The sequence below is a fragment of the Mitsuaria sp. MSU3D genome, assembly GCF_056867975.1.
The window spans coordinates 4,879,274-4,992,654 of sequence record NZ_CP200314.1 but is presented as its reverse complement, the minus strand read 5'-3'; the positions used below and the strand labels follow the sequence as shown (position 1 = coordinate 4,992,654).

General features: G+C 69.4%; 96 protein-coding genes, 2 pseudogenes and 1 riboswitch (2 of these 99 running past the window's edge). Of the genes and pseudogenes, 56 read left to right on the top strand and 42 right to left on the bottom strand.

What is annotated here, in order from left to right:
* Window positions 1-185 carry the 5' portion of a response regulator gene (locus tag AC1VNM_RS21865; RefSeq protein ID WP_377158957.1) on the bottom strand. The gene continues 448 nt to the left of window position 1, outside the view, so the window shows 185 of its 633 coding nt (coding positions 1-185); the start codon lies at window positions 183-185; its stop codon lies beyond the left edge, outside the window.
* Window positions 186-230: 45 nt separating this feature from the next.
* Between AC1VNM_RS21865 and AC1VNM_RS21860 the strand changes: the two genes are divergently transcribed.
* The 6 genes from AC1VNM_RS21860 to AC1VNM_RS21835 all read left to right on the top strand — a co-directional run bounded on the left by AC1VNM_RS21860 (window position 231) and on the right by AC1VNM_RS21835 (window position 9,075).
* Window positions 231-1,760, top strand: a complete 1,530-nt coding sequence (locus AC1VNM_RS21860) for a CHASE3 domain-containing protein (RefSeq protein ID WP_483108285.1) — start codon at window positions 231-233, stop codon at window positions 1,758-1,760.
* A gap of 189 nt (window positions 1,761-1,949) precedes the next feature.
* A complete protein-coding gene (locus AC1VNM_RS21855; RefSeq protein WP_377158963.1) occupies window positions 1,950-2,396 on the top strand; it encodes a BON domain-containing protein in 447 nt (148 codons plus the stop codon).
* A gap of 250 nt (window positions 2,397-2,646) precedes the next feature.
* Entirely contained in the window at window positions 2,647-4,797 is a 2,151-nt protein-coding gene (locus AC1VNM_RS21850; RefSeq protein ID WP_483108284.1) for an esterase-like activity of phytase family protein, read from the top strand.
* 171 nt (window positions 4,798-4,968) lie between these two features.
* On the top strand, window positions 4,969-5,793 hold the full coding sequence (locus AC1VNM_RS21845) for a hypothetical protein (protein ID WP_483108283.1): 825 nt from the start codon (window positions 4,969-4,971) through the stop codon (window positions 5,791-5,793).
* Between the two features lie 113 nt (window positions 5,794-5,906).
* Window positions 5,907-8,033, top strand: coding sequence for a M13 family metallopeptidase (locus tag AC1VNM_RS21840; protein ID WP_377158972.1), 2,127 nt, complete (start codon window positions 5,907-5,909; stop codon window positions 8,031-8,033).
* A 43-nt stretch (window positions 8,034-8,076) separates the two neighbouring features.
* Window positions 8,077-9,075, top strand: a complete 999-nt coding sequence (locus AC1VNM_RS21835; protein ID WP_483108282.1) for a hypothetical protein — start codon at window positions 8,077-8,079, stop codon at window positions 9,073-9,075.
* Here AC1VNM_RS21835 and AC1VNM_RS21830 read toward each other — a convergent pair.
* Window positions 9,068-9,439: an H-NS histone family protein gene (locus AC1VNM_RS21830; RefSeq protein ID WP_377158978.1), complete on the bottom strand. Its 372-nt coding sequence runs from the start codon at window positions 9,437-9,439 to the stop codon at window positions 9,068-9,070. The genes AC1VNM_RS21835 and AC1VNM_RS21830 overlap by 8 nt on opposite strands.
* Before the next feature lie 319 nt (window positions 9,440-9,758).
* Between AC1VNM_RS21830 and AC1VNM_RS21825 the strand changes: the two genes are divergently transcribed.
* Entirely contained in the window at window positions 9,759-10,451 is a 693-nt protein-coding gene (locus AC1VNM_RS21825; RefSeq protein WP_483108281.1) for a GntR family transcriptional regulator, read from the top strand.
* Window positions 10,452-10,475: 24 nt separating this feature from the next.
* On the opposite strand, the gene AC1VNM_RS21820 is transcribed toward AC1VNM_RS21825, so the two are convergent.
* Window positions 10,476-10,943: an Lrp/AsnC family transcriptional regulator gene (locus tag AC1VNM_RS21820; RefSeq protein ID WP_483108280.1), complete on the bottom strand. Its 468-nt coding sequence runs from the start codon at window positions 10,941-10,943 to the stop codon at window positions 10,476-10,478.
* A 90-nt stretch (window positions 10,944-11,033) separates the two neighbouring features.
* Here AC1VNM_RS21820 and ilvB point away from each other — a divergent pair, with 90 nt between their 5' ends.
* The gene (gene ilvB / locus AC1VNM_RS21815) at window positions 11,034-12,767 is read left to right on the top strand and encodes a biosynthetic-type acetolactate synthase large subunit (RefSeq protein WP_483108279.1); all 1,734 of its coding nucleotides are present in this window, start codon (window positions 11,034-11,036) and stop codon (window positions 12,765-12,767) included.
* 143 nt (window positions 12,768-12,910) lie between these two features.
* Here ilvB and AC1VNM_RS21810 read toward each other — a convergent pair whose 3' ends face one another.
* On the bottom strand, window positions 12,911-13,234 hold the full coding sequence (locus AC1VNM_RS21810) for a hypothetical protein (RefSeq protein ID WP_483108278.1): 324 nt from the start codon (window positions 13,232-13,234) through the stop codon (window positions 12,911-12,913).
* A gap of 226 nt (window positions 13,235-13,460) precedes the next feature.
* Here AC1VNM_RS21810 and AC1VNM_RS21805 point away from each other — a divergent pair, with 226 nt between their 5' ends.
* Window positions 13,461-13,694, top strand: coding sequence for a hypothetical protein (locus AC1VNM_RS21805; RefSeq protein ID WP_483108277.1), 234 nt, complete (start codon window positions 13,461-13,463; stop codon window positions 13,692-13,694).
* Between the two features lie 175 nt (window positions 13,695-13,869).
* Here AC1VNM_RS21805 and AC1VNM_RS21800 read toward each other — a convergent pair whose 3' ends face one another.
* Entirely contained in the window at window positions 13,870-15,033 is a 1,164-nt protein-coding gene (locus AC1VNM_RS21800; RefSeq protein WP_377158993.1) for a mandelate racemase/muconate lactonizing enzyme family protein, read from the bottom strand.
* A 136-nt stretch (window positions 15,034-15,169) separates the two neighbouring features.
* On the opposite strand from AC1VNM_RS21800, the gene AC1VNM_RS21795 reads away from it, so the two are divergent.
* Window positions 15,170-16,123, top strand: coding sequence for a LysR substrate-binding domain-containing protein (locus AC1VNM_RS21795; RefSeq protein WP_483108276.1), 954 nt, complete (start codon window positions 15,170-15,172; stop codon window positions 16,121-16,123).
* Window positions 16,124-16,213: 90 nt separating this feature from the next.
* Entirely contained in the window at window positions 16,214-17,203 is a 990-nt protein-coding gene (locus AC1VNM_RS21790; RefSeq protein ID WP_431100856.1) for a tripartite tricarboxylate transporter substrate-binding protein, read from the top strand.
* Window positions 17,204-17,251: 48 nt separating this feature from the next.
* On the opposite strand, the gene AC1VNM_RS21785 is transcribed toward AC1VNM_RS21790, so the two are convergent.
* A complete protein-coding gene (locus AC1VNM_RS21785; protein ID WP_377159002.1) occupies window positions 17,252-17,911 on the bottom strand; it encodes a GntR family transcriptional regulator in 660 nt (219 codons plus the stop codon).
* Between the two features lie 204 nt (window positions 17,912-18,115).
* Between AC1VNM_RS21785 and pcaC the strand changes: the two genes are divergently transcribed.
* From pcaC to AC1VNM_RS21760, 5 genes are all read left to right on the top strand, one after another.
* Window positions 18,116-18,514 (top strand): 4-carboxymuconolactone decarboxylase, encoded by a 399-nt coding sequence (gene pcaC, locus AC1VNM_RS21780; RefSeq protein WP_483108275.1) that lies wholly within the window; start codon window positions 18,116-18,118, stop codon window positions 18,512-18,514.
* Window positions 18,515-18,526: 12 nt separating this feature from the next.
* On the top strand, window positions 18,527-19,390 hold the full coding sequence (locus AC1VNM_RS21775) for an NAD(P)-dependent oxidoreductase (protein ID WP_483108274.1): 864 nt from the start codon (window positions 18,527-18,529) through the stop codon (window positions 19,388-19,390).
* A gap of 4 nt (window positions 19,391-19,394) precedes the next feature.
* On the top strand, window positions 19,395-20,786 hold the full coding sequence (locus AC1VNM_RS21770; RefSeq protein WP_377159007.1) for an NAD-dependent succinate-semialdehyde dehydrogenase: 1,392 nt from the start codon (window positions 19,395-19,397) through the stop codon (window positions 20,784-20,786).
* Between the two features lie 149 nt (window positions 20,787-20,935).
* Window positions 20,936-21,868 carry a tripartite tricarboxylate transporter substrate-binding protein gene (locus AC1VNM_RS21765; RefSeq protein ID WP_377161676.1) on the top strand — a complete coding sequence of 311 codons (933 nt, stop codon included), beginning with the start codon at window positions 20,936-20,938 and terminating at the stop codon, window positions 21,866-21,868.
* Window positions 21,869-21,980: 112 nt separating this feature from the next.
* On the top strand, window positions 21,981-22,778 hold the full coding sequence (locus tag AC1VNM_RS21760) for a GNAT family N-acetyltransferase (RefSeq protein ID WP_483108273.1): 798 nt from the start codon (window positions 21,981-21,983) through the stop codon (window positions 22,776-22,778).
* On the opposite strand, the gene AC1VNM_RS21755 is transcribed toward AC1VNM_RS21760, so the two are convergent.
* Together AC1VNM_RS21755 and AC1VNM_RS21750 are read right to left on the bottom strand one after the other, a co-directional pair.
* Entirely contained in the window at window positions 22,726-23,430 is a 705-nt protein-coding gene (locus AC1VNM_RS21755; protein WP_483108272.1) for an SDR family oxidoreductase, read from the bottom strand. The two genes, AC1VNM_RS21760 and AC1VNM_RS21755, sit on opposite strands and share 53 nt — an antisense overlap.
* 101 nt (window positions 23,431-23,531) lie before the next feature.
* The gene (locus AC1VNM_RS21750; RefSeq protein ID WP_483108271.1) at window positions 23,532-24,161 is read right to left on the bottom strand and encodes a TetR/AcrR family transcriptional regulator; all 630 of its coding nucleotides are present in this window, start codon (window positions 24,159-24,161) and stop codon (window positions 23,532-23,534) included.
* Window positions 24,162-24,578: 417 nt separating this feature from the next.
* On the opposite strand from AC1VNM_RS21750, the gene AC1VNM_RS21745 reads away from it, so the two are divergent.
* Window positions 24,579-26,006 carry an aldehyde dehydrogenase family protein gene (locus AC1VNM_RS21745; RefSeq protein WP_483108270.1) on the top strand — a complete coding sequence of 476 codons (1,428 nt, stop codon included), beginning with the start codon at window positions 24,579-24,581 and terminating at the stop codon, window positions 26,004-26,006.
* A 45-nt stretch (window positions 26,007-26,051) separates the two neighbouring features.
* On the opposite strand, the gene AC1VNM_RS21740 is transcribed toward AC1VNM_RS21745, so the two are convergent.
* Window positions 26,052-27,416 carry an epoxide hydrolase family protein gene (locus AC1VNM_RS21740; RefSeq protein ID WP_483108269.1) on the bottom strand — a complete coding sequence of 455 codons (1,365 nt, stop codon included), beginning with the start codon at window positions 27,414-27,416 and terminating at the stop codon, window positions 26,052-26,054.
* A 233-nt stretch (window positions 27,417-27,649) separates the two neighbouring features.
* Between AC1VNM_RS21740 and AC1VNM_RS21735 the strand changes: the two genes are divergently transcribed.
* The 5 genes from AC1VNM_RS21735 to AC1VNM_RS21715 all read left to right on the top strand — a co-directional run bounded on the left by AC1VNM_RS21735 (window position 27,650) and on the right by AC1VNM_RS21715 (window position 36,990).
* Window positions 27,650-32,887 (top strand): trifunctional serine/threonine-protein kinase/ATP-binding protein/sensor histidine kinase, encoded by a 5,238-nt coding sequence (locus AC1VNM_RS21735; RefSeq protein ID WP_483108268.1) that lies wholly within the window; start codon window positions 27,650-27,652, stop codon window positions 32,885-32,887.
* 311 nt (window positions 32,888-33,198) lie between these two features.
* Entirely contained in the window at window positions 33,199-33,870 is a 672-nt protein-coding gene (locus AC1VNM_RS21730) for a DUF4148 domain-containing protein (protein ID WP_483108267.1), read from the top strand.
* Window positions 33,871-33,952: 82 nt separating this feature from the next.
* The gene (locus AC1VNM_RS21725) at window positions 33,953-35,797 is read left to right on the top strand and encodes a cytochrome c biogenesis protein DipZ (RefSeq protein WP_483108266.1); all 1,845 of its coding nucleotides are present in this window, start codon (window positions 33,953-33,955) and stop codon (window positions 35,795-35,797) included.
* 93 nt (window positions 35,798-35,890) lie between these two features.
* Window positions 35,891-36,577 carry a response regulator transcription factor gene (locus AC1VNM_RS21720; RefSeq protein ID WP_483108265.1) on the top strand — a complete coding sequence of 229 codons (687 nt, stop codon included), beginning with the start codon at window positions 35,891-35,893 and terminating at the stop codon, window positions 36,575-36,577.
* 8 nt (window positions 36,578-36,585) lie between these two features.
* Window positions 36,586-36,990, top strand: coding sequence for a response regulator transcription factor (locus tag AC1VNM_RS21715; protein WP_483108264.1), 405 nt, complete (start codon window positions 36,586-36,588; stop codon window positions 36,988-36,990).
* Window positions 36,991-37,023: 33 nt separating this feature from the next.
* Here the strand turns inward: AC1VNM_RS21715 and AC1VNM_RS21710 are convergent, their stop codons facing one another.
* From AC1VNM_RS21710 to AC1VNM_RS21690, 5 genes are read right to left on the bottom strand one after another with little or no spacing between them, the layout of a single operon-like run.
* On the bottom strand, window positions 37,024-38,511 hold the full coding sequence (locus tag AC1VNM_RS21710; protein ID WP_483108263.1) for a sodium:solute symporter family protein: 1,488 nt from the start codon (window positions 38,509-38,511) through the stop codon (window positions 37,024-37,026).
* A complete protein-coding gene (locus AC1VNM_RS21705) occupies window positions 38,508-38,723 on the bottom strand; it encodes a DUF3311 domain-containing protein (RefSeq protein WP_377159025.1) in 216 nt (71 codons plus the stop codon). Before AC1VNM_RS21705 ends, AC1VNM_RS21710 begins: the two co-directional genes overlap by 4 nt.
* Window positions 38,724-38,727: 4 nt before the next feature.
* Window positions 38,728-41,493 carry a molybdopterin-dependent oxidoreductase gene (locus AC1VNM_RS21700; RefSeq protein ID WP_483108262.1) on the bottom strand — a complete coding sequence of 922 codons (2,766 nt, stop codon included), beginning with the start codon at window positions 41,491-41,493 and terminating at the stop codon, window positions 38,728-38,730.
* The gene (locus AC1VNM_RS21695; protein ID WP_483108261.1) at window positions 41,477-42,337 is read right to left on the bottom strand and encodes an FAD binding domain-containing protein; all 861 of its coding nucleotides are present in this window, start codon (window positions 42,335-42,337) and stop codon (window positions 41,477-41,479) included. The genes AC1VNM_RS21700 and AC1VNM_RS21695 overlap by 17 nt, the downstream gene beginning before the upstream one ends.
* Before the next feature lie 17 nt (window positions 42,338-42,354).
* Window positions 42,355-43,047, bottom strand: a complete 693-nt coding sequence (locus AC1VNM_RS21690; protein WP_483108260.1) for a TetR/AcrR family transcriptional regulator — start codon at window positions 43,045-43,047, stop codon at window positions 42,355-42,357.
* Window positions 43,048-43,286: 239 nt separating this feature from the next.
* Between AC1VNM_RS21690 and AC1VNM_RS21685 the strand changes: the two genes are divergently transcribed.
* From AC1VNM_RS21685 to AC1VNM_RS21670, 4 genes are all read left to right on the top strand, one after another.
* Complete coding sequence (locus tag AC1VNM_RS21685; RefSeq protein ID WP_483108259.1) at window positions 43,287-44,084, top strand: alpha/beta fold hydrolase; 798 nt, start codon at window positions 43,287-43,289, stop codon at window positions 44,082-44,084.
* Window positions 44,085-44,104: 20 nt separating this feature from the next.
* Entirely contained in the window at window positions 44,105-45,118 is a 1,014-nt protein-coding gene (locus AC1VNM_RS21680) for an alpha/beta fold hydrolase (protein ID WP_377159031.1), read from the top strand.
* Between the two features lie 64 nt (window positions 45,119-45,182).
* The gene (locus AC1VNM_RS21675) at window positions 45,183-45,605 is read left to right on the top strand and encodes an organic hydroperoxide resistance protein (RefSeq protein WP_377159033.1); all 423 of its coding nucleotides are present in this window, start codon (window positions 45,183-45,185) and stop codon (window positions 45,603-45,605) included.
* Window positions 45,606-45,645: 40 nt separating this feature from the next.
* A complete protein-coding gene (locus AC1VNM_RS21670) occupies window positions 45,646-46,152 on the top strand; it encodes a cytochrome P460 family protein (RefSeq protein ID WP_377159034.1) in 507 nt (168 codons plus the stop codon).
* 59 nt (window positions 46,153-46,211) lie between these two features.
* On the opposite strand, the gene AC1VNM_RS21665 is transcribed toward AC1VNM_RS21670, so the two are convergent.
* From AC1VNM_RS21665 to dnaA, 4 genes are all read right to left on the bottom strand, one after another.
* On the bottom strand, window positions 46,212-48,734 hold the full coding sequence (locus AC1VNM_RS21665; protein WP_483108258.1) for a PKD domain-containing protein: 2,523 nt from the start codon (window positions 48,732-48,734) through the stop codon (window positions 46,212-46,214).
* 306 nt (window positions 48,735-49,040) lie between these two features.
* Entirely contained in the window at window positions 49,041-51,569 is a 2,529-nt protein-coding gene (gyrB, locus tag AC1VNM_RS21660; protein WP_377159036.1) for a DNA topoisomerase (ATP-hydrolyzing) subunit B, read from the bottom strand.
* 120 nt (window positions 51,570-51,689) lie between these two features.
* The gene (dnaN, locus tag AC1VNM_RS21655; RefSeq protein WP_377159037.1) at window positions 51,690-52,814 is read right to left on the bottom strand and encodes a DNA polymerase III subunit beta; all 1,125 of its coding nucleotides are present in this window, start codon (window positions 52,812-52,814) and stop codon (window positions 51,690-51,692) included.
* 70 nt (window positions 52,815-52,884) lie between these two features.
* Complete coding sequence (gene dnaA, locus AC1VNM_RS21650; protein ID WP_483108257.1) at window positions 52,885-54,411, bottom strand: chromosomal replication initiator protein DnaA; 1,527 nt, start codon at window positions 54,409-54,411, stop codon at window positions 52,885-52,887.
* A gap of 302 nt (window positions 54,412-54,713) precedes the next feature.
* Between dnaA and rpmH the strand changes: the two genes are divergently transcribed.
* The 5 genes from rpmH (at window position 54,714) to mnmE (ending at window position 59,064) form a co-directional block, all read left to right on the top strand.
* Window positions 54,714-54,848 carry a 50S ribosomal protein L34 gene (rpmH, locus tag AC1VNM_RS21645; protein WP_067065970.1) on the top strand — a complete coding sequence of 45 codons (135 nt, stop codon included), beginning with the start codon at window positions 54,714-54,716 and terminating at the stop codon, window positions 54,846-54,848.
* A gap of 233 nt (window positions 54,849-55,081) precedes the next feature.
* A complete protein-coding gene (locus tag AC1VNM_RS21640) occupies window positions 55,082-55,387 on the top strand; it encodes a ribonuclease P protein component (protein ID WP_483108256.1) in 306 nt (101 codons plus the stop codon).
* A 26-nt stretch (window positions 55,388-55,413) separates the two neighbouring features.
* Window positions 55,414-55,740 (top strand): membrane protein insertion efficiency factor YidD, encoded by a 327-nt coding sequence (gene yidD, locus AC1VNM_RS21635; RefSeq protein ID WP_377159043.1) that lies wholly within the window; start codon window positions 55,414-55,416, stop codon window positions 55,738-55,740.
* Window positions 55,733-57,415, top strand: a complete 1,683-nt coding sequence (gene yidC / locus AC1VNM_RS21630) for a membrane protein insertase YidC (protein ID WP_483108255.1) — start codon at window positions 55,733-55,735, stop codon at window positions 57,413-57,415. Before yidD ends, yidC begins: the two co-directional genes overlap by 8 nt.
* Before the next feature lie 272 nt (window positions 57,416-57,687).
* Window positions 57,688-59,064, top strand: coding sequence for a tRNA uridine-5-carboxymethylaminomethyl(34) synthesis GTPase MnmE (mnmE, locus tag AC1VNM_RS21625; RefSeq protein WP_483108254.1), 1,377 nt, complete (start codon window positions 57,688-57,690; stop codon window positions 59,062-59,064).
* 6 nt (window positions 59,065-59,070) lie between these two features.
* Here the strand turns inward: mnmE and AC1VNM_RS21620 are convergent, their stop codons facing one another.
* The 4 genes from AC1VNM_RS21620 to AC1VNM_RS21605 form a co-directional block, all read right to left on the bottom strand.
* Window positions 59,071-59,631 carry an adenine phosphoribosyltransferase gene (locus AC1VNM_RS21620; RefSeq protein WP_377159047.1) on the bottom strand — a complete coding sequence of 187 codons (561 nt, stop codon included), beginning with the start codon at window positions 59,629-59,631 and terminating at the stop codon, window positions 59,071-59,073.
* A gap of 35 nt (window positions 59,632-59,666) precedes the next feature.
* Window positions 59,667-61,181 carry a sensor domain-containing diguanylate cyclase gene (locus AC1VNM_RS21615; protein WP_431100817.1) on the bottom strand — a complete coding sequence of 505 codons (1,515 nt, stop codon included), beginning with the start codon at window positions 61,179-61,181 and terminating at the stop codon, window positions 59,667-59,669.
* Window positions 61,182-61,338: 157 nt separating this feature from the next.
* Window positions 61,339-62,598 carry an acyl-CoA dehydrogenase family protein gene (locus AC1VNM_RS21610; RefSeq protein WP_377159051.1) on the bottom strand — a complete coding sequence of 420 codons (1,260 nt, stop codon included), beginning with the start codon at window positions 62,596-62,598 and terminating at the stop codon, window positions 61,339-61,341.
* Window positions 62,599-62,609: 11 nt separating this feature from the next.
* Window positions 62,610-63,356, bottom strand: coding sequence for a histidine phosphatase family protein (locus AC1VNM_RS21605; RefSeq protein ID WP_483108253.1), 747 nt, complete (start codon window positions 63,354-63,356; stop codon window positions 62,610-62,612).
* Window positions 63,357-63,590: 234 nt separating this feature from the next.
* Between AC1VNM_RS21605 and AC1VNM_RS21600 the strand changes: the two genes are divergently transcribed.
* Window positions 63,591-65,672, top strand: coding sequence for an acyltransferase family protein (locus AC1VNM_RS21600; RefSeq protein ID WP_483108252.1), 2,082 nt, complete (start codon window positions 63,591-63,593; stop codon window positions 65,670-65,672).
* Window positions 65,673-65,788: 116 nt separating this feature from the next.
* On the opposite strand, the gene AC1VNM_RS21595 is transcribed toward AC1VNM_RS21600, so the two are convergent.
* On the bottom strand, window positions 65,789-67,786 hold the full coding sequence (locus tag AC1VNM_RS21595) for a monovalent cation:proton antiporter family protein (RefSeq protein ID WP_483108251.1): 1,998 nt from the start codon (window positions 67,784-67,786) through the stop codon (window positions 65,789-65,791).
* 268 nt (window positions 67,787-68,054) lie between these two features.
* On the opposite strand from AC1VNM_RS21595, the gene AC1VNM_RS21590 reads away from it, so the two are divergent.
* On the top strand, window positions 68,055-69,326 hold the full coding sequence (locus tag AC1VNM_RS21590; protein ID WP_377159060.1) for a Glu/Leu/Phe/Val family dehydrogenase: 1,272 nt from the start codon (window positions 68,055-68,057) through the stop codon (window positions 69,324-69,326).
* A gap of 66 nt (window positions 69,327-69,392) precedes the next feature.
* Here AC1VNM_RS21590 and AC1VNM_RS21585 read toward each other — a convergent pair whose 3' ends face one another.
* Both AC1VNM_RS21585 and AC1VNM_RS21580 read right to left on the bottom strand, forming a co-directional pair.
* Window positions 69,393-69,971, bottom strand: coding sequence for a DJ-1/PfpI family protein (locus AC1VNM_RS21585; protein WP_377159061.1), 579 nt, complete (start codon window positions 69,969-69,971; stop codon window positions 69,393-69,395).
* Between the two features lie 69 nt (window positions 69,972-70,040).
* The gene (locus AC1VNM_RS21580) at window positions 70,041-70,790 is read right to left on the bottom strand and encodes a phosphatase PAP2 family protein (protein WP_483108250.1); all 750 of its coding nucleotides are present in this window, start codon (window positions 70,788-70,790) and stop codon (window positions 70,041-70,043) included.
* 162 nt (window positions 70,791-70,952) lie between these two features.
* Here AC1VNM_RS21580 and AC1VNM_RS21575 point away from each other — a divergent pair, with 162 nt between their 5' ends.
* The 6 genes from AC1VNM_RS21575 to AC1VNM_RS21550 all read left to right on the top strand — a co-directional run bounded on the left by AC1VNM_RS21575 (window position 70,953) and on the right by AC1VNM_RS21550 (window position 76,167).
* Window positions 70,953-71,615: a response regulator transcription factor gene (locus tag AC1VNM_RS21575; RefSeq protein WP_377159064.1), complete on the top strand. Its 663-nt coding sequence runs from the start codon at window positions 70,953-70,955 to the stop codon at window positions 71,613-71,615.
* Entirely contained in the window at window positions 71,612-72,949 is a 1,338-nt protein-coding gene (locus AC1VNM_RS21570) for a sensor histidine kinase (RefSeq protein ID WP_483108249.1), read from the top strand. The genes AC1VNM_RS21575 and AC1VNM_RS21570 overlap by 4 nt, the downstream gene beginning before the upstream one ends.
* A 30-nt stretch (window positions 72,950-72,979) precedes the next feature.
* Window positions 72,980-73,969, top strand: coding sequence for a KpsF/GutQ family sugar-phosphate isomerase (locus tag AC1VNM_RS21565; protein ID WP_377159066.1), 990 nt, complete (start codon window positions 72,980-72,982; stop codon window positions 73,967-73,969).
* A 157-nt stretch (window positions 73,970-74,126) separates the two neighbouring features.
* A complete protein-coding gene (locus AC1VNM_RS21560; protein ID WP_483108248.1) occupies window positions 74,127-74,612 on the top strand; it encodes a KdsC family phosphatase in 486 nt (161 codons plus the stop codon).
* Complete coding sequence (gene lptC / locus AC1VNM_RS21555; RefSeq protein WP_377159067.1) at window positions 74,612-75,394, top strand: LPS export ABC transporter periplasmic protein LptC; 783 nt, start codon at window positions 74,612-74,614, stop codon at window positions 75,392-75,394. Before AC1VNM_RS21560 ends, lptC begins: the two co-directional genes overlap by 1 nt.
* Window positions 75,391-76,167: an SDR family oxidoreductase gene (locus AC1VNM_RS21550; RefSeq protein ID WP_483108247.1), complete on the top strand. Its 777-nt coding sequence runs from the start codon at window positions 75,391-75,393 to the stop codon at window positions 76,165-76,167. The genes lptC and AC1VNM_RS21550 overlap by 4 nt, the downstream gene beginning before the upstream one ends.
* Before the next feature lie 201 nt (window positions 76,168-76,368).
* On the opposite strand, the gene AC1VNM_RS21545 is transcribed toward AC1VNM_RS21550, so the two are convergent.
* Window positions 76,369-76,884, bottom strand: a complete 516-nt coding sequence (locus AC1VNM_RS21545) for an RNA recognition motif domain-containing protein (RefSeq protein WP_483108246.1) — start codon at window positions 76,882-76,884, stop codon at window positions 76,369-76,371.
* A 294-nt stretch (window positions 76,885-77,178) separates the two neighbouring features.
* Here AC1VNM_RS21545 and AC1VNM_RS21540 point away from each other — a divergent pair, with 294 nt between their 5' ends.
* From AC1VNM_RS21540 to AC1VNM_RS21520, 5 genes are all read left to right on the top strand, one after another.
* Window positions 77,179-78,105 carry a helical backbone metal receptor gene (locus AC1VNM_RS21540; protein WP_483109315.1) on the top strand — a complete coding sequence of 309 codons (927 nt, stop codon included), beginning with the start codon at window positions 77,179-77,181 and terminating at the stop codon, window positions 78,103-78,105.
* A gap of 8 nt (window positions 78,106-78,113) precedes the next feature.
* The gene (gene creB / locus AC1VNM_RS21535; RefSeq protein WP_483108245.1) at window positions 78,114-78,848 is read left to right on the top strand and encodes a two-component system response regulator CreB; all 735 of its coding nucleotides are present in this window, start codon (window positions 78,114-78,116) and stop codon (window positions 78,846-78,848) included.
* A gap of 6 nt (window positions 78,849-78,854) precedes the next feature.
* Complete coding sequence (gene creC, locus AC1VNM_RS21530) at window positions 78,855-80,372, top strand: two-component system sensor histidine kinase CreC (protein WP_483108244.1); 1,518 nt, start codon at window positions 78,855-78,857, stop codon at window positions 80,370-80,372.
* Between the two features lie 62 nt (window positions 80,373-80,434).
* A complete protein-coding gene (creD, locus tag AC1VNM_RS21525; protein ID WP_483108243.1) occupies window positions 80,435-81,859 on the top strand; it encodes a cell envelope integrity protein CreD in 1,425 nt (474 codons plus the stop codon).
* Window positions 81,860-81,929: 70 nt separating this feature from the next.
* Window positions 81,930-83,633, top strand: coding sequence for a GMC family oxidoreductase (locus AC1VNM_RS21520; protein ID WP_483108242.1), 1,704 nt, complete (start codon window positions 81,930-81,932; stop codon window positions 83,631-83,633).
* 10 nt (window positions 83,634-83,643) lie between these two features.
* On the opposite strand, the gene AC1VNM_RS21515 is transcribed toward AC1VNM_RS21520, so the two are convergent.
* Both AC1VNM_RS21515 and AC1VNM_RS21510 read right to left on the bottom strand, forming a co-directional pair.
* Window positions 83,644-85,020, bottom strand: a complete 1,377-nt coding sequence (locus AC1VNM_RS21515; protein ID WP_483108241.1) for a leucyl aminopeptidase family protein — start codon at window positions 85,018-85,020, stop codon at window positions 83,644-83,646.
* Window positions 85,021-85,221: 201 nt separating this feature from the next.
* Window positions 85,222-85,632, bottom strand: coding sequence for a thioredoxin family protein (locus AC1VNM_RS21510; RefSeq protein WP_377159077.1), 411 nt, complete (start codon window positions 85,630-85,632; stop codon window positions 85,222-85,224).
* Between the two features lie 222 nt (window positions 85,633-85,854).
* Between AC1VNM_RS21510 and AC1VNM_RS21505 the strand changes: the two genes are divergently transcribed.
* Window positions 85,855-86,019: a hypothetical protein gene (locus AC1VNM_RS21505; protein ID WP_377159078.1), complete on the top strand. Its 165-nt coding sequence runs from the start codon at window positions 85,855-85,857 to the stop codon at window positions 86,017-86,019.
* Between the two features lie 311 nt (window positions 86,020-86,330).
* Here the strand turns inward: AC1VNM_RS21505 and AC1VNM_RS21500 are convergent.
* The 4 genes and pseudogenes from AC1VNM_RS21500 to AC1VNM_RS21485 all read right to left on the bottom strand — a co-directional run.
* Window positions 86,331-87,571 (bottom strand): annotated as a pseudogene (locus tag AC1VNM_RS21500) (DEAD/DEAH box helicase); the annotation flags it as partial.
* A gap of 881 nt (window positions 87,572-88,452) precedes the next feature.
* The gene (locus AC1VNM_RS21495) at window positions 88,453-89,604 is read right to left on the bottom strand and encodes a hypothetical protein (protein WP_483108240.1); all 1,152 of its coding nucleotides are present in this window, start codon (window positions 89,602-89,604) and stop codon (window positions 88,453-88,455) included.
* Window positions 89,605-89,685: 81 nt separating this feature from the next.
* Window positions 89,686-90,189: a hypothetical protein gene (locus AC1VNM_RS21490; RefSeq protein WP_377159082.1), complete on the bottom strand. Its 504-nt coding sequence runs from the start codon at window positions 90,187-90,189 to the stop codon at window positions 89,686-89,688.
* Entirely contained in the window at window positions 90,186-90,869 is a 684-nt protein-coding gene (locus AC1VNM_RS21485; protein ID WP_483108239.1) for an RNA polymerase sigma factor, read from the bottom strand. The genes AC1VNM_RS21490 and AC1VNM_RS21485 overlap by 4 nt, the downstream gene beginning before the upstream one ends.
* Before the next feature lie 602 nt (window positions 90,870-91,471).
* On the opposite strand from AC1VNM_RS21485, the gene AC1VNM_RS21480 reads away from it, so the two are divergent.
* Window positions 91,472-92,233, top strand: a complete 762-nt coding sequence (locus tag AC1VNM_RS21480; RefSeq protein WP_377159085.1) for a TSUP family transporter — start codon at window positions 91,472-91,474, stop codon at window positions 92,231-92,233.
* Window positions 92,234-92,359: 126 nt separating this feature from the next.
* Window positions 92,360-93,178: an HDOD domain-containing protein gene (locus AC1VNM_RS21475; RefSeq protein WP_331612937.1), complete on the top strand. Its 819-nt coding sequence runs from the start codon at window positions 92,360-92,362 to the stop codon at window positions 93,176-93,178.
* 45 nt (window positions 93,179-93,223) lie between these two features.
* On the opposite strand, the gene AC1VNM_RS21470 is transcribed toward AC1VNM_RS21475, so the two are convergent.
* Window positions 93,224-94,534, bottom strand: a complete 1,311-nt coding sequence (locus AC1VNM_RS21470; protein ID WP_483108238.1) for a GGDEF domain-containing protein — start codon at window positions 94,532-94,534, stop codon at window positions 93,224-93,226.
* Between the two features lie 308 nt (window positions 94,535-94,842).
* A riboswitch (FMN riboswitch) is annotated at window positions 94,843-95,015 on the top strand.
* A 104-nt stretch (window positions 95,016-95,119) separates the two neighbouring features.
* Between AC1VNM_RS21470 and AC1VNM_RS21465 the strand changes: the two genes are divergently transcribed.
* A complete protein-coding gene (locus tag AC1VNM_RS21465; RefSeq protein ID WP_483108237.1) occupies window positions 95,120-95,605 on the top strand; it encodes a 6,7-dimethyl-8-ribityllumazine synthase in 486 nt (161 codons plus the stop codon).
* Window positions 95,606-95,637: 32 nt separating this feature from the next.
* Here AC1VNM_RS21465 and AC1VNM_RS21460 read toward each other — a convergent pair whose 3' ends face one another.
* From AC1VNM_RS21460 to AC1VNM_RS21445, 4 genes are all read right to left on the bottom strand, one after another.
* Window positions 95,638-96,579, bottom strand: a complete 942-nt coding sequence (locus AC1VNM_RS21460; RefSeq protein WP_483108236.1) for a pseudouridine synthase — start codon at window positions 96,577-96,579, stop codon at window positions 95,638-95,640.
* 31 nt (window positions 96,580-96,610) lie between these two features.
* A complete protein-coding gene (locus AC1VNM_RS21455) occupies window positions 96,611-97,507 on the bottom strand; it encodes a TIGR02285 family protein (protein ID WP_483108235.1) in 897 nt (298 codons plus the stop codon).
* An 8-nt stretch (window positions 97,508-97,515) separates the two neighbouring features.
* Window positions 97,516-98,817, bottom strand: a complete 1,302-nt coding sequence (locus AC1VNM_RS21450) for a UDP-N-acetylglucosamine 1-carboxyvinyltransferase (protein WP_483108234.1) — start codon at window positions 98,815-98,817, stop codon at window positions 97,516-97,518.
* Window positions 98,818-99,309: 492 nt separating this feature from the next.
* Window positions 99,310-99,891 carry a hypothetical protein gene (locus AC1VNM_RS21445; RefSeq protein ID WP_483108233.1) on the bottom strand — a complete coding sequence of 194 codons (582 nt, stop codon included), beginning with the start codon at window positions 99,889-99,891 and terminating at the stop codon, window positions 99,310-99,312.
* A gap of 417 nt (window positions 99,892-100,308) precedes the next feature.
* Here AC1VNM_RS21445 and AC1VNM_RS21440 point away from each other — a divergent pair, with 417 nt between their 5' ends.
* Both AC1VNM_RS21440 and AC1VNM_RS21435 read left to right on the top strand, forming a co-directional pair.
* Window positions 100,309-100,518: a hypothetical protein gene (locus AC1VNM_RS21440; RefSeq protein ID WP_377159093.1), complete on the top strand. Its 210-nt coding sequence runs from the start codon at window positions 100,309-100,311 to the stop codon at window positions 100,516-100,518.
* 109 nt (window positions 100,519-100,627) lie between these two features.
* Window positions 100,628-101,671: an RDD family protein gene (locus tag AC1VNM_RS21435; RefSeq protein ID WP_483108232.1), complete on the top strand. Its 1,044-nt coding sequence runs from the start codon at window positions 100,628-100,630 to the stop codon at window positions 101,669-101,671.
* Window positions 101,672-101,673: 2 nt separating this feature from the next.
* Here AC1VNM_RS21435 and trhO read toward each other — a convergent pair.
* A pseudogene (gene trhO / locus AC1VNM_RS21430) lies at window positions 101,674-102,459 on the bottom strand (oxygen-dependent tRNA uridine(34) hydroxylase TrhO); the annotation flags it as partial.
* Window positions 102,460-102,711: 252 nt separating this feature from the next.
* On the opposite strand from trhO, the gene asd reads away from it, so the two are divergent.
* The 4 genes from asd (at window position 102,712) to AC1VNM_RS21410 (ending at window position 107,255) form a co-directional block, all read left to right on the top strand.
* Complete coding sequence (gene asd, locus AC1VNM_RS21425) at window positions 102,712-103,560, top strand: archaetidylserine decarboxylase (RefSeq protein WP_483108231.1); 849 nt, start codon at window positions 102,712-102,714, stop codon at window positions 103,558-103,560.
* 90 nt (window positions 103,561-103,650) lie between these two features.
* On the top strand, window positions 103,651-104,964 hold the full coding sequence (locus AC1VNM_RS21420) for a tryptophan--tRNA ligase (RefSeq protein ID WP_483108230.1): 1,314 nt from the start codon (window positions 103,651-103,653) through the stop codon (window positions 104,962-104,964).
* A gap of 148 nt (window positions 104,965-105,112) precedes the next feature.
* The gene (locus AC1VNM_RS21415; RefSeq protein WP_377159097.1) at window positions 105,113-106,819 is read left to right on the top strand and encodes an AMP-binding protein; all 1,707 of its coding nucleotides are present in this window, start codon (window positions 105,113-105,115) and stop codon (window positions 106,817-106,819) included.
* Window positions 106,820-106,853: 34 nt separating this feature from the next.
* Window positions 106,854-107,255, top strand: a complete 402-nt coding sequence (locus tag AC1VNM_RS21410) for a YkvA family protein (protein ID WP_377159098.1) — start codon at window positions 106,854-106,856, stop codon at window positions 107,253-107,255.
* 22 nt (window positions 107,256-107,277) lie between these two features.
* Here the strand turns inward: AC1VNM_RS21410 and AC1VNM_RS21405 are convergent, their stop codons facing one another.
* Entirely contained in the window at window positions 107,278-108,174 is an 897-nt protein-coding gene (locus AC1VNM_RS21405; protein ID WP_377159099.1) for a LysR family transcriptional regulator, read from the bottom strand.
* Window positions 108,175-108,605: 431 nt separating this feature from the next.
* Window positions 108,606-108,929 carry a DUF4148 domain-containing protein gene (locus AC1VNM_RS21400; protein WP_377159100.1) on the bottom strand — a complete coding sequence of 108 codons (324 nt, stop codon included), beginning with the start codon at window positions 108,927-108,929 and terminating at the stop codon, window positions 108,606-108,608.
* Window positions 108,930-109,253: 324 nt separating this feature from the next.
* Here AC1VNM_RS21400 and AC1VNM_RS21395 point away from each other — a divergent pair, with 324 nt between their 5' ends.
* On the top strand, window positions 109,254-109,922 hold the full coding sequence (locus AC1VNM_RS21395; RefSeq protein ID WP_483108229.1) for a LysE family translocator: 669 nt from the start codon (window positions 109,254-109,256) through the stop codon (window positions 109,920-109,922).
* Between the two features lie 78 nt (window positions 109,923-110,000).
* Window positions 110,001-111,347, top strand: coding sequence for an MFS family transporter (locus AC1VNM_RS21390; RefSeq protein ID WP_377159102.1), 1,347 nt, complete (start codon window positions 110,001-110,003; stop codon window positions 111,345-111,347).
* A 3-nt stretch (window positions 111,348-111,350) separates the two neighbouring features.
* Here the strand turns inward: AC1VNM_RS21390 and AC1VNM_RS21385 are convergent, their stop codons facing one another.
* Complete coding sequence (locus AC1VNM_RS21385) at window positions 111,351-112,994, bottom strand: SulP family inorganic anion transporter (protein ID WP_377159103.1); 1,644 nt, start codon at window positions 112,992-112,994, stop codon at window positions 111,351-111,353.
* 100 nt (window positions 112,995-113,094) lie between these two features.
* On the bottom strand, window positions 113,095-113,381 hold the 3' end of the coding sequence (locus tag AC1VNM_RS21380; RefSeq protein WP_483108228.1) for an aldose epimerase family protein. It continues 508 nt past the right edge of the window; the window shows 287 of its 795 coding nt (coding positions 509-795); its start codon lies beyond the right edge, outside the window — the gene reads right to left on this strand; it ends in the stop codon at window positions 113,095-113,097.

Below are 113,381 nucleotides of genomic sequence, written 5' to 3'. Positions count from 1 at the left end.
CCGCTCTGGTCGGGCAGCGAGAGGTCCATCAGCATCACGTCGAGCTCGCCGGCGCGCACGAGGTCCAACGCCTCGCGGCCCGAGCCGGCTTCGCCGGTGACGCGCAGGTCGACCTGTTCGGAGAGGAATTGCCGCAGCCCGGCGCGGACAATCGCGTGGTCGTCGACGATGGCGATTCGGATCATGGTGGCGATGGTCAAGTGAGCGAAATCGCTCAGGGAGTGTAGAGGATGAGCCTGAAGGACACCGTCACGAACCTGGGTCGCAAGACGTGGGCGATGCCGCTCGGCGTGTTCGTGGCCCTGCTGATGATCCTGATCAGCGAGCTGGCCTACTTCGGCGCCGTCTCGCAGATGGACCGTCTGGACACGCTGGGCCGGGCCCGGATGGAACTGCTCCGGCTGATGGCCCGCGTGACCGACGCGGAGTCAGGGCAACGGGGATACCTGATCACCCGCCGCCCGGAATACCTGGACCCTTACCGATTCGCCGCGGAAGACGCGTCGCAGGGCCTGAACTCCCTGCAGCGCATGTACGCGCAGGTCGGCGCCGAGGATGCCGAGCACCGCAGCAAGGAGATCGCTGGCGCGGTCAGCGCCAAGCTCAGCGAGCTGCAGGAAGTGCTCAAGCTCTACGAGAGCGGACGCGAATCGGCCGGCCGCGAGCTGATGATGACCGACATCGGCCGCGACCAGATGGAGCAGATCCGGCGCCGTTCGGCGGAACTGCTGACCGACGAGAACCGCCGCATCGCGCTGGGCACCGGTCAGGTCTACGACACGCTGATGCTCAGCCGCATCGGCGTGGCCGGCATGACGCTGCTGAGCCTGATCGTGTTCGTGCTGTTCGTGCGCAAGAGCCGGGCGCTCGACGTCCAGCGCGCCGAGCAGGCCCAGGAGGTGCGCGCGGAGCGCGACCGGCTGGAGGTCGAGGTGTCCCGCCGCACCGCCGAACTGACGCAGCTCGCCCGGCACCTGCAGACCGCGCGCGAGGACGAGCGCGCCCGTCTCGCCCGCGACCTGCACGATGAGCTGGGCGCCCTGCTGACGGCGGCCAAGCTCGACGTCGCGCGGCTGCGGCCCAAGCTGCAGGCCGGCGCCCCGGACCTGATGCAGCGGCTCACCCACCTGACCGAGACGCTCAACAGCGGCATCGCGCTCAAGCGCCGGATCATCGAGGACCTGCGTCCGTCGACGCTCGATCAGTTGGGCCTGGTGCCGGCGCTGGAGATCCTGTGCCGCGAGATGTCCGAGCGGCTGGGCGTGCCGATCGCGGTGGAACTCGATCCCGCGGTGGATCTGGTCCCGAGCGCGCAGCTGACCGCCTTCCGGCTGGTGCAGGAGGCGCTGACCAACACCGCCAAGTACGCCCATGCGACCGCGGTGACCGTGGCGCTCAAGCGCGAATACGCGCAGGCGATGGTCATCGTCACCGACAACGGCCAGGGCTTCGACCCGGGCCGCCTGGCGCTCGGCTCGCACGGTCTGCTGGGCATGCGCTTCCGCGTCGAGGCCGAGCGCGGCCAGTTGCGGCTGCGCAGTGCGCCGGGGCAGGGCACGGAGGTCTGCGCCTGGCTGCCGCTCAAGCAGGACGAGCCGGACATCCCGCGGATCGATTTCCCGATTCCCGGCCTGACTGCCATGTCCAGCGCCATGCCCGGCGCCATGCCGGGTGCGTCGCCGGGGGCGGCGCCATCGCCGGCCCAGGCGCCGACGCCCGCAGGTGAGGGCGGCCTGCCGCCGGCCGGCGGCGGCCTGTAGGCGCGCTCCTACGGCGCGCCGGGACGCCGGGCGACCGGCGCTTCCGGCGGCAGCCGACCCCGTGCCGATGGGGGGATGTCTAGAGTGAAGTCATGGATCCGCGGCCACCCGCGGACTGTTTGCGGACCTTCCGCCTCATCCGCGATGCGCCGCGATATCAGCGATTCGCACCGCGAAAGGAGCCTCGCCATGAAGCACTCTTACCGCCCGACCGCCCTGTCCCTGCTGCTGCCTGCCGTGGTGGCCGCCGTCGCCCTGACCGCCTGCGGTCGCGAGGATGATGGCCGCACCGCCGGCCAGCGCCTGGACGATGGCATCGCCAAGATGGAACAGAAGTCCGAAGCCGCCAAGCAGGACACCGAGCAGGCCATGGACAAGGCCGGCGCCAAGATGGAACGCGCCGCCGACAAGGCGGGCGCCGCCATCGACGACGCCCAGATCACGACGTCCATCAAGGCCTCGCTGGCCGGCGATCCGAAGCTGAGCGCGCTCGACGTCAAGGTCGAGACCGAAAAGGGCCACGTGACGCTGGACGGCACCGCGCCGGACCTGGCCGCGCGGGACCGCGCGGGCTCGATGGCGTTGGCCGCCAAGGGCGTCCAGTCCGTCAACAACCGCATCAAGGTCAACGGTTGATCAAGGTCAACGGCTGATTCCCTCCTCTGCCGTCCGTTGACCGGAGCCCCGGACCGCGTCTGATGACGCGGCGCCGGGGCTTTCTGCATGGCGGTCGCCCGATCCGGGCCCGGGATTCCCTCGGGAATTCCCGCCTTCTTGTCGTATTCGTGTCGATTCGTGAAGCCGCTTAACGGCGCTGTCATCAGCGCTGCCTAGCGTGCCGCCCTGTCCCGCCACGGCGGGCCTCCGCGATCCACGAAAGAACGACATGACGAAGACGACCGCACGATCCGCCTCCACCCTCGCCGCCCCTCGGGCCACCCGTATCCGTCGCCCGCAACTCCCGCTGATCACCTTGATCGCGGCCGCGGCGCTCAGCGCCTGCGGCAGCGGCGACGATGAACCGGTCGTGCCGACGATCCAGTCGCGCCTCGTGGACGCGCCGGTGGAGGGCGTCAGTTATGCGCTGGCACCGAGCGGCACGAGCGGCAAGACGGCCGCGAATGGCGCCTTCACCTGCAAGACCGGCGACACGGTGAGCTTCACCGTCGGCGGCGTCGCGGTGGGCAGCGCGAAATGCGGCGAGACGATCTCCGTCGGCGACCTCGCCGGCTCCGCGACCTTGACGGACGACAAGCTCGCCAACCGCCTCGTGTTCCTGCAGGCCCTGGACGAGGACGACGATCCCACCAACGGCATCAAGATCCCGGCGGCGGTGCATGACGCCTTCGCGGGCAAGACGCTGGACTTCGCGGCCGCCGCGACCGACTTCGACAAGGCCTTCGCCGCGCTGCTGCCGGCCGGGCAGAACGACGTCTACGGCCAGGCGTATGCTGCCCGCACGATGAATGCCAACCGCCGCGCCGCCGCCGTCGAGCATTACGAGTCCACGCTCGCCACGCTGCTGGGCAAGACCGAGACGAGCACCGTCACGCAGGCCACGGCCGGCGGCGCCGTCGCGATCACCAAGTTCCAGATCAAGGCGGCCGACAACCAGTACGTGCCCTACGAGGGCAGCAACGCCGACGCGAAGAAGGACTTCCCCAAGGGCTTCTACCCGGCGGTCGGATCGGGCCTGGTCTACAAGGGCAAGAACGCCGCGGGCGCGCTCGAGTTCTGGGGCATCACCGATCGCGGCCCCAACGGCGACAGCCCCAACGCGCCGCGCCCCGACAACGGCGCCATCGTCACGACGAAGATGTTCCCCGCGCCGAGCTTCTCGCCGTCGATCGGCGTGATCACGCTGGGCAAGGACGGGGCGGTCATCTCCGCGCTGAATCCGCTGAAGAACGCCGACGGCTCCGCCGTCACCGGCCGCCCGCTGCCCTTCGGCGCGGTCGGCAGCAGCGCCGAGGTGCCGCTGTCCGACACGCTGAAGTACGACGGCACCAAGGGCGCCTTCGACGCCAACGGCCTCGACAGCGAGACCCTGGTCTACGACGACGCCAACAAGGTGTTCTGGACCTCCGACGAATACGGCCCGTTCATCGTCAAGATCGACGCCGCGACCTTCAAGATCATCAAGCGTTATGCGCCCGGCACCACCGCCGGCAGCTTGCCCGACGTGCTGAGGAATCGTCGCGCGAACCGCGGCATGGAAGGCCTGGCGATGGATGTCGCCGGCGGCAAGCTGCACGGCTTCCTGCAGAGCCCGATCGATCCCGTGGACAACGCCGGCAAGAGCATCGAGGTCGTCGACAGCGCCGACCTGGACCAGGACGGCAAGAACACCGACAAGGTGAAGGTCCGCGACTTCGCGCAGTTCGCGCGCTGGATCGAGTTCGACCCGAAGACCGAGACCTCGAAGCTGTATGCCTACCCGCTGAGCTACCCGCTCGCCGCCAAGGGCGAGAAGTGGGATCGCAACCGCACGGGCAGCGCCAAACTGGGCGACCTGGTGTCGCTGGGCAACGGCAAGTTCATCGTGCTGGAGCAGGGCGCCGATGCGAACGGCGCGGTGCGCAACTTCCTGATGCTCGTCGAGGTGCCGGCCACGGCGACCGACATCGCCGCGATCGGCATCGAGCTCGAGAAGAACAGCATCGACGGCGTGACGACCTCGGCCGTGAGCTGGGCCAACGTCGTGAAGCTGAAGAAGACGGTGCTGCTCGACCTGAACGCCGCCGGCTGGAAGGCCGAGAAGGCCGAGGGCCTGGCGATCGTCGACGGCAACACGCTGGCGCTGATCAACGACAACGACTTCGGTCTGAAGACGGTGCTGGCGGATGCCAAGGGCAAGCCGGTCGCCGGCGATCCGACCGAGTGCACGGTCGATGTCAACGGCGTGATCGCCCAGGACGGCACCTGCGCGGCCGGCGCGGTCCTGTCGCGCGTCACGCGCGGCAACGAGGTCGACCGTCTGACGCACCTGTGGCTGTTCAAGTTCCCGAAGGCGCTCAACACCTTCAGCGCGCAGTAAGCGGGTGCGGCGCGGGGCGCAGGGCGCTCCGTGCCGCTGGTTCGCGTCCCCCGGCAGGAGTGACGTCAGGGCGAGCTGAAAAAATCCCTGCTCGCTGCTGCTGCTTTTCCACTGATGCCTGCGCGTGGTCCTCGGTCTGCGCGCTCTCACCCTGGAAACGCGGCCGCAAAAATGAAAGTTCACTCCTCACAGACGACACTGCAACCCCCCGAGCTGGAGCCGGCGTCGGCGTCGGCTTCGGTGCCGGCTTCGGCACCCACGCCGGAAGAGGAAGGTGCGCTACCGGCTGTGCGCGCCGAACATCCGAACGATGCCGTCATCCGCGCTCAGAAGAAGGCGACAGCACAACACTTCGCCGAGAAGGCCTTCAAGGAATCGCAGGCATTCAAGGAGTGGGGCGACGCCAGCACAGACAGAGGTCGCGCCGTGGACGCGTTCATGCGACGGGAAGTCGAGGTGCTGACGCGCAGGAATGACGCCGGTCCGCTCAAGCCTTTCAGGTCGAGTGATTCCTACGGTGCGGGCAAGGCGATCAAGGAATTCTGCAGCGAGCCGCTCAAGCACGAACATCGAGCCCTCCTTGAGCAGATCGAGGGAGACGTCGATCGCGCATTCGTCGACTTCTCGCTGGACAAGCCCTCCGCCAGAGCGTTGATTCTCGCGGCACGCATGTCCCACGTCGTCAAGGGGCTGAGCGATGGGCAGCTCGACAAGTGGATGAAACGGGTGACCACAGATAACTATTGCGCCGTCGTCAGCCGCATGTCCGACATGCGTGGGAATGGCGTCGACTACCGCAGGGTCATGGCAGACCGGCTGTGGCCGACCATGGCCCTGGTGCGCGCGGAGCACGACCGTCGCGCGGCGCTCCCGAAGCGGACGGAGCCGGCGGGTGCCACGGCGCCTGCTGATCCCACGGCCTTGCCTGATCCCGCAGCGCTGGGTCTTCGCGAGGAGCAGGGCCTCGACTATGAGCAGGTGACCCCGAAGGTCTGAGGCGCCGTCCCGGCACCGCGCCAAGACGGGTCAACCCGAGGTGTCGTCCGGCACCCTGCAGTGGGAGGCCGCTGGCGGAGAATGCCGGCAGCACACACTCTCCGCTGTCGAGCATGACCTCTCCCCTCCTCGCCCGCACCGCCGCGGCCGCGCTTGTCGCGGCCGTTTCCTTTGGCGCCGCCGCCGACGCGCTGGCGCAGAACGCGACGCCGGCCGCAGCGGCCAGCGCAGGCGTCACCGCGGCGCCGGAAGGGCCGCTCGACCAGTTGCCCTACACGCCGAGTCTCGACACCGCGGCCATGGACCGCAGCGCCGATCCTTGCGAAGACCTCTACCAGTACGCCTGCGGCGGCTGGATGGCCGCCAATCCGATCCCGCCGGACCAGGCGCGCTGGTCGGTCTACGCCAAGATGGCTAACGAGAACCAGCGCTACCTCTGGAGCATCCTGGACAAGCTCTCGGCGGCCGACCCGCAGCGCACGGCGAATCAGGCCCGAATGGGCGACTACTTCGCCGCCTGCATGGACGAGTCCGCCGCCGACCGCCACGCGCTGACGCCGCTGCGCCCGCTGCTGTCGCGCATCGATGCGCTCAAGGACCGGCGCGAACTGCCTGCGCTGCTGGCCGCGCTGCACCTCGCGACCAACAACGAGCGCGTACTCTTCCACTTCACGTCGGGCCAGGACATGGCCGACTCGACGCGCGTGATCGCGTTCGCCTACGCCGGAGGCCTGAGCCTCCCCGACCGCGAGTACTACTTCAAGGCCGACGACAAGTCGCGCGCGTTGCGCGACCAGTTCATCGCGCACGTGGCACGCAGCTTCGAGCTGCTCGGCGACACGCCCGAGGCCGCACGCACGCAGGCCCGGCAGGTGATGGCCCTGGAGACCGCGTTGGCGCGGGCCTCGCTGAGCCGGGTCGACAAGCGCGACCCCTACAAGGGCTTCCATCCGATGAAGGCCGCCGGCCTGCAGGCATTGACGCCGGGCTTCGACTGGGCCGCGTACCAGCGCGGGCTGGGCCTGGACCCGCAGGCGACCTACAACGTCACCGAGCCCGCGTTCTTCAAGGCGCTGTCGAAGGAACTGCGCCAGCGCGACCTCGCGCAACTCCGCAACTACCTGCGTTGGCAGCTGGTCAGCAGCCAGGCGCCGACGCTGTCGGGCGCTGCTGTCCAGGCGAACTTCGAGTTCTTCGGCCAGACGCTGCAAGGCGTGCCGCAGCTGAAGGCCCGCTGGAAGCGCTGCGTCGAGCTGGTCGATGCGCAGCTCGGCGAGGCGCTGGGCCAGGAATTCGTCGCGCGCAACTTCAGCCCCGACCTGAAGGACAAGACGCTGACGATGACCAAGCAGATCGAGGACGCGATGGCCGCGCGCATCCGGTCGCTGAGCTGGATGAGCGAGACGACGAAGCAGCGCGCGCAGGAGAAGCTCCACGCGATCGTCAACAAGGTCGGTTACCCGGACCGCTGGCGCGACTACGGCGCCCTGACGGTGGCGCGCGACGACTTCGCCGGCAACGTGATGCGCGGCAACGACTTCGAGCTCAAGCGTCAGCTCGCCAAGATCGGCAAGCCGCTGGACCGTGGCGAATGGGGCATGACGCCGCAGACGGTCAACGCGTACTACGACGCGCAGATGAACGACATCAACTTCCCTGCCGGCGTGCTGCAGCCACCGCTGTTCGATCCGAAGCTGGACGATGCGCCGAACTACGGCAACACCGGCGGCACGATCGGCCATGAGCTGATCCACGGCTTCGACGACGAAGGCCGGCAGTTCGACGCCAAGGGCAACCTGCGCGACTGGTGGACGAAGAAGGACGGCCAGGCCTTCGAGCAACGCGCGGCCTGCGTGACGAAGCAGTACGCGCAGTACGTGGTCGTCGACGACATCCGCATCAACAGCAAGCTGACGCTGGGCGAGGACCTGGCCGACCTGGGCGGCCTGGTGCTGGCGCACGCGGCGTGGAAGGCGCAGATCGCCGACATGTCGCCGAAGCCGGCGGACCGCGACGGCCTGACGCCGGAGCAGCGCTTCTTCGTCGGGTTCGCACAATGGGACTGCAGTCACGCCCGACCTGAATATGCGCGGGTGCATGCGTTGACTGACCCGCATTCACCGGGGCGCTACCGGATCAACGGCGTCGCCGTGAACATGCCCGAGTTCGAGCAGGCCTTCCGCTGCAAACCGGGGCAGAAGATGGTGAAGCCGGACGCGGAGCGCTGCCGGGTGTGGTGAGGCGGTTTTTCCGCCGAACCACGTGGGTTTGCATGAGTGACTGATGGATGGTCCCGGCCGCGCAACGCGTGCCGGGCCGATGTCTTTCCACTCCATCCGTCAGGCCATGCCCCTCCACCTTCCTCTCCGCACCTTTCAGTCGCCCACGACTGATCCCATCCACGACGATGCGTCGTCGACATCCGGTCCCGCGGACGTGGGGGCTGCGCCTCACGACGTCGATTCGGTGGTGCCATATCGCGCCGGCGCGAAAGAACTGAACTACATCCAGATCGAGTTTCAGAAGCATCCCCTGGGCGGCCGGCGCCTCAAGAAGAAGGCCGACGCCGACGTGCTCTACACCACGATCGACGCCATCCAGACGAAGGCGCTCAAGCTCGCATCACCGGGCATCGATGCGCATCGAGCACCGCCCAAGCCGTGTGCGGGCGGGTTGCGACCGCTACCGCCGCCACGGCCGCTACCGCCGGTACCGCTGCGAGTCCGGACGGCCGCCGCAGAACCGGCGGCGGCGATCCATGCCCCGTCGAAAGCCTCGGCCGTCCCGGCCAAGGACAGGTTGACGCTGGACCAGGCGCGCAAGGCCATGGAGTCCGTCGTCAAGGAAATGGTCCAGGAGTTCGTGACGTCGAATCCCGCGCGCTTCAAGAAATTGACAGGCGCATCGAAGGCGTCCTTCGGTGCTGGCGTTTCAGCGAAGACGCTGGCAGATCGTTTGAGAGGAGCGCGCTTCGAACAATGCGTCGACGCCTATGTCGTGGCTGCCCGTGCGGCGAAGCGCTTCGAGCCCCGGGAGATCCACGAACTGGCCGGAAAGGTCGCATCGATGGCGACCCTTCAGGCGCTCTCCGAGTTGACGAAAGGGCAGAGAAGGGTCTTCGAGCGTCATGCGCGGAACCTGCCCGCGGCGGAACGCGCCCTGCTGGCGTCGGAGCCCATCATGGATTCCATGGCGTGTGCGAACGCGCGCGACGGGGTCCTCCTGGCAATGAAAGACTTCCTGGCCGACAGTGCCACGCCGCGCGCGGTGGTCCTCAGCTGATCAGCAGGTCCTCGGCCGTCTTCCCGGCGGCCAGCGCGTCCTTGAACCAGTTCGGGCGCTTGCCCACGCCGGTCCAGGTGCGACCGGCGCCGTCGTGGTACTTCGGGGCGCCCGCGCTGCGCGAGGCCTTGGCCTTGCGCGGACCCGCGGCGGCTTTCGCGACCTTGCCTGCCTTGGCCGCTCTGCCCCGGCCCGACGACTTCGTCGCGGCCGTGCCGAACAGCTCTTCGGCCGTGAGTCCGTAATGATCGATGGCCTCACGGATGCGCTCGACGACGCCGGAGATCTCCTTCGCGCGCAGCGACTCGGCTTCCTTCTTCAGCTTCTCGATCTGGGACAGGACTTGCTTCAAGGACTTGGCCATTCAACGGGCTCCATTCGGGTGTTTGACATCGGGCATTCGCCTCTAAGTCGCAGACCTCCCGGTCGCGACTGTAGCGCTTGGTGGTCACCGATGCGGAAACAACACAGCGACTTCCTTCGATGCGGGATCGATTCCACTGATTCCGGTAGGGTGCGGCGCGACAAATGCGTCGATGGGGCAGTCGATCCAGCGTCCGAATGCGCATTCATTGCGCTTCAGCAAGAACGCCGATTCAGGGTCGATTCGGCGTGGCAAAGGGCGTTCATCTCTCCGTAGAGTGATCCGTGATTCACCACAGTTCACCGGACGGAGTGCCGCGATGGTTCGTTCCACACACCCGATCAATACGCCGACCTATCTGCGGCTGCGCGACCAGATCCGCAGCGACATCGAGGACGGCTGCTGGCGGCTGGGGCAGCACCTGACGCTGCATGAGCTGAGCGCGCATTACAGCGTCAGCAATGTCCCGGTGCGGGAGGCGCTGCTGCAGCTGCAGGGCGACGGCATGGTGGACATGCGGATGAACAAGGGCGCGGTGGTGCGGGCGGTCGACGCGCGTTTCATCGACGAGTATTTCGATGTCCGCGAGGCGTTGCAGTCCATGCTGCTGGCGCGGGCCTGCCGGACGATGGGAGCGGGCTCGGCGCAGACGCTGTCCGGCGTGAACGCGCTGCTGGGGCCGTTGGAGGACGCCACGCGCGCCGGCCGCGTGCGGGAGCTGCTGGCGGCGGACGAGGCCTTGCAGGATCACCTGGGTCGCCTGGGTGGCAACGACCAGGCGCTGGGCATGCAGGCGTCCCGCGGGCGTTTGCTGGAGGCATTCCGGCGCGCGCGGGTGGCGCTGTGGGCGCCGGAACTCGAGATCCTGGCCGCGCAGGGACGCGCGATGCTGCAGGCGCTGATGCACGCCGATCCCGCCATCGCCAACGAGGCGGTGCGCCGCCACGTGGCGGCGTCGCGCGCCTACATGCTGCGGATGCTGAAGGTGCCGGAATCGCCGGTGCCGAGGTGACGATGTCTCGCGCCGCAGCCATCATCAAAGCGGCAGCGAGCTCGCCTTCAGGCAACGCAGCACGAAGCTCGACTTGCTGTGCCGCACGCCGGGGATCTTGTAGAGCTTCTCGCGCAGCAGCCGCTCGTAGTCACGCGTGTCGCGGACGGACAGGCGCAGCACGTAGTCGTAGTCCCCGGACACGAGATACGCGTCGATCACCTCGGGGATCGCTTCGAGGTGCCGCGCGAACTCCGCCATCGCCGCGTCGGTGTGCTTGTTCAGCGTCAACTGGACGATGAGCTGCTCGGGGCGGCCGATCTTCTCGGCGTTGACCTTCACGGTGTAGCCCTCGATCACGCCCGACTCCTCGAGCCGCTTGATGCGCGTCCAGCACGGGGACGTCGTCAGGCCCACCTCGTCGCTGACTTCCTGAAGGCTGGCCCGCGCATTGCGCTGCAAGGCCCGCAGGATGGCGCGGTCGAACTTGTCGAGCTTGATTTCCTGATCCATGTCGCTTTTGAAGGAAAGTTTGCTGCGATGGCAATTCTAGGAGGCAAGAACGGCAACGCTTCCCGGGAGGGCCCCGGGATACTGACCCGCATGAATGCACTGATCGAAGGCGCCGTGCTGGGCGCCCCTGAAGCCACGACGCGCAACGGCGCGCAGACGCTGCTCGACACACTGGTCGCCTGCGGTATCGACACCGTCTTCGGCTATCCCGGCGGCGCGGTGCTGCCGCTGTATGACGCGCTGCATGGCGAGCCGCGGCTGCGGCACATCCTGGTCCGTCACGAGCAGGCGGCCGTGCACGCCGCCGAGGGCTACGCGCGCAGCACGGGACGCCTGGGCGTGGTGCTGGTGACCTCGGGGCCGGGGATGAGCAACACGACGACGGGGTTGCTGGACGCACTGTGCGACTCGATCCCGGTGCTCTGCATCAGCGGGCAGGTGAACAGCGCCGTGATCGGCACGGATGCGTTCCAGGAGTGCGATGCGTTGGGCATCTCGCGCCCGGTGACGAAGTGGAACGCGCAGTTGCGGCCCGGCGACGATGTGGCGGCGCGCTTGCGGCAGGCCGTGGACATCGCGCGGGGCGGACGGCCGGGGCCCGTCCTGCTGGATGTGCCCAAGGACGTGCAGCTGGCGCCAGCGCGTCAGACCTCGAGCCTGCCGATCAGGACGCTCAGGGAGATGCCGGCCGTGGACGTGCGCGCGGTCGAGCAGGCGGCGGACTGGATCGCGACAGCGCAGCGCCCGGTGTTCTACGGCGGCGGCGGACTGATCAACGCAGGGGACGTGGCCTGCGCGGCGTTTGCGGCCTCGGTCGCGCTGAGCGGCGCGCCCTGCACGCTGACCTTGATGGGGCTCGGAGCGCTGCCTGCGTCATCGCCGCAGTGGTTGGGCATGCTCGGCATGCACGGCACGCTGGAGGCCAACCTGGCGATGCATCACGCCGACCTGATCGTGTGCGCGGGCGCGCGCTTCGACGATCGGGTGACGGGGCGCCTGGACAGCTTCGCCCCCAACGCCCGGGTGATCCATCTGGACGTCGATCCGGCGTCGATCGACAAGGTCCGCCGCGCGGATCTCGCGCTGTGCGGCGATGCACGCGTGCTGTTGCCAAGGCTGCGGCGCGCGCTGGAGCAACGCGCGATGCCGCCGGAACGGCTCGTGGACTGGTGGAGGCGCATCGACGCCTGGCGGTCGCAGCGTTCGCTGGCCTTCGAGGACACGCCGGACGTGATCGCCCCGCAGGCGTTGATGACGCGGCTGCAGGCACAACTCGCCGGCCGCGACGCGATCGTGTCGACCGATGTCGGCCAGCATCAGATGTGGGCGGCGCAGCACCTCGCGTTCGAGCAGCCGCGGCGATGGCTGACTTCGGGCGGCGCAGGCACGATGGGTTACGGCCTGCCCGCGGCGATCGGCGCGCAGGTGGCGCATCCAGAGCGGTTGGTCGTCTGCGTCAGCGGGGATGCGTCGATCCTGATGAACCTCCAGGAGATGGCCACGGCGCGCCAGCATCGCGCGGCGGTCAAGGTCGTGCTGTGCAACAACGGGCACATGGGCATGGTGCGGCAATGGCAGGAGCTCCACCATGGCGAGCGCTACAGCCACAGCTACAACGCGTGCATGCCGGACTTCGTCGCGGTCGCGAAGGGGTTCGGGTGGGAGGCCTTGCGCGTCGATCGCCGGGAGGACCTCGACGCCGCGCTGGCCGAGTGCCTGGCGAGCGACGGTCCGTACTTCCTCGACGTCGCCGTCGCGCCGGCGGAGAACTGCTTCCCGATGATCCCGGCGGGGAAGGGGCATCAGGAGGTGATGCTTCGATAGGAGCGGGTAAGACAGAGCGAGAACCCAAGCCTCCGCTCGCTCATCCGACTCGAAGACGATTGATCCAAGGTCGCGCCAAAAAAACGAACGCCCGGGGCATCCCCGGGCGCTTTTCATTTCCGATCAACCGTTGGAGCCACGCTCTACTGCAGCACGAACTCCAAGATCCGGCAGTATCCGGCGCCGTCTTCCTCGACATACAGCGAGACGTTGCGTCCCTGCGAATACGCCATCAGCAGCGTCGCGATCTTGCCCTTCGAGCCTGAATCGGCCTCGTTGACGAACGCCCAGTTCTGCAGGCAGCCGGCCGAGTCCGGCAGCCCTTGGACGCGGAAGTAGTAGTTGTTCCCGCCGGACACGTAAGGCCCTGCCGGCTTGAAGGCGCCGGTGAATCGGCCCGGGGCAGCATTTGCCATCATCGGCAGCGTCATTGCGGCCAGCGCCAGCATGGCCAAGCCTCGCTTCATCTTTCTCATCACTCTTCCTCCCAGAAGTTGAGCGGCGGATGTTAACGAGACATGTTGACAGGCGGAACCGCTGCGCGCAGGACTCATGTTCCGGACGATGCCAACAATCGATTCCCACCGTGGCACGTCGTTCGACATCACCGAGAGAGGGCTTCCTAGTCAGATGGCTCGAGTAGATTCCCGCCCTGAGCGCGGAAGTGACCGCGCCATTTCTCAGGGAGAAACTGTGAACGGAATTCAGAAATTCTTGCTGGTCACGGGCGTGCTCGCCGTGACGTCGTCGTCCGCACTCGCCGGCACCGGTAGCGGGCGCTTGGTGAATCCCAACTTCATGCCCAACGGCGCGGTGGTCATCTACATCGAAGGCTCGCGCAATGCGCCGCCGACGTGCGCAACCGAAAGCCGCCGTTTCGTGCTCAACGCGGCGACGTCTGCAGGCAGGCGCAACTGGCGGGCCTGATGCTGGCCTACACGCAGGGAAAGACGGTCAACGTGTGGGGGACCAATACCTGCTCGGTGTGGGGTGACACCGAGACGATCGACTTCTTTGCGATCGTTGACGGGCCTTGAGGGAAGATGCCCGAAGGGCAAATCGATCGCTCTTCGGGCACAGCATCTTCAAAGGATCGGGTACCTCAGTCCGACAGTGCCCGCATCACCGCGTAGAGGTCCGACTTCCCCTCGAACCCGATCCCCGGCAGATCCGGCAGCGTGACGTAGGAGTTCTCCACCTTCACCCCATCCGGGAAGCCTCCGAAGGGCTGGAACAGGTCCGGGTAGGACTCGTTGCCGCCCAGGCCCAGGCCGGCCGCGATGTTCAGCGACATCTGGTGCCCGCCGTGCGGCACGCAGCGGCTCGCGGACCAGCCGTGTTCCTTGAGCATGTCCAGCGTGCGCAGGTACTCGACCAGGCCGTAGCTCAGCGCGCAGTCGAACTGCAGCCAGTCGCGGTCCGGCCGCATGCCGCCGTAACGGATCAGGTTGCGCGCGTCCTGCATGGAGAACAGGTTCTCGCCCGTCGCCATCGGATTGGCGTAGTAGTTGCGCAGCGTCGCCTGCAGCTCGAAGTCCAGCGGATCGCCGGCTTCCTCGTACCAGAACAGGTCGTACTTCGACAGCGCCTTCGCATACGCGATCGCCGTGTCCAGGTCGAAGCGCCCGTTGGCGTCGACGCACAGCTTCTGCCCGTCGCCCAGCACGCTCAGGATCGAATCGATGCGGCGCAGGTCCTCGTCCAGTGACGCGCCGCCGATCTTCTTCTTCACCACCGAGTAGCCGCGGTCGATGTAGCTGCGCATCTCGTCCTTGAGCTTGCCGTGGTCCTGGCCCGGGTAGTAGTAGCCGCCCGCGGCATAGACGAAGACCTTGCGGTCCGGCGTGCCGGTGCCGTAGCGCTCGGCCAGCAGCTGGAACAGCGGCTTGCCTTCGATCTTCGCGACCGCGTCCCACACCGCCATGTCGATGGTGCCGATGGCGACGGAGCGCTCGCCGTGACCGCCGGGCTTCTCGTTGGTGAACATCGCGTCCCAGACCTTGTGGGCGTCGAGGATGCCGCGGCTGTCCAGCAGCGAATCGGGATCGGCCTCGAGGATGCGCGGGATGAAGCGCTCTCGCATCAGCGTGCCCTGGCCGTAGCGGCCGTTGGAGTTGAAGCCGTAGCCCACCACCGGCTTGCCGTCGCGGATCACATCCGTGATGACCGCCACGAGGCTCAGGGTCATCTTGCTAAAGTCGATGTAGGCGTTGCGGATGGGGCTGCTGATTGGCAGCGTCTTTTCTCGGATCTCGACGATCTTCACGGGGAACTCCACTTCAGGTTGGCTCGAATGGGTCGCATGATCCCGCCGCACCCCCTCGCGAGGCCAATTCAGTTTTCTTAGCTTTTGATGCCTTGCGGGCACCGCCCCCTCGCCCCCTGCTTCCACCCCCACCACCATGACCCTGAACCTGAGCTGGATCGATGACTTCATGGTGCTGGCCGCCAGCGGCAACTTCTCGCGCGCGGCGGAAGAGCGCCACATGACGCAGCCCGCCTTCAGCCGGCGCATCCGCGCGCTGGAGGAGTGGCTGGGCACGGATCTCTTCGATCGCAGCTCCCAGCCCGCGCGGCTGACCGACGCAGGCGTGTGGTTCCGAAAGACCGCCCAGGAGCTGCAGGCGCACGTCGCCCGCGTCCCCGGCGAGGCGCGCGCCATCGCGGAAGCCAGCTCGCAGACGCTGCGCTTCGCGGCGACGCATGCGCTGTCGTTCTCGTTCATGCCGCGCTGGCTGCGCGCGCTGGAAGCCCGCACCAGCGTCGGTCCGGTGAACCTCGTCTCCGACACCCAGCAGAAATGCGAGGCGCTGCTGCTGCAGAGCCAGGTGCAGTTCGTGCTGGCGCATGGGCACCGGCAGGTGCAGGGGCCGTTGGACGAGGCGGCGTTCGCCCGCGTGGTCGTCGGCCAGGATGAACTGCTGCCGGTCTGCGCGCCCGATGCGGACGGTGGGCCGGCGCATCCGCTCGAATCCGGGAAGGGATCGAAGGGGGCCGCGGTACCGCTGCTCGCCTACAGCTCGGAGTCCGGGCTGGGTCGCATCCTGCGCGAGGTCAAGGGCACGGCGCTGGACCGGCTCAACGTGCAACCGGTGTTCACGGCGCATCTGGCGTCGGTGTTGCGCACGATGGCGCTGGACGGCCGCGGTGTGGCCTGGCTGCCGAAGATCCTCATCGGCGACGACCTCTCCGCTGGGCGGCTGGTGGTCGCCGGGGGCAAGGACTGGCACCTGGACCTCGACATCCGGCTGCATCGCGATCGCGGCGCGATGGGCGCGGCGGCGGAGACGTTCTGGGCGGCGGTGGCCGGCGGTGCCGGCGCGGCATCAAAGCCAACAAATCCGGCATTGGTGTGAAGCGGCGCGGGTCTCGATGATCGGCACAGGCCGGGGCGGTCGCCTCGGGCTGAGCCACAGATCCCATCAGAGGACATCGAGGAGACACGCATGGACAAGATCCGCAGGCGGCTGGCGTTGACCGGCATCGCGGTGGCGCTGGGCGTCGTGACGACGCTGGCGCGCGCCGAATTCCCGGACAAGCCGGTGACGCTGATCGTGCCGTTCGCGGCCGGCGGGCCGTCGGACAAGATCGCCCGCGACCTGGCCGAGGCGCTGCGCAAGAAGCTCGGCCAGACGGTCATCGTCGAGAACGTCGGCGGCGCGGGCGGCACGCTGGGCACCTCGCGCGTGGCCAAGGCGCCGCCGGACGGCTACACGCTGCTGGTGCACCACATCGGCTTCGCGACCGCGCCGTCGCTCTACCGCAAGCTGCCCTACAAGGGCATCGACGACTTCGCCTTCCTCGGCCTGATCAACGAGGCGCCGTCCACGCTGATCGCCAAGCCGTCGATGCCGGCCAAGACCTTCGACGAGCTGCGCAAGGTCATCGCGGCCGACCCGTCGAAGATCAACCTCGCGCATGCCGGCGTGGGCTCCGCGTCGCAGCTGTGCGGGCTGATGCTGCAGTCGGCGTTGAAGACCAACCTGACCTCGGTGCCGTACAAGGGCACCGGCCCGGCGATGACCGACCTGATGGGCGGCCAGGTCGACCTCATGTGCGAGCAGGCCACCAACGCCGTGCCGCAGATCGAGGGCGGCAAGGTCAAGGCCTACGCGGTGACCAGCACGCAGCGGATGTCGCTGCCGGCGCTGGCCGCGTTGCCGACGCTGTCGGAGGCCGGGCTGAAGGATTTCAGCGTGACTGTCTGGCACGGGCTCTACGCGCCGAAGGACACGCCCGCGCCCGTGCTGAAGAAGCTCAACGACGCGCTGAAGGCCGCGTTGAAGGACCCGGACCTGGTCAAGCGTTCGGAGGCGCTCGGCATCAGCGTCGTCAACGACGGCCGGCTCGAACCGGCCGGCCACAAGCACTTCGTCGAGACCGAAGTCGCGCGCTGGAAGAAGGTGATCGAGGCGTCGGGGCAGTACGCGGATTGATCGCCGATTGACGCCCACTGCCGCTCCCAAAGGGAGCGGTGGTAGCCCTCAACCCATGCTGCGGAGCACGTTCTCCGCCGCCTGCTTCACATGCTCGCCGCACAACCGCGCGGCGAGCTCGCCGTCGCGCTGCTCGATCGCCGTGACGATCGCATCGAGCTCCCGCAGCGTCTCGGGCAACCGCCCCGGCTGCGCCATCGAGATGCGGCGCAGCACCGTCACGCGGTTGTTCAGCTGCTTCAGCATCTGCCCCGCCACGGTGTTGCCGCAGCCCTCGACCAGGATGTCGTAGAACTGGTTCTTGATCGTGAGGATCCGGGCCCGGTCGCCGGCGGCATGCGCCTGCGCGAGCTCGGTCAGCTTGGCGCGCAGCGCCGCCCGCTGGGGGTCCGACGCGTTCGTCGCGAAGCCACGTCCGGCCAGGCTCTCCAGGCTGGCGCGGACCTCGTAGATCTCGCGCACCTCGTCGCGCGAGATGCTGGTCACCTCCGGCCCGCGGTGCGGAATGATCGTGATGAGCCCCTCGGCCTGCAGGTGCTGCAGCGACTCCCGCACGCAGGAGCGGCTGACGTCCAGGCTCTCGCAGAGCTCCCGCTCCGACAGCTTCTGACCCGGCGCGAGCACGCCGTCCAGGATGGCGGTGCGCAGCGCCTGGGTGGCGCGCTGGCGCAGTGACGTCTCTTCGCGGGCAACTTTGACGAGGCTCATGAGCCGGATCCTACCTGTGGGCGGGCGATGTCCAGACGGACAGATCACCTGATGTTCATACAGACGGATTGTCATACAACACGTCCGCCGCGCTTTCAATCCTCGTATTCCTAGTGTCGGATTGTCAGACAATCCGACTACATTGAGCCATCGACCGGCCGCAGACGGCTCGTCTCGTCCCCACCCCATCACCAGGAGTTTCCGATGACCCGTGCGTACGCCCCGAAGAACCAGGCCCTGTTCGACCAAGGTCTCTCGACCCGCCGCGAGGTGCTCGGCGCCGAGTACGTCGACGCCTCGATCAAGAACGCCACGGACTTCAACATCGACATGCAGGAGCTGGTCACGCAGTACTGCTGGGGCGACGTGTGGAACCGACCGGGGCTGGACCGCCGCACGCGCTCCTTCCTGAACCTGGCCATGATCACCGCGCTGAACCGCCCGCACGAGCTGAAGCTGCATGTGCGCGGCGCCATCAACAACGGCCTGACCCGCGACGAGATCAAGGAGGTCTTCTTGCAGGCGGCGATCTACTGCGGCGTGCCGGCGGCGATCGACTCGTTCCGGGTCGCCGCCGAGGTGTTCAAGGACATGGACGCCTGAGGAGCCGCCGCCATGACCCGCATCGGATTCATCGGCCTGGGCATGATGGGCACGCCCATGGCCCACCTGCTGCACGCCGCCGGCCACGAGCTGGTCGTGCAGGACGCCCGGCCGGAGGTCGCCCGGGCCTTCGCTGACGCCCACGCCGGCGCGCGCATCGCCAGCGGCGCCTCGGACTTCGCGGCCTGCGAGGTCCTCGTGACCATGCTGCCGAACTCGGACATCGTCGACGCCGTCGTGGGGCCGCTGGCCGCGCAACTCCAGCGCGGCGCGGTGGTGGTGGAGATGAGCTCCGCCGATCCCAATCGCACCCGCGCGCTCGCCGAGCGTCTGGGCGAGGCCGGCATCACGCTGATCGATGCGCCGGTCTCGGGCGGCGTCAAGAAGGCCGTGGCGGGCACGCTCGCCATCATGGTGGGCGGCGACGTCCCCGCCTTCGAGCGGGTGCGTCCGGTGCTGGAGACGATGGGCAAGGCCATCACCCATGTCGGCCCGGTCGGCGCCGGCCATGCGCTGAAGGCGCTGAACAACTACGTGTCCGCCGCCGCGCTGATCGCCACCGCGGAAGCGATCCATGTGGGCGAGGCCTTCGGCATCGACCCGGCCACGATCGTCGATGTGATCCAGGCCTCGACCGGGCGGAACAACACGACCGAGAACAAGGCCCACCAGTTCATGCTGAACGGTGCGTTCAACTCGGGCTTCTCGCTGGCGCTGCAGGCGAAGGATGTGGGCATCGCCGCGTCGCTGGGCCGCGCGATGGGCCTGCCGATGGCCCTGGCGCAGGACGTGTACGCGATGACCGCGGAGGCCTCCGAATCGCTCGGCCCGGCCGCGGATCACACCGAGCTCTTCCGCTTCGTCGGCAGGGCCTGACGCGATGAGCGCTTCCTTCGACGTCGTCAACCCCGCGACCGGCGAGCGCGTCGCGCAGGTGCGCAAGGCCTCGGCGCCAGAGGCGCAGGCGGCCATCGAGGCGGCGCGCATCGCACAGGTCGATTGGCGGCGGCGCGGCGGTCACGCCCGCGCCGAGGTGCTGCAGCGTTGGTTCGAGCTCGTCATCGCGAAGACCGACGAACTGGCACGCGTCATGGTCTCCGAGCAAGGCAAGCCGCTGGCGGAAGCGCGCGCCGAGATCGTCTATGCCGCGAGCTACATCCGCTTCTACGCCGAGGAGGCGCGGCGCTTGCATGGCGAGACGATCCCGGCCTCGTCGCCGGATCGGCGGCAGCTCGTCGTGCGCGAGCCGGTGGGCGTCTGCGCCGCGATCACGCCGTGGAACTTCCCCGCCGCGATGATCACGCGCAAGGTGGCGCCGGCGCTCGCGGCCGGCTGCACGATGGTGCTGAAGCCGTCGGAGCTGACGCCGCTGACCGCATTGCGACTCGCGGAACTCGCGCTCGACGCCGGCCTCCCGGTCGGCGTGCTGAACGTCGTCATCGGTGATGCCGTCGAGATCGGCGCGGCGCTCACGTCGTCGCCGACGGTGCGGATGCTCAGCTTCACCGGCTCCACGCCGGTGGGCCGCCTGCTGATGGCGCAATGCGCGCCGACGGTGAAGAAGCTCGGTCTGGAGCTCGGCGGCAATGCGCCGTTCATCGTCTTCGACGATGCGGACCTCGACGCGGCGGTGGAGGGCGCGATCGCCTCCAAGTTCCGCAACGCCGGCCAGACCTGTGTCTGCGCCAACCGGCTCTTCGTGCAGCGCGGCATCTACGAGGACTTCGCGGCGCGGCTGATCCAGCGTGTCCGCGCGCTGCGGACCGGCAACGGCCTGGAAGAAGGCGTGACGCAAGGTCCGCTGATCAACGAGGCGGCGCGGCGCAAGGCGCTGTCGCACGTGCGCGATGCGCTGGACCGCGGCGCACGCCTGGGCACAGGCGGCCAGGCGATCGACGGACCCGGCTGGTTCATGCAACCGACCGTGCTGCTCGACGTGAAGGCGGGCATGCGCTGCCTGGACGAGGAGACCTTCGGTCCCGTCGCGCCGCTGGTGGCCTTCGACACCGAAGCGGAGGCGATCACCTGGGCCAACGCGAGCGAGTTCGGCCTGGCGAGCTACTTCTACTCGCGCGATGTCGCGCGCTGCTTCCGCGTTGCGGAGGCGATCGAGTCGGGGATGGTCGGCATCAACACCGGCGCGATCTCGAGCGAGACGGTGCCGTTCGGCGGCATCAAGCAATCCGGGCTGGGGCGCGAAGGCTCCCGGCACGGCCTGGACGAATACACCGAGCTGAAGCTGATGAGCTTCGGCGGCATCGGCGCGGCCTGACGGCTCGCGTCGAGGCGCATTTCATTTCCTGCATCGACAGACACGCAGCGGCCGGCGATGGACCGGAGGCGCACTTCCTTACCCCCTTGGAGCGAGACATGCGAAAGATTGCGAAGAAGGTCCTGACCGTCACGGTGACGACGGTATCGATGGCGTTGGCCACGGCGGCGTCCGCCGCGTATCCGGACAAGCCGATCACGATGGTGATTCCCTATGCGACGGGCGGCTCCACCGACGTGATCGGCCGGCTGATCGCCGAAGCGATGACGCGCGACCTGGGCCAGCAGGTGATCGTGGAGAACGCGGGTGGCGCCGGCGGCACGATCGGCACGGCCAAGGTGGCGCGGGCGCCGGCTGACGGCTACACGGTGCTGCTGCACAACATGGGCATCGCGACGGCGCCGGCGCTGTATCCGAAGCTGCCGTTCGATGCCACGAAAGACCTGGTGCCGATCAGCCTGGCGGGTGACGTGCCGATGATCCTGGTGGGGAACAAGGACTTCGCGCCGGCGACGGTCGCCGAGGTCATCAAGCAGATGAAGGCCAAGCCCGGCGAGGTGCGGTTCGCGCATGCGGGCGTCGGCGCGACCTCGCATCTCTGCGCGATGCTGTTCAGCCAGACCACGAACACCACGGTGACGATGGTGCCGTACCGCGGCACCGGTCCGGCGCTTCAGGATGTGATCGCCGGCAATGTCGACCTGATCTGCGACCAGCCGGTGGCGACGGGCCCGCACGTGGCCTCGGGGGCGCTCAAGGCGTATGCGATGGCGACCAAGGCGCGCGTGTCGCAGCTGCCGAACGTTCCCACCTTCGCCGAAGGCGGCCTGCCTGGCTTCGAGCTGGCCGTGTGGCACGGGGTCTATGCGCCGAAGGGCACGCCCGCGGCGGTCGTGACGCGCCTGAACACGGCGCTGCGTCATGCGCTGGTGGATCCCAACGTCGTGAAGCGCTTCCAGGAGATGGGCGTCGTCCCGCCGCAAGGCGACCGCCTCAAGCCGCAGGCGCTCGGCACGCAGACGGCCGCCGAGATCAAGAAGTGGGATCCGGTGATCAAGGCGGCCGGCGCGAAGGCGGAGTGATCACGCAACAGGGCGGCGTCGGGCGAGGAGAAACCGGCGCGTCGTGAATGACCGCCGGGATGTCGCGGCCGACGGTGGCGCCACGACCGCTGACCGCCTAGAGTGCTGGCGCATGAACATCGCGCCGACTTCCCCTGTCCCTCAGCCTCCCGACGACTCGCCGCTCGATCATGTGGTCTGGCATGCGCTCACCAGCCGTCAAACCTCGTTGGCCGTCAGCGAGGGTGATGCCCGACGATTCCTGCCGGACGTCGCCCCCTTCGGAGCGATCCGCCCGCCGTCGAACGGCTCGCCTGAACTACTGTCGGCACTGCTGCGCGTCGGATCTCCCGTCGTCCTCGTGACGGCGGAGGACGAACGTCCGTTCGGCGGCATCGTGCCGATCAAGCGGGCGCCGGTCGACCAGATGGTGCTGGTGGATGCATCGGCGCTGGCGCCCGTGCCGGACATCGAGACGCTGACGCTCGGTGCCACGGACGTGTCGGACATCCTCGAGCTCGTGCGTGCGACGCAGCCCGGGCCCTTCGGGCTCCGCACCCTCGAGCTGGGCCGCTACATCGGCGTCCGGCTGGAGGGGCGGCTGGTGGCGCTGTCGGGAGAGCGGATGAAGGTGCCTGGCTTCACCGAAGTCAGCGCGGTCTGCGTCGACCCCTCGTGTCGTGGCCGCGGCTTTGCCGCGTCTCTGATGAAGGCGGTCGCGCAGGGCATCTTCGACCGTGGTGAGACGCCCTTCCTGCACGTGTTCAGCGACAACGTCACGGCGATCGCGCTCTACGAGCGCCTGGGCTTCCGCCTGCGACGCCGGTTCAGCGTGAACTTCTTCGACGCGTCGAGCGCCCTTGCGGCACCCGGCACGCTCAGCGCGCCAGCGGATCCATCAGGTACACCCCGTCCGACAGCGCCTTCTTGACCTGGCGCGTCGAGTCGTCGACGGTGATCTCGACGGCGCCCTGTTCGATCCCATCGAGCGAATCTCGCACCACGTCTTCGGGACGGGCCTTGGGCACGTCGAAGTCCCGGATCATGTCCGTGTCGATGAAGCCGCCGTGGAAGCCGGCGACCAACGTGCCCTGCGGCGCGAGCTCGGCACGCAGGCTGTTGGTCAGCGCCCAGGCCGCGGCCTTGCTGACGCCGTAGGCGCCGAGCATCGGCGTGTTCACCCAGCTGAGGATGGACAGCATGTTCAGGATCGCGCCGCCGCCGTTGCGGCCCAACACCGGCGCGAACTCGCGTGCGACATGGAAGATGCCGAACAGATTGGTCTCGAGCTGCTCACGCAGGACGATCTCGGCGTTGTCGCTCGCGATCCCGCCGACCCGGCCGATGCCGGCGTTGTTGATCAGCAGCGTGACGTCGCCGCAGGCGCGTGCCGCAGCAGCGGCCTGCACGGGCTTGGTCACATCGAGCTGCACCGGCACGACGCCGGGCAGCGTGATGGTCGAGACGTCGCGCGCCGCCGCGTAGACCTTCTTCGCGCCGCGGGCCAGCGCCTGTTTCGCGAATTCGAGCCCGAGGCCCCGGTTCGCACCGGTGATGAAGACGACGGCATCCTTGATCTGCATGGAACTTCCTTCTGCGCCGCAGCGCGTTGATTTCATATGACGCACGTCATATATATAGGCAAAGAGAAGGGACCCGAGCGTCCCTGAACGAAAAACAGGAATCAGCGCACTGGGCGTGCGGACCGTGCCGGCTGCGCGGCTTCGGTGTGTTGAGCCAGCAGTGAGCGCTTCGTGCTGGCGAGGATGGCGAGCGCCTGGTCCCTGTCGCCGACGGCGCGGGCCAGTTGCAAGGCGCCGATCAGCGTTGCGGCGATCGGCCAGGCGGCCTCTGCGGGAGCGTCAGGCCCCAGCGCCTCCGAGACCATCCGCTGAAGCTGCAACACGAGGCCACGTCCTTCGTCCTGGACGGCGCTCGATTGGCGAGGCATCTCCGAGACCAGCGCGGCGACGGGGCATCCGCACTCGATGTTGTCGAGGCCGGCCTCATGCAGATAGGTTTCCATCACCGCGCGAAACGGCGGGACGCCCGCGGCGATGAGGCGGTCGACATGCCCTTGATGGACCTGCCGGCTGTCTTGCCCGGCGCGCACTGCGGCGGCGATCAGCAGATCGTCGCGGGACGGGAAATGCGCATAGAAGCCGCCGTGCGTCAGCCCGGCCTGCTTCATCACGTCCGCCACGCCCACGCCGTCGAAGCCGGCGCGCCGGACGGTGCGGGAGGCGACGTCGAGGATGCGGTCGCGGGATTCTTCCTTGCGGGTGGAACGGGAAGAGGAGGACGAGGCGCTCATGGGGCGAAGATTAATATGATCATAATCATATGTCAATCGACCTGCCTCGACCTGCCTCGACCTGCCTCGACCTGCCGGTGACCGTCTGCCGACAGACCGCTCTTCTGCGGCGAGGTCAGCGCCCCGTTGATGTCGAAGATCGCGTGGGCGTCTTCCGGCCGTTGAGCGTGTTGAAGCCGGCGCCGGTCCGCAGGCTTGGCTTGACGCCGATCGACTGGGCCTGGACAGGGCCGTTGCGGCCAGCAGGCCGAGCGACAGGGGATCGCGGACATCGACGCGGCACGAAAGGCAATGGCGTGCATGACGGAGCTCATGTCGTCATCGCGTCGCGGGCGCCCTGGAAACCTTCGTATGGTTACCTGCCGTTGTGGTGCTCCCTACATTGATGGCTTCCCGTATTCCTTGAGGGCATCAGCCATGCTGAACATCGAGCACAGCTACATCGACGGCCGCTTCGTTCCGACCGCGGGGGACGAGATCGTCGAGATCGTGAACCCCGCCAGCGAGGCCGTCATCGGCCGCGCAAGGCTGGCCAACCGCGAGGACGTCCGACGCGCCATCGACGCCGCGGCGAGGGCGCAGCCGACCTTCGCGCGGACCTCGAAGTCCGAGCGCATCGGCATGCTCGAGCGCCTGCAGGCGGCGATGCTGGCCCACGCCGATGCGCTGCGGGAGTCCTCCATCCTCGAGTACGGCGGTCCCTTCTCTCGCTCGCAATGGGTGTCGACCTACGCGGCCGAATGCCTCGGACAAGCGGCGCGCACGCTGGAGCATTACGCCTTCGAACGCCCGGCGGGCGCGGACGGCATCTCGACACTGCGCATGGAACCCGTCGGCGTGGCGGGACTCTTCGCGCCATGGAACGCCGCGGCCGGGACGATGGCGAGCAAGCTGGCCGGCGCGCTGGCCGCCGGCTGCGCCACCGTCGTGAAGCCCAGCGAGCTGAGCCCTTGGCAGGCGCAGGTGATGGCCCAGGCCGTCGACGACGCCGGCCTGCCGCCGGGTGTCGTGAACATCGTGACCGGCCGGGGCGCGGACGTCGGCGCGGCACTCAGCAGCCATCCCGCGGTCACGAAGTTGTCCTTCACCGGCTCGACCCCCACCGGCAAGCTCATCGCGCAGGCCGGCATCGAGGGCCTGAAGCGCGTCAGCCTGGCGCTGACAGGCAAGTCCGCGTCCTTGCTGCTGGATGACGCAAGGCTGGATGTGGCCGTGCCGCTCGCCGTCGCCGCCGCTTTCATGAACAGCGGCCAGGCGTGCGTGGCCGGCACGCGGCTGCTGGTCTCGCGGCACCGGATGGCGGAGGTCGTGGCGCGCGTGCAAGCCGCCGTGGCCGCCCTGCGGGTCGGAGACCCGGGCGATCCGGCAACGGCCGTCGGCCCCATGGTCGGCCGTGCCCACTTCGAGCGCGTCCAGTCCTATATCCACCGCGGAATCCAGCAAGGCGCGACGCTGGTGGTCGGCGGGCCTGGTCGCCCGCCCGGCATCGAGCGCGGCTGGTTCGTGCAGCCCACGGTGTTCGCCGACGTCCGCAACGACATGACCATCGCCCGCGAGGAGATCTTCGGTCCGGTGCTGTCCATCCTGGCGGTGGACGACGAGGACGACGCGGTGTCGGTCGCCAACGACTCGCCGTACGGGCTGCAGGCCTATGTCTTCTCCGACGACATCGCCGCGGCGAGACGCATCGCCGCCCGCCTGCAGGCGGGCACGGTGCTGATCAACCGCGTGGCGCCGGATCTGCTGGCGCCGTTCGGCGGCGTCAAGCAGTCGGGCCTGGGACGGGAATTCGGCGTGACGGGGATGGAGGCCTTCCTGGAGCCCAAGACCATCACCGTCGGCTGAACATCGGGCGGCGAGCCGCCGCCCGGCAGGCGGCGGCCGACAGACTCAGCGCAGCGAACGGAACGCCGCCCGCATCTCCGAGGCGAAGAGTTCCGGCTGCTCCCACGCGGCGAAGTGTCCGCCGCGATCCACTTCATGGAAGTAGGCCAGGGTCGGATACGCCCGTTCGGTCCAGGACCTCGGCGCGCGATAGATCTCGCCGGGGAAGATCGTGACGGCGACCGGCAGGCGGATCTGCGCGGTGCGCTGGTGCTCGGCGCTGAAGTTGTTGTTGTTGTTCTCCCAGTAGAAGCGCGAGGACGACGCACCGGTGTCGCTCAGCCAGTAGAGCGTGATGTCGTCGAGGATCTCGTCCTTGGACAGCACGCGCTCCGGGTGGCCGTCGCTGAAGGTCCATTCGGCGATCTTCTCGAACATGAACGCCGCCAGCGCGGCCGGCGAGTCGCACAGCGCGTAGCCGATGGTCTGGGGCCGCGTGACCATCAGCGCGCCGTACGCCGCGTTGCGCGCGAAGAAGCGGCTCAGGGTCTCGAAGGCGACGCGCTCCGGCGTGGAGAGCCCCGCCGGCGCCGCGTCGCCGGCGTTGATCGGCTTGACGAGTTCCGGAGGCACGGTCGGCGGCATGCTGACGTGGATGCCCGCCAGTCCCGGCACCTGGAGCCGCGCCATCGCGTTGGAGATCACCGAGCCGTGATCGCCGCCTTGCGACACGTAACGTGCATAACCGAGCCGTTCCATCAGCACCGCCCAGGCCCGCCCCACGCGCTCGGGGCCCCAGCCCAACTCCGTCGGCCGACCCGAGAAGCCGTAGCCGGGGATCGACGGAATGACCACGTCGAAGGCGTCCGTCGCCGCGCCGCCGTACGCGGTCGGATCGGTCAGCGGACCGATGCTCTTGACCATCTCCAGGATCGAGCCGGGCCAGCCGTGCGTGATCAGCAGGGGCAGGGCGTTCGGGTGTCGCGACTTCACATGCAGGAAGTGGATGTCCACGCCGTCGATCTGGGTGACGAACTGGGGAAGCGCATTCAGCGAGCGCTCGAGACGACGCCAGTCGTACGGCCCGCCCCAGTAGGCGCAGAGCTTGCGCAGCGTCGCCAGCGGCACGCCTTGCGAGGTGTCACGCACCGTCTCCCGGTCGGGCCAGCGCGTGGTGGCCAGACGCCGCCGCAGGTCGTCCAGCGCCGCCTGCGGGACGGCGATGCGGAACGGCCGGATGCTGGCATCGCCCGCGGCGACCTGCGTGGGTCCGGCGCCGACGGCGCCGCTCCAGGAGGCGCTGGCCGTGGCGCCGTGGCTGGCCTCGGCGGACCGGGTCAGCAGGCTCAGACCGGATGCGCCTGCGATCGCGGAAGCAGCGAGGAAGTGACGTCGGGCGGCATCGGCGCGCGGCGGATTCGAGTCGGACATGTGGGTTCTCCAGAAGAGAGTGGGTCAAGGCGACGCATCACATCAAAACCGGCGCGTGCGGCCCATAGCACCCTCGTTCAGCAGGCTGCAACCAAGGTATGGGCCCCGGGCGCCGCCGCGATGACGCGGCATGCCGACGACCGCGCTCCGACGGGATCCCACCGCCCGGCTTGCGAACGGAGGCGACTGCTCCTATGATCCAGTTTCATGTAGCGTTCCCTACATAAAACAAGATGCCGCCACTCGCAGACCTGCCCTACGAATCCGCCCGCCGCCTCGGCGCGCGGTTGCATCGCGTCTGGCTGGAGGACGGGTCGTCCCGGCTGCTGGCCGGGAGCCGGAACGATTCCGCGGCCCTGCTGTCGCTGCTTCAGCGCGAGTACGCGTTCCGGCATGCGCTGCACGGCGACTGGGCCGTGCAGCCGGAATCGCTCATTCCTAGCGGACAGCGGTCGCTGCTCCTGGGCAGCGATCCCGGCGGCCTGCCGCTGCGTGAGCTGGCCCAGCCCGCCCTGCCGGTGCGCAAGTTCCTGCGGCTGGCCTGCGCGGTCACGACGGCCATCGCCGCGATGCATCGGTCGGGCGTGCTGCACCGAGCGCTCACGCCTGACCGGATCCTGGTGGATGAGCGCCTGCAATGCGCGCACCTCATCGGCTTCGGCATGGCCTCGCGCCTCGGGGGCGACGAGCAGGCTCCCGCGGACGATCCCGTCGAATGGGATGACGCCAGCTTCGACTATCTGGCGCCGGAACTCGGCGCGCGGATGAATGTCCGGGCCGATGTCCGGGCCGACCTGTATGCGCTGGGCGCCATCTTCCATGAGCTGCTCGTCCACGCGCCGCTCTTCGAAGCCCCCGACGCCGCGGCGCGCCTGCATGCGCATGCCACCCGGCGGCCCGCCCTGGCCCATCGCCTGAGGCCCGACGTGCCGATGCAGCTGTCGCGCATCGTCGGCCGCCTGCTCGAGAAATCGCCCGAGCTGCGTTACGCCGATGCGGCGGCGCTGCTGGCCGACCTGACGGCGTGCGAAGAACTGCTGGACGAGCACGGCGGCATCCCGACCTTCCCGCTGAACGCCGGCTCCGCGATGGCGGATTGGGACCACGCGATGCCCGTCCTCGGGCGTGACCATGAACTGCGCCAGCTGCAGGCGCTCTACCAGTGTGTCCGGACCGGCGGGGGCGCGCGCACCGCCTTCGTCCATGGCGACGCGGGCATCGGCAAGTCGCGCTTGCTGCGCGAGCTGGTCGCGCGCCTGGAGGGCGACGGCGCGCCACTGGTTGCCTCGGCGAAGTGCATGTCCACGGGCACCGGCCTGCCGTTCGACGTGATGACGCGCGCGCTGCGGCCCTTGCTGCAGGTCGCGCTCAGCAGCGCCGAGCAGGAGTTCGCGAGGTGGCGCCAGCGCCTGCGCGAGGCCACGCATCCGGTCTCCGCGACGGTGGCCGGCCTGCTTCCCGACCTGCGTCCCCTGCTGGATCTGACCCCCGAGGACGTTGCGCCGTCCCTCGCCGACATGGCGCTGGTCTTCGAACGGGAGCTCGTGCTGCACGCGATGGGCCGCATGATCGCCTGCTTCGCGCGGCCGGAGCGCCCCTTGGTGCTGATGCTGGACGACCTGCAATGGGCCGATGTCGAGACGCTGCGACTGCTGGATCGTCTGCTGGCCGATCATGCCGATGCGGCCCTGCTCGTGCTGGGATCGATCCGGTCCTCGGGCCCGGGCCATCCGCGGCATCCGTCACCCGCGCCCAGCGCGCGCGTCGCGCCGCTGCACCTGGACCTCGCGCCGATCGACAGTGCGTCGACGCGCCGGCTCATCGCCGGCGCCCTGGGGCAGGCCATGTCCGATGCCGCGGCGCTGGCCGATCTGCAGCAGCTGGTGGAGAAGTGGACCGGACGCAACCCGTTCTTCATCCGTCGGCTATTGAACCGTCTGCTCGCCGCCCGCTTGCTGCGGCACGACCCGGTGCGCCGCGCCTGGACCTGGGACCTCCACCGCATCCGCGCGGAGCCCGGTCTGTGCGATGTCGGCGGACTGCTGGCCTTGGACCTCGATGAACTGCCCGGGCCCACGCTGTCGCTGCTGAGGACGCTGGCGGCGCTCGGCGACCGTGTCGCCGGCCCCTTGCTGGCGCTGGCGGGCGGCGTCGCGCCCGAGGCCCTGCCGCCGGCCTTCGCGGCGGCCGCGGAGGCGGGCTTCGTGAGCGCGGACGGCGACGAATGGGCCTTCACCCACGATCACGTCCGTGAAGCCGTGCTGGCGTCGCAGCCTCCGGCGGCGCAAGCGGCGCTGCATCTGTCCATCGCGCGCCGGCTGATGACGGCACCGCCGTCGACCGTGCCGATCTACCTGCTGGCGACGCAGGCCAACCTCGCAGCGCCGTCGCCCGGCCCGCAGGACGAGCGGCGCGCCTTCGCGCTGGTGAACCTCGAGGCGGGCCGGCGTGCCAAGGCCGCGACGGCCCATCAGGCGGCGCTGGACTACTTCCGCCACGCGCTGCGCTGGTTCGACGGCGATCGCGGCGAGGAGGCGCTCCAGGCGGCCCTGCTCTGCGGCGAAGCCGAGTTCATGACCGGCGCGCTGGCCGACGCCGAGGCGCGGCTCGCCGGACTGGCGGACCTGGCCGGCGACGGCGTGTTCGGCGCCGAGCTCGCGCGCCTGCGTGCCGCGCTGTACACCGCCCTGGGGCGCTATGACGACGCCCTCGACGTGGGACTGGGTTTCCTGCGACAGGCGGGTTTCGAGTTGCCGCGGCGCCCAGACGACGCGCAGGTGGAGGCCGAGTACCGCCTGGTGCGCCAATGGATCGACGCGCACGGCATGTCGGGGCTGCGCGATCTGCCGGACGACACCGATCCGCGGCGCCGCGCCATGGTCGACGTCTTCGCGGACCTGCTGCCGCCGGCGCTCTATTCCGACCAGCGCCTGGTCGACCTGATGCTGCTCCGGATGGTGCGGCTGGCCATCGCCAACGGTCATGCGGATGCCTCGGCCAACGGCTACGTCTGCATGATCCAGCTGTTCGGCGCGCGCCATGGCGACTTCGCCACGTCACGCGCGTTCGGCGAGCTGGCCCTGCACCTGGTGAACGAGCGGGGCCTGAGCCGCTACCAGGCGCGGGTCTATCACACGTACGCCACCTTCGTCGTCCCGTGGACGGCGCCGGCGCGCAGCGCGCGCCCGCATTTCGATCGCGCCTTCGAAGTCGCCACGCGCGTCGGCGACCACACGTTCGCGCTGTACTGCGGTCGCAACCGGGCGACCGGCATGCTGTTCGCCGGGGAGTTCCTGGCCGACGTGCGCCAGAGCGTGGAACCCGCGCTGGCCCGGGCGCGCGACGCGGGCTTCAAGCTCGTCGTCGACGCACTGCTGGCGCAGCGGACGCTGCTGAGCGAGCTGCAGGATGGCGACCGGGGCGATCGCGGTGACCGTGGTGAAGGCGGCCACGGCGGCTCGGGCCAGGCCCTGATGGACGAGACGATGGCCGAGCCCGTCGAGTCGGCGGCGCCCACGCTGGTCGACCTTGCCTACTGGGTGTACCGGCTGCAGGTGGGCGTGCTGTTCGGCGATGCGGCCATGGCGCGCCGGGCGCGCCTGCGCGCCGAAGCCTGCCAGGGCGCCGGACGGGCTTTCGCCGAGTACGGTGACCTGCCGTTCTATGGCGCGCTGGCACTGCTCGCGGGCGCGGACGCGCCGGCGCCCGATGAAGACGCTCAGGCGCTGCAACGTCACATGGCAGCCTTGGCCGGATGGTCGACGCACTGTCCGGAGAACTTCGGCGCCCGCTGGGCGCTGGTCCGCGCAGAACAAGCGCGCCGTCAGGGTCGCGGCGCCGACGCGGCCGCGCTCTACGCCGACGCGGTGGCACAGGCTCGACGCCATCAACTCACGCAGGTCGAGGCGCTGGCGGCGGAGCTGGCCGCGGAATTCCATCTGGCGCAGGGCCGCGACATCGAGGGGCGCGCCTATCTGCGACACGCGTTGGCCGCCTGGCAGCGCTGGGGCGCGACGGCCAAGCAGCGCGAGCTCCAGTCGCGCCACGCCGACCTGCTGGAGCCGGAGGCCACGAGTTTCCCGACGACGCGGCTGCACACCCTCGATGTCCAGGCGGTGCTGCGGATCAGCCATGCGCTGGGGGGCGAACTGGTGCCCGAGCGGGTTGTCGACACGACCATGCGCACCGCGCTCGAGAGCGCGGGCGCGGAGTACGGGACGCTGGCGCTGCTGCGCGGCGACGCCTGGCTGGTGCGCGCCACGGCGCGTGTGCAGGCCGGCGCCATCGTGGTCGCGCAGAAACCGGCCCCGCTGTCGAGCGAGGTGCTTCCCGTGTCGGTGGTGTACGCCGTGGCCCGGGCGCAGCAGGCGGCGCAGTTCGACGACGCGCGGGAATCGCAGGCCCTGGCCCAGGATGACTACGTGAAACGTCATCGGCCCCGGTCGCTGCTGTGCGTGCCGATGATGCGCCGCGGTCAGCTGATCGGCGTGCTCTATCTGGAGAACAACCTGGCCCCGCGGGTGTTCACGGCGGCCAAGGCGGAACTGCTGGAGGTGATCGCGTCGCAGGCCGCATTCGCGCTGGAGAACACCCGGCTCTATGAGGAGGCGGTCGACCAGAACCTGCAGCGCGCCGCGGCCGAGGAGCGCCTGCGCGCCGCGCTCACGGAACTCGAGCGGGCCAGCCGGCTGAAGGCGATGGGTGAGCTGGTGGCCTCCATCGTGCACGAGATCGGCCAGCCGCTGAGCGCCATCGACACCTCGGCGAGCGCCGCGGGCCGCTGGCTGGACCGTAGCCAGCCGGAGGTGGGCGAGGCGTTGGCGATGGTCCGTCACGTCGGCCTCAGCGCGCGGCGGGCCAAGAGCATCATTCAGGGCCTGCGGGCGATGACGCGCAAGGTCGAACCGCGACTGGCCGAGGTCGACCTCGGCGATGCCCTGCGCGAATGCGCCACGCTGGTGGGCGGCTCGCTCGCCGAGCTGGGCGTCGCGCTCGACCTCGCCGACACCGGGGCGTCGACGCGGGTGATGGGCGATCGTGTCCAGCTCCAGCAGGTGGCGATCAACCTGTTGATGAACGGCGCGGAGGCCATGCTCGACGTGCCGGCCGACCGGCGTCGCCTCTCGCTGTCCTGGGGGACCGAAGGGGCCGGACGGGTGCAGGTCGTGGTCGAGGACCGGGGCGACGGCATCTCGCCCGAGGCGCTCGGCCAGATCCTGGAGCCGTTCTTCACCACCAAGGCCACGGGCATGGGCATGGGCCTGGCGATCTGCAAGTCCATCGTCGGCGCGCATGGCGGGACGCTGGCCTTTTCGCCGGCGCTGCCGCACGGCACGCGGGTGGTGCTCGATCTTCCGGCCGCCGATGCGCCCGCCGCCCTGCCGGACGACGGGCCGACGGCCTCGCGGATCCTCGGCTCGGCGCCCGCTGCGGTCCGGGTGGACGCGGACACCGGACCGGTGCTCGCCTGAGGCGGCCCGCTTTCCGGCCGGCGACGCGGCCGCCGCCGCCACCGCCGGCATGCCACGCCCTGGCCGCAGGGACGGGGTCGACGGCCCGTTCGCAGGGGGTGGGGGCCGCGGTCGTTTGACGCCGCACAAACCGTCGTAGGGGGCGCGTCATCCCAGGGTCCGATTGGTCGACGCACGTCGCCCTGGTCCGATGGAGGCATCGCGGATCGAGGCCGACGGCCCACGCACCGCGATCCGCCATCCCGGCGGTGGGCCTCGCGTCTGGCGTCGCCCGCGTCGCCGGGGGCCCCTGATGCATGGAGCTTCACATGATGAACCGCACGTCCCCGTTCCCTTCGTCCTCCGGCGCACGGAGCGCCAGCCCGCAGCGTCTGCTGCTCGCCATCACCCTGGGTGGTGCCCTCCTGGCCGGCCTGATGTCCGTCGCGCTGGCCGCGGAACCGTCCTCCGCCGGCATGGGGCCGCTGACCCGCGCCCAGGTCCTGCAGGACCTGAAGGCCTACCAGGACTCCGGCCTGGCCGCCCTGGAGCACGACGATTCCCAATCGCAGGTCGGCACCGAGGCCTGGCGTCAGGCGCGCCGGCGCTACCTCGCGTTGACGCACATGGCGGCCGGCGCCGCCAAGCCGTTGACGCGCCAGGAGGTGCTCGAGGACCTGCGCCACTATGAGGTGTCCGGCCTGGCGGCGGCCGAGCGGCGCGACGGCGAGCAATCCAATGTCTCCGAGGCGCTGCTGCAGGCGCAGGCGCGTTACGACGAGCTCAGCATGATGGGCGACATGAACGACAAGCCGCTCAGTCGCGCGGAGGTGCTTGCCGATCTGCAGGTCTATCGCGAATCGGGCTTGGCCGCGTTCGATCGCAGCGAGGGCGACTTCTCGCGCAGCTCGCCCGATTACGTCGCGGCACGAGCGCGCTACGAGACGCTCAAGCACGGCGATCGCTACCAGACGCTGGTCTCGGCCCTGCGCATGCCGGGCTGAGTCTGACGACCCTGGCGCCGGGCGCGGCCACGCCCGGCACCTCGACCACGTGCTGGCACGTCCGCCCGATCCGGAGCCTCCGATGACCTTCCTGCTGCTTGCTTTCGCCGCCGGCGCCCTGGCGCTGTTGAGCCCCTGCATCCTGCCCGTGCTGCCTTTCGTGCTGACCGGCTCCGGACGACCGCTGCGCCGCGGCGCGCTGCCGTTGCTGCTGGGCATGGCCGGCAGCTTTGCGGTGTTCGCGTCGCTGACGGCGCTCGGCGGCGGCTGGGTGCTGCGATCGAGCGTGCTGGCGCGGGAGTTCGCGCTGGTCTGGCTCGCCGTGGTCGGGATGAGCCTGCTGTTTCCGGGCCTGGCCGAACGTCTGGCCGCGCCGGTCACGCGCTGGTCGGATCGGCTGCTCGCCAGGAAGGCGGGGCCGGCGGGCGGATCGGAAGACGGCAGCGCATGGTCACTCGCGGTCACGGGCATGGCGACCGGCCTGCTGTGGGCCCCCTGCGCGGGTCCCGTGCTGGGTCTGGTGCTGGCGGGTGCCGTGGCCGGCGCGCCGCCGCTGACGACCTTGCTGCGGCTGCTGGCCTTCGGTGCCGGGGCCGCCTGCGTGATGGCGCTCGTGATCGGCGCCGGCCGGCGGCTCGCCCTCGCCGCGCGGCGGACGGCCCAGGTCGTGGCCGCGCTGAGACGGGTGATCGGCGCCCTGGTCCTGCTGTCGGTCGCCGCGGTGGCATCGGGCGGATGGGAACAGGCGCTGACGCGGCTGCCGTCCGTCGCGCTCCAGGCGGCGGAACAGCGTCTGCTCGACGGGTGGAGCCGCGCGCGTTCCGCCGATCCGACCGGGTCGCGCTCGACGGGAGACCTGCTGGTCGAGGACACGTCGGAGGATGACGGCCCGCGGGTCGGCGCCGTGCCCGTGGCCTGGTGGCGCCGGGCACCCGACGCCACGACGACACCGGACGCCGCCGACCTGCCCGACGAAGGCCGCTTCCCAGGCTTCCAGGGCGCCACCGGCTGGCTGTCCGGCGGACCGCTGGACGCGCAGGCCCTGCGCGGCAAGGTGGTCGTCGTCAACTTCTGGACCTACTCCTGCATCAACTGCCTGCGCACGCTGCCGCACGTGCGCGCCTGGGCGCGCCAGTACGCGTCGCAGGGCCTGGTGGCGGTGGGCGTCCACACGCCGGAATTCGCTTTCGAAAAGGACAGCGACAACGTGGCCGCCGCGATGCGACGCCTGCAGATCGACTATCCGGTCGCGCAGGACGACGGCTACCGCGTCTGGCGCGCGTTCGGCAACAGCTACTGGCCGGCGATCTACGTCATCGACGCGAAAGGCCGCATCCGTCACCACCAGTTCGGTGAAGGGGGCGAGGCCCGCACCGAGCAGGTCATCCGGGCGCTGCTGGCCGAGAACGGCGCGGCACCTCCCGCTTCGGACGCCGTGGCCGACACGGGCGGCGTCGGGGCCTCGGCGGACCTGGCGACCTTGCGTTCACCGGAGTCCTACATCGGCTACGCGCAGGCCACCGCGATGGTCTCGCCGGGCGGCGCCGTCCATGACCGTCCCTCGCGCTACCGCATCGGCGATCTGGCGCTGAACGACTGGGGGCTGTCCGGCACCTGGACCGTGGGTCCCGAGTACGCCACCCTGGCCGCGGCCGACGGTGTGATCGCCATGCGCTTCCACGCGCGGGACCTGCACCTGGTGCTGGGCGTGCCGCCCGGCGGCGCGCCCATGAGATTCGTGCTGACCCTCGACGGCGCGCCGCCCGGGGAGGCCCACGGCCTGGACGTCGATGCGCAAGGTCGCGGCGTGGTCAACGCCAGCCGCCTCTACCAGCTGGTCCGCCAGCCGCAGGTGCTGCGCGACCGCCGGGTCGAGATCCGCTTCCTCGACCCCGGCGTGCGGGCCTACGCCTTCACGTTCGGCTGAGCCCCGATCACCCTGCCGACATCCCTTCGTATAGGAGACGCCGACCGGTAGCCTCTGCTACCGTTCGCGCCTGATGCGATCCCGATAGCCACCATGCAGCACGTGTTCTCCCCGACCGCTCGATCGGTCCCCACGCCGGAGGCCGCGTCGCGGACCGATTCGCCCCGCACCGTCTACGTGGTGGATGACGAGCCGCTCATCCGCACGGCGCTGGCTGGGCTGTTGCGCTCGATGGACCTGCAGGTGCGCGACTTCCCGTCGACCGAGGCCTTCCTCGCGGCACCCAAGCCGGCCGGGCCGTCCTGCCTCGTGCTGGATGTGCGCCTGCGCGGCGAAAGCGGCCTGGCGTTCCAGCAATCGCTGGCCGGCCACGGGCTGGGCCATCTGCCGGTCATCATGATGACCGGCCACGGCGACGTGCCCATGACCGTCCGCGCCATGAAGGCCGGCGCGCGCGACTTCATCGAGAAGCCGTTCCGCGACCAGGACATGATCGACGCGGTCGTCGCGGCGCTGGAGGCCGATGCGCGCCGGCTCGCCCTGGACCAGTCGCTGGAGGGGCTGCGCCACTGCTGGACCAGCCTGACCGCGCGCGAACGCGAGGTGCTGGGCCTGGTCGCCACCGGACTCATGAACAAGCAGATCGCGGACCGCATGGGCATCGCCGAGATCACGGCCAAGATCCATCGGGGCCAGGCGATGCGCAAGATGCAGTCCAGGTCGGTCGCGGACCTGGTGCGCAAGATGCAGTCGCTGGGCCTGCTGGACGCGGCCGTCTGAGCACGCGCATGCTGGTCCACCCGGCCCCGATCCCTCCCACGGCGCTCATCGTCATCGTCGACGACGACCCGTTCGTCCGCACCGCCACGAGCAGCCTCGTGCGCGCCTTCGGCTGGCAGGCGCGCGCCTTCGCGTCCGCGCCCGAGTTCTTCGCCGCCGATGTCGCGGGCCGGATGCACTGCCTGGTCTGCGACATCCACATGGATCCGCTCGACGGCATCGGCCTGCTCGCGCAGTTGCAGGCCGAGGGCTGCCATGTGCCCACCGTGTTCATCACGGCGCTGACCTCGGAGTCCGTCCGGCGCCGGGCGCTCCACCAGGGCGCGCTGTGCGTCATCGACAAGCCGATCGACGCCGCGGAGCTGGAGGACTGGGTGCGACGCGCGCTCGAGGAGACGGCCCGCGAAGGATGAGCGCCGGCGCATGCGCCGACGCCGTCGCCCGACTCAGGACGCGGGCAGCCGGTCCGTGTCGGTTCGCGGCCGTGCGCCCGCCGACGACCGCGTCAGCCGGCTCGACGCGAACATCACGGCCGCATTGAGGATCAGGCCGACGAAGCCCGGGTGCAGGTCCTGCAGCCAGGACGGCGCCCACGGCAGCAGATCGCGCAGGGCCACGCCGCCGATGGCGGTGGTGCAGACGAAGCCGACGCCGGTGACGATGCCGGCCATGGCCCCCACGTGATTGGCCGCCGACGGTGCGATCAGCACGGTGAGCAAGGCCGGCGCGAGCTGGGCCACGACGGCGAAACCGATCAGCAGCAGCACGACGATGCTGGCGCCGCCGTTCAGCGTCAACGCCACGGTCACCGCCATCAGCAGCGGCACCGCGACGCGGGACACGCGCATCAGGTGCGCGTCCGAGCTGCCGGGCCGCAGCGGCCGGTAGAGGCTGCGCGCCAGCAGCGTCGAGGCGGAGATCAGCATGATCGAGCCCGGCACGAGGGCCGTCAGCATGCCCGCCGCCCCGATCACGCCGACGAACCAGGGGTCGAAGGCGCGGATGGACAGCGCCAGCAGCGCCAGATCGATCCGTCCTCCGCTCAATCCCGGCACGTTCAGGACAGCGGCATATCCCGCAAACATCGAGAACAGCATCACCAGCGCGTAGAGCGGCATCACCGCCGCGTTGCGGCGGAAGATGCGGGGCGACTTCGCGGTGAAGACGGCGCTGAACGCGTGCGGCCACAGGTACATGCCGATCGCGGACATGGCCACCGTGGAGGCGAACCAGACGGTGTTCCGCCCGGTGTCCGGCAGGGCGAGGAAGCCGGGCCGCGCCGCCTCGATGCGCTCGAACATCGCCCCCAGTCCGCCGTGGAAGTGCGCCGGCAGGTAGAGGCCGAGGAAGACGCAGACCGCGAGCACCAGCACGTCCTTGACCACGGCCGTGACCGCCGATCCGTGCATGCCCGACAGCATCACGTAGGCGGTCATCGCGACCGCCCCTGTGAGGATGGCCAGGGTCGGCGACAACGCGCCGTAGGACGTCACCTGGACGATGAGGCCCAGCCCCTTCATCTGCACGACCAGGTAGGGCACCAGCGCCAGCAGGGCCACCGCGGACACGAGCAGCCCGAGCGCCGGACTGCCGTAGGCCGCGGCGAACACCTCGGGCTGCGTCATCGCGCCGTGCCGCCGCGCCAGCCGCCAGATCGGAGGCAGCAGCCAGTACGACATCACGAAGGCGAGGCAGGTGTAGACCAGGACGTACAGCGCCGCTCCGCCATGTCCGTAGGCGAAGCCGCTGGCGCCGAGGAAGGTGAACGTCGTGTAGAGCTCGCCCGCCATCAGCACGAAGACCAGCACGGTGGAGAAGCCGCGTCCTCCGACGCTCCATTGCGCCAGGTCCATGCGCACGCCTCGCCGTGCCCACAGGCCGGCGCACAACGCGAAGACCAGCGTGAGCAGGATGACGGACAGCGCGGCGTTCATTCCTCCTCCTCCTGCCTGTCTCGCGGTCTGCGGTTGGCCGGATCGAGCCGATACACGCAGGCCATCACGAGCGCGCTGAGCAGCACGCCGCCGATGATCCAGGCCATGAAGAAGGGCAGGCCCAGCACGAAAGGCGTGACGCGGTTGGCGACCGCCAGACCGAGCGCCGCGTGGAGGAAGGGCAGCAGGCCGAGCCAGTGGTGAAGGCGCATCGCGTCAGTCCTTGTCGGTGCCGGGCGGCAGCTGCGATCCGGCGTCCGCCATCGCGCGCAGCACGGCGTCCGGCGTGGCCGGCGCCTCGCGCACGCGGACGCCCGTGGCGTGGTGGATGGCGTTGAGGATCGCGGCGGCGGTCGGCACCAGCGCCGGCTCGCCGATCCCCTTGGCCCCGTATGGGCCCAGCGCCGTGGGCGCCTCGATGAAGAGGGTCTCCACCTCCGGCACGTCGCGGACCGTCGGGATGAGGTAGTCGTGCAGGTTGTTCCCCGAACCGGGCTCGTAGCGCTCCATCAGCGCCATGCCCACCCCTTGGGCGATCGCGCCTTCGACCTGGCCCTGCAGCAGGGTGGGATTCACCATGCGGCCCACGTCGTGGGCCGCGACGACGCGTCGCACCCGCACGCGTCCGGTGTCGAGATCGACGACGACCTCCGCCATCTGCGCCCCGAACGCGTAGGCCGCATAGGGCCGGCCCTGGCCGTCGTGGTCGAGCGTGGTGGTGGGCGGGTCGAAGCGCTCCTCGCTCTTCACTGCATAGCCCTGCGCGTCGACCGGCAGTTCGGAGAGCACGAGTCGCACGCCGGCGACCTCCACCCCGCCGTCGCCGAAACGCACCGGCGCGGCCTCGTCCGCACCCGCCATGCGGCGGAGCTTGCCCAGCAGCGCCTGTCCGGCGAGGAAGGCGGCTCGCCCGGTGACGAAGGTCTGGCGCGAGGCCGACGTGCGGCCGCAGTCCGGCGTCAGGTGGGTATCGGCGCCGACGATGTGCAGCCGGGCCAGCGGGATGCCGAGCGCATCGGCGGCGATCTGGGGGATGACCGTGTTGGCGCCCTGACCCGCATCCACGGCCCCTTGGTGCAGCACCAGCGTGCCGTCGGGCCGCAGACCGATGCGGACGGTCGAGGGGTTCGGCAGCGCGGTGTTGCCGCACCCGTAGAAGAACGCGGCGAGGCCCACGCCCCGCCGTTCCCGCGGTCCGGTGTCGCCGGTGCGCGCGCGCGCGGCCCGCCAATGGGGTCGCAGGGCCTCCAGGCAGGCGACCAGGCCCACGCTGTCGTCCAGCACCTGTCCGGTCGGCAAGGTATCGCCGGGACGCAGCGCATTGAGCATCCGGAACTCCAGCGGGTCCCAACCCCCGCGCACGGCCAGCTCGTCGATGAGCTGTTCCTGCGACATGGTCGTCTGCGGCACGCCGAAGCCCCGGAAGGCGCCGGCGGGCGTGACATGGGTGTGGCGCGCGCGGGCCCGGGCGCGGTAGTGGGGGATGCGGTACGGTCCGCCGGCATGCACCGGCACGCGATTGGCCACGGCCGTGCCCCAGGACGCGTAGGCGCCGGTGTTGTAGTCGCCCTCGAAGCTCACCGCCAGCAGCCGGCCCTGCGCATCGGCAGCCATGCTGGACGCGATGCGCGCGGGATGGCGCTTGGTCGACGTGGCCATCGATTCCTCCCGCGTGTACACGAGCGCCACCGGCCGATCCATGTGCCAGGCCGCGACGGCGAGCAGCGGCTGCACCGTCATGTCGAGCTTCCCGCCGAAGCCGCCGCCGACCGCCGTCGGCACGACACGCACCCGGTCCGGAGCGATGCCGAGGACGCGCGCCAGATCCTCGCGATGCGGATGCGGCGCCTGCGTCGGCGAGTGGATCTCCATGCCGTCTCCCGTGCGGCGCGCCCATCCGGCTTCGGGTTCCAGATAGGCGTGCTCGACGAAGCTCGATTCGAAGCGGCCCGCCACGACCAGCGGCGCGTCGCGCAGGGCGGCTTCCACATCGCCGCGCTGGACCTTGCCCTCGATGAGCAGGTTGCCCGGACGATGCGCATGGAGCAGGGGACTGTCGGCGCGGGCCGCCACGTCCACGTCGGCCAGGGCGGGTCTCGGGGTCCACGTGATGGGGAAGGACGCCAGATCCAGGGCCGCCACGGCGTCCGCCTCGCCCACGATCAGGGCCACGGCCTCCAGGTGATGGCGCGCCTCGCCGTCGGGCAGCACCGGCTGGTCGGCATAGGGCGCGGCCACGCCATGCACGTTCCTGCCCGGCACGTCGACATGGGTGAGCACCCGCAGCACGCCGGGGTGGGCCTGGACGAAGGCCTGCAGATCGCCGAAGACGAAGCCCGCGCGCGGATGCGGGCAGCGCACGGCGCGCAGGTGGAGGCTGTCCACCGGAATGCCGTCGGCGCCGAAGCGATCCGTTCCCGTCACCTTGGCGGCGCCATCCAGCCGCGTCAACGGACGGCCGACGGCGAGGCCGTCGTCCGGCAGGGTGAGCGGGCGCGGCGCGGCGTCGGTGGCCACGTCCAGCACCGCGTCGACGATCTTGCGATAGCCGGTGCAGCGGCACAGCACGCCGTCCAGCGCCGCCTCGGCATCGGCCCGATCGCGCACGCGTCCGGCGTCGATCGCCGCGCTGGCCGACATCAACATGCCGGGGATGCAGAACCCGCACTGCACCGCCTGATGGGCCAGCATGGACTGCTGCAGGTGCCGACCGCAGGCGCTGCCCGCGGCAAGCCCCTCCACGGTGAGCACCCGGCGGGCTCGCAGCTGGGCCACGGGCGTGATGCAGGCATAGCGCGGTTCGCCGTCGACGACGATGGTGCAACTGCCGCAGTCGCCCTGGCCGCAGCCGACTTTCGTGCCGGTCAGTCCCAGGCGTTCGCGCAGGAAGTGCGTGGCCGGCCGCGAGAGGTCGTCGGGCAGCGGATGTCGCTCGCCGTTGACCTCGACCCAGCCGGGCATGGCGTCAGCGGCGGCCGTCATCGGGTGCCTCACAACGCGCGCAAGCGCGCTCCACGGCGACGCGCGCCCAGTGGCGGCGCAGCGCGGCCGAGCCGCGACGGTCATCGATCGGCGACAGCTCCGGCATCGGCGTCTCGGCGATCAGGTGACCGACCGCCTCCCGGGGCACCCCCTCCAGCCGTGACTCGAGCGTGCGCAGGCGCACGGCGACCTCCGATGCGCCCCCCACGGCGATGGCCGCGTGGGCGAGCGTGCGGTCGTCGCGCCAGCGCAGGCGCACCGCGGCGGCAACCACCGCGATGGCCGAGGCCTCGCGCTGTGCGAGCTTGATGAAGGCGGTCCGTTCGTCGGGTCGTTGCGACTCGACCAGGACCGCGACGAGCAGTTCCTCCGGCAGCAGCGCCGTGCGCTGCCGGCCGAGCACGAACTCGGACAACGGCAGCTGGCGCTCGCCGCGCTGGCCGCGGAGCGTGACGCGCGCATCGAGCACCAGCAATGCCGGCATGCCGTCGGCGGCCGGCGACGCATGGCACAGGTTGCCGCCCAGGCTGCCCCGCACCCGGATCTGCCGTGATCCGACGGTGTGCGCGGCCTCGCGCAACACCGTGGGCACATGCTCGCACTGGTCGATCTGGTCCCAGGTGACGGCCGCGCCGATCCGCAGCGCCGATCCGCAGGGCGCGATGCCCTGCAGGGCGTCGACGGCGCTGACGTCCAGCCACGCCACCCGGGAGGGTGATGCGGTGGCGTCAGCGTAAGCGTCGGTCGCGCCGCAGACGATGCGGCGCGGCCCGCGTTGCAGCGCGGCCAGTGCGTCGTCGAGGGAATTCGCGCAGAGGTAGTTCATCGGGAGCGGCCGTGGCACGGCGTGTCGACGGCATCCTACAGGCCGGGCGTCCGGCTGCCCTCGTCGGCCTGCGCGCGCACCACGCGCAGCACGCTGTCGACGACGAAGTCCGCCCATTCCTCGATCGCGCCGGGACGCTCCAGCGATTCGCCCAGGAAGGCGGAAATGGTGAAGCGGTTGGAGGTGAAGAAATAGGCGGTGGAGACGATCAGCAGGTAGATGTCGCGCGGCCGCAATCCGGGCCGGAAGCGGCCCTGGGCCACGCCCCGCTCGAGGATCCCCGCGATCAGGTCGACCGCATTGGAAGAGAACTGCGTCGCCTTCTGAGACTTCGCCACATGCCGGCCCTTGTGAAGGTTTTCGGTGTTGAGCAAGGTGACGAACTCCGGATGACGACGGTAGTAGGCCACCTTGAACCGGATCAGCGCCGTGAGCGCCTCGACCGCGTCGGGCAGGACGGGGGCGGCCTTGGCCTCCGCTTCATCCATGCGCTGATAGATGCCCTCCAGCACCGCGATGAACAGCCCCTCCTTGCTGCCGAAGTAGTAATAGATCATCCGATCGTGCGACTTCGCGAGGCTGGAAATCTTCTCGATGCTGCCGCCGTCGTAGCCGTAGCGCGCAAATATCCGCGTCGCCGCCTTGAGGATGCTGTCGCGCGTCGCCTGGGCCGACGCCTCCCGCACGCCCGTGCCGCGGACCGTCTTCGTCTTGCTGGTGTGTGCCATGGGATCCGATGTAGCAGTTACTACATTTGCTGCGCGAGGCACGCATCATAAGGGCCGCCGGGAAGACCGGGTCCGACGGCGCGCCATCGGGAGATGGGCGCCGGACAGGGGACCAAACGAAGGTATGAGCCCGCGCTCCGCTCGTTCAATACCCGCCGTGGCGGACCGCTGCTCTGATAGGCCCCGAGGCGCTGGAAGCCCAGCTTCCGCGCCGATCCCCCACTCACGCAGAGGCCCTCATGACCCGCTTCATCATCCGCCCGTTCGCCGCCTTCGCACTGATCGCCGCCGCGATCGCCGCGCCCGCCTTCGCCACCGACGCCCTGTCGGACAAGCCCACCATCGTGCTGGTGCACGGCGCGTTCGCCGATGCCTCGAGCTGGAACGGCGTGGCCGCCGAATTGCGCGACAAGGGCTACCCGGTGGTGGCTGTCGCCAACCCGCTGCGCTCCGTGTCCGGCGACGCGCGCTACACCGCCAGCCTGATCGACCGCATCCCCGGCCCGATGGTGCTGGTGGGCCATTCCTACGGCGGCTCCGTCATCAGCGGTGCCGCCGAGGGCCAGGCGCGCGTCAAGGCCCTGGTCTACGTGTCCGCCTTCGCGCCGGAGCGAGGCGAGTCGGTGGCCGAGCTCGCCGGCAAGTTCCCCGGCAGCACGCTCGGCGATTCGCTCGCGGCACCGGTGCCGCTGCCCGAAGGCGGCAGCGACCTCTACATCGACCAGCAGAAGTTTGCCGCCCAGTTCGCGGCCGATGTGAAGCCCGCGCAGGCCCGCCTGATGGCGATCGGACAGCGGCCGGTGGCCGAGGCGGCGCTGTCGGAGCACAGCCAGGGCACCGCCTGGAAGTCGCTGCCGGTGTATTTCATCTACGGCGCCAAGGACAAGAACATCCCGCCCGCGGCGATGGCCTGGATGGCTGAGCGCGCCCATGCGCGCAGCACGGTCGTCATCCCCGGCGCGTCCCACGTCCCGCAGGTCAGCCACCCGCACGAGGTCGCGGCGCTGATCGACACCGCCGCCCGCGCGGCCCGATGAACCCTCTCAAGGAGACTGCCATGTCCAACGAGACTTCCCGTCGCGATTTCCTCGCCCAGGCCACGGTCGCCGGCGCCGGCCTGGCGTTGTCCGGCCTCTCCCGCGCGTTGCCGGCCGCGTCCGCGTCCGCGAGCACGGGCTTCGGCCCGCTGCGCCAGATCGATGCCGGCGCGCTGAATGTCGGCTACGTCGATATCGGCCCGCGCGACGGCCAGCCGGTCATGCTCTTCCACGGCTGGCCCTATGACATCCACTGCTACGAGGAAGTGGCCCCGCTGCTGGCCGCCAAGGGCCTGCGCGTGATCGTGCCCCACCTGCGCGGCTACGGCACGACCCGCTTCCTGTCGGACGCGACCCTGCGCAGCGGACAGCAGACGGCGCTGGCCGCGGACGCGATCGCGTTGATGGATGCGCTGGGCATCCGCAAGGCCGTCGTGGCGGGCTGCGACTGGGGCGCGCGCAATGCCTGCGTGATGGCCGCCCTGTGGCCGGAGCGGTGCCAGGCGCTGGTGTCGGTGAGCGGATTCCTGGTGCTCGACCGCGCCACGGCACTCACGCCGCTGGCGCCGGCCGATGAACTCACCTGGTGGTACCAGTATTACTTCGCCACGGAGCGTGGCCGCATCGGCTACCAGACCAACCTCAAGGCGTTCGCCAAGCTGATCTGGCGTCAGGCCTCGCCGCAATGGCGCTTCGACGATGCCACGTTCGAACGTTGCGCACAGAGCCTCGTGAACCCCGACCAGGTGGCGCTGGTGGTCCACAACTACCGCTGGCGCATCGGCGCCGCGGAAGGCGATCCGCAGTACGACGCGCTCGAGCGCCAGCTCTCCCAGGTCAAGACCGTGGCGCTGCCGGCCATCACGCTGGAAGGCGACGCCAACGGTGCGCCGCATCCGCCGCCGGCCGCCTACGCCTCGCGCTTCACCGGCCGCTATGAACACCGCAACCTGACCGGCGGCATCGGCCACAACCTGCCGCAGGAAGCGCCCGCCGAATTCGCCCGCGCCGTCCTCGACGCGAGCCGGTGGTGAGGCGCCTCTTCCGCCCGTCGACGTACCGCGTGCGTCGCTTCATTCTCGACAACAAGGCCTCTTCATGACCCGCATCATCGACAACGTCCTCTACACCGCCGAAACCCGCACGACGGGCGGCCGCGAGGGCCACGGCACCTCCAGCGACGGCGCGCTCGACGTGCGTCTCAGCACGCCCGGCGGCACGGGCACCGGCACCAATCCCGAGCAGCTCTTCGCCGTGGGCTATTCAGCCTGCTTCATGGGCGCGATGCGCCGGGTCAAGGCGACCCCGCCGATCCGTGTGCCCGACGACGCGTCGATCCGGGCGCAGGTCTCGCTCGGCACGACCGCCGACGGCGGCTTCGCATTGGCGGTGAAGCTGCATGTGGAACTGCCCGGACTCGACGAGGCGCAGAAGTGGGCCCTGGTCGACGGCGCTCATCAGCTCTGCCCCTACTCGCATGCGACGCGGGGAAACATCGAGGTGGCGTTCAGCGTCGCGTGATCGCAGGCTCGTCGCTGCTCAACCTGGCAGGAAGTGACCCATGAATTCGAACCGCATTGCATCGGCGCTCGTCCTGGCGCTGTTCGCCGCCACATCGACGACCTCGTCGGCCGAAGAGGCCGCTCCGAAGCCGGCGTCGCCCCTCTATGGCGTGGTGGTGCCCGAGGACTATCGCCATTGGCAACTGGTCGGCGTCGCCACGGAGGATGCGCCGCTGGACGAGCTGCGCGCGGTGGTGGGCAACCGCATCGCCATCGACGCCTATCGCCTGGGCCAGTTGCCCTTCCCCGATGGCGCCATGCTGGTCAAGCTGGCATGGAAACGTCAACGGTCGACCGAGTTCCCCGCAGCGACGGTGCCCGGACAACCGACCACGGTCCAGGTCATGGTCAAGGATTCGAAGCGCTATGCCGACAGCGGCGGATGGGGGTACGGGCGATTCGTCGACGGCCAACCCGTCGACAAGGCCCAGCATCAAACCTGTTTCGCCTGCCACAACGCGCTGGTGAAGGCGCGGGACGACGTGTTCACGAAGTTCGCGCCTTGAGACCTACGATCTGATCGCCGTCCGGCTCAGCGGCGGCATGCTCGCCCTCGGCTCGCCGCTCAAGGCGCCTTGACCGGCAGGTCGCTGATGCGCCAGAAGCTGGTCCAGGCACTGCTCGACAGGAACAGCGTGCCGTCGGCCGCGAAGGCCATGTTCTGCACATGGCCCAAGGGAAGTTGGTACGGATCCTGGCCGTGGAAGGCCGTGTACTGGATGTCGCGCACCGCGACGATCGCGCGCACGCTGCCGTCCGCTTCCAGCCGGCGCAGCATGCGCCCTCGCGGCCCATAGTCCAGCAGCCACAGACTGCCGTCCGGATGGACCGCGGCGGCCTCGTTGTTCGTCTCGTACCAGTCCGGCGGCGTCGTCGCCGAATCGACGGGCCGGCCAGTCAGCAAGGTCATGGCGCCGTCCGCGGCCACGCGGTAGAAGGCGCCGCCGCCCTGCGTGACGATCGGCCGGTCGTCGCGTCCCACCAGCACCCGGTAGAGCGGATACGGTGCGCGCAGCACCGTCGTCGTCCGGCCGTCGGGCGTGACCTTGGCCAGCCGCGATCCGGTGACGAGGTAGGCGTTGCCCTGGCTGTCGGACGCCATCTGGACGACGTAGTTGAAGCGCGAGCTGGACGCGTCGCCGTCGGCGTCGCCCTGCTGGGTCGGATGGCCCGCGAGCGTCGTGATGCTGCCGTCGGCCGCGCGCAGCCGGACCGCGCCGCCGTCCAGGAAGAGCAGCCCGCCCGCAGGCGCCGGCGCGACCAGGCGCGCCGCGTAGACCTTGGCCCAGCCTTGGATGCCGTCGCGGCTCGTGCCCTCGGCGCGCGCCAGGGTCGAGATGTGCTGCCCCGGCATCACCAGCACTTTCAGGTCGCCGCCAGAGCCGCCGTAGCCCGCGTTGCCGGCGAAGACCAGTGAGCCGTCGGCCAGCACGACCGGCGTGCTGCTGCTGCCGAAGTTGGCCGCCGGGTCGCCGCCCTGCGCCGGGAAGAATCGATTGCCGCGCACGTCGATGCCGGCGAGCTCCTCGGTCGAGCCGTCCGGACGCAGACGATAGACCATGCCGCTGGTCCACTCCGCCACGATGTAGTTGGCGCCATCCACCAGGAACCGGAAGGAATTGGAGGTGCCGAGCTGGCGGGTCGACTGCACGGTGCCGTCGTCGCCGATCCGCGCGATCTGCAGCGACATGAAGGGCTTGGCGTAGACCACCGCCACCGAGCCGTCGGTGCCCGCGGCCAGCCCGTACGGACCCGAGGGGGCGGAGCATCCGCCGTTCGGCAGTGTCCACAGGGTCTTGATGCTGCCGTCGGTCTCGCGGCGCCGCAGGACCGAGCAGTCGTCGATGAGCCAGATGCGGCCGCGATCGTCGGCCGTCATTGCGCCGATGTTGGCGAAGCGCGCGTCGACTGCGGAACCGTCGCGTATCGTCTTCTCGGCCGCGTTGCCGGTCAGGGTCTCGAAGCGGCCGTCGCGCACGCGGCGCAGCACCGCCTGTTCGGCGAAGTACAGGTCATTGCCGCTCGCCGCGATCGCCACGGCCCCCGACGTGGACGCCGCGCCGATCGGGCCGTCCTTGGAGGCGCCGTTGCGGGCCAGCGTCCGCACCTCGCCGTCGGTGCCGATCGAGCGCAGCGCGAAGGCATCCCGCACGAAGACGGTCCCGCCCGAGCCCGCCGCGATCTCCTGGATGCCGCCGAAGCGTGCCTCGCCGCCGCGGCCGTCGCGCAAGCCCCCGATGTCAGGCGCGCCGGCCAGCGTGCCCACCACGCCGTTGGTGGACAGGGTCCGCACGGTCTTCTCGCTCTGGCCCGCCAGGACCAGCGTGCCGTCGGGCAGACGGGCCAGCGACATGCTGCTGGGCAACTGCGCGTTGGGGCCGCCGTCGACGGCGTTCCATCCGCCCAGCGTCGTCAGCAGCGGATAGGCGTTGACCGGGCTGATGTCGACGCTGCTGGTCGCCGGGAACTCCCGGCCCTGGCGGTCGCGGACCTTGAGCGAGATCGTGTAGCGGCCCGCCTGGGCGTAGGCGTGCGTGGCCGCGGGACGGTCGGAGGTCGCGCCGTCGCCGAAGTCCCAGGCATAGGTGTAGGTGTCATGCGGACCGAGGTCCATGTCGTCGAAGGGCGAGTTGCCCAGGCCGGCCGCGAAGCGGATCACCGCGCCGGGCATCAGGGCCAGGTCGCGCGGCGCCGTCGATTCGATGCTCACGGTGGGCTTGCCGGGCAGCACCGACAGCGTCCTGGTCACCGACCTGGTGTCGCCGCGCGAGCCGGTCACGGTGACGCGCACGGTGTATTCGCCGCGCTTGTAGCGGTGCTGGGTGCTGCCGGTGAGGGTGGTCGCCGTCGCGCCGTCGCCGAACTCCCAGGCGTAGCTCTGCGCCTGACCCGTGCCAGCCACGGTCAGCGTCATGAAGCCGTCCTCGGTGTTGCTCGCCGGCGGCCAGCTCAACGTGTGCTCGCCCAGTGCCGCGGACTCGGTATTCGGTCCGTCGCTCCCGCCCCCGCCTCCGCCTCCGCAGGCGATCAGCGCCGCGCAGGCGCACAGGGACAATGCCGCCCGCAGGCGGATCAGAAGGACCGTCATGAAAGAACTCCCTGGAAGCCGCGCAGGGCCCTGAATGCCGCGCGCGGCATCCGGGCCTGTCACCCGCGCTCCGGAATCGGAGCCTGCGGGCCGGCGGCGAAATGATTGGCGCGCATCTTACGGACGCCATCGCCGCGGTTGCGACCGCGCCTTGACACCCCCCGGGATCAGGGGGCCGTCGCCTCAAGCCCTCACGACATCAGCCGCGCCACCCCGGCGCAGGCCAGCCGGTCCAGCTCCCGCGGACCGGCCTCCTGGACGATGACCAGCACCGCGATGCCGGCTCAGTCGCAGGCAGATCGACGCTCACACGTCGATGTTCGCCGCCCTCAGCGCGTTCTGCTCGATGAACTCGCGGCGCGGTTCCACCTCGTCGCCCATCAGCATCGTGAACACGCGGTCGGCTTCGATCGCGTCCTCGATCTGCACGCGCAGCAGGCGGCGGACCGTCGGGTCCATCGTCGTTTCCCACAGCTGCGCGGGGTTCATCTCGCCCAGGCCCTTGTAGCGCTGGCGGCCGACGCTGGACTCGGCCTGCGTCATCAGCCACGCCATCGCGGCGCGGAAGTCCGCGACCTTGCTTTCCTTGGCCTTCTCGCCCTCGCCTTTGCGGATCACGGCTTCCTCGCCGACCAGACCCTTGAAGGTCGTGCCGGCCGCGGCCAGGACTTCATAGTCCGCGCCGTGCACGAAGTCCGCCGTGATGATGCTCGAACGCACGTTGCCGTGGTGACGGCGGCTGATGCGCAGGAACTGCTTGTCGGTGCGCGGATCCGTCTCCGCATTCACCACCGCGTCGTGCAGCGTCGTCTGCAGCGCCGTCGCGGCGATCTGCGCCGCCTCCGGCGTGTCCAGGCTGATCGACAGGCCGGACGCCAGCAGGTGCAGCGCCTCGCCGTCCATCCAGGCCGACAGGCGCTCGATCACGTTCTGCGCCGCCACGTACTGGCGCGCCATCGTCTCGAGCGGCTCGCCCTTGAGCACCGGGCCCGTGCCCACGCCGGCCGTGTGCAGCTCGGCGTCGTTCAGCGCGACCTTCAGCAGGAAGCCGTCCAGCTCGTGGCCGTCCTTCAGGTACTGCTCGTGCTTGCCGACCTTGACCTTGTACAGCGGCGGCTGCGCGATGTAGATGTGGCCGCGTTCCACCAGCTCCGGCATCTGCCGGTAGAAGAAGGTCAGCAGCAGCGTCCGGATGTGCGCACCGTCCACGTCCGCGTCGGTCATGATGATGATGCGGTGGTAACGGAGCTTCTCGGGGTTGAAGTCGTCGCTGCCCGCGCCGCGCCCGATGCCCGTGCCCAGCGCCGTGATCAGCGTGATGATTTCATTGCTGGTCAGCAGTTTCTCGTAGCGCGCCTTCTCGACGTTCAGGATCTTGCCGCGCAGCGGCAGGATCGCCTGGAACTTGCGGTCGCGCCCCTGCTTGGCGGAGCCGCCGGCGGAGTCGCCCTCCACGATGTAGATCTCGCACAGCGCCGGATCCTTCTCCTGGCAGTCCGCCAGCTTGCCCGGCAGGCCCATGCCGTCCAGCACGCCCTTGCGGCGCGTCATCTCGCGCGCCTTGCGCGCCGCCTCGCGCGCACGCGCGGCTTCCACGATCTTGCCGCAGATGATCTTGGCGTCGACCGGGTTCTCCAGCAGCCAGTCCGTCAGCTTGCTCGCCACGACCTCTTCCACCGGGCCGCGCACTTCGCTCGACACCAGCTTGTCCTTGGTCTGCGAGCTGAACTTCGGCTCCGGCACCTTGATGCTGATCACGCAGGCCAGGCCTTCGCGCATGTCGTCGCCGGTGACGTCGACCTTGGCCTTCTTGGCCAGCTCGTTGTCCTCGATGTACTTGTTGATCACCCGCGTCATCGCCGCGCGCAGACCCGTCAGGTGGGTGCCGCCGTCGCGCTGCGGGATGTTGTTGGTGAAGCAGAGGACGCTCTCGTTGAAGCCGTCGTTCCACTGCATCGAGACCTCGACACCGACGTTGGTGTTCTGGTCCGACATCTTGTCGCCCTGGGCGTGGAAGATGTTCGGGTTGAGCGGCGTCTTGCCCTTGTTGATGAACTCGACGAAGCCGCGCACGCCGCCCGCGAAGGCGAAGTTGTCTTCCTTGTTGTTGCGCTCGTCGACCAGGCGGATCTTCACGCCGTTGTTCAGGAACGAGAGCTCGCGCAGGCGCTTGGCCAGGATGTCGTAATGGAACTCGGAGTTCTGCGTGAAGATCTCCGTGTCGGGCAGGAAGTGCACCTCGGTGCCGCGCTTGTCGGTCTCGCCGACGATCTTCATCGGGCTGGTCTCGACGCCGTCGCGGATCTCGATCACGCGGTCCTGCGGGAAGCCCTTCTTGAACTCGAGCTGATGGACCTTGCCCTCGCGGCGCACGATCAGGCGCAGCGTCTTGGACAGCGCGTTCACGCAGGACACGCCCACGCCGTGCAGGCCGCCCGAGACCTTGTAGCTGTTCTGGTTGAACTTGCCGCCCGCGTGCAGTTCCGTCAGCGCGATCTCGGCCGCCGAGCGCTTGGGCTCGTGCTTGTCGTCCATCTTCACGCCGGTCGGGATGCCGCGGCCGTTGTCGATGACGGAGATCGAGTTGTCCGTGTGGATCGTGATGACGATGTCGTCGCAGTAGCCGGCCAGGGCCTCGTCGATCGAGTTGTCGACGACCTCGAACACCAGGTGATGCAGACCCGTGCCGTCCGAGGTGTCGCCGATGTACATGCCGGGGCGCTTGCGCACCGCCTCCAGCCCTTCCAGGATCTGGATGCTGGACTCGCCGTACCCCGCGCCGTCGTTCTGCGGCACGGGCGTCGGGGTGTTCTCAGGAGTGCTGTTGTCGGTCATCAGTGGGTATTCCAGGCCGCCCCGCGGCCGTTTGACTGTCTAGCGAGAGCCCCCGCTTGGCGGGGGCGGGGGGTGCGCCACACTCACCGCGGAACGCGGATCCGAGGCCGCCCCGCGGCCTCAGATCCTCATGGGCATGACGACGTACTTGAAGCCGCTGTGCTCGGGGATGCTGAGCAGCGCGCTGGACGAGCTGTCGTTCAGGTCCACGCGCACCATGTCCTGCGACATGTTGGCCAGCACGTCCATCAGGTACGTGACGTTGAAGCCGGTCTCGATCTGGTCGCCGCCGTAGTCGATCTCGAGCTCTTCCTTGGCTTCTTCCTGCTCGGCGTTGCTCGATGCGATCGACAACAGGCCCGGGTCGAAGGACAGGCGCACCGCCTTGAACTTCTCGCTGGTCAGGATCGCCGCGCGCTGCAGCGCGGCCAGCAGCGGCTGGCGGCCGATCAGCACGTGGAAGCGGTGGTTCTTCGGGATGACGCGGTTGTAGTCGGGGAACTTGCCCTCGACCAGCTTGGTCACGAACTCCATGCCGCTGAAGCTGAACTTGGCCTGGTTGCCGGCGAAGCGCATCTCGATCGGCGCGCTCTCGTCGTCGCCCTTGCCGCCGTCCTTCAGCAGGCGCATCAGCTCCAGCACCGTCTTGCGCGGCAGGATGACTTCCTGCTTGGGCATCTCGGTGTCGGTCTCGGCCTGCGCCAGCGCCAGGCGGTGGCCGTCGGTCGCGACCAGCGTCAGCATCTTGCCTTCGGCCACGAACAGGATGCCGTTCAGGTAGTAGCGGATGTCATGCACCGCCATCGCGAAGTGGACCTGGTTGATCAGGCCCTTGAGCGTCTTCTGCGGCACGCTGAACGCGGGCCCGAAGTCGGCCGCTTCCTGCACCAGCGGGAAGTCGTCCGCCGGCAGCGTCTGCAGCGTGAAGCGGCTCTTGCCGCCCTGCAGCGTCATCTTGCTCTGGTTGGACGTCAGGCTCACCGTCTGGTCCGACGGCATCGAGCGCAGGATGTCGATCAGCTTGCGCGCGCCGATGGTCGTGGAGAAGTCGCCGTCGTCGCCGTCGAAGTCGACCGTGGTGCGGACCTGGATCTCCAGGTCGCTCGTGGTGAGCTCGACCTGCCGGCCCTGCTTGCGGACCAGCACGTTGGCCAGGATGGGCAGCGTGTGGCGCCGTTCCACGATGCCGGACACGGCCTGCAGCGCGGCAAGCACTTTGTCCTGGCTGTCTTTCAACACGATCATGTCAACCTCTCTCCACTGTTGGCTGTACGGGCGAACGCGGCATTTTCGCTGAAGGCGAAGGCGTTTTTTCTCATCCCTTCAGCGTTTGCTCCAGGACGTGCAACTGCTGGTTCAACTCGGTGTTCTTCTGGCGCTCTCCGCCGATCTTGCGGACCGCGTGCAGCACCGTGGTGTGGTCGCGGCCGCCGAACAGCTCGCCGATCTCCGGCAGGCTCTTCTGCGTCAGTTCCTTGGCCAGGTACATCGCGATCTGGCGCGGGCGGGCGATGCTCGCCGGGCGCTTCTTCGAATACATGTCCGCGACCTTGATCTTGTAGAAGTCGGCCACGGTCTTCTGGATGTTCTCGACGGAAATCTGCCGGTTCTGGATCGACAGCAGGTCCTTGAGGGCCTCGCGCGCCAGCTGGATGTTGATTTCCTTGTGCGAGAAGCGGCTGTAGGCCAGCACCTTGCGCAGCGCGCCTTCCAGCTCGCGCACGTTGGCGCGCACGTTCTTGGCGATGAAGAAGGCCACGTCCTCCGGCATCGGCGCGTTCTCGGCGTCGGCCTTCTTGATCAGGATCGCGACGCGCATCTCCAGCTCGGGCGGCTCGATGGCCACCGTGAGGCCGGCGTCGAAACGGCTGGTCAGGCGCTCGTCGATGTCCACCAGGCCCTTGGGGTAGGTGTCCGACGTCATGATGATGTGCGCCCGCTTGGCCAGCAGCGCCTCGAACGCATTGAAGAACTCTTCCTGCGTCCGGTCCTTGCCGGCGAAGAACTGCACGTCGTCGATCAGCAGCAGGTCCAGCGAGTGGTACTTGGCCTTGAGCTCGTCGAAGGTCTTGCGCTGGTAGTTCTTGACGACGTCCGAGATGAACTGCTCGGCGTGCAGGTACAGCACGCGGGCGTCGGGACGGTCCTTCAGCAGCGCGTTGCCGACGGCATGGATCAGGTGGGTCTTGCCCAGGCCGACGCCGCCGTAGATGAACAGCGGGTTGTACATCTGGCCCGGCGCGCCGGCCACGTGCAGCGCGGCGGTGCGCGCCATCTGGTTGGCGCGGCCGGGCACGAGCGTGTCGAAGGTCAGGCTCGTGTTGATGCGGTGGCGCGTGGCGCTGGGCGGGAGGTTGGCCGGGACGTTGGGCGCCGCGGCCTGGATCAGGCTGGCGGCGGTGGCCGGCACGGCGGGTGCCGCCGCGGCGGCCGGGCGCGTGGCCGCGGATGCCGGGTCGGTCGCGGGCTGGGCGGCGCCGCCGCGCAGGCCGTGCTGCTGCAGCACCTGGCCCATCGTCATGCCGGACGGCGAAGTGCGGGGCAGCGGCGCGATGGCCTCGCGCGGCGCCAGCGACAATTCCAGGCGCGCGGGCTTGCCGGCGAGTTCGGTCAGGATGGCCTCGATCCGGCCGGCATACTGGCTGCGGATCCAGTCCAGCTTGAATCGGTTGGGGACGCGGAGCGACACCAGCACGGCCTCGTGGCCGTTCTCGTCTTGCTGGGCGACCTCCGCGGGGGGCAGCGGCCGGATCCAGGTATTGAATTGCTGTTCAGGCAGTTCGGCGGCCAGGCGTTCGCAACCGCGCTGCCACAGGGCCGCACCCGACAAGTCTGCGCTCATTGTGGAAAACTTATTCTTCGAGCGGCCCGATTGTACCGATCCGAGGCCGCGGAGTCTGGGTTATCCACAGATTTTTTGCCCCGGTCAAGTGCTGGTATTCCCCGTGGCGAATTGCATCCGGATTGACCCTGACGCAAATCTTTGCTGTAATCGCGGGTTTTCCGGACGCCCGGACGTAGCTGCGTGGGCCTCCGCTTTTCGAGCGGCTTCCGACATCCCCCGATGTCCGTGCGCGGCGCCACAGGCCAACAGGCTCGTGGCGCGAGGCGACGGGAAGTTCCGAGATTTCCTAGAGGTTGAACATGAAACGCACTTATCAAGGCTCCAAGACCCGTCGCGCCCGTACCCACGGCTTCCTGGTCCGCATGAAGACGCGTGGCGGCAAGGCCGTCATCGCTGCTCGTCGCGCCAAGGGCCGCAAGCGCCTGGCCGTCTAAGCGAAACGCCAGACGACCTCGTCAGCACCGTGATCGGCCGCGTCGTACGATCGGCCGATTTCGAGCGCGTGCTGGGCACGCCCAGCCGCGCGCGCAGCGCGCACTTCGCCGTGCATCATCTGGCCGACAGCCCCTCGCTGCCCAAGCGCCGTCCATCCACAGGACCGGCTGACTTGTCCACAGGTGATGCACCGTTTCATCCACAAGCTGTGGATGAAACGCCAGTCGCGACGATGGCGCCCACTTCCGCAGCACCGTCTCCAGCCGCGCCCGACCGGGCTTGGCTGGGCTACGTCGTGCCCAAACGGCACGCGAAGCGCGCGGTCACGCGGACGCTGTTGAAGCGCCAGATCCGCGCGGTGTTCGGCGATCTGCCCGAACTGCCGCCCGGCCTGTGGGTGGTGCGGCTGCGCATGCCTTTCGATCGCAAGCAGTTCCCCAGCGCGTCCTCGGACGCGCTGCGCGCCGTGGCGCGCGCGGAACTGCTGCAGCTGACCCGCAAGCTGGCGCGTCCGCCAGCGTCGGCGGCGGCGGGCTGACCGGATCCCGGTTCGGAAAAACGACCATGGATCCCCGCCCCGGCCTGTCGACGCGTTTGCTGATGGGGCTGGTGCGCGGCTACCAGTTGCTGTTCAGCGCCTGGCTGCGCGCGGGTTGCCGCTACAGCCCGAGCTGCTCCAACTACGCGATGCAGGCCCTGCGCCAGCATGGCGCGGCCGCCGGCACCTATCTGGCGGCCGCACGGATCCTGCGTTGCAACCCATTCTGTCTGGGCGGACACGATCCCGTGCCCGACAATCCGCCCCGCCTGTTCACCCGACTGCTGCGTCCGTCCGGATGCCGTCCGGGGAGAGCCTCTTCAACCGCCAATCCAAAAGCTTCCCATGACTGATATTCGCCGCACCATCTTGTGGGTGGTGTTCACGATGTCGCTGGTCCTTCTGTGGGACGGCTGGCAGCGGCACAACGGACAGCCCTCGCTGTTCCACCCGGCGCCGGCGAAGGTCGCGACCGCGCCGGCCGGCCCGGCGTCGGCCGCCTCCGCCGCCGCGCTGCCGGCTGCTGCCGGCGCTTCCGCCGCCGGTGCGACCGCCGCGGCCCCGGCACCGATCAAGAACGAGCTGGTCACCTTCACGACCGACGTCGTCAAGGCCACGATCGATACCCGTGGCGGCAGCCTGGTGCGCGTCGAGCTGCTCAAGCACGCGGACGACACCAACCCCAGCGGCCATGTCGTCGTGCTGGATCCGCTGCGCAACTACAGCGCCCGTTCCGGCCTGCTGAACGTGCCGAACGCGCCCAGCGACCAGACGGTGCTGACGCTGGTCGACGGCCCGCGCGAGCTGAAGGACGGACAGGACACGCTGACCGTGCGCCTGGAAGCCGACCAGGGCGGCGTGAAGCTGGCCAAGACCTACACCTTCAAGCGCGGCGACTACGCCATCGCGGTGAACCACGAGGTCACCAACACGGGCGCCGCCGCGGTGACGCCGCAGCTGTACCTGCAGCTGGTGCGTGACGGCCACATCGACCATACGGGTCCGTCCTTCGCGCCGACCTCGTTCTCGGGCCCCGCGATCTACACGGACAAGGCGAAGTACCACAAGCTCGCGTTCGACGACCTGAAGAAGGGCAAGGCCGAGTACGAGAAGAACGCCGACGACGGCTGGGTCGCGATGGTCCAGCATTACTTCGTCAGCGCCTGGATCCGCAACGACGCGGGCCCGCGTGAGTTCAACGTCCGTGCACTCAACGAGAACCTGTACACCGCCGGCGTGGTGATGAACTTCGCCGCCGTCGCCCCCGGCGCGTCGGCGAAGCTGGACAACGTGCTGTACGTCGGTCCGCAGGAAGAGAAGAAGCTGGAAGTCCTGGCCCCGGGCCTGGAGCTGGTGAAGGACTACGGCATCTTCAAGATCCTGTCCAAGCCGCTGTTCTGGCTGCTGGACGTCCTGCACTCGCTGTTGGGCAACTGGGGCTGGGCGATCATCCTGCTGGTCGTGATGCTGAAGGCCGCGTTCTACGGCCTGAACGCCAGCGCGTACCGCAGCATGGCCAAGATGAAGGCGGTGAACCCGCGCATCCAGGAGATGCGCGAGCGCCTCAAGGACAAGCCGCAGCAGATGCAGCAGGAGATGATGCGCATCTACAAGGAAGAGAAGATCAATCCGCTGGGCAGCTGCCTGCCGATCTTCCTGCAGATGCCGTTCTTCATCGCGCTGTACTGGGTGCTGCTGTCGAGCGTCGAGATGCGCGGCGCCCCGTGGGTGATGTGGATCCACGACCTGTCCAAGCCGGACAGCCTGTTCGGTCACCTGTTCGGCGCGCCGATCGGTCCGCTGCCGCTGCTGATGACGGCGTCCAGCCTGCTGCAGGTGTGGCTGAACCCGCAACCGGCCGACCCGGTGCAGGCCAAGATGATGTGGATCATGCCGCTGGCCTTCAGCGTGATGTTCTTCTTCTTCCCGTCCGGCCTGGTGCTGTACTGGCTGGTGAACAACATCCTGTCGATCGCCCAGCAATGGATGATCAACAAGCAGATCGGCGGCGCGGCCGTGAAGAAGTAAGGGAGAGCGGCGCGGGAGGCATTCGGCAATTCCTCACGCGCGTCCCCGAGCCCCCGCACCCCGGGGGCTTTTTTTCGTCCGCGCGCAGGCGCTTAATCGAACGCATGCGGGGGTCGCTTCTCCACCCGGCTTGAGGTGGTGGAGAACCGGAGGCGCCAGGCGTCGGCTCACGAGAGACGGCGACGAGGCCTACCCCGCGCCATTCACGACAACGGCGATGCGTCTCACGGCGCATCGCCGTTTTTCATGGGCGCTGCGAGACAATCGTGTCCATGCTGTCGCGCCACCAGGATCCCATCGCCGCCATCGCCACCGCGCCAGGACGAGGGGCGGTCGGCATCGTGCGGGTGTCCGCGCCGCAAGACCTGACCCCGCTGGTGACGGCGATCTGCGGCCGCGCGCTGAAGCCGCGCGAGGCGACCTATCTGCCCTTCCGCAGCGCGCAGGGCGAGGCCATCGATCACGGCCTGGCGCTGCTGTTCCCCGCGCCGCACTCGTACACCGGCGAACACGTGCTGGAGCTGCAGGCCCATGGCGGACCGGTGGTCCTGCAGCTGCTGCTGGCGCGATGCCTGGAGGCCGACCCCGCGCTGCGGATGCGCCTGGCCGAGCCTGGCGAATTCACGCGGCGCGCGTTCCTGAACGGCAAGCTGGACCTGGCGCAGGCCGAGGCGGTGGCCGACCTGATCGATGCGAGCACCGAAGCGGCGGCCCGCAGCGCTGGACGCGCGCTTGCCGGCGCGTTGAGCGGCGAGGTCGGCGGCTTGCGCGATGGGCTGATCCAGCTGCGCATGCTGGTCGAGGCGACGCTGGACTTCCCCGAGGAGGAGATCGATTTCCTCGAGCAGGCCGATGCGCTGGGCAAGCTGCGGCGATTGCTGACGCGGGTGGAAGCCCTGCTGGACCGAAGCCGCCAGGGCGCGATCCTGCGCGAGGGCATCAAGGTCGTGCTGGCGGGGCAGCCGAATGTCGGCAAGAGCTCGCTGCTGAATGCGTTGGCCGGCGCCGAGTTGGCGATCGTGACGCCGATTCCCGGCACCACGCGCGACAAGCTGAGTCAGACGATCCAGATCGAAGGCGTGCCGCTGCACATCAGCGACACGGCGGGCCTGCGCGATACCGAGGACGAGGTGGAACGCATCGGCGTGGCGCGGAGCTGGGATGCGATCGCGGATGCGGACGTGGTGCTGTTCCTGCACGACCTGACCCGCGTCGGCCATGCGGACTACGAGTCCGAGGACGCCGAGATCCGCGGACGCCTCGCGAGTGTTGATCCCGCGCGGATCCTGCAGATCTACAACAAGGCGGATGCGCACGCGCCGGCGTCGCTGCCTGCGGGCGCGCTGACGCTGTCTGCGAAGACAGGCGAGGGCCTGGATGGATTGCGGCGCAAGCTGCTGGAACAGGTCGGCTGGCACGCGGTGCCGGAGGGTCTCTTCATCGCCCGTGAGCGCCATGTGCAGGCACTGCGTCGGACGCGCGAGCACATCGAGCTGGCGCTGCTTCAGGCGGAGGCGCTGCCCCCGGCGCTGGATCTGATGGCGGAGGAATTGCGCCTCGCGCATGACGCGCTCGGCGAGATCACCGGCGCGTTCACCGCCGACGACCTGCTGGGGGAGATCTTCAGCAGGTTCTGCATCGGGAAATGACCGGGCTCAATGCCCGTCGAACTCGACCAGCGAGAACACCTTCAATCCCCCGTCGCGCAGCCGTTTCGAGCCGCCCAGCTCGGGCAGATCCACGATCGCCGCGCCTTCGATGACCTCCGCGCCGAGGCGCTCCAGCAAGCGCTTGCCGGCCATCATCGTGCCGCCGGTCGCGATCAGGTCGTCGATGAGCAGCACGCGATCGCCGGCCTTCACCGCATCGGTGTGCATTTCCACCGTGGCGCTGCCGTACTCCAGCTCGTAGGTTTCCTGCACCGTCGTGAAGGGCAGCTTGCCCTTCTTGCGGATCGGCACGAAGCCGACATTCAGCTCATACGCCAGCACCGAGCCGATGATGAATCCGCGCGCATCCAGGCCGGCGATCGCATCGGGACGCGCGTCGAAGTAGCGATGCACGAACTGGTCGATCAGCACCCGGAACGCCCGAGGGTTGGACAGCAGGGGCGTGATGTCGCGGAACTGCACGCCCGGTGACGGCCAGTCCGGCACGGTGCGGATCTGCTGCTTCAGGAAAACGATCGGGTCCTGGAGGGGGTCGACGTGCGGCATGAGCGCGATTGTCGCGCTGCCGTGACGTCGGCGGTTCAGGCCGTCTGCTGCTGGCAGATCAGGCGCGCCCTGCCGGCCTGCTTGGCCTCATACAACGCTGCGTCCGCCGTCTGGATCAGGCGTTGTGCCGCGTCGCCGTTCTGGGGAATGAAGGACGCCACCCCGATCGACAGACTCACCGAGCGTCTCACCGGCGAGCCCACATGCTCGATCGCGGCCAGTCGCACGCTGTCCAGGCAGCGCTGTGCCACCACCTGCGCACCGGCCAGGTCGGTGTCCACCAGCAGCACCGCGAATTCCTCGCCGCCGTAGCGGCAGACCGACTCGCCGCCCCGGCCCGCGCAACTGCGCAGCAGTGTCGCGACGCGGCGGAGGCAGTCGTCGCCGGACACGTGACCGTAGCAGTCGTTGTATTGCTTGAAGTGGTCGATGTCGACCATCAGCAGCGCCAGCGGCCGGTTCGCGCGGGTGGCGCGGTGCCATTCCGTCTGCAGCAGCTGGTCGAAGAGCCGCCGGTTGCCCACGCCCGTCAGGCCGTCCGTCGTCGACTGCCGCGCGAGCAGTTCATTCGCGCGGCGCAAGCGCTCTTCCTGGCGCTTGCGCTCGGTGAGGTCGGTGACGATGCAGACGTACAGGTGGATGGTGTCGGTGCGGACTTCGGCCAGTGTCAGCTGCAGGTGCAGCGCCTCGCCACTGCGATGCCGCGCCGTGAATTCGCGTGGCTGGCCCAGCAGTGCCCGCGGGTCGAGCGCCGCGTCCGGCGTGGCCCCCGGCTCAGGCACCGTCGCGGTGGCCGCGCCCAGCAGCATCCCGAGGTGCACGCCCTGCAGCTCCGCCGCGGTGAAGCCGAACAGCAGCTCGCAGCTCGGGTTGGCCTCCAGCACATGCCCGCCCGAATCGAGCGTCAGGATCCCGTTGGCCGCCGATTCGATCGTCGCGCGCAACTGCGCCCGGCTGGCGGCCAGCCGCTGCTGTTCATGGATCAGGTCCGTCACGTCCATGCGCACGCCGACGATGCCGCCCGACGGGGTGCGCGACTCGTAGATGCGCAGCCACATGTCGTCATGCACGCGCTGCAGCAGCGGTGAGGTCTGCTGGCCGCGCGCCTGCTTGCGCTCCTCCAGCCATTCCGGCTCGCGCCCCCGGGCCTCGGGGATGCCGCCGCGCGCCAGCGATTCGCGCACCAGGTCCTCGAAGGTGCACTTGTGCTGGAAGTGCCGCAGCATGTGCGGATAGATCTCGACCAGGCGGCGGTTGTAGGCGATCAGGCGATCCTCGGCGTCGAAGATCTCCACGCTGGCCGGCAGGGCGTCGATGGCCTCTTCCATCGTGCGCTGGGCCAGCTTCGCCCGGGCCTGCGTGCGCGCCAGCGTCGACACGACCGCCACCGCCAGCAGCACCGTCAGGACCAGCGAGGCCATGCCGACCCACGCCAGCCAGCCATCCACCGCGTAGCCGCCCAGGCTGACCGTCAGCACGATGGCCTGCAGGCCGACCAGCAGCGCGAACGCCAGCAGCGGCCAGGTGCGGACTTCGGCGAATCGGTTCATCGCGGGAGCGGCGCGGGAGGGCGACCGGAAAAAAGGGTGGCTGATCCTAGCCACCGGGCTCCGCGATGGAAACCGCTCTCCGGGGGAGAAGCAGGTTCCTGCGACGCCCCCCCGTTGGTGTGGTGCCACGCTTTGGGCGTGACGGTGTACGAAAAGCTCAGCCGCCGCGGGTGATCGGCATGTCGCCGGCGCCCGGCAGGGTCATGTGGCGGGCGAGCTCCAGCTTCGCCAGGGAGTTGCGGTGGACCTCGTCCGGACCGTCGGCGAAGCGCAGCGTGCGCTGGCCCGCCCACATGTAGGCCAGCGGCGTGTCGTCGCTGACGCCCATGCCGCCATGGACCTGCATCGCCCAGTCGATGACCTTCAGCGCCATGCTCGGCGCGACGATCTTGATCATCGCGATCTCCGCCTTGGCGACCTTGTTGCCGACGGTGTCCATCATGTAGGCCGCCTTCAGCGTCAGCAGCCGGGCCTGCTCGATGCTGCAGCGGGCCTCGGCGATGCGCTCCTGCGTCACCGTCTGCTGCGCGATCGTCTTGCCGAAGGCCACCCGCGAGATCGCCCGCTTGCACATCAGTTCCAGCGCCCGCTCCGCCGCGCCGATCGAGCGCATGCAGTGGTGGATGCGGCCCGGGCCGAGGCGGCCCTGCGCGATCTCGAAGCCGCGCCCCTCGCCCAGCAGGATGTTGTCCACCGGCACGCGCACGTTCTTCAGCTCGATCTCCATGTGGCCGTGCGGGGCGTCGTCGTAGCCGAAGACGCTCAGGTGGCGCTTGACCGTGAGACCCGGCGTGTTCGCCGGCACCAGCACCATCGACTGCTGCTCGTGGCGTCCCGCGTCGGGGTTGGTCTTGCCCATCACGATGTACAGCGCGCAGCGCGGATCGCCGGCGCCGGAGGACCACCACTTCGTGCCGTTGATGACGTACTCGTCGCCGTCGCGATCGATGCGGCATTCGATGTTGGTCGCATCCGACGAGGCCACGTCCGGCTCCGTCATCAGGAAGGCGGAACGGATCTCGCCGCGCAGCAGCGGCTCCAGCCAGCGGTCCTTGTGGGCCTCGCTGCCGTAGCGCGCGATGGTCTCCATGTTGCCGGTGTCCGGCGCCGAGCAGTTGAAGACCTCCGGGGCCCAGTACACGCGGCCCATGATCTCGCACAGCGGCGCGTACTCGAGGTTGGACAGGCCTTCCGGCGCGCGCGGCGAGCGCGGCAGGAACAGGTTCCACAAGCCGGCGGCGCGGGCCTTGGGCTTGAGCTCCTCGATCACCTTCGTCGGGATCCACGCGTTGCCGCCGCGGCGGTTGGCGTCGATCTCCTCGTGATAGCGCTTCTCGTTGGGATAGATGTGCTCGTCGAAGAAGGCGAGCAGGCGCTCGCGCAACTGGTCAACCTTGGGGCTGTAGTCGAAGTTCATGGGGAGGTCCTTCAGCCGCGTTGGCTGCGATAGCGGAGGTACTGCGTGTGCAGCGCCTCCATCGTGGTGGCCCGCTCGTCCGCATGCAGCGGATGCGACGGGGCGAAATTGCAGACGCGCAGCAGCCAGCTGGCGGGCGCGTCCCCGGCCGGCGGCGCGACGTCCAGCACGTTGATGCAGGCCGGCGACTGGACCCAGCTGCCCAGCATCACCCGCTGGCCGCCGGTCACCGCGTGCGAGAGGATGGCCGCGTTGACCACGCCGTGCAACACCAGCAGCGCGCAGTCCCAGTCGGGATCGGCCTGCAGGCGCGCGACGCCGCCCAGCACGCGGTCGAGCAGCTCGCCGACGCGCTCGCCGTTGAGGAAACGTTGCGACTCCGCGACCGGGCTGCGCTGCAGTCCGTTGAAGGACTCGGCGAGATCTTCGTTGCGGATCTCGCCCAGGCGGCCGCCGCGGATCTCCTGCCACTCGGGCCAGACCTGCGGTTTCAGATCCGGCTGCCCGGCATGGCGCAGCACCAGGTCCGCCGTCTGGACGGTGCGCGGCAGGCCCGACACGATCACGCGGTCGAAGCGCACGCCGGCGGCGCGGAAGGCCTCGCCGGCGGCTTGGGCCTGGACGATGCCGTCGTCGTTGAGCTGCACCTGCTCGGGCAGCACCGGGCGACCGGTCGAGCCATCGAAGTAGGTCACCGCGCCATGGCGCATCAGGTAGATGCGACGGCGTTGCGGGCTGCGGGGCTGGGTGTCCAACATGGCAGGCAGTGTGGCGCAACGAAGGAAGCCGCACTGTCACGCAGGCGGCACCTCCCCGCAGCCGCCGCGACTCTGCTTTGGGCGCCCCGCGTCGTTGCAAATCCTCGCCATAGCTGGGCTATGGCTCCGGTTTGCGCCTAGCGGTGCATCCCAAAGCAGAGCCGCGGCGGCCGCGGGGAGTCGAGCTTCAGGAGCCACAATCGCGCGCTTTCCGTTGATTCATCTGATGCCTTGGTGACCAGCCTTTTTCCGACGCTTTTCCATCGCCCTCACGGTCCGCATGCGGCCGGCGAAGTGCCGCTGCGCGACGACATCCAGGCACTGCGTGCGATCGCCGTGCTGTGGGTGCTGCTGTATCACGCGCAGATCCCCGGCGCGTCGGGCGGCTACCTCGGCGTCGACATCTTCTTCGTCGTCTCCGGCTACCTGATCACCGGATTGATCCAGCGCGCGCTGCAGCGCGGCGACTTCTCCTTCCGCGCGTTCTACGGGCGCCGCGCGCGGCGCCTGCTGCCGGCCGCGTACGTCGTGCTCGGCGTGACCCTGCTCGCGGCGCCATGGGCCCTCAACCGAACCGAACAGATCGACTTCGTCGGCCAGTTGCTCGGTGCGCTCGGCTTTGCGAACAACGTCGTGCTGTGGCGGCAGACAGGCTATTTCCAGGGCGCGTCCGACCTCAAGCCGCTGCTGCACTTCTGGTCGCTCGCGCTCGAGGAGCAGTACTACCTCGTGCTGCCCGCATTGCTGGTCTTCAGTCCGGCGCGACTGCGGGCCGGCATGGCAATCCTCGTCACGGCGGCCAGCCTCGGCCTGCTGATCTGGTGGCAACCGATCGACGCCAGCGGCGCGTTCTACCTGCTGCCGACCCGCGCGTGGGAACTGGGCCTCGGATCCATCGGCGCGTTGATGAGCACCAGGGGATCGGGCACGGCGCCGCAGCCGATGAAGACCACGAAGGCGATGCAGACGATGCAGGCGGCGCTGAGATGGCTCGCATGGCCAGCCTGGGTCCTGCTCATCGCCGTTCCGACCGCGCCGCAGTGGTTCGGCGCCGCGCATCCCGGACCGGCGGCGCTGGTCGTCGGACTCGCGACCTTGGTCCTGCTCCTGCGCGAGCCCGCTCGCCTGCCGCGCGTGGCCGCGCCGCTGATCCGCATCGGCGACTGGTCCTATGCGCTGTACCTGGTCCACTGGCCGCTGATCGCGATCCTCCACAACGCGTGGGTCGGACTGAAGGCCGATCCGCAGGCGCTGATGGCGTGGCGACTGGGCGCGGTGCTGCTCGCGTTCTCCTTGGCGTGGGCGTTGCATCGCGCTGTCGAGCGGCCCGCCAAGGCGTTGCTCACGGGCCGGCGTGGCGCATGGATCCTGGGAACGGGGACGGCGTTGCTCGCGTTCGGCGGCATCGCGTTGGCACTGCACAAGCCGGCGCCGGGCGCGATCGATTTCGTCGAGCTGCGCAAGGCCAACTACGGTCTGTCCGCCAACTGCGATGCCGAGGAGCCCTTCGACGGCCGCGAGGACTGCCGCACGCGCCCCGGCGCGCGCTGGATGGTCTGGGGCGACTCCTATGCGATGCACCTGGTGCCAGGACTTGTCCGCGTGGCCAGCGACCAGGGCCTGGTGCAGGCAACGAAGTCCTCGTGCGGGCCCTTCCCCGGCCTGACGCCGGTGCGGCCGGCGCTCGGCCGTGGCAACAGCTTCGCGTCGCCGTGGATCGAGCAGTGCCAGGCCTTCAACGCGTCGGTGCTGCGCTGGCTGGAGCGGCATCCGGAGATCGACACGGTCGTCCTGTCGAGCCTGCTGACGCAATACCTGGACGAGTCGAAGTACGAGCTCCAACGCACGCGCGGCGGCGAGCGCCTGCGAGGCGAAACGGCCATGCGCGCGGCGTTGCTCGACGACATGACGGCGACCGTGAAGCGGCTGCAGGCGATGGGCAAGCGGGTGATGGTGGTGGCGCCGCCGCCGTCGGCGCCGTTCGACATCGCGGGCTGCCTGGAACGTCGCCAAGCGCGTCGCTGGACGATCGGCGCGACGCCGGGTTGCGTGATCGACGAGCGCGACGACGAACGCCGGCGCGCTGCCGAGCATCGCTTCATCGCCGACCTGGCGAAGTCGGACGCGCGCCTGCCGGTGCTGCGCTTCGAGCCGCTGCTGTGCGACGGCAGGACGTGCCAGGTCGAGCGCGACGGCGTGCCGCTCTACCGGGACCAGGGCCACCTGAGCCATGAGGGCTCGCGCCTGCTGATGCCGGCGGTGATGTCCGAGTCACTCGGCGAGCGGCAGCTGGCCCTCCTCCGAAGTCCCCGGTAGCAAAACCGTCGAAGGACGGCCGTGGTTGGGGACGGGAGGGCATGGGGTTTCCGCGCTTGCCGCGGGGGCCCCATGCCCTCGCGGCCAACGCCCCAGCCATTGCAGGCGGGCGGTCTTCAGCCCACCAACAACCCGTGTTCAGCGCGCGCGAGGGCTTCCGGCGTCCCCGACACGACGAGCGTGTCACCGCCCTGGAGCACCAGATCGTCGCTCGCGTCCTTCACCGCCCCATTGGGTCGGCGCACGGACACCACGCTGACGCCCCAGGCGACCAATCCGATCTCCCCGAGCGTGCGTCCTTCGAGGATGCTGGCCATGGGCAGGCTGATGGACTGGAGCCGGGCCTGGTCGCGTTCTTCGGAGGTGTCGTCGTCGGCGCCGTGGAAGTAGCCGCGGAGCAGCCCGTAGCGGCGATCCCGCGCATCCCGCGCGATGCGCAGCACCCGCCGCATCGGCACGCCGACGAGCGCGAGCGCGTGGCTCGCGAGCATCAGCGAGCCTTCGATCGCTTCCGGCACCACCTCGGTCGCGCCGGCGGCGCGCAGTTTCTCGAGGTCGGTGTCGTCGATCGTGCGCACGACCACCGGCACATGCGGCGCATGGCCGCGGACCTCATGCAACACCTTCAGCGCCGATGCCGTGTCGTGGTACGAGATGACCACCGCGCTCGCGCGTGTCAGGCCGGCGGCGATCAGGCTGGGCAGCCGTGCCGCATCGCCGAACACCACGCTCTTCCCCGCCGCAGCCGCCTGCCGCACGCGGTCCGGATCCAGGTCCAGCGCCATGTAGGGGATGTGCTCCGCCTCCAGCAGCGTCGCCAGGTTCTGCCCGCTGCGGCCGTAGCCGCAGATGATCACGTGCGCATCGGTCTTGATCGACTTCTTGGCGATGGTCGTCAGCTGCACCGACTGCAGCAGCCAGTCGCTCGCGGACAGCTTCATGACGATGCGGTTGCTGTGCTCGATGATGATCGGCGTCAGCAGCATCGACAGCACCATCGCCGCCAGCACCGGGCTGACCCACTGCGCGGCGATCAGGTTCTGCTGGGCGCCCAGCGTCAGCAGCACGAAGCCGAATTCCCCCGCCTGCGCGAGGTACAGGCCGGTGCGCAGCGCGACGCCGGTCGGCGCGCGGAACAGCTTGGCCAGTCCCGCCACCAGCACGAACTTCGCCAGCGTCGGCACCAGCGTCAGGATGATCACCAGCGGCCACTGGTAGACCAGCGTCTGCCAGTCCAGCCGCATGCCGATGGTGATGAAGAAGAGCCCCAGCAGCACGTCGTGGAAGGGCCGGATGTCCAGTTCCACCTGATGCTTGTATTCGGTCTCCGCGATCAGCATGCCGGCGACGAACGCGCCCAGCGCCAGCGACAGCCCCGCATGCTCGGTCAGCCAGGCCAGGCCCAGCGTGACGAGCAGCAGGTTCAGCATGAAGAGCTCCTGGCTCTTGCGCCGCGCCACCAGCGTCAGCCAGCGGCGCATCAGGTGCTGGCCGCCGGTCAGCAGCAGCACCAGCAGCACGACCGCCTTCAGCGCGGCCCAGCCGAGCGATTCGATCATCTCCGCGCCGCTTCCGCCCAGCGCCGGGATCAGCACCAGCAGCGGCACGACGGCCAGATCCTGGAACAGCAGCACGCCGATCACGCGCCGGCCGTGTTCGCTTTCCAGCTCGAGCCGCTCGGACATCAGCTTCACGACGATGGCCGTCGAGCTCATCGCCATCGCCGCCCCGAGCGCCAGCGATCCCTGCCACCCGAGGTCCCAGGCCCAGCCCATCACGCCGAACAGCCAGCGCAGGAAGAGGTTGCCCGCCATCGTCCCGCCGATGGTCACGACCACCTGCAGCAGCCCCAGTCCGAACACCATCGACCGCATGCTGTGCAGCTTCGGGAGGTTGAACTCCAGGCCGATCACGAACATCAGGAACACCACGCCGAACTCGGCCAGGTGCTGCACGCCGGGCACGTCGCTGGCGAGCGCCAGCGCGTTCGGTCCGATCACCACGCCCACGACCAGATAGCCCAGGATGGGCGGCAGCTTTAGCGAACGGCAGACCACCACGCCCAGCACGGCGGCGATCAGGTAGATGAGTGTCAGGTCCAGCGCGGTGAGCATGGCGGCGATGGTACTGGCGGGGCGGCACCCGCAGGCGCCGGTGCAGTGGGGTTTGCGCAACCCGGACGCATCTGCCCACGCCGGGCGGCTTCATCCTGCGGGCGGCGAACTTGCGCGTCGGGGCTTGGCTTTGGTCATGTCCGAGGCGCAAACTAGCCCCCTTATGCATGGGGCGCATGCCCGCATGTGCACTCGGCTTTGCCGCACGTGGCGGACGGGCAGGGCTTCGGGGTACCGTTCGCGCCACCGAAAAGTTACGGAGCATTTCATGCCCAACCTGTCTTTCGTTTCCCCCACGCGCAACAGTCCCTGGGGCACCTACCTGTCCCAGATCGACGCCGTCGAGCCCTACCTGGGCAAGCTGGCCCGCTGGGTGGAAACGCTGCGTCGCCCCAAGCGCGCGCTGATCGTGGACATCCCCATCGAACTCGACAACGGCACCATCGCCCACTTCGAGGGCTACCGTGTCCAGCACAGCCTGACCCGCGGTCCCGGCAAGGGCGGCGTGCGCTACCACCCGGACGTCACGCTGGAAGAAGTGATGGCGCTGTCGGCCTGGATGACGGTCAAGAACGCCGCGGTCAACCTGCCCTACGGCGGCGCGAAGGGCGGCATCCGCCTGGACCCGAAGACGCTGTCGCTGAAGGAGCTGGAGAAGGTCACCCGCCGCTACACCAGCGAGATCGGCATGATCATCGGCCCGACGCAGGACATCCCCGCGCCTGACGTGAACACCAACGGCCAGATCATGGCCTGGATGATGGACACGTACTCGATGAACGTCGGCGCGACCGCCACCGGCGTCGTCACCGGCAAGCCGATCGCGCTGGGCGGCTCGCTCGGCCGCGTGGCCGCCACCGGCCGCGGCGTGTTCGTCGTCGGCCGCGAAGCGATGCGCCGCCTGAACGTGAACCTGGAAGGCGCGCGCGTCGCCGTGCAGGGCTTCGGCAACGTGGGTTCCGTGGCCGCGAAGATGTTCGCCGCCAACGGCGCCATCATCGTCGCGGTGCAGGACCACACCGGCACGATCCTGAACGAGAACGGCCTGGACATGACCGACCTGCTGGACCACGTGGCCCGCACGGGCGGCGTGGGCGGCTTCAAGGGCGCCGACCGCATCGACAACGAGAACTTCTGGGACGTGAAGTCGGACATCCTGATCCCGGCCGCGCTGGAAGGCCAGATCACCGGTGAACGCGCCAAGCGCGTGCAGACCCGCGTGGTGATCGAAGGCGCGAACGGCCCGACGACCCCGGACGGCGACGCCGTGCTGGCGGACCGCGGGATCATCGTCGTCCCCGACGTGATCGCCAACGCGGGCGGCGTGACGGTCTCCTACTTCGAATGGGTGCAGGACTTCTCGTCGTTCTTCTGGACCGAAGACGAGATCAACGTCCGCCTGGACAAGATCCTGGTCGGCGCGTTCAAGGGCATCTGGGATACCGCGGAACAGCACAAGATCCCGCTGCGCACGGCCGCCTTCACGGTGGCCTGCACGCGGGTGCTGGAAGCGCGCGAAGAGCGCGGGCTGTACCCCTGAGCCACCGACCGCGGCTTCTCGCGGTTACGGGACGAACGGGCGCCTCTGGCGCCCGTTTTTCTTTTCTTAGTGCGTGATCTTCGTGCCGAGCACTTGCAGGAACTGCGCAATCCAGGCGGGATGCGCGGGCCAGGCCGGCGCGGTGACGAGCTTGCCGTCAGTGACCGCCTGGTCGACCGGAATGTCGGCGTAGCTGGCGCCAGCCAGCTCGACCTCCGCGGCGCAGGCCGGATAGGCCGAGACCTTTTTGCCACGGATGATGCCGGCCGCGGCCAGCAACTGAGCGCCGTGGCAGATCGCGGCGATGGGCTTGTCGGTCTTCGCGAAGTGCTGCACCAGCGGCAGTACGCCCGGCATCGTGCGCAGGTACTCCGGCGCCCGGCCGCCCGGGATCACGAGCGCGTCGTAATCCTCCGGCTTGATGTCGTCGAAGCTCGCGTTCAACGTGAAGCGGTGACCCGGCTTCTCCGAGTAGGTCTGCGCGCCCTCGAAATCATGGATCGCCGTCAGCACGAAGTCCCCGGCCTTCTTGCCGGGGCAGATCGCGTGGACCTGGTGACCCACCGCCTGCAGCGCCTGGAACGGCACCATCAGCTCGTAGTCCTCGACGTAATCGCCGGCCAGCAGCAGCAGCTTCTTGCCCATCGCATCTCTCCAGAGTCGTTGCAGGAGCGCCGATTCTGGAAGGCCGCGATCGTCAGGGCCATGAATCCGTCATGTACCCGCGTCGGCGTCGCGGACTCGCAGCCAGGGCACGGCGAGGACCGCGAGCGTCCAGCAGATCCAGGCGGTCCACATCGTGTGGCTCGGGTAATGCGCGCCGCGCGCCATCTGCGCGAAGCCGTAGAGCACGCCCATCGTCAGCACCGCGCCCAACGCGAACCGCGCCTGTCGCGGATAGGCGCGACGCAGCATGAAGAACAGGCTGAAGAAGGCAAAGGCGGAGCTCGCATGCCCCGAGGGGAAGCAATGACCCGGGCCGCCGTCCCGCACGCCGAAGTGCCAGTGCGACACGTAGTGCGCCACGCCGCCGAACTCGGCCAGGTCCCAGGGACAGCTGGTCGTGCTGCCCTGCTTCATCAATGGAATGACGATCAGGCTGACGGCCGTCAGTACCACCGCGCCCCAGCGTTCACGGCGCGTGAGTCCGGGCCACAGCGGCCGGACCGCGTTGATCACCAGCATCACGGCCAGGCCGGTGGCGACCCAGCGTCCGCCTTGATGCAGCAGGCCCGAGGTCAGCCAGTGATCACGCAATGCGAAGCCATGCGCGTCCGCGAACAGCCGCACGACCGTGAGGTCCCATCCGGCGGTGTCCCACAGCAGCAGCGCTGCCAGGCCGGCCAGCGCGACGAGCCATCCGCGCCGCAGCGCCGGCAGCGACATCGCCCCGACGGGCGACAGGACCGGCGCCGAGGTCGAGCCGGCGCCGAGCTGGAGGGAGGACAGGGGACGCGGCTTCACGGGACGCAGTGGGCGCGCCGGCACTGAAGTCGCCCTGAAGCCAAGCTGAAGGCCGGCTGAAGACCCCCGCCGTTTCGCACATCGGCGGGGGTGCTCGCGCGCCGCCCCGGCGGCTGCTATCTTTCCCGCTCGCCGACCCGGCCTGAAGGCCGCCCCCACGCCATGCGACTGCTGCTGCTCGAAGACGACGAACTCCTCGGCGAGGCCCTGCGCGACTTCCTGCGCGCCGAGGGTCACACGGTGACCTGGGCCCGTCGACTGTCGGAGGTGCTGCCCCGCCAGCACGAGGAATTCGAGGCGCTGCTGGTCGACTGGCAGCTCCCGGACGGCTCCGGCCTGGACTGGCTGCGCGGACTGCGCCAGCGCGGCGTGTCGACGCCGGCGCTGATGCTGACCGCGCGGGACCTGCTCGCCGACCGCCTGCAAGGCCTGGACGGCGGCGCCGACGACTATCTGGTCAAACCCTTCGCGCCGGAGGAGCTCGCCGCCCGCCTGCGCGCGGTCAGTCGCCGCCATGTGGGCGCGAGCAGCTCTCAGCGGCGTCATGGCGATGTGGTGCTGGATCTGGCGGCCAAGCGCGCGACGCGCGACGGCCATGCGGTCGAATTGACCGCCCGGGAATGGGCGGTGCTGGAGGCGCTGGCGCAGCGCGCCGGCCGGTTGTATCCGAAGCGCGATCTCGAGCTGCAGGTGCTCGGCGACGACGCCGAAGTCCTGAGCAACGCGCTGGAGGTCCATGTGTCGAGCCTGCGCCGCAAGCTCGGCCGGGAACTGATCGAGACCGTCCGCGGCCTGGGCTACCGGCTCGGGCCGGAGGCCGCGTGAAAGTGGCCGGGAACGTGGCTGTGAACGTGCCCCCGGGACCGCGCCGCCCGTCGATCGCCGGCCGCCTGGCGCGCCAGCTCCTGTTGATCTCCGCCTTCTGGGCGCTGCTGGCGGGCGTCAGCGTCTGGCTGGTCGTGCAGGAGGAGGTGGACGAACTGCTCGACGAGACGCTGCAGGCGTCCTCGCAGGTGCTGGGACAGCTGCTGCGCCAGGGCAGCGCGATGCCGGCCGAGATCGCCGACAGCGACGACCTCAGCACCCACTTCGCCTGGCAGCTCGTGGGATCGGACGGCGCGCTGCTGCATCGCTCGCCGCTGGCGCCGGTGAACGCCTGGAAGCTGCCCCCCGGCTTCAGCGACTGGAAGGATGACGGCACCGACGGCGACGACTGGCGCGTCCATGTGCGTCCGCTGCCGACGGTCGCCGGGTCGGGCTGGCTGATGGTCGCGCAGACCAGCGCCGAGCGGACGGAAGTGCGCAGCCGCGTCGGGCTCGCGAGCGCCTTCTCGGCCCTGCTGGTCGGTGGCCTCTGCATGATGTGGATGAACCGGCGCGCGCGCGCCGAGCTGGCGCCGTTGGCCGAGCTGTCCCGCGCGCTCGCCGACTACGACCCGCTCGACACGCGCCAGCTGCTGCCCGAGCAGCATCGCCAGGAACTGGCCGGGATCCGTGCCGCGGTGCTCGACCTCGGCCAGCGCCTGGCGCAACGCGTGGCCAACGAGCGCGCCTTCAGCGCGCACGCGGCCCATGCGCTGCGCACGCCGCTCGCGGGCATGGATGCGCAGCTCGCGATGGCGCTGCGCGAGGCCCCGCCCGAATCGCGCGCCCGGCTGCAGCGCACCCGCGAGGCCGCCGACCGGCTGCGTCGCGTCGTGACCGCGCTGCTGACGCTGTTCCGCACCGGCATGAGCCTGCGCTGGCAGCGCCTGGACCTGATCGAGCTGCTGGCGATGCTGCCGCTGCCGGACGGCCTCGAACTGGATCTGCCGGAGGACGAGGCCGGCATCGACGCCGACCCCGACCTGCTCGCCGCCGCGCTGATCAACCTGCTCGACAACGCCTGGCGCCATGGCGCGTCGCGGGTGCAGCTGCGGCTGCACCGCCAGCCCGACGGTGGCCTGCTGCTGCAGCTCACCGACGACGGCGAGGGCGTGGCCGACTGGCAGCGCGTGGACCTCAACGACGCGCTGGAGCGCCAGCAGTACGAAGGCCGCATGGGCCTGGGGCTGATGATGGCCGACCTGGTGTCGCGCGCCCACGGCGGCGACCTGCGCCTGCCCCCCGTGGACGGGGGCTTCGGCGTGGCGATGCGGCTGGGTCCGGCGCCGGACTGAATCGACCCCGGCGGCTACACTTTCGCCCTTATGACGACCCATGCCGCCCTCACCCATTCCCGCGCGCTCGACGTGGCCCGCGCGGCCTTGAAAGTCGAGGCCGACGCGCTGCTCGCGCTCGGTCCGCGCCTCGGCGAGTCGTTCGAGCAGGTGGTCCGGACGATCCTCGACAGCGCCGGTCGTGTCGTCGTGATGGGCATGGGCAAGAGCGGCCATGTGGGCCGCAAGATCGCCGCCACGCTGGCGTCCACGGGCACGCCGGCCTTCTTCGTCCATCCGGGCGAAGCCAGCCACGGCGACCTCGGCATGGTCACCCCCGGCGACATCGTGCTGGCGTTGTCCAACTCCGGCGAGAGCGATGAGCTCAACGCCATCATCCCGGTGCTCAAGCGCCTGGGCGTCACGCTGATCGGCATGACCGGCGGCTTGTCGTCGTCGCTGGCCAAGCATTCGAACTTTGTGCTGGACTCGCGGGTCGAGCAGGAGGCCTGCCCCCTCAACCTCGCGCCGACGGCGAGCACCACCGCGCAGATCGCGCTCGGCGACGCGCTGGCCGTGGCGCTGCTCGACGCCCGCGGCTTCCGCGCCGAGGACTTCGCCCGCTCGCACCCAGGCGGCTCGCTGGGCCGCCGCCTGCTGACGCACGTGCGCGACCTGATGCGCAGCGGCGATTCGCTGCCCCGCGTGAGCGCGGAGATGCCGCTGCTCGACATGATGCGGGTGATGTCCGACAAAGGCCTGGGCTGCGCCGTGCTGGCCGATGCCGACGGCCAGGTCGGCGGCATCTTCACCGACGGCGACCTGCGCCGTCTGATCGAACGCGGCACCGACCTGCGCGGCCTGACCGCCGGACAGGTGATGCATCCGAATCCGCGCACGGTCGCCGCCGACGCGCTCGCCGTCGTCGCGGCCGACCTGATGGAGCAGGCGCGCATCACGCTGGTCCTCGCCGTCGACGACGAGCAGCGCCTCGTCGGCGCGATCAGCATCAACGACCTGATGCGCGCGAAGGTGATCTGATGAGCGGCACGCCTTCCTACACCCCGGGCAATCCGGCAGCGGCGATGCCGGCCGTGGTGCGTGAACTCAAGCCCGCGCTGTCCTTCCCCCCGAGCTGCTGCTGAAGGCGCAAGGCCCGGCCCTCGGGCTCAAGGCCGCGATCTTCGACGTCGACGGCGTGCTGACCGACGGCCGCATCTACCTGAGCGAGGCGGGCGAGACGATCAAGGCCTTCGCCACGCTCGACGGCCATGGCATGAAGCTGTTGGCGCAAGGCGGCATCGTGCCGATCGTGATCACCGGTCGCGACTCGCCGGCCGTGCGGCGCCGCGTGGCCGACCTCGGCCTGCCGCACGCCGTCTACGGCGCGAAGAACAAGCTGGCCGCGGCGCAGCCGCTGCTCGACCAGCTGGGCCTGCACTGGGACGAGGTCGCCGCGATCGGCGATGACTGGCCCGACCTGCCGCTGATGGTGCGCGCCGGCTTCGCGTGCGCGCCGGCACAGGCCCATGCCGAGGTGAAGGCGGTGGCGCATCACGTCACCGCCACCGCCGGTGGCCACGGCGCCGCGCGCGAGTTCTGCGACCTGCTGCTGATGGCGGCCGGCCAGTACGCGAAGCTGCTGCACGGCCACCTCGAGACGCTGGACGGGAGCGGGCACTGATGGCGGCACTCGTTCCGCCGCCGACCGCCCCGCGCCGTCGCGCCCAGCCGCTGCTGTGGCGCCTGCAGTCGATGCTGGCCAACTACGTGCCGCTGCTGCTGATGGCGATGCTGGCGGGCTTCACCTGGTGGCTCATCAAGAACACGCCGCAGCTCGAGGCGCCGCGAGAGAAGGCCGCGCCCAAGCATGAGCCGGACTACCGGATGAACGGCTTCGAGGTGCAGCGCTTCAGCAGCGACGGCCGGCTCACCGGCCGGATCATCGGCACCGAGATGCGCCATTACCCGGACAACGACACGCTGGAGATCGATACGCCGCAGCTGCGTGCCTACGGCAAGCTCGACGAGCTGCTGGTCGCCGACGCGCAGCGCGGCGTGTCCAACGGCGATGGCAGCGAGGTGCAGCTGCTCGGCGACGTGAAGGTCAAGCGTTATCCCAACGGCGATACGACGAAGCCGCCGGACCTGGAGCTCTATGGCGAGTTCCTGCACGCCTTCGTGCCGCAGCAGCAGATCCGATCCCACCTGCCGGCGCGGGTGGTCGGCATGGGCGGCGAGATGCAGGTGAAGAGCTTCGTCTACGACCAGCTGACCGGTCGCCTGACTTTCAGCGGCGGCGGTCGCGCGACCTTCGCCGCGCAGCCCGGCGCGCGCCCGTCCCTGCAGCCCGCCAAGGCCGCCGCGAAGGCTGCCGGCACTGCCGCGACCAGCGCTGTCGCCAAGCCGGCTGCCAGACCGGCCGCGGCTGCTTCCGGCACCGCGACCTTCAGCAGCAAGCCATGACCCGACTTGTCTACATCACCGGTGCCTCCAGCGGCATCGGTCAGGCGCTCGCGCTGCAGTACTACCGCGAGGGCTGGCACCTGGCGCTGGTGGCGCGCCGCGTCGAGGAGTTGGCTGCCTGGGCCGAGCAGCAGCGGCTCGACCCGTCGCGCTGGCGCGTGTACCGCGCCGACGTCAGCGACGTCGAGGCCATCGCGGCCACCGGTCGCCGTTGCATCGCCGAGCAGGGTCTGCCCGACGTCGTCATCGCCAACGCCGGCATCAGCATCGGCATGGACACGGCGATCTACGAGGACCTCGCGGTGATGCAGCGCCTCTACGCCACCAACAACATCGGCCTGGCCGCGACCTTCCATCCCTTCGTCGGGCCGATGCGCAGGCGCCGCAGCGGCACGCTGGTGGGCATTGCCAGCGTCGCGGGCATCCGGGGGCTGCCAGGACATGGCGCTTACTGTTCCAGCAAGGCCGCGGTCTTCAGTTATTGCGAGAGCCTGCGCGGAGAATGTCGGCCGGATGGCGTGAAGGTCGTGACGATCGCGCCGGGGTATGTCGATACTCCGCTGACGCGCGAGAACCGGTATGGCATGCCCTTCCTGATGCAGCCCGAGGACTTCGCGCGCAAGGCTTATTCGGCCATCGCGGCGGGCGCCAGGGTTCGATTCATACCGTGGCAGATGGGCGTCGTCGCCCGTGTCATGCGACTGCTGCCGGGCGCGGTTTTCGACCGCCTGCTGGCGGGGCGTCCGCGCAAGCATCGGCAGGGCGAGACCTGACCCCGCTTCACTCCACGGCTGCTGGCCCTCACCCCCACCCTCTCCCGCAAGCGGGAGAGGGGGCAAGACAAGACCTGGCATTGCTGGGCATCTGCTGGTCTGCTGGGAGGGTGATCAAAAGCTGATCACCAAAAGAAAAAGGCGCTCCGAGGAGCGCCTTTCTCATTGCAAGGCGGGATGAACCCACCTGCCGTGCGTGGCTCAGTAGCCGCCGCGACCGCCGCCGTAGCTGCCGCCGCCGCCACCACCGTAGCCGCCACCGCCGCCGCCGCCGTAACCGCCGCCGCTACGGCCACCGCCGTAACCGCCGCCGCCGCCACTGCGACCACCGCCGCCGCCACCACCGTAGCCGCCGCCACCACCGCCGCCGTAGCCGCCGCCACCGCTGCGACCACCGCCGCCGCCGAAGCCGCCGCCACCGCTGCGGCCACCGCCGCCGCCGAAGCCGCCACCGCCGCCCGGACGGTCTTCACGCGGACGAGCCACGTTGACCACGATCGCGCGGCCGTCGAGGGCCTGACCGTTCATGCCGTTGATGGCAGCCTGCGCTTCATCGTCCGTCGACATTTCCACGAAGCCGAAGCCCTTGGAACGTCCGGTCTCACGATCCATCATGACCTTGGCGGAAATGACGGTGCCGAATGGCGCGAATGCCTCCTGGAGCGACTCGTCTCGCACGCTGTAAGCGAGGTTGCCCACGTATAGCTTGTTTCCCATGGGGGAAGCCCTTTCAAAACCAAATAACCCAATGTGCTGCTTCAACCCATCGTGAACCACTCATACGAAGGCGCTGCATTCAGGCGATCCGATTATGTGTGACAGGATTGGCGGTTCGCAACGCGTCAAGCTGGTTGTTGTTTTTCAGCCGATGCGCGCAAACCCCGAGCAGTGTCAGAGGCGCTCAACAATCTCCGCCTCCGGCGTCTTGGTGGGGCAAAGCATGCTCCTGAGTTGCTCAGTGTTTTCCACTATGCGGATGCAACCCTGCTGAAATCGCACAACGTGTCGTCCATCGCCCCGCAACACCCGCTCCCGGACGAGGCCTCGGCCACGCCGCGGCTGCGCATCGTCTCGCTCGTCCCCTCGGTGACGGAACTGCTGTTCGCACTCGGATTGGGCCCCTGGATCGTGGGCCGCACCGGTTTTTGCATTCACCCGGCGCCGGCGGTGTCAGCAATATCAAAGATCGGTGGGACGAAGGACGTCAACCTCCCGAAAGTGAGGGCGCTGGCCCCCAGCCATGTGGTGGTCAACGTGGACGAGAACCGCCTCGACACGGTCGAGGCCCTGCGCGCCTGGATCCCCCATGTGGTGGTGACCCACCCCTGCGGGCCGGCGGACAACCTCGCCTTGATCGCGCAGATCGTCGAGATGGTGGAGGTTTTTGCCGCCGAACTGGGGGTCAGGTCTGAACCCACCGGCAGAAATGTCCTTCCGCCGGCCAACTTTGCCTACGCCGAAGTCGCGCTGCCGGATGTCCCCGATCTGCGTGACCGGGCTGAGCGTCTCGCCGCCGGGTTGCAGGGGGAGTTGGCCGCGTGCCGGTCCTTCCTCGCCGATCTTCGGCGGGCTCAGTCGGGGCGCCGCGTGCTCTACCTGATCTGGCGGGCGCCCTGGATGACGGTGGCGCGGGACACCTACATCGCGCGCATGCTCGCCGAAGTGGGTTGGGAGACCTGGCCTCCCGTCGAAGGCGGTCCGCATGGCGCGGCGCGCTACCCGGTCGTCACCGGCGACGAACCGTGGCTGGCGGAGGTGGACGAACTGCTGCTCAGTTCGGAGCCCTACCGGTTCGGTGAGGAGCATCTGGCCGAAGCGCAGGCGCTCTGTCCGAATGCCCGGGTGCGGCTGGTCGACGGTGAACTGATCAGTTGGTACGGCCCACGCGCCGCGCAGGGGCTGCGCTACCTCCGCGAACTGGCCCAGGCTCCGCGATGATCACGGACATGAGCACGCCTTCCATCGCCACCTCATCCGCCACGTCGCCGTCGTCCGTACCGTTCGCCGGCCAGATCCTGCTGCTGGAGGACGACCCCGCGATCGCCCAGACCGTCAGCTTCGTCCTGGAGCGCGAGGGCTACCGGGTCCGCGCCTGCGGCTGGCTGCACGAGGCGCGTTCGGCCCTGGCCTCGAACGCGCCGGACCTGGCGATCCTGGACGTCGGCCTGCCGGACGGCAACGGCCTGGACCTGTGTCGCGAACTGCGCCAGGGGCCGCTGGCGCGACTGCCGGTGCTGGTCCTCAGCGCCCGCAGCGAGGAAGGCGACAAGGTGCTGGGCCTGGAGCTGGGCGCCGACGATTACCTGGCCAAGCCGTTCAGCAATCGCGAACTGGTCGCGCGGGTGCGGGCGTTGCTGCGCCGCGCCCAGGCGCCGGCGGCGGCGACCGCGCCCGCCGTCGCCGGCTTCGTGGTCGAGGCCGAGGGCTCCCGCGTGCGCTTCCACGGCGAGCTGCTGCCGCTGACCCGCCGTGAGCTCGGCCTGCTGCTGCGCCTGCTGAAGGCGCCGGGGCGCATCCACAGTCGCGACAGCCTGCTGGACGCCGTCTGGGGGATGGATGCCGACAGCGGCGACCGCACCGTGGACACCCACATCAAGACCTTGCGCGCCAAGCTGCGCCAGGTGCGGCCCGACCTCGACCCGATCCGCACCCACCGCGGCATGGGCTATTCGCTGGAGTGACGGCGGATGCGCCTCGGCCTGCGACTGTTCCTCGGCTTCTTCCTGGTGGCGGGGCTGAGCGCCTTCATCCTGCTGCGCGTCGTGCTGGGCGAATTCAAGCCCAGCGTGCGCGAGGTGATGGAGGACATGATGGTCGACACCGCCAACCTGGTGGCCGAGCTGGCGCGCGACGAGCTCGCCGCCATGCCGCCCGGCGGCGATCTGAGCGGCACGCGCTTTGCGCAGCGCGTGCGCGACTACGCCGAGCGCCCCGTCGACGCCCGTATCCTCAGCGCCCGCAAGCGCTCGCTGGACTTCCGGATCTACGTGACGGACGCGGCCGGGCGTGTCGTGCTCGACACCAGCCCCGTCCCGGCGGTGGGCCAGGATTACTCCGCCTGGAACGACGTCGCCCGCACCTTGCGCGGAGAGTACGGCGCGCGCTCGACGCCCGAGAAGCCGACGCTCTACGGCAATGCCGGCGAACTCGGCAACGGCAAGGATGCGCAGGGCAGTCCGGTGATGTACGTGGCGGCGCCGGTGCGCCTGGACGGGCGCACGATCGGCGTCGTCACCGTCGCCAAGCCGGCGGCCGCGGTGCAGCAGATCATCTATCGCGCCGAGCGCCGCATCTGGATCGCCGGGCTGGGACTGCTGGCGGTCTCGCTGGCGGTGGGCGTCGCGGTGACCGCCTGGATGATCCTCACGGTGCGGCGCCTGCGGCGATATGCGCAGGAGGTTCAGCTCGGCCAGCGCCAGCCGCCGCCGAAGGTGCCTGGCGAACTGGGCGACCTGGCCCAGGCGATGGACGCGATGCGTGAGCGCCTCGACGGCCGGGAGCGCCTGGAGCATCTGGTGCGTGCGCTGACGCATGAACTCAAGAGTCCGCTGGCCGCGTTGCGCGGCGCCGGCGAACTGCTGCAGGACGAGCTGCCCGGCGCCGACCGGCAGCGCTTCGCCGCGCAGGTCGTCTCGCAGAGCGAGCGCATGACGGAGCTGGTCGAGCGGCTGCTCGCACTGTCCACGCTGGAACTGCGGCGCGGGCCGGAGCATCCGCGTCCGGTGGCGCTGGTCGACGCGGTCGACGAGACGCTGGCGCAACTCGGCGACCGTCTGGCGCAGCAGGCGCTGACGGTGCGCTGGCTGCGCCGTGACGCGGTGGAACTGCAGGCCGACGCCGAGATGCTGGCGCTGGCCATCAGCAACCTGCTGACGAACGCGATCGACTTCGCACCGGCCGGCTCCGAGCTGGCGCTGCAGGTGGGGATCGAGCCCGCGACCGACGCGCAGGCCTCCCGCGCGTTCTTCGAGTTGCGCGACCACGGACCGGGCGTGCCGGCCGGCGCGTTCGCGCAACTGGGCGAGCGCTTCTTCTCGACGGCCCGGCCGGGCAGCCTGCGCAAGGGGTCCGGCCTGGGCCTGGCCATCGTGCGCCAGATCGCCGGCCTGCATCGCGGCGAATTGCGATTCGAACCGGCCGGGCCCGGCCTGCGTGTGCGACTCGCCTTCCCGCTCTTCACCGCCGGCTCACAAACTTCGTCCTGAGCTCACGGCCGCTGCCGAGACTGCCGCCTTCTGTGAACCGCCGAGGGGCGAGGAGAAGGACGATGCAGATGAAGGCGCTGTGGTGGAAGCTGGTGATCCTGGGCGGCGTGACGCTGCTGTTGCTGCTCGTGCTGTTGCGGATCGGCTGGCTCGTCGACGAACGCCAGGATCGTCAGCGTGCCGCGGAAGCCAGCGTCGCCGCGGCGCAGGCAGGCCCGCAGGTGCTGCTCGGCCCGATGCTGCAGCGCAGCTGCTCGGAGGAGTGGGAGTCCGTCAGCGGCACCGGCAAGGACATCACGAAGACGCCGGAACGGCGCGACTTCGTGCTCTCGGCGGTTCCCGCGGAACTCAAGGTCGACGGCACGCTGAACCAGGAGCAGCGCGAGCGTGGCCTGTTCAAGGTGAACGGCTATGTGGGCGAGGTGGCGCTGCAGGCCCAGTGGGCCTCTCTCGGCGCGCTGATCCCGGTGGCGGAGCACAAGGGCAAGCTGAGCTGCGAGGATCCGCGCGTGATGGTCGCCGTCAGCGACGCGCGGGGGCTGCGCGCCGTGGCGGTCAAGCGCGGCGCCCAGGCCTTGACGGTGAGACCGGGCACCGGTCACGACAGCTATCCGCACGGCCTCCATGCGCAGCTCCCGGACCAGGCGCTGGACCAGCCGCTGACGCTGTCGTTTGCGATCCACCTGGTCGGGATGACCGACTTCGGCATCGTGCCTGCCGCCTCCGCGACGCAGGTCAAGCTGCGCTCGGACTGGCCGCATCCGAGCTTCGGCGGCCGCTTCCTGCCGATGTCCAAGCGCATCGACGAGCGCGGCTTCGAGGCGCAATGGCAGGTGACCGAGCTCGCCACGACCGCGCCCCGCGATGTCCTCGCCGGGTTCTCGCTGCCCGGCGTCGAGCGCGACCCGGACGCGGGCCGGGCCTATGCGCCGAACCCGGCGCCCGGACGCGAGGGCAAGTCGGGCATCGTGGCCGACACGCTGGCGTTCTCGATGATCGATCCCGTGAATCCCTACGTGATGAGCGACCGCGCGATCAAGTACGGGCTGCTGTTCATCGTGCTGACCTTCGTCAGCGTCGGCCTGCTGGAACTGCTGTCCGGCCGGCGCGTCCATCCGGTGCAGTACCTGCTGGTGGGTCTCGCGATGACGCTGTTCTTCCTGCTCCTGCTGAGCCTGTCGGAACACCTGAGCTTCGCGCTGTCCTATGCGCTGGCGGCGGGCGCGGCGATCGGACTGCTGACCTTCTACGGGACGGCCATGCTCGGCGCGGTCAGGCGCGGGCTGGGATTCGGTGCCCTGGTGACGGTGCTCTACGCCGCGCTGTTCGTGCTGCTCAACCTGGAGAAGGCCGCGCTGCTGGTCGGAGCCTCGCTGCTCTTCGCGGTGCTGGCGGCGGTCATGGCGCTGACGCGACGCATCGACTGGTACGCGCCGAACGGGCGCACTGCGGATCTGCCCGAAGCGGAGCCGGCCGGCACTCGGTGACAACGTGGTTGCCGGCCGCCCTTGGCTCGGTCAGCATGGGTCTTCACAGACCCATCATGACAAGAGAGACATGGGCGGAGACAACCCAACGAGCCACCGCGACGCGGCCCCCGAGACGGCCTCAGGCCGCTTCGACTACATCATCGTGGGCGCCGGCACCGCCGGCTGCCTGCTCGCCAACCGGCTGAGCGCCGACACGTCCAAGCGGGTGCTGCTGCTCGAGGCCGGCGGTCGCGACGATTACCACTGGATCCACATCCCCGTCGGCTACCTGTACTGCATCGGCAATCCGCGGACGGACTGGCTGTTCAAGACCGAGCCCGACGCGGGCCTGAACGGGCGCAGCCTGCGCTACCCGCGCGGCAAGGTGCTGGGCGGGTGTTCGAGCATCAACGGGATGATCTACATGCGGGGTCAGAGCCGCGACTACGACGGTTGGGCCGAGGCCGCCGGCGACGACGCGTGGCGCTGGGATGCGGTGCTGCCGTACTTCCGCGAGCACGAGGACCATTGGCGCCTGGACGAAGGCGCCGAGCGGCCGCCCGGCTTCGACCCCGCGATGCACGGACACGGCGGCGAGTGGCGCGTCGAAAAGCAGCGTCTGCGCTGGGCGGTGCTGGACGCGTTCGCGACGGCGGCGCAGGAGGCCGGTATTCCGGCGACGCCCGACTTCAATCGCGGCAACAACGAGGGCGTCGGGTACTTCGAGGTCAACCAGCGCGCCGGCTGGCGCTGGAACACGGCGAAGGCCTTCCTGCGCCCGGCCTGCTACCGGCGCCCCAACTTCGAGATGTGGACCGGCGCGCACGCGCAGCGGCTGTTGGTCGAGCAGGTCGACGGCGAGGTGCGATGCGACGGCGTGCTCGTGCGCACGCCCCATGGGCTGGAGACCGTCCGCCTGAACCCGGGCGGCGAGGTGCTGCTCGCCGCCGGCGCGATCGGTTCGCCGCAACTGCTGCAGCTGTCGGGCCTCGGGCCGGCGGCGCTGCTGCAACAGCATGGCATCGAGGTCGTGAAGGACCTGCCCGGCGTCGGCGCCAACCTCCAGGACCACCTGCAGATCCGCGCGGTCTTCCAGGTCGACGGCGTCAGCACGCTCAACACGCTGGCGTCGAGCTGGTTCGGCAAGGCGCGCATCGGGCTCGAATACGCGCTGCGTCGCACCGGTCCGATGAGCATGGCGCCGTCGCAACTCGGCGCGTTCGCGAAGAGCGGGCCGGACAAGGACTGGCCCGACCTGGAGTACCACGTGCAACCGCTGTCGCTCGACGCCTTCGGCGAGCCGCTGCATGCGTTCAACGCGTTCACGGCCAGCGTCTGCAACCTGAATCCGACCAGTCGGGGCACGGTCGCGATCCGCAGTGCAGATGCGGCCGATGCGCCGTTGATCGCGCCCAACTACCTCAGCACCGCGGAGGACCGCGACATCGCGGCGCGCAGCCTGCGGCTGACGCGGCTCATCGTCGAGCAGCCGGCCCTGTCCCGCTACCGGCCGCGCGAGCACAAGCCGGGCATCGAGTTCCAGACCGATGAGGAGCTGGCCCGCCTGGCCGGCGACATCGCCACGACGATCTTCCATCCCGTCGGCACCTGCCGCATGGGCCGCGCCGACGACGAGCGCGCCGTCGTCGACAGCCGCTTGCGCGTGCGCGGCGTCGGCGGCCTGCGTGTCATCGACGCCAGCGTCATGCCGACGATCACCAGCGGGAACACGAACTCGCCCACGCTGATGATCGCGGAGCGCGCCGCCGCCTGGCTGCGCGCCGGGGAGTGATCGGCGCCGGTCAGGCGCTGAAGCGTTCCTCGATGTAGGCCAGCAGCGTCCGGATCGTCTGGGCCTCGCCGCCGACCGGGCGGCCCGGACGCGCGATGTCGTTCCAGGCGAAGAGATCGATGTGCAGCCAGTCCTGCTCGGCCGGGATGAAGGCCTCGAGGAACAGCGCCGCGTTGATCGCGCCGGCCAGCGCGCTGCGACCGGTGTTCACGATGTCGGCGATGCTCGACGTGATGCCTTCCTTGTACGGCGACCACAGCGGCATGTGCCACAGCGGGTCGTCCATCTTCAGGCCCAGGTCGACCAGGTCGCGCGCCGTGTCCATGTGCTTCGAGAACAGCGCGGGCAACTGCGCGCCCAGCGCGATGCGCGCGGCGCCGGTCAGCGTGGCCAGGTCGATGATCAGCTCGGGCCTGGACTCGGTGGCGTAGGCCAGCGCGTCGCACAGGATCACGCGGCCTTCGGCGTCGGTGTTGCCGATCTCGATGTGCAGGCCCGCGCGGGTCTTGATCACGTCGCCCGGACGGTAGGCGTTGCCGCTGATCGAGTTCTCCACCGCGGGGATCAGCACCTGCAGGCGCACCGGCAGCTTCAGCGCCATGATCAGCGTGGCCAGGCCCAGCGTGTTGGCCGCGCCGCCCATGTCCTTCTTCATCTGGCGCATGCCGTCGGCCGGCTTGATGTCCAGGCCGCCGGTGTCGAAGCACACGCCCTTGCCGACCAGCGTCAGCCGCGGATGCTTGTCGCTGCCCCAGTTCAGCTCGATCAGGCGCGGCGCGCGGGTGCTCGCGCGGCCGACGGCGTGGATCGCGGGGAAGTTCTTCTTCAGCAGGTCGTCGCCGACGATCTCCTTGAACTTCGCGCCGTGCTGCTTGCCGACGACGGCCGCGGCCTTCGACAGCTCTTCCGGCCCCATGTGCTCGGCGGGCGTGTTGACCAGGTCGCGCACCGCGCTCATCGCGGTCGCGATCGCCAGGCCGCGCTGGCCGTCCGCGCTGCTCTTGATGAGCAGTTGCGCCGGCTCGCGCTTGCGCGGCTTGTAGAGGTCGAACTGGTAGCAGCCCAGCTCCCAGGACATCGCGGCGGCCTCGTCCTGCAGCGGCAGGCCGTCGGGCGACAAGGTGTAGGCGCCTTCAGGGAGCGCGAGCGGCAAGGCCGACAGGGCGAACGGATGGGCCGCGTGCGCCACGCCCGCAAAGACCTGCGCGAGCTTGCCGTCCTCGCCCGGCACCAGGGCGAAGGTGTCCGGGGCGGCGGAGAAGCCCAGCGTCGCCAGCCATTGCTGGGTGCGCTTGGGCAGCTTCGGGGCGAGGGCCTGGTAGGCGGCGCGATCCAGCGCCAGGATGGGCGTGGCGCGAGCCACCGAGTTCTTGAATTGGACGTTCATCGATGCAGCGGCCCGCCGCGGGTCGCGCGGAGAGCCGGCCTTGGGGGTTGGCGGTGGCGCATTCTCGCTCGCCCTCCCTCCGGAGGTGGGGGTCGCCGCGCTGTTCGGAGCCGGGCTGCCGACGAGCGTCACTCTCTGGGCGGAAGGCGTCAAACGATGGGCGAAAGACGCACGGCGACCGGGGCGCCCGCGCGAGTCAGATCAGCAGGACTGTCGCAGACGCGACAGCAGGGCCTGTGCCGCGGCGGTCGTGCCGGCCGGTGCGTTGGGGCTGGCGGCGGACATCGCGGGGTTGTCCTGCGCGGCCTGGATCAGCCGCTGGGCCGCGGCCGGTCCCGGCAGCACCGGACCGATGAAACACACCCGCTCGCCCTGGCCGATCAGCAGCGTCGGGAAGGTCTCGACCTCCAGGTCGTCGACCAGCTCCGAGTCGTCCTCGATGTCCACCCACAGGAAGCGCGCGCCCGGGTGCTGCTGGCGCAGCGTGGCGAAGTCGTCCCGATAGGTGTCGCAGGTCCGGCACCAGGCGGCGCACAGGCAGGCGACCAGCAGGTCGGAAGACCCCTCGGAAGCGGGAGCCGGCAGGGGCGACGACGGAGAAACAGCGGACATGGGGCCGGAGCTTAGCCGAGTTGCGCCGAGGGCGAATTCGTTCGCTATACGTCCAAAGCACCGTCTTGGTGCCGTGTGCGTGACGATGGCGCGAGCTTTGTGCAGATTTGTGAGGAGGCTGTCAACGGCGTCCCAAGGGCTCGCGTTAGCTGGCACAAAGCGGTCTTTGCCAGCGGTCTTCCCCCCGCTCCCGGCCGCCGAAAGCCAAGAAGGTCCACGACCATGATGAAGTCTCATACCCGTACCGAATCCCAGCCGCGCCGCCTCCCGATGCCGGAACTGGCGCAGCACGACAAGGGCCGCAAGCACGAAGCCTTCGAAGTCGCCAGCCTGGGCTGCGACCGCCGCAGCGTCGCGCGCGCCCTGCGCTTCGACCGCAAGCGCTGATTCCCCGCGCGGGGCCGCCCCGAGTCCGGGCGGCGGTCCCGCCCCTCGCGTCCGTCAGTCCTCGTCGTCCGGGGACTGCAACGGCGCCAGCAGCCGATCGATCTCGTCGGCGCTGAACTTCTCCAGACGCTCCCCCCGTCACGGCCCAGCAGGCCGTCCGCCAGCGCCCGCTTGCGGGCCTGCAGTTCGAGCATGCGCTCCTCGATCGAGCCCTCGATGGCCAGTTGGTGGACGAACACCGGCCGTGTCTGGCCGATCCGGTGCGCGCGGGCATGGGCCTGCGCGTCGACGGCCGGGTTCCACCAGGGGTCGACCTGGATGACGGTGTCTGCCGCCGTCAGCGTCAGTCCCACCCCCCCGCCTTCAGGCTCACCAGCATGAGGGGCGCCTCCCCCGCCTGGAAGCGACGCACCACATCGCCCCGTTTCCCCTCCGGCGTGGCGCCGGTCAGCTTCATGAGCGGGATCCGGAGCTCGTCCATCGCGGCCTCGATCAGGTCCAGCATGCCGGTGAACTGAGAGAACACCAGGATCGTCCGACCCTGGCTGATCATCTCGGGCACCTTCTCCCGGATCCATTCCAGCTTGGCGGCCTCCATGCCCTGCGGGACCTCGACCCCTGGGACCAGCCGCGGATCGCAACAGACCTGGCGCAGCTTCAGCATCGCGTCCAGCACGGACATCAAGCCGGAACCGAAGATCTCCGACTCCTTCAGCAGCCGCCGCACCAGATGGTCGGCGCCGATCCGCACGCTTTCGTACAGCTGACGCTGGCGCCCTTGCAGGGGGATGCGCTGGGTGAGGACCGTCATCGGGGGGAGGTCCTTGGCGACCTCCTCTTTCAGGCGCCGGAGGATGAATGGCCGCACGCGCGAGGCCAGTTCCCGGGCACGACGGGCGTCGCCGGTCTGTTCGATCGGCTTGCGCCAGTGCCGGGCGAAGGAACGCGCCTCGCCGAGGTAGCCCGGCATCAGGAAATCGAACTGGGTCCAGAGCTCGCCGAGGTGATTCTCGAGCGGGGTGCCGGTGAGCACGAGGCGTTGTTCGGCCTGGAGTCGGCGCAGTGCCCGCGCGGCCCGCGAGCGTGGGTTCTTCACCGCCTGGGCCTCGTCCAGCACCAGCACCGAGAACTTCGGTTTCGAGAGCGCCCGGACTTCCCGCCACGCCAGCCCGTAGCTGCACAGCAGCACGTCGATCTCGCCGAGACGCTTCATCACCTGGGCCCGCTCCTCGGGATCGGACAGGGTGGCCACGCGGAGGTCGGGCGCGACGCGCGCGGCCTCCTGTGTCCAGTTGAAGATCAGCGAGGTCGGCGCGACGACCAGCGCCGGCGACCTCAGCCGCCCGGCCTGCTTCTCGACCAGCAGATGCGCCAGGGCCTGGGCCGTCTTGCCCAGCCCCATGTCGTCGGCCAGGATGCCGCCGAGCTCCTGGCGCGCCAGGTACTGGAGCCAGGCCAGGCCTTGCAACTGATAGGGGCGCAGCGTGATGCCCAGACCCTCCGGCGCGGTCGATGCCGGCGGAGGACCGGCGTCGCGCAGGCGCTCCCACATCGTTCGCAGCTCGTCGGCCCCGAAGACCTGCCAGCGGCTGTCGGGGACGTCGAGCGCCGCCAGCCGCGCCGCTTCCCACGAGGTGAGCTTCACCGGTCCGCGCCGTGAGCGCTGGGCGACCAGGACGTCCAGCAGGTTGAGCATCAGCCGCTTCAGCGGCGCCGCCGTCGAATGCAGCCGACGCCCGCCCGGTGCCTTCAGGCTGATGATGGCGTCGTCATCGATGCCGGCGATCGCGTCGGCGTAGAGCCAGCGGCGGTCCTTGCGCAGCAGATCCCAGATCATCGGTGCGAGATCGACCCGCTGACCTTGGACCGTCACGCCCAGGCTCAGCATCCACGAGCCCTTGCGGCGCGAGAGCGCCAGCGTCGGCAAGCGGTCGCCCGTGGCGGGCGCGATGGCGGTCTGGACATCGACCGGCTCGTCGCCTTCGGGCTGGATCTCCAGCGACCACGCGTCGATCGCGACGCTGTGGTGCGCAAAGCCGGGGAGGACATCGATCTCCCAGCCGAGCTGGCGCAGGCGGGGCACCTCGTCGGCGGCGAAGTCGGGGAACAGGTCCTCCTGCTCCAGCGTCCAGCACGGGGTCAGGCCCCGCCCGAACGAGGCGTCGCGCCACTGCAGCATCCCGGCGTCCACCGGATGCAGCGGCAGCGCCTGCCACTGCTTGAGCGCCACCGGATCCGCCGGCCAGCGCTCCAGCCGAAACAGCGACACGCGGTCGCCGCGCGGGCCCAGCTTCCCGTGCGGTCGCATGCCGAGCAGGCCGTCGCCGCGGTTGAGCGTCTGCAGGATCAGCTTTGGCGGGAGCGGGGAAGGCGGCGCGGTCATCGGGAACGCATTGTCGACGCGCCGCCGACCCGCCGGCTCGACCCGCCGGCTCAGCCCTCGTTGCGCTCCTTGCCGTCCTTCGGCGGACGCGGCTTGGGCAGACCCGTCTTTGCGAAGTCCGCCGGCACGCGCATCAGCGCGGCTTCGGGTTCGGCGCGGCGGATGTTGCGCAGCTGATAGTTCTGCTCGCCGCTGCGCGGATCCTTGGTCTGGACGCTGACCGTGACCTTCAGGTCGGGCGACGTCCACACCTCGCGGGAGATGACGATCGGCTTCTCGTTGCCGATCTTGCCCGCCGGGATCGTGCGCGTCGTGCGCCCGCCGGTGACCTTGAGGCCGTCGATCTCCTTGGGCGGCAGATTGTTCGGCTGCGTATCCTGTCCGTTCAGGATCAGGGGCTCGACCCGCATCGCCACGGCCGGTGGCAGGGGCGACATCGGCGACAGCGGGCCCAGCGGGGTCGGCGGCGTCTCGACACGGATGACGCGGACCTCCTGGCCGCCCTCTCCCGGAGCGATCACGACGGGTGTTGCGATGCGCACCGTGGTCGGTGCCGCAGGCGCGGCCGGCGGCTTCGGCGCCTCGACGCGCTGCGCCGCGTCGCCGTGGCCGAAGTTCTCGCGGGCCCAGTCGCGCATCTTTCTGCCGTACTCGCGCATCTTGTCGTTGTAGTCCCGCATCTTGTCCTGGTACTCGCGCATGCGTTCGCCGTACTCGCGCTGCGCGTCAGCGTCCGCGCGGCCGCCGCCGAGGTAACGCGCCGTCTTGCGTTCGGGATCGAGCAGCCAGTTCTCGCCGCTCACGGCGTCACGCAGATAGACCACCTTGCGCCCCTGGCGTTCGACCTCCTGGCGTGTCCGGCCTTCGCCGTCACGGCAAAGCTGGCTGGTCTGCTGATGGACGATGCGATTGCCGTCGGCCAGCGGCTGGACGGTCTCGTGCACGGCCTGGGCGCAGTAGGGCGCGCCCTTGACCACGCGCTCCGCGCTGAGGATGTGCATCGCGACGCCGGACTCGGCGATCAGCTCGGCCACATCGGGCACGGGCGGTGTCGGCGGAACGGGTGGGACAACGGCGGGCATCTCGGGCGGCGCCGGTGGTGCCGGCTGCGCGCTGGGATCCGGCGATGCGTGCGCGGCGGGCTGGGCCTGGACCGCGATGGCGGCGAGTGCCAGGGCAAGGGTGGTGAGGGAAGTCTTCATGGCGGTCTCCAGGGAGGGGAGCGGGACGTCGTTCAAGGGAGCGGGAACAGGGTTGCGGCGGGACGGGCGATGCCGGAACGTTCAGGGCATGACCCGCATCGCGAGCACATCGCCGGAGGCGTGCACCAGCAACTCGGCGCGCACTGGCGCGGCGGCATCGGCGGGGTCGTAGGGCAGGCCCAGCAAGGCGAGTCGTTCACGCGGGACCTCCGCGGGGACAAGCCACGCGGTGCCGGCGCCGGCTTTCTCGAAGGCGGCCCAGCGATCGGCGGACACGAGCACGATGAAGCCGCTGCCGGGATTGCCCATGACGGTGGCGCCCGATTCGCCCGGCGGCGCGGAGCCGAGCAGCCAGACGCAGGCGGCCAGCACCGAGGCGCACAAGGCCGGGCCGGCGAGCGCCCATCTCCAGCGGCCGGCCTTGCCCGCCTTCTGACGGGCGGCGAACTGCTGGCGCATTGCGCCGAGCACCGCGTCGTCGCGCTCGAACGGCGGCGTGCGCTGGCGCAGGTCCTGGGCCACGGCCCACAGCCAGTCGGCCAGACGCGCGGTGCGGGGCGGGGAGGTGTCGGTGGTCTTCATCATGCGGACTTCGATGAGCGTTCGATCGCGTCCGCCGCGGCGGACGACAGGGGCCGGGACTCGTCCTGCAACGCGGCCAGCAGGCGCGCACGGCCCCGGTGGAGCCGGGTACGCAAGGTGTTGAGCTCGACGCCGGCGATGCGGGCGGCCTCGGCATAGGCCCGTTCCTGCAGATCGACCAGCACGATGGCCTCGCGGAAGGTCCACGGCAGGGTGTGCAACGCGGCCCATACACGCGCCTGGTCCTGCGCGCGGACCAGCTGCTGCTCTGGCGCGTCGGCGTGGTCGAGGTGAAGGTCCTCCTCGGCCTGCTCCTCATGGGCGACCGGCAGATCCCGCCATCGCGCCAGCAGGTGATGCCGCGCCATGCCGGCGAGATACGCGCCGAGCGGGCCTCTGCCGGAATCCCAGCCCTCGGGCCGGCCGGCAAACTGCACGAAGGCTTCCTGCATCGCGTCCGCCGCCCAGTCGGACTGGCCGCACAGCGCCAGCGCGTAGCGGTAGACGCCGGGCGATTCACTGCGGTACAGCGGTTCCAGGGCGCTCGCGTCGCCCTGGCGCAGGCGGCGCACCAGCGCTTCGCCGACGGCGGCGTTGGAAGGCGGCGGCTCGCGCTCGCCACCGTCAGGCGCGGCGGCGGGATCGGGGCGGCCGCGGCCAGCCAGGCGGGTCCAGAAGCTCATCGGGCGTTGGGCGTGCGTTGCGGGGGTGGATGCGAGACCGTTCTCTCGCAGCATGAACGTATTGCGCCAACTGTTCAGAAAGTTCCCGGCTCGCACACAAGAATCTGACTGCCCGGCGTTCTTGCCTGGAGAGGCCCCCACATCAGATCGATCGTCCCCCGTGTTTCAGGGGAATGACACCTCCACACCACACCGGGCGAGCATCGCCCGGAAGTCGAGAACAGTGCACCGTGCGATGTTCGCAAATCGTTTTCGTCGGGGCCATTTCACGCAAGTGAGCGCCGGCCAACCGTTCCATCTTGGTGCATTCGCCGAGTGAAAACCCCAAGTGCGTGCATGGGGGTGCGGTCCTAGCATCCACCCCACTCGACGCGACACCCGTCCCGGGTCGGCGACAAGCCGGCGCAAATGGGGGTTGCCTACGGGGGCTGAGGAGACAAACAGATCAAACCAACACCAACGAATAGCAGTGACACTGTCACAATTCGCGGGCACCTGAATCAGGTGCCCGTTTTGTTTTCGTGGCCTGGTTTTGCGCGCATCCTGCGATCGTTCTCGGCCCGTGTCCGCGGCCCCGAGGCCGCTCTTGCGAGTCGTTGCTGATGATCGAGTTGTTGACCGCGGCCGTGGCGTCGCTGCTGGCCGGATTCGTCGATGCCGTCGTGGGCGGCGGCGGGTTGATCCTGGTGCCCGCGCTGTTCAGCGTTTATCCGAATGCCGCGCCCGCCACCCTCTTCGGCACCAACAAGGGCGCCGCCATCTGGGGGACGGCCTGGGCCACCCATCAATTTTCCAAGCGTGTGTCGCTGCCCTGGCTGGCCTTGATGCCGGCGGCGGCCGCCGCGCTGGCCGGCAGCTTCGCCGGCGCCTGGGCCGTCACGCAGGTGGACCCCAGCGGCCTGCGCAAGGCCCTGCCGGTGATCCTGTTGGGCGTGCTGCTGTACACGCTGGCGAAGAAGGACCTCGGCCGGCACCACGCGCCGCGCCACGAGGCCACGGCGCAGACGCTGATCGCCAGCGTCATCGGGCTGACGATCGGCTTCTACGACGGCTTCTTCGGACCGGGCACGGGCAGCTTCTTCGTCTTTCTGTTCGTGCGGCTGCTGGGCTTCGACTTCCTGCACGCATCCGCGACCGCCAAGCTGATGAACACGGCGACCAATTTCGCCGCGCTGGTGCTGTTCGCCTCCAAGGGCCACGTCTGGTGGCACGTCGCGGCGGTGATGGCGGTGGCCAACGTCGCCGGCAGTCTGGTGGGAACGCGCCTGGCCCTGGCCAAGGGTGCGGGCTTCGTGCGCGGCATGTTCGTCGTCGTCGTGTCGCTGCTCATCCTCAAGACCGGCTACGACGCCTTCCTGCGCTGAGGCGGCGCGCCGCCTCCGGGCGCGCGAGACGCTATCCGAACAACACGCACCGGGTGTCCGCCAAAGGCGGGATGCCCGGCAGCCCATCGCCCGGGCTACCATCCGTCCAAACAACCGCTGACCACCATGCCTGTCGATCCTCAACTCCGCGCGCTGGATATCGAGATCCCCACCCAGCCGGACGTGCTGGTCAAGCTCTCCCTGCTGATGGCGGACGAGGACATCGACCTGCAAGCCGTCTCCGGCCTGGTGGAGACCGACATGGCCCTGGCCGCCGCCGTGCTGAAGGCGGTGAACTCGTCGCTCTACGGCCTGCGCGGCCGCGTGCAGACGGTGCACCAGGCGCTGACCTACCTCGGCATGCGCGAGGTCGCTGCGATCACCTTCGAGATGGGCCTGCGTGCGGCCTTCCCGCCGGCCGTCGAACTGGAACCCGTCTGGACCCGCGCGGCCAAGCGCGGCCTGCTGATGGGCCGCATGGGTCAGATGCTGGGTGTCGACCCGTGGGCGGCGCACTCGGCGGGCCTGTTCGAGGAATGCGGCAAGGCGGTGCTCTACCGCCATGCACCGGGACACTATCCGGCGATGCTGCGCGCCACCGCCAGCGACAAGGAGCTGGTCCAGCTGGAGCACACCGCGTTCGGTGTCAGCCACGACGCGCTGGGCGCGGCCCTCTGCGAGAGCTGGGGCCTGGCGCCCGCCGCCGTCGCCAGCGTGCGGTACCACGTGCAGCTGCAGCATGAACTGCTGATGCCGGAGGCGATGCAGCGCCGCGGCGTCGGCGCGATCTCGCTGGTGGCATGGACGCTGATGAACAAGCCGGAAGCGCTGGACGAGACGGTGATGGAGATCGCCCCGCAGGCGCAGCTGGACGAGACGCTGATGCTGCGCGCCGCGCGCCGTGTCGAGGAGCAGCTGCAGCAGGCCGAGTCCCGCGGTCGCTGACAGCGGCTCGCGCTGCCCTCGCCTCCCGCGGCGAGGCCGCCGCGCTCACGACGCGAGGCAGAGCCGGTCGCGTCCCATGTGCTTGGCAAGGTAGAGCGCTTCGTCCGCCGCCTGCAGCAGCGCCTGCGGGCTGAGATAGGGATGCCCCGGCTGGGAGGCCGCGAGGCCGGCGCTGATCGTCACGATCCCGTCGTCCGTCTTCCCGTCGGGCGTCCCCTCCGGCAGCGCCCCATGCGGCACGGCCAAGGCCCGCCAACCCTCGCGCAGCGCTTCCATCAGCCCCTGCGCGGACTCGATGTCGAAGCCGGGCAGCAGCACCGCGAATTCTTCGCCGCCCAGGCGGGCGACCAGGTCGGTGTCGCGCTGGAAGTGCTCGGCGAGCAGCCGCGCGAGCCGGCGCAGCACCTCGTCGCCAGCGCTGCGTCCGTGGCGCTCGTTGAACGGCTTGAGGTGGTCCACGTCGAGGATCGCCAGCGCCAGTCGCCCCTGGTCGCGCTGCGCGCGCTTGAACTCACGCCGCAGCGCGGCATCGAATTCCCTCCGGTTGGCGATGCCCGTCAACGCGTCGTGGCGTTCCATGGACGCCAGTTCGCGCCGCTTCGCTTCCAGGGATCGCTCCGCCTGCTGCAGCGCGCGGTGCTGGCGGGCGATCTCCTCCCGCAGTTCGCGCCCGCGGGACTGCTCGCGGTGCAGCTCGTCACCCAGCGAGGTCCGGACATGGTCGAGCGCCTGCTCCAGTTGCAGCAGCTCGCGGGGCCGCGGTTCGCCGGGCTCGAGCCAGGTCAGGGTCTGCGGCGGCAGCGTCGGATCGAAGCGGCGGGCCTGCGCGGACAGGTGGTTCAACTGCCGCAGCAGCCAGCGGTCCAGCAAGAGCGCGGCGACCAGGCCCAGCACGGTCGCCAGGGTCAGGTGGATCAGCGCGGAGCGCAGCAGCGGATCGCGGCGCAGCGTGTCGCCGATCGTCGAGGCCGAGGCCTGCAGTCGCAGCTCGCCGCTGCCGGCGAGCGAGAACTCGGCGCTCTGGCCCGGTTCACCGTCGTCATCGGACAGGGCACGAAACTGCTGGCCATCGCGCGTGCGCAGCTCGACGCGGCGCAGGTTGTGGCGGGTGAGGATGTGATGGAGCAGGCCGTGCAGCGCTTCGGGCCGCTCCAGCCGCTGCTGGAGGCTGTAGGCCAGCGGCCCGGCATACAGCAGCGGGATGGCACTCAGTTCCGCGTCGGCCTCCACGGCGCGGCGCTGCGTCGTTTCGCGCAACTGCCAGCCGCTGGACAAAGCGACGAGCAGCAGTCCGAACACGAACAGCGCCAGCAGTGGGCGGGCGCCCACCGAGATGCGGATGGCCTTGTGGGTCATGCGTGGATGCCGAGCTTGCGACGGAAGTTCCGCCATACGTCGTCAAGTCATCGTCGGGCCATTGTGCCGAGCCGTGTTCGCTGGTTTCCCCGGGGAAACTCCAAGCCGTGACGGGTCCCCGAATGGTCCTGGTGGGCCGGAACGGTCGCCTGGATCGACCTCGGCGGACTCGTCGCACTCACGGCGGCCTACCTCTGGGGGAACACCTGTCGCAGCCGTGGGGACATGCGGACCGCGTCGCTCGGATCCGTGTTCGGAAACCTAGAATCCGCCCGCCCCGCACACCCTCCTTCCGAAGGCGTGCAGGGCAGCGTTCTCAGGGCGGGGTGGAAGTCCCCACCGGCGGTATCCGGGGCGCGGTCGACAGACCGACGACCCCGGGAGCCCGCGAGCGCCCGGCACCGCCCTTGTGGTGCCGGGGTCAGCAGACCTGGTGAGAAACCAGGGCCGACGGTCACAGTCCGGATGAAAGAGATCGCGTCCATCGTCGGCCTCGCGGGCCGGCGCAAGCGTTCGCGCCTGCGCCGCCGGGCGGCCGCGTTGTGCGTGCGCGCCCTGATTCATCGTTCCAACCGAAGGGTTCACATGAATCAGACCAACCACCTCCACTCTCCCTCCTCCGCCGTTCCGCGCGTGGCCATCGTGTCCGCGAGCTGGCATGCCGACCTGGTCGGTCGATGTCGCGAGGCCGCCATCCGCGGACTCGAAGCCGGCGAGCCCGTCCGCGTCGAGACCTTCGAGGTCCCTGGCGCCTTCGAGATCCCGCTCCATGCGATGAAGCTCGCGCGCAGCGGGCAGTTCGACGCGGTGCTCGCCTGCGCGCTCGTCGTCGACGGCGGCATCTACCGGCACGACTTCGTCGCGCAGGCCGTCATCGACGGACTCATGCGGGTGCAGCTCGATACCGGCGTGCCGGTGTTCTCGGCGGTGCTCACGCCGCTGGCATTCCATGAGCACGCCACGCATCACGGGTTCTTCCATGAGCACCTCGTGATCAAGGGCACCGAGCTCGCCGGCGCCTGCCGGGCGACGCTGGAGGCGTTGCGCAAGCTCGACGCGTTGAGCGCTTGAGCGTCGGGGCCCAGTGAGACTCGTGGGGCGCGCTATGAGCGCGTCGCCGCGGCGGTCAGCTGGAGCGAGGTCACGAACTTCCTCGGCTGACCGCTCACCGGATCAATGAAGGCGATCTCGCGTGCGAGCAGTTGCAGCGGACGCGTGAAGTCCACCGTGTCCTCGACAGGCTGCAGCAACGGATAGATGCGATCGCCCTCGATGGGCAGCCCCAGCGCACACAGCTGCGCGCGCAGCTGATGCTTCACGCCGCTGTGCGGGCGCAGCTCGTAGCGGGCGAGATCGGCGCCGAGACGCTCGATCAGCGCGATACGCGTGCGCGCATTCGGCGTGGATTCCGCGTCGTCCACGGTGCGCATCTGCATGAAGTCGACGGGATGCTCCTCCAGTCGGCTTTCGTACTCGAATGGGAGTCGTGCGCCGATGTCGTCGCGCCACGGCGCAATGGCCTCGTAGACCTTCTCGACGTCGCGATCGCGGAACAGCCGTTGGTACGCGTCGCGCGTGGCCGGCCGCACGGAGAACAAGGTCAGCCCCGCCGTCTCGCGATCGAGCCGGTGCACGGGGCTCAGGTCCGCCAGGCCGGTCTCGCGACGCAGGCGCGTCAGCAGCGTCTGCTGGACATAGCGACCCTTCGGCGTGACCGGCAGGAAGTGCGGCTTGTCGGCGACAAGCAGATGCTCGTCGACGTGCAGGATGCGTGCCTCGAAAGGGACTGGCGGCTCGTCGTCCAGCCAGCGCCAGTAGTAGAGGCGGCGTTGCGCGCGATAAGGCGCATCGGGCGGCAGCGGCGTGCCCCTGTCGTCGAGCACGTCGCCGCGTGCCATCCGCGCGGTCCAGTCGTCGCGCGCCACCAGCGGCAGACGCTCGGCCAGGAAGTCCAGCACCCGTGTCCACGGGCCCGGCGGGCAGGCGAGTGCACTCGCGGCGACGCCGTCGCGCAGCGGCAAGGCGAGCTTCGGCGGACGGGCCATTGGGAACTGAACCTTCAACCGGCGGCGGTGTTCACTCGATCTGCGCCGGACCGCGGGCGCGCTCGTCGAGGAAACGGTTCAGGCGCTGCAGATCGTCGGTATCGATCGGCGCACCGTTGCGCCAGGCCTTGATCCACGCATCGCGCTGCGATTCGGCGGCCAACTGCCGTGCCGCCTGGTCCATCGCCTCGATCGCGCGGCGACCCTCCGGCGTGCGACTGCAGCCCGCGGTGGCCACCGATGTGCTGCGACCCTCGGCCAGCGGCAACTTGGCGAGTTCGGGCGGGCCGGGATGCGTCGCGTTGTACTCGTCCACCATGATCGGATACTCGAGCGTGTAGTCCATCCGCCTGGCCCGCAGCATCGGCAGCAGGTGGGCACCGCGGCCCGCGACGATCGAGCGCGGCGCGCGTTCCGGACTCGCGGCGAGCAGCTTGTCGATGCGCGGCCCGTAGCTGCGGTCGCGCGTCAGCAGACCGGTGAGATCGGTGCGACGCAGCAGCTCCGCGAGCTGCAGCGGCTGGCCGTTGGATTCGAAGCGGGCCAGGTCCTCGCGTCGGACGATCACATGGATCTGGCGCGACATCATCGGCGGGAACAAGGTGGTGAAGTACAGCCACTGCAGTCGCTCGGGCGTGCGCACGTGCAGCACGGAGCACAGCGTCTCGCCCTGGCGCACCTGGGCCTCGAAGCGGGGCAGGCTGAGTTCGATGAACTCGTGCCGGTATTGCGGCATGCGCTCGATGAGCAGACGCAGGAAGCCGTCGACTTCGCCCTGGCCGAGGTCCTCGGCGCGCTGCGGCGGCTTGCCATCGCGATAGACGAAATGCGGCGGCATGTCCTGCACGAGCCAGCGCAGCACGGGCGGGGCCGGCGGCGGCGATGGCTGCGCCACCGCGGGCGCGGTGGCCACGAGTGCGGCGAGCACCGCGACGATCAGTCGCCCTCGACCCATTCCACCTTGGCGCCGAGGCGGGTGATGTTCTCGGCGAACTGCGGATGGGCGCGGCGGACCGGCGTCGCGTTGCGGATCACGGACTTGCCGGGGATGCTGGCCGCGACCATCAGCAGCGCGATGGCGACGCGGATGATGTAGGGGCTCTCGACCTCGGCGGGGCTCAGCGTCTTGCCGCCGAAGGTCACCATGCGGTGCGGGTCGGACAGGAAGGCGTGGGCGCCGAACTTGGACAGCTCGGTGGTCCAGCCCATCGCGCCGTCGTAGACCTTGTTCCAGAACATCACGCTGCCCTCGGCCTTCACGCCGAGCGCGACGAAGATCGGCAGCAGGTCGACCGGCAGGTAGGGCCACGGCGCCGCTTCGACCTTCTGCAGGATGTTGCGGGTGAAGGGCTCCTTGACCTTGAGCTTGCCGTCGACGACGGAGCGCGACCAGCCGTCCTCATGGATGATCTGGACGCCGAACTTGGCGAAGGTGCGGTCGATCAGCGGGAACTGCTCGGGCTGCGAGTTCTTGACCCGGACGTCGCCGCCGGTGATCGCGCCCAGCGCCAGGAAGGTGACGATCTCGTGGAAGTCCTCGGCGAAGGTGAATTCGCCGCCGCCCAGGGCCGCGACGCCGTGGATGGTCAGCCGCGAGGTGCCCAGGCCTTCGAGCTTCGCGCCGAGCATCTGCATGAACTGGCAGAACTCCTGCACGTGCGGCTCGCTGGCGGCGTTCATCAGCGTCGACGTGCCATGGGCCAGCGCGGCGCAGAGGACGAAGTTCTCGGTCGTGGTGACGGAGGCGTAGTCGGTCCAGTGGTCGTTGGCGCGGAGCTGGCCCTCGACCTTCACGACCAGGCCGTCGGGGGCGCGGTCGACGCTCGCGCCGAAGCGCTGGAAGACCTCGACGTGCGGATCGATCTCGCGCGCGCCCAGGGTGCAGCCCTTGACGTCGTCCTCGATGCGGGCGGCGCCGAAGCGCGCCATCAGGCCGGGGACCAGCATGATCGAGGAGCGCATCTCCTCCGGCAGATGGTCCTTGGCCGGATCGAAATGGGTGTCGAGGTGGTGCAGGTCTAGCACGCCGCTCTTGAAGTCCACGGACACGCTGCTGCCGAGCTTGCGGAAGACCTCGAGGATCTTCTTGACGTCGGTGATCTCGGGCACGCCGTGCAGCCGGACCGGCTCACGCGTGAGCAGGGTGGCGCAGAGGATGGGCAGGACGGCGTTCTTGTTGGCCGAGGGAACGATGCGGCCCTTCAGGGGCGAGCCGCCGTGGACGATGAGGTTGGACATGGCCTGGCGCGGGCGCGCGGATGGAATTCGGTGGACGAGCGCGAATTATCGGGGGTCGCGGGATGGCCCGGCGCTCGAACGGGACATCGATGTGCATCTTGCAACCTGGGCCTCGCGGATGCCAGCGAGCTTGTGTTCCGGCGACGGAGGAAATCCTCCGGGGCCGGCGGTTCGAGGGCGGCTGACTTGCATGAGTCGGTTGGCCTACGAATCCAGGGAGGATTCGCTCGAATGACTCCTATCCTGGGCAGGTGTTGGAAGAGGAACTGATGCCTAGAGTCGATGCTTTTGGAGGTGCACATGCAGCACGGGACGGAAGCAGCGAATGATGATTCTCGGATCGCGGATCGGTCGACCCCAAAAGACTTGCCAGAGGGCCTGCCGGAGCTGTTCTTCGGATTTGTAGGGCCGACAGGGGTCGACCTGAGCCTCGTCTGCGAGACCTTGGCGAGCCAGCTGAACTTGGCGGGCTATGAGACGCGGGTCGTATCGTTAGGCGATCTGATTGACCCCTTCATGGGCTTGGTCCATCGCCCTGGCAATGAGTTCGAGCGCATGGATGCGCTCATTACCAAGGGCACGAAGTTGCGGCGCGCGACAGGCAATGCGGACATCGTGGCACGGCTGGGTCTGGCGCACATTCGAGTTCTTCGCGAGCAGATCACGGGAAGCATGGATGTCCGCGCGACTCATGGCCTTGCCTATCTCGTGAAGTCGTTCTGTCGCCCCGAGGAAATCGCGCTCTTCCGAGAAGTCTACGGTCAGGCCTTCCTGCTCGTTTCCGCCTATGCGCCCAGGGAAAGTCGACGTCGCAATCTCGCCCTGAGGTTTGCTGGTCTTCAGCACGGGAACGCGGGACCAGAGGAACTCGCGATCCGCCTCATTGCCCGCGACCATGCTGAAGACACCCCGTTGGGACAGAAGGTGGGCGACGTGTTTCCGCTGGCGGACTACTTTGTGTTGGCGGGCCGCCTTGCGGCGCTGAGGGCAAACCTGAAGCGACGGGTCCAGTTGGTCTTTGCCGAGCCCTTTGTCTCGCCCACGCGCGACGAGCAGGGCATGTTCTTCGCGCATGCGGCCGCGCTCCGCTCGCACGACCTTTCCCTGCCACCTCTGCGCCCGGCACATCCTTGCAAGCGGCATTGCGGACGTGCTCTTCATCGAGCCTTACGAAAAGAGCCGCACGGATCAGCTCCACGCGGACGCCATCAGCGTGGAGCCCGAGGAGCCGTCTCGGATTCGCACCAACTTCCGGGCCTTTGTAGGCCTTGCGCCTCGGCGCTACATGGAGTTCTTCTCCGTAGGCACAGCGCCCCGCAAGACCGACGATGGGCAAGTCACGCAACGCGCTATCCGAGGCTGGGGCCCGCGATTCCGGGCGACATCCATGGACTACGTCACCGAGGAGCAGCGACTCATCCGCGAGCTTCCCGATGCCGGGCCCGACAGTGGGCCCGGAGCACCCCTGCACACCACGAAGGCGGCCTGACCATGACATTCAACAGCAACGATTACCCATTCCTCCGAGCGATCCAAGAGGCCAAACGAGAGGTCGACAGCTGGCCGGAATGGAAGCAGCGCTCTGTGCGCATGAGGATCTGGGCTCCCGGCGTACCCAGCACGGTCTATCTCATTGATGATCGCATCTACCGGGACATCCCCCTCTGGTACCGCGAGGAGCAAGAGCGTGGCGAGAGCTAGGGAAGTCATGGGCCTCGAAGAGGGAACGCCCTCGCGACAATCCTGCCCCATGATCCCGCCCGTTGAACCGCCCACTTCCGAGACCGTTCCCCCGGTGCCGGAAGCGCCCGTGCCTTCGCCTTCGCCAGCGACATCCCCTGTCCGCCGGCTGCTCGCGAAGCGGCGCGCCGCGGCCGAGGCGCCCGAGGACCCGCGCGACTGGATCACGCCCGAAGACCTCAACGTCGCGCCGGCCCTGCTCGGTCTGCCGCTGGCCTCTCCCTGGCAGCGCGCCAAGGCGATGGCCGTCGACGTGACGCTGGTGACGCTGCTCTCTAACTTCGGCAACACGCCGCTGCTGGCCGGCTGCTGCTGGGTCGCGTGGCGCTGGTACAAGCTGCAGCGCGCGTCGCGCGGAGAAGTTCGCAAGGAATCCGGCTGGCTCGGTTGGGCGCCGGCGCTGTGCCTGGTCGCGTTCGGGCTCTACTCGAGCACCATGGAGCACATCGACGAGCCGACGAAGCAGGCCCGCCGCGAGGCCGCCGCGGCCGCATCGACTGACAAGGCCGCCTCGACCGAGAAGGCCGACCGCCACGACGAGGACAACGACACGTCCGAGGTCCACGAGGACGTCAAGGACCTCGTGAAGCACGCGATCGCGACGGCCGCGACCGCGGCGTCGGCCGCCTCCGCATCGGCCTCCGGCGGGCTGGAGCAGGAGGTGATCCGGCAGGTCGAGAAGGACGGCGAGCTGCAGCGCAAGGCCGACCGCCTGCGCATCAAGGCGCTGCAGGAAGAGGTCCGCTCGCTCAAGGACGAGGCCAAGCGCTCGCCGCTCGAGAAACTCCGCCATTGGTGGGAGGTGGTGGGCCTGAACCTGGTCTGGGCCTTCGTGTACTTCGTGGCCTTCCCACTGATCTGGCCGGGCCAGACGCCGGGCAAGAAGCTGATGGGCCTGCGCATCGTCGAGCTGACCGGCAAGCCGCTCAAGCCGATGTTGTGCGTGCGCCGCTACGGCGGTTACGCGGCCGGCGCGACGACCGGCGGCATGGGCTTCCTGCAGATCCTGTGGGACGCCAACCGTCAGGGCTTGCACGACAAGGCCGCGCACACCGCCGTCATCGACACGCGCAACCCGCGTCGCCTGCGCCTGACCGAAGACCTGACGGGCTGAACTCAGCCCTTCGGATCGAGCCGCTTCGCCCGCGCGAGCCGCCAGGCCTCGGCGGGATCGTCGCCATAGACCTCTTCCGCCGTCGTCGCGGTCTCGCGTCGATGCGTGTCGATCGCGATGCGCTTGTCGAAGACGAAGCACTCGCCGCGCCAGTCCGCGTCGGCATCGGGCATCTGCTCGAAGTAGTTGAGGATGCCGCCGTCCAGTTGCCGCACGGTCAGTCCGCGCGCGGTCATCCAGCCGGACAGCTTCTCGCAGCGGATGCCGCCGGTGCAATACATCGCGACGGTCTTGCCTTCGCGCTGCCAGGCGTCGGCGTGGGCGTCGATGTAGGCGGGAAAGTCGCGGAAGTGCCGCACGCCGGGATCGATCGCGCCTTCGAAATGGCCGAGTTCGAATTCAAAGTGGTTGCGGTTGTCCAGGAGGACGACGTCGTCGCGCCGGATCAGCTCGCGCCATTCGCGCGGCGAGACATGCGTGTCGCGCGCATCGGCCAGTCCCGTGACGCCATCCAGCCCGAAGGCGACGAGCTCCGGCTTCTCATGCACCTTCAGCAGCGTGAACGGGCGCGTCGCGCAGAAGCTGCGCTTGAAGTGCAGGTCGGCGAACGGTGGCTCGGCACGCAGCGCGGCTTCGTAGGCATCGAGCGCCTGCGGCAGCCCGCCGATGGCGCCGGTGATGCCTTCGGGGGCGAGCAGCAGGTTGCCGCCGATGGCGCGTCCTATGGAGTCGTTGACGTCACGCAGCCGCTGCGCGAGCGCCCCCGTCTCGTCCAGCCGGACGAACTTGTAGAACGAGCTGTGCTCATGCGCATGCTCGTGCGCGTGTTCGTGCTGCTGCGCGGGGAAGACATCGGAGGGACCACTGAAGACGGACGCCGTAAGACAGGCAGGAAGGCGGGCAGGGCGTCATGGTACCGACCTTCCGCGCAGGCCCGTGGGAGGGCGCGAAGCCCGCCCGGGAGCAACCCGGGTGTGGGACCCGTACTTGCCCGCCTAGAATCCGCCACCCATTTTTCGCCCCTTCGGGGGCCCGATGCCGTGTCCGATCGCCTTGCCGTCCTGCCTCAATACCTGATGCCCAAGGGCGCCATGACGCGGCTGGCCGGTCGGCTGGCGAGCGCGGAACTGGGTGGCTTCACGACCTGGACGATCAAGCGCTTCATCGCCAAGTACGGCGTGAACATGGCCGAGGCGGTCGAGTCCGATCCGACCGCCTATTTGACCTTCAACGACTTCTTCACGCGCGCGCTGAAGCCGGGCGTGCGCCCGCTGGCCGACGCGCCGCTGATCTGCCCGGTCGATGGGGCCATCAGCCAGTTCGGTGCGATCCGCGCGGACCAGATCTTCCAGGCCAAGGGCCACCAGTACTCGACGACCGCGCTGGTCGGCGGCGACCAGCAGCTGGGCGCGCAGTTCCGCGACGGCCACTTCGCGACGATCTACCTGAGCCCGCGCGACTACCACCGCATCCACATGCCTTGCGCCGGCCGCCTGGTGCGCATGGTGCATGTGCCGGGCGACCTGTTCTCGGTGAACCCGACGACCGCCCGCGGCGTGCCGGGCCTGTTCGCCCGCAACGAGCGCGTGGTCTGCCTCTTCGAAGGCGAGCATGGCCCGTGGGTCCTGGTGCTGGTGGGCGCGACCATCGTCGGTTCGATGGCCACCGTCTGGCACGGCGTGGTCAATCCGCCGCGGCCGGGCCGCCTGCGCACCTGGCACTACGAGAACGAGCACTTCAGCTACGCGCAGGGCGCGGAGATGGGCCGCTTCCTGCTCGGTTCCACCGTCGTGCTGCTGTTCCCGAAGGACCTGCCGATGCAGTTCAACGCGCAGTGGCAGCCCGGTGGTGCGGTGCGCCTCGGCGAGTCGATGGCCACGCTGGGCTGATCGCCGCGCGCTGGCAACCCCTGTCCCTCCGACGGGGGGCCGCCTTTGCGGGACAATCGCCGTTTTGCGAAACGACGGCGACGAGTTCCCATGACCCTGCGTGTCCTGACCGGCATCACGACCACCGGCACCCTGCACCTCGGCAACTATGTCGGCGCGGTGCGCCGCGCCATCGCGGCCAGCCGCGAGCCCGGCGCCGAGAGTTTCTTCTTCATGGCCGACTACCACGCGCTGATCAAGTGCGACGAGCCGGCCCGCATCGAGGCGTCGCGCCTGCAGATCGCCGCGACCTGGCTGGCCGCCGGCCTGGACACGAGCCGGGTCGTCTTCTACCGCCAGAGCGACATCCCCGAGATCCCCGAGCTGACCTGGCTGCTGACCTGCGTCACGTCCAAGGGCCAGATGAACCGCGCGCATGCCTACAAGGCGTCGGTCGACGCCAACGTGGCCGCGGGCGAGGACCCGGACGCCGGCATCACGATGGGCCTGTACAGCTATCCGATCCTGATGGCCGCGGACATCCTGATGTTCAACGCGCATCGCGTGCCGGTGGGCAAGGACCAGGCGCAGCACATCGAGATGGCGCGCGATGTCGCGCAGCGCTTCAACCACACCTTCAAGACGGAACTCTTCGTGCTGCCCGAGGCGAGCATCGACGAGGAGATGGAGCTGCTGCCCGGCCTGGACGGCCGCAAGATGTCGAAGAGCTACGACAACGTGATCCCGCTGTTCGAAGGCGGCGCGAAGGCGTTGCGCGAAGCGATCTCGAAGATCGTCACCGACTCGCGCCTGCCCGGCGAGCCCAAGGAGACCGAGGGCTCGCACCTGGTCCAGATCTACGACGCATTCGCCACACCCGCGCAACGCCAGGCGTTCCGCGCGGCGCTGCAGGGTGGCCTGTCCTGGGGCGAGGCCAAGGACCAGCTGTTCGCGCTGATCGATGCGGAGATCGGCCCGATGCGCGCTCGCTATGACGCGCTGATGGCCAATCCCGAGAAGATCGAGGAGATCCTGATGGAAGGCGCCGCCAAGGCCCGCGCCATCGCGGGTCCGCTGCTGGCGCAGGCGCGCGAGGCCGTCGGCCTGCGACGCTTCCAGCCGTTGGCCACGCCGGTCGCTCAGGCGACCAAGGCAAAGTCGACGGTGCCGGCGTTCAAGCAGTACCGCGAAGCCGACGGGCTCTTCTACTTCAAGCTGCTCGCGGCCGACGGCACCCTGCTGCTGCAGAGCACCGGCCTGTCGCAGGGCAAGGAAGCCGGGCAGTGGGTCGCCAGGCTCAAGCGCGAAGGCGCCGCGGCGTTGGGCGACGCGCCGGTGACCAAGGAGACCGGCGACGACGTGCTGCTGCCGGCGCTCGAGGCGCTCGTGGCCGCCGAGCTGGAAGCCGCCGCGGCGAAGGGCTGAGCCTCCTGGCGTTTCGAAAGGAAACCCTGGTTTAGGGTGCCAAGTCGATCACGTTCATCGAAGAAACCCGCTCGTTCCTCGACGCGAGGCGTCGTAGTCTCCAACGTTGATTCCGTCACGATTCAACACCACAACAAGGAGACCACCGATGTCCACGACGACCCGCCTGCCTGCCGACTCCCTGGCGCTGCAACGCCTCTATGCCTGGGAGCTGGACACGCCGGACCGGGTCACGTTGCGCCAGCCGATGGGCGGGGGCGTCGTCAAGGACTTCACCTGGAAAGAGGTCGCCGATCAGGCGCGCCGCATGGCCGCGCACCTGAAGACGCTGGGCCTCGAACAGGGCTGGGAACCCGGCGCCCGCGTCGCCATCCTGTCCAAGAACTGCGCGTGGTGGCTGATGAGCGACCTCGCGATCTGGATGGCCGGCTACGTCAGCGTGCCGCTGTATCCCACGCTCGCTCCCGACACCATCCACCAGATCCTCAGCCACAGCGAGGCCAAGCTGCTGTTCGTCGGCAAGCTCGACGGCTGGGAAGGGATGCGCCCCGGGGTGCCGCTGGGCCTGACCTGCATCTCCTATCCGGTCTCCCCCGACGACGCCCAGGACACCTACGACCACTGGGACGCGATCTGCGCCGAGACGCAGCCGCTCAAGGGCAAGCCCATCCGCGCCGCCGACGACTTGGCGACCATCATCTACACGTCCGGCACGACAGGCACGCCCAAGGGGGTGATGCATTCGTTCGGCAACTTCGCGTGGGCCATCGCCACGGGGCTCAAGCGCATCCCGCTGAGCGAACGCGATCGCATGTTGTCCTACCTGCCGCTGGCGCACGTCGTGGAACGCGCGCTGGTCGAGCACGGCTGGCTCCACACCGGCATGACGATCTACTTCGCCGAGAGCCTGGATACCTTCGCCGCCGACCTGCAGCGCGCCCGGCCGACGGTGTTCTTCTCCGTGCCGCGGCTGTGGACCAAATTCCAGCAGGGCGTGCAGGCCAAGGTGCCGCAGCCCAAGCTCGAGCGCCTGTTGAAGCTGCCCTTCATCGGCAACCTCGTGCGCAAGAAGATCCTGAAGGCGCTGGGCCTGAACGAGTGCACCTTCGCCGCCGGCGGCGCCGCGCCGATGCCGGTCGCGCTGCTGAAGTGGTACCGCGCGCTGGGCCTGCCGATCAACGAGGGCTACGGTATGACCGAGAACCTGGCGCTGTCGCACATCACCGTGCCGGGGCGGGACCAGATCGGCAGCGTGGGCCCCGCCTATGACGGCGTGCAGACGCGGCTGGATCCGATCACCGGCGAGCTGCAGATGAAGAGCCAGGCGCTGATGCTGGGCTACTACAAGCAGCCCGAGCTGACCGCCGAGACGCTCACCGCCGACGGCTGGCTGCACACCGGCGACAAGGCGGAGATTTCCGACAAGGGCGCGCTCGCCGGCTGCGTGCGCATCACCGGGCGGGTGAAGGACCTGTTCAAGACGAGCAAGGGCAAGTACGTGTCGCCGGCGCCGATCGAGGACCGTCTGTCGACGAACCCCGCCATCGAGGCCTGCGCGGTCACCGGCGCGAACTTCGCGCAGCCGGTGGGCATCGCGATGCTGTCGCCGGAGGCCGCCGCGCGCGATCGCGCCGGGCTGGAGCAGGAATTGACCGCGCATCTGGAGAAGGTCAACGCGCGCCTCGATCCGCATGAGCAGCTCGACTGCCTGATCGTCACGGCGACGCCGTGGACCGTCGACAACGGCCTGATCACCCCGACCTTCAAGGTGCGCCGCAATCGCGTCGACGAGGTCTACGGTCCGCGTCTGGAAAACTGGATCGCCCAGCGCCGGAAAGTCATCTGGGCGGACTGACGCGCCGCCCCCGCGGCTGGCGCATGATGGGCGGATGAAACGCGGATCCCTCAAGCGCTGGGCCGCCCTGCTCAAGGGCGAGCTGCTCACCGTCTTCTACGCGGCACGCGATCCGGAGGCGCCCTGGCTGGCGCGCTTCGTGGCGATCGCGGTCGCCGCCTACGCGCTCAGCCCGATCGACCTGATCCCGGACTTCATCCCGGTACTCGGCCTGCTCGATGATCTGATCCTGGTGCCGCTCGGCTTCTGGCTGGTGCTGCGGCTGATGCCGCCGCAGGTGATCGCGCGGGCGCGCCTGCGTGCCGCCGAGCAGCGCGGCCGGCTGCCGCGCAACCTCAAGGTCGGCGCGGCCATCGTCGTGCTGTGGGTGCTGCTGATGGTGCTGCTCGTCGTGTGGCTGGCCGGCCGCGGCGGCGCGCCGGCCGGCGCCGTCTGAGCGATCGACGCCATCGACACGATCAATCCGGGCCGAGACCCTTCTTCGCCAGCGTCTCGGCCACCCACTCGATGAACACGCGCATGCGCGCCGACACGTAGCGGTTGGGCGAATAGACCAGGTAGACCGGCACCGCGTTGTGGTGCCACTCCGGGAAGAGCGGCACGAGCTCGCCGCTCGTGAGCTCGTCCTGGACCGCGTATTTCGCCAGCTGGACGACGCCCAGTCCCGCCAGCCCGGCGGCGACGTAGGCGTTGCTGTCATTGACGTCGAGCCGGCGGCGGCCCTCGACCTCGATGCGCTCGTCGCCGCGATGGAACACGAACGGGAACACGCGCCCGGTCCGCGACGAGAAGTAGCCCACGGCCTGGTGGGGCTCCCGGTCCAGGTCCTCGGGCGTCTCCGGCGTGCCGTGCTTGGCGAGGTAGGCCGGCGACGCGCAGGTGCAGAACTGGATCTGCCCGACGCGACGCGCGACCAGGCCGGCGTCCTGCACCGCGCCGACGCGCAGCACGAAGTCGACGTTGTCGACCAGCAGATCGATCGCGCGGTCGCTGACACCCAGGGCGATCTGGATGTCGGGATAGCGCTCGTGGAAGTCTCCGAGCGCGGGAATCAGCACCCGCGATCCGGTCAGCGTCGTCACGTCGACACGCAAGCGGCCGCGCGGCTTGCTCTGGTCGTGGAGCATCCCCTGGTCGATGGCCTCGAGCTCGCTCAAGAGCGCCATCGTCCGCTCGTAATAGGCGGCGCCATCCTGCGTGACGGTCACCTTGCGGGTGGTGCGCGTCAGCAACTGGACCCGCAGCCGCGCTTCCAGCGCCTGCACCAGCCGCGTCAGGCTGGCCTTGGGGAGATCCATCGAGTCAGCCGCCTTGGTGAAGCTGCCGGTTTCCACCACCCGGGCGAACGCCCGCATTTGCACGATCCGGTCCATCCGATGCCCTTGATCTGGCGGCCCGAAGAGGGGGACTGCTGGGGGGCCGCGGGGCGATTCTCCGGGATTCCGCACGGTCGTGCGCGTTGCGCGCCGCATTCCCGTGTCACACGCGGTTCCGGGGCGATCTGGGCGAATGCCGGATGAATATGGCGCCCCTGCCTGTTGAATATCGGAGGAGTATCTGACAGCGCGGAGACTTAATTGGTGCTTAAGCAAAAGAAAACCCCCTCGGCGAGTAGTGGCTCATCCGAGGGGGGTATAGGCGGTCGGTGACGGACAGGAGGGAGGAGTGCGGAGAACCGCCACCGACCAGGGCCGGAGCCCTTGACCTCAAAAAAACGCTCTCAACCAATCTATTGTTCGAGTTCTCTCTCAGGGGGTTGCTTGCAGGCGGGTATCAGGAACGGGAATCAGCGGCCGGCGACGGAAGTGGCCGGGGCGCTGCCACCGAACTTCTTCACCAGCGTCGCGTAGTACGGCGAGCTGCGCAGTTGGGCGTACTTGGCCTGGGCGGCGTCGCGGCGGGCATTGTCGTAGCCGTAGGTTTCCGACTGCTCGACGGCGGCCAAGCCGGACTCGCGGTAGATCTCCAGGTCGGCCAGCACTTCGGCGCGGCTCACGGCGCTGGGGGTGTTGACGGGCTGGGTGTGCGGGTTGTCGTTGGCCATCGCGCTGCCGGCCACCAGGGCGGCGGAAGCGAACAGGACGGAAGCCAGGATGTTCTTGGTGCTCATGATCTTTCCTTTCAGATTCGGTCCCAGGGCAACAGCGAAGGGGCACGGGGTGGATGATTCGACCCGTCGATTGCGCCAGGGATTCAATTCGGTTTCGTTTGAAATCCGTCGGTTGCCCGGAGGTTTCAAGCCGTCGCCTGGTGGAGATTCCCGGAAGCGGTTTCGGTGTGTCGATGGGATGAACTATGAACGATAAGGGTTCACCCTTAAATCCATTCCTTCGCAACAGTCCGTTGAAAAGATCGGAACAATCACTGCGCGAATCTCGCGCGGTCCGCGCAAGCGGGGGCGGGCATGATGGCGGCCTTTCAGGAGATGCATTCGATGCTCGGCACCCACGACCTCGGCCTCTTCATCGCCTCCGGCCTGCTGCTCAACATGACGCCGGGACCAGACTCGCTGCTGATCATGGCGCGCAGCGCCACGCAGGGCTTCCGCGCCGGCTCGGCGGCGGCGCTCGGCATCGGCGCCGGCACCTGCGTCCACATCCTGGCCGCGGCGCTGGGCCTGTCGGCGCTGCTGTCGGCCTCGACGGCGGCGTTCACCGTGGTGAAGCTGCTCGGCGCGGCCTACCTCGTGTACCTTGGCGTCGGCATGCTGTTCAAGCGCCGCGCGGCCGACGCCCGGGTGGAGGACGCGCGCCAGGAGCAAGGCCTGACGCCGCCCCCCGCGGCCCCGCTGCGGAAGATCTTCGCGCAGGGCTTCCTCACCAACGTGCTGAACCCCAAGGTCGGGCTGTTCTTCCTGGCCTTCGTCCCGCAGTTCATCTCGGCCGACGCGCCGAGCAAGGCGGTCGCCTTCCTGTTCCTGGGCGCCGTCTTCAACGTGAACGGGATGCTGTGGTGCCACCTGCTCGCCTGGTCGAGCGCCGTGGCGGGCGCCCGCGCACGTGGGCAGGGGTGGGCGCGCGCGCTCGGGCGATGGCTCAACCGCGGCATCGGCGCGCTGTTCCTGGCCTTCGGCGTGCGATTGGCGGTGGCCGAAATGGGGTAGCCCATCCGTGGTGCGCGTGGCGTTCGGTTCGTCCGAACCGCGCCTGCGGGTTTTCCATCGCGGGAGTAGGCTGCCGGCATGAATGCCAACACCCCTCCCCTGTCCGGCGGCGCGATGTCGCCGGCGTCCGGTGTCCCCGGGCACTACACCGCGCACGAGAAGCGCGATCGCATCTTCGCCATCGTCGGCGCATCGTCCGGCAACCTGGTCGAATGGTTCGACTTCTACGTCTACGCGTTCACGTCGATCTATTTCGCGCACGCGTTCTTCCCGAAGGGCGATCCCACGGTCCAGCTGCTCAACACGGCGGGCGTGTTCGCGGCGGGCTTCCTGATGCGGCCGATCGGCGGCTGGCTGTTCGGCCGGATCGCCGACCGCAAGGGCCGCAAGACGGCCATGATGATCTCGGTGCTGATGATGTGCGGCGGCTCGCTGGCCATCGCCTGCATGCCGACCTACGAGACCATCGGCGTCCTGGCGCCGGCGCTGCTGCTGGCGGCGCGGCTGTTCCAGGGTCTGTCGGTGGGCGGCGAGTACGGCACCAGCGCCACCTACATGAGCGAGGTCGCGCTGCGCGGTCAGCGCGGGTTCTACGCGTCCTTCCAGTACGTGACGCTGATCGGCGGCCAGCTGCTGGCGGTGCTGGTCGTGGCGGTCCTGGAGCAGACGCTGACCGAGACGCAGATGCATGACTGGGGCTGGCGCATCCCGTTCGCGGCGGGCGCCGCGACGGCGGTGATCGCGTTCTACCTGCGCCGCTCGCTGGCCGAGACCGCGAAGGCGGAGCAGCTCGACCGCAAGGAATCGGGCTCGATGCGCGAGCTGTTCAGCAAGCACATGCGCTCGTTCCTGATCGTGCTGGGCTTCACCGCGGGCGGGTCGCTGGCCTTCTACACGTACACGACCTACATGCAGAAGTACCTGGTGCTGAGCGTGGGCATGGACAAGAAAGTGGCGAGCACCGTGATGACGGCGGCGCTGTTCGTCTACATGTGCATGCAGCCGCTGTTCGGCGCGTTGTCGGACCGCATCGGGCGGCGGACCTCGATGCTGTGGTTCGGCATCCTCGGTGCGCTGTGCACGTGGCCGATCCTGTCGGCGCTCAAGGGCGTGCAGAGCCCGTACGCGGCCTTCGGGCTGATCATCCTGGCGATGGCGATCGTGTCGCTGTACACCTCGATCGGCGGGCTGATCAAGGCGGAGATGTTCCCGCCGGAGATCCGCGCGCTGGGCGTCGGCCTGTCGTATGCGATCGGCAACGCGATCTTCGGCGGCTCGGCGGAGTTCGTCGCGCTGAGCCTCAAGTCGGCGAACGTCGAGAGCGCGTTCTATCTGTACGTCTCGGTGATGTGCTTCTTCGCCTTCCTCGTCTGCTTCCTGATCCCCGACCTGCGCAAGCATGGGCATCTGAACGAGGTGCATTGAGCGTCAGCCCGCGTCGCGCATCCCCAGGTGATGCGACAGGTACAGGCGCCCGCGGAACCACGATTCCCAGCCGCTGGCCTTGAGCCGGTCGAGCACCGGCCCCTTGACCTCGCTGAGGTCGAGTCGCCGGCCCTGGCGCTCGAGCGTCTCGTGCAGTTCCTTCAGCGCGCTCAGGCCGCTGAAGTCGATGCTGTTGACCGGCGACATCTGCAGCAGCACGCGCCGCGTGGTCGGGTGCGTGTCGAGGTGGGCCTGGACGACGTCGGCCAGGCTGCGGCCGTTGAGGAACAGCAGGCTCTCGTCGATGCGCAGGCCGAGGACTTCCGGATCGAGCTCGACCTGGTAGCGCTCGACGTTGCGATAGTGCTCGGTGCCGGGAATGCGTCCGATCAGCGCGACGTGCGGCCGGGCGCTGCGCTGCAGCAGCAGCGCGATCGCGCTCGCCACGCCCAGGCCCAGGGCCGCGGTGATGCCGACGAAGATCACCAGCAGCGTCACCGCCGTCATGAGCAGGGCCTCGGCGCGGTCGTAGCGCCAGGCATCGGCATAGGGACCGAACTTCAGGCCCGACAGCACCGCGACCATGATGCTGGCCGCCAGCACCGGCTTGGGCACCCAGGCCAGCAGCGGTGACAAGGTCAGCAGCACGAGGCCCATCATCGCGGCGACGAAGACGCCGGTCATGCGCGTGCGGCTGCCCGCGTCGCTCATCAGCACGCTGCGCGAGAAGCTCGCGGCGGCGGGCATGCCGCCCGAGATCGCCGCCGCCAGATTGGCGACGGACAGGCCCATCAGTTCGCGCCGCGCGTCGACGCGTTGACCGACCCGACGCGCCAGCGATTCCGCCACCGCGAGGCTGGACACGTAGCCGAGCAGGCCGATCAGCGCGGCGCCGGGCAGCATCGCGGTCCAGAGCTCGGGATCCAGCCGCGGCAGCGTGAAGACCAGCGCCAGCGGCGGCAGCTCGCCGACACGCGGCAGGCCCTGCGGATCCCAGCCCCACGCGACGCCGATGCCGATGAGCAGCACGGCCAGCGGCGCGATCCGGGAGACGAAGCCCTTCGGCAACCGCCGCACCACGACCAGCGCCAGCAGCGACACGACCCCGAACAGCGCCGCGACGCCGCGCCAGTCGAAGCCGTGGGCCGACAGCGAGCGCCACAGCTCCGGCAGCGTGCCGCCGGTCGCCGTCGAGCCGATCAGCACCGGCAGCTGGCTGGCGGCGATGGCGATCGTCGCGCCCGATTCGAATCCGTGCAGCACCGGCACCGACAGCAGCGCGGCCAGCGCGTGCAGGCGCAGCAGCGCCGCCGCGCCGAGGAACAGGCCGACCTCGGCGGACAGCACCAGCGCGGCCTCGCTCGGGCTAACGCCGGCGGGCGCCAGCTGCAGCGTCTGCATGATCATCAGCGCCAGCACCGCGACCGGGCCGATGTTGAGGAAGGGGCTGGAACCCAGCGCCGCGTAGAACAACGGCGGCAGCAGGCTCGCGTAGAGGCCCACCTGCGGCGGCAGCCCCGCGAGCATCGCGTAGGCCAGGCTCTGCGGGATCAGGAGGACGCTGACCACCACGGCGGCGACGAGATCGTCGCGCAAGGCGTCGCGCAGATAGGGCCGGAAGGCGGCGAGGGAGGGCAGCGTCGGCATGGGGGGAGGCCGCAGGAGCAGCGCGCGGCAGTATAGGTGCCACCTTCCCCGCGGGTGCCCCGGCCGACGCGCGTGCGGACCTCGTCTCGCCCATCGGCGCTCAGAGGATCAGCGACCCGGCGGGATGGTCCGGCGGCACGCGCGGCAGCGGCGGCGTCCGCGGCTCCAGCAGGTCGATCGACACGCGCAGCGTCAGCTCCTCGCCGCGCGGCAGCGGCTGCAGCCGCGGCGTGTCCGGGGTCATCAGCCGGAGCTGGACCGAACTCCGCGTCGCATGGCGCTCGAAGCTCAAGGTGTCCAGCGGCGGCTCGCCGCGCAGCAGCGCGATGCGCCCGCCGGCGCCGCTCAGCGAGGCGATGCCGCACCAGGGATCGCGCCGCTCCGCGT

Bases quoted from the DNA above. Each gene is read 5' to 3' on its own strand.
- AC1VNM_RS21860 (WP_483108285.1), top strand. From the start codon at position 231: ATGAGCCTGAAGGACACCGTCACGAACCTGGGTCGCAAGACGTGGGCG.
- AC1VNM_RS21855 (WP_377158963.1), top strand. From the start codon at position 1,950: ATGAAGCACTCTTACCGCCCGACCGCCCTGTCCCTGCTGCTGCCTGCC.
- AC1VNM_RS21850 (WP_483108284.1), top strand. From the start codon at position 2,647: ATGACGAAGACGACCGCACGATCCGCCTCCACCCTCGCCGCCCCTCGG.
- AC1VNM_RS21845 (WP_483108283.1), top strand. From the start codon at position 4,969: ATGAAAGTTCACTCCTCACAGACGACACTGCAACCCCCCGAGCTGGAG.
- AC1VNM_RS21840 (WP_377158972.1), top strand. From the start codon at position 5,907: ATGACCTCTCCCCTCCTCGCCCGCACCGCCGCGGCCGCGCTTGTCGCG.
- AC1VNM_RS21835 (WP_483108282.1), top strand. From the start codon at position 8,077: ATGGATGGTCCCGGCCGCGCAACGCGTGCCGGGCCGATGTCTTTCCAC.
- AC1VNM_RS21830 (WP_377158978.1), bottom strand. From the start codon at position 9,439: ATGGCCAAGTCCTTGAAGCAAGTCCTGTCCCAGATCGAGAAGCTGAAG.
- AC1VNM_RS21825 (WP_483108281.1), top strand. From the start codon at position 9,759: ATGGTTCGTTCCACACACCCGATCAATACGCCGACCTATCTGCGGCTG.
- AC1VNM_RS21820 (WP_483108280.1), bottom strand. From the start codon at position 10,943: ATGGATCAGGAAATCAAGCTCGACAAGTTCGACCGCGCCATCCTGCGG.
- ilvB (WP_483108279.1), top strand. From the start codon at position 11,034: ATGAATGCACTGATCGAAGGCGCCGTGCTGGGCGCCCCTGAAGCCACG.
- AC1VNM_RS21810 (WP_483108278.1), bottom strand. From the start codon at position 13,234: ATGAAGCGAGGCTTGGCCATGCTGGCGCTGGCCGCAATGACGCTGCCG.
- AC1VNM_RS21795 (WP_483108276.1), top strand. From the start codon at position 15,170: ATGACCCTGAACCTGAGCTGGATCGATGACTTCATGGTGCTGGCCGCC.
- AC1VNM_RS21790 (WP_431100856.1), top strand. From the start codon at position 16,214: ATGGACAAGATCCGCAGGCGGCTGGCGTTGACCGGCATCGCGGTGGCG.
- AC1VNM_RS21785 (WP_377159002.1), bottom strand. From the start codon at position 17,911: ATGAGCCTCGTCAAAGTTGCCCGCGAAGAGACGTCACTGCGCCAGCGC.
- pcaC (WP_483108275.1), top strand. From the start codon at position 18,116: ATGACCCGTGCGTACGCCCCGAAGAACCAGGCCCTGTTCGACCAAGGT.
- AC1VNM_RS21775 (WP_483108274.1), top strand. From the start codon at position 18,527: ATGACCCGCATCGGATTCATCGGCCTGGGCATGATGGGCACGCCCATG.
- AC1VNM_RS21770 (WP_377159007.1), top strand. From the start codon at position 19,395: ATGAGCGCTTCCTTCGACGTCGTCAACCCCGCGACCGGCGAGCGCGTC.
- AC1VNM_RS21765 (WP_377161676.1), top strand. From the start codon at position 20,936: ATGGCGTTGGCCACGGCGGCGTCCGCCGCGTATCCGGACAAGCCGATC.
- AC1VNM_RS21760 (WP_483108273.1), top strand. From the start codon at position 21,981: ATGAACATCGCGCCGACTTCCCCTGTCCCTCAGCCTCCCGACGACTCG.
- AC1VNM_RS21755 (WP_483108272.1), bottom strand. From the start codon at position 23,430: ATGCAGATCAAGGATGCCGTCGTCTTCATCACCGGTGCGAACCGGGGC.
- AC1VNM_RS21750 (WP_483108271.1), bottom strand. From the start codon at position 24,161: ATGAGCGCCTCGTCCTCCTCTTCCCGTTCCACCCGCAAGGAAGAATCC.
- AC1VNM_RS21745 (WP_483108270.1), top strand. From the start codon at position 24,579: ATGCTGAACATCGAGCACAGCTACATCGACGGCCGCTTCGTTCCGACC.
- AC1VNM_RS21740 (WP_483108269.1), bottom strand. From the start codon at position 27,416: ATGTCCGACTCGAATCCGCCGCGCGCCGATGCCGCCCGACGTCACTTC.
- AC1VNM_RS21735 (WP_483108268.1), top strand. From the start codon at position 27,650: ATGCCGCCACTCGCAGACCTGCCCTACGAATCCGCCCGCCGCCTCGGC.
- AC1VNM_RS21730 (WP_483108267.1), top strand. From the start codon at position 33,199: ATGAACCGCACGTCCCCGTTCCCTTCGTCCTCCGGCGCACGGAGCGCC.
- AC1VNM_RS21725 (WP_483108266.1), top strand. From the start codon at position 33,953: ATGACCTTCCTGCTGCTTGCTTTCGCCGCCGGCGCCCTGGCGCTGTTG.
- AC1VNM_RS21720 (WP_483108265.1), top strand. From the start codon at position 35,891: ATGCAGCACGTGTTCTCCCCGACCGCTCGATCGGTCCCCACGCCGGAG.
- AC1VNM_RS21715 (WP_483108264.1), top strand. From the start codon at position 36,586: ATGCTGGTCCACCCGGCCCCGATCCCTCCCACGGCGCTCATCGTCATC.
- AC1VNM_RS21710 (WP_483108263.1), bottom strand. From the start codon at position 38,511: ATGAACGCCGCGCTGTCCGTCATCCTGCTCACGCTGGTCTTCGCGTTG.
- AC1VNM_RS21705 (WP_377159025.1), bottom strand. From the start codon at position 38,723: ATGCGCCTTCACCACTGGCTCGGCCTGCTGCCCTTCCTCCACGCGGCG.
- AC1VNM_RS21700 (WP_483108262.1), bottom strand. From the start codon at position 41,493: ATGACGGCCGCCGCTGACGCCATGCCCGGCTGGGTCGAGGTCAACGGC.
- AC1VNM_RS21690 (WP_483108260.1), bottom strand. From the start codon at position 43,047: ATGGCACACACCAGCAAGACGAAGACGGTCCGCGGCACGGGCGTGCGG.
- AC1VNM_RS21685 (WP_483108259.1), top strand. From the start codon at position 43,287: ATGACCCGCTTCATCATCCGCCCGTTCGCCGCCTTCGCACTGATCGCC.
- AC1VNM_RS21680 (WP_377159031.1), top strand. From the start codon at position 44,105: ATGTCCAACGAGACTTCCCGTCGCGATTTCCTCGCCCAGGCCACGGTC.
- AC1VNM_RS21675 (WP_377159033.1), top strand. From the start codon at position 45,183: ATGACCCGCATCATCGACAACGTCCTCTACACCGCCGAAACCCGCACG.
- AC1VNM_RS21670 (WP_377159034.1), top strand. From the start codon at position 45,646: ATGAATTCGAACCGCATTGCATCGGCGCTCGTCCTGGCGCTGTTCGCC.
- AC1VNM_RS21665 (WP_483108258.1), bottom strand. From the start codon at position 48,734: ATGACGGTCCTTCTGATCCGCCTGCGGGCGGCATTGTCCCTGTGCGCC.
- gyrB (WP_377159036.1), bottom strand. From the start codon at position 51,569: ATGACCGACAACAGCACTCCTGAGAACACCCCGACGCCCGTGCCGCAG.
- dnaN (WP_377159037.1), bottom strand. From the start codon at position 52,814: ATGATCGTGTTGAAAGACAGCCAGGACAAAGTGCTTGCCGCGCTGCAG.
- dnaA (WP_483108257.1), bottom strand. From the start codon at position 54,411: ATGAGCGCAGACTTGTCGGGTGCGGCCCTGTGGCAGCGCGGTTGCGAA.
- rpmH (WP_067065970.1), top strand. From the start codon at position 54,714: ATGAAACGCACTTATCAAGGCTCCAAGACCCGTCGCGCCCGTACCCAC.
- AC1VNM_RS21640 (WP_483108256.1), top strand. From the start codon at position 55,082: ATGGCGCCCACTTCCGCAGCACCGTCTCCAGCCGCGCCCGACCGGGCT.
- yidD (WP_377159043.1), top strand. From the start codon at position 55,414: ATGGATCCCCGCCCCGGCCTGTCGACGCGTTTGCTGATGGGGCTGGTG.
- yidC (WP_483108255.1), top strand. From the start codon at position 55,733: ATGACTGATATTCGCCGCACCATCTTGTGGGTGGTGTTCACGATGTCG.
- mnmE (WP_483108254.1), top strand. From the start codon at position 57,688: ATGCTGTCGCGCCACCAGGATCCCATCGCCGCCATCGCCACCGCGCCA.
- AC1VNM_RS21620 (WP_377159047.1), bottom strand. From the start codon at position 59,631: ATGCCGCACGTCGACCCCCTCCAGGACCCGATCGTTTTCCTGAAGCAG.
- AC1VNM_RS21615 (WP_431100817.1), bottom strand. From the start codon at position 61,181: ATGAACCGATTCGCCGAAGTCCGCACCTGGCCGCTGCTGGCGTTCGCG.
- AC1VNM_RS21610 (WP_377159051.1), bottom strand. From the start codon at position 62,598: ATGAACTTCGACTACAGCCCCAAGGTTGACCAGTTGCGCGAGCGCCTG.
- AC1VNM_RS21605 (WP_483108253.1), bottom strand. From the start codon at position 63,356: ATGTTGGACACCCAGCCCCGCAGCCCGCAACGCCGTCGCATCTACCTG.
- AC1VNM_RS21595 (WP_483108251.1), bottom strand. From the start codon at position 67,786: ATGCTCACCGCGCTGGACCTGACACTCATCTACCTGATCGCCGCCGTG.
- AC1VNM_RS21590 (WP_377159060.1), top strand. From the start codon at position 68,055: ATGCCCAACCTGTCTTTCGTTTCCCCCACGCGCAACAGTCCCTGGGGC.
- AC1VNM_RS21585 (WP_377159061.1), bottom strand. From the start codon at position 69,971: ATGGGCAAGAAGCTGCTGCTGCTGGCCGGCGATTACGTCGAGGACTAC.
- AC1VNM_RS21575 (WP_377159064.1), top strand. From the start codon at position 70,953: ATGCGACTGCTGCTGCTCGAAGACGACGAACTCCTCGGCGAGGCCCTG.
- AC1VNM_RS21565 (WP_377159066.1), top strand. From the start codon at position 72,980: ATGACGACCCATGCCGCCCTCACCCATTCCCGCGCGCTCGACGTGGCC.
- lptC (WP_377159067.1), top strand. From the start codon at position 74,612: ATGGCGGCACTCGTTCCGCCGCCGACCGCCCCGCGCCGTCGCGCCCAG.
- AC1VNM_RS21550 (WP_483108247.1), top strand. From the start codon at position 75,391: ATGACCCGACTTGTCTACATCACCGGTGCCTCCAGCGGCATCGGTCAG.
- AC1VNM_RS21545 (WP_483108246.1), bottom strand. From the start codon at position 76,884: ATGGGAAACAAGCTATACGTGGGCAACCTCGCTTACAGCGTGCGAGAC.
- creB (WP_483108245.1), top strand. From the start codon at position 78,114: ATGAGCACGCCTTCCATCGCCACCTCATCCGCCACGTCGCCGTCGTCC.
- creC (WP_483108244.1), top strand. From the start codon at position 78,855: ATGCGCCTCGGCCTGCGACTGTTCCTCGGCTTCTTCCTGGTGGCGGGG.
- creD (WP_483108243.1), top strand. From the start codon at position 80,435: ATGCAGATGAAGGCGCTGTGGTGGAAGCTGGTGATCCTGGGCGGCGTG.
- AC1VNM_RS21520 (WP_483108242.1), top strand. From the start codon at position 81,930: ATGGGCGGAGACAACCCAACGAGCCACCGCGACGCGGCCCCCGAGACG.
- AC1VNM_RS21515 (WP_483108241.1), bottom strand. From the start codon at position 85,020: ATGAACGTCCAATTCAAGAACTCGGTGGCTCGCGCCACGCCCATCCTG.
- AC1VNM_RS21510 (WP_377159077.1), bottom strand. From the start codon at position 85,632: ATGTCCGCTGTTTCTCCGTCGTCGCCCCTGCCGGCTCCCGCTTCCGAG.
- AC1VNM_RS21505 (WP_377159078.1), top strand. From the start codon at position 85,855: ATGATGAAGTCTCATACCCGTACCGAATCCCAGCCGCGCCGCCTCCCG.
- AC1VNM_RS21495 (WP_483108240.1), bottom strand. From the start codon at position 89,604: ATGAAGACTTCCCTCACCACCCTTGCCCTGGCACTCGCCGCCATCGCG.
- AC1VNM_RS21490 (WP_377159082.1), bottom strand. From the start codon at position 90,189: ATGATGAAGACCACCGACACCTCCCCGCCCCGCACCGCGCGTCTGGCC.
- AC1VNM_RS21485 (WP_483108239.1), bottom strand. From the start codon at position 90,869: ATGAGCTTCTGGACCCGCCTGGCTGGCCGCGGCCGCCCCGATCCCGCC.
- AC1VNM_RS21480 (WP_377159085.1), top strand. From the start codon at position 91,472: ATGATCGAGTTGTTGACCGCGGCCGTGGCGTCGCTGCTGGCCGGATTC.
- AC1VNM_RS21475 (WP_331612937.1), top strand. From the start codon at position 92,360: ATGCCTGTCGATCCTCAACTCCGCGCGCTGGATATCGAGATCCCCACC.
- AC1VNM_RS21470 (WP_483108238.1), bottom strand. From the start codon at position 94,534: ATGACCCACAAGGCCATCCGCATCTCGGTGGGCGCCCGCCCACTGCTG.
- AC1VNM_RS21465 (WP_483108237.1), top strand. From the start codon at position 95,120: ATGAATCAGACCAACCACCTCCACTCTCCCTCCTCCGCCGTTCCGCGC.
- AC1VNM_RS21460 (WP_483108236.1), bottom strand. From the start codon at position 96,579: ATGGCCCGTCCGCCGAAGCTCGCCTTGCCGCTGCGCGACGGCGTCGCC.
- AC1VNM_RS21450 (WP_483108234.1), bottom strand. From the start codon at position 98,817: ATGTCCAACCTCATCGTCCACGGCGGCTCGCCCCTGAAGGGCCGCATC.
- AC1VNM_RS21445 (WP_483108233.1), bottom strand. From the start codon at position 99,891: ATGCGCGAAGAACATGCCCTGCTCGTCGCGCGTGGGCGAGACAAAGGG.
- AC1VNM_RS21440 (WP_377159093.1), top strand. From the start codon at position 100,309: ATGACATTCAACAGCAACGATTACCCATTCCTCCGAGCGATCCAAGAG.
- AC1VNM_RS21420 (WP_483108230.1), top strand. From the start codon at position 103,651: ATGACCCTGCGTGTCCTGACCGGCATCACGACCACCGGCACCCTGCAC.
- AC1VNM_RS21415 (WP_377159097.1), top strand. From the start codon at position 105,113: ATGTCCACGACGACCCGCCTGCCTGCCGACTCCCTGGCGCTGCAACGC.
- AC1VNM_RS21410 (WP_377159098.1), top strand. From the start codon at position 106,854: ATGAAACGCGGATCCCTCAAGCGCTGGGCCGCCCTGCTCAAGGGCGAG.
- AC1VNM_RS21405 (WP_377159099.1), bottom strand. From the start codon at position 108,174: ATGCGGGCGTTCGCCCGGGTGGTGGAAACCGGCAGCTTCACCAAGGCG.
- AC1VNM_RS21400 (WP_377159100.1), bottom strand. From the start codon at position 108,929: ATGAGCACCAAGAACATCCTGGCTTCCGTCCTGTTCGCTTCCGCCGCC.
- AC1VNM_RS21395 (WP_483108229.1), top strand. From the start codon at position 109,254: ATGCTCGGCACCCACGACCTCGGCCTCTTCATCGCCTCCGGCCTGCTG.
- AC1VNM_RS21390 (WP_377159102.1), top strand. From the start codon at position 110,001: ATGAATGCCAACACCCCTCCCCTGTCCGGCGGCGCGATGTCGCCGGCG.
- AC1VNM_RS21385 (WP_377159103.1), bottom strand. From the start codon at position 112,994: ATGCCGACGCTGCCCTCCCTCGCCGCCTTCCGGCCCTATCTGCGCGAC.